This window comes from Pyrofollis japonicus, assembly GCF_033097485.1.
GTDB classification, from domain to species: Archaea; Thermoproteota; Thermoprotei_A; order Sulfolobales; family Pyrodictiaceae; genus Pyrofollis; species Pyrofollis japonicus.
This window is the reverse complement of sequence record NZ_AP028634.1, coordinates 1,095,474-1,210,816: the sequence shown is the minus strand read 5'-3', so window position 1 is coordinate 1,210,816 and position 115,343 is coordinate 1,095,474. Positions and strand designations below refer to the sequence as shown.

126 protein-coding genes and 1 tRNA gene (2 of these 127 cut by a window edge) are annotated in these 115,343 nt (G+C 53.5%); 67 read left to right on the top strand and 60 right to left on the bottom strand.

The genetic code is table 11. From position 1 onward, the window contains the following. The 4 genes from SBG41_RS06215 to rgy form a co-directional block, all read left to right on the top strand. Positions 1–455, top strand: the 3' portion of a protein-coding gene (locus SBG41_RS06215) for a DUF432 domain-containing protein (protein WP_317894692.1). The gene continues 241 nt to the left of window position 1, outside the view; only the last 455 of its 696 coding nucleotides appear in the window; its start codon lies beyond the left edge, outside the window; the stop codon is at positions 453–455. A gap of 55 nt (positions 456–510) precedes the next feature. Further along, positions 511–1,362, top strand: coding sequence for a mechanosensitive ion channel family protein (locus SBG41_RS06210; RefSeq protein ID WP_317894691.1), 852 nt, complete (start codon positions 511–513; stop codon positions 1,360–1,362). Beyond that, entirely contained in the window at positions 1,359–1,760 is a 402-nt protein-coding gene (locus SBG41_RS06205; protein ID WP_317894690.1) for a PIN domain-containing protein, read from the top strand. Before SBG41_RS06210 ends, SBG41_RS06205 begins: the two co-directional genes overlap by 4 nt. A gap of 118 nt (positions 1,761–1,878) precedes the next feature. Further along, entirely contained in the window at positions 1,879–6,144 is a 4,266-nt protein-coding gene (gene rgy / locus SBG41_RS06200; protein ID WP_317894689.1) for a reverse gyrase, read from the top strand. A gap of 85 nt (positions 6,145–6,229) precedes the next feature. Here the strand turns inward: rgy and SBG41_RS06195 are convergent, their stop codons facing one another. Continuing rightward, complete coding sequence (locus SBG41_RS06195; RefSeq protein WP_317894688.1) at positions 6,230–7,120, bottom strand: CBS domain-containing protein; 891 nt, start codon at positions 7,118–7,120, stop codon at positions 6,230–6,232. Positions 7,121–7,384: 264 nt separating this feature from the next. On the opposite strand from SBG41_RS06195, the gene SBG41_RS06190 reads away from it, so the two are divergent. The 4 genes from SBG41_RS06190 (at position 7,385) to SBG41_RS06175 (ending at position 11,364) form a co-directional block, all read left to right on the top strand. Continuing rightward, positions 7,385–7,822: a hypothetical protein gene (locus SBG41_RS06190; RefSeq protein ID WP_317894687.1), complete on the top strand. Its 438-nt coding sequence runs from the start codon at positions 7,385–7,387 to the stop codon at positions 7,820–7,822. A gap of 180 nt (positions 7,823–8,002) precedes the next feature. Beyond that, entirely contained in the window at positions 8,003–9,625 is a 1,623-nt protein-coding gene (locus SBG41_RS06185) for a type II/IV secretion system ATPase subunit (RefSeq protein WP_317894686.1), read from the top strand. Between the two features lie 12 nt (positions 9,626–9,637). After that, on the top strand, positions 9,638–10,480 hold the full coding sequence (locus SBG41_RS06180; RefSeq protein WP_317896504.1) for a type II secretion system F family protein: 843 nt from the start codon (positions 9,638–9,640) through the stop codon (positions 10,478–10,480). Positions 10,481–10,485: 5 nt separating this feature from the next. After that, on the top strand, positions 10,486–11,364 hold the full coding sequence (locus SBG41_RS06175) for a hypothetical protein (protein ID WP_317894685.1): 879 nt from the start codon (positions 10,486–10,488) through the stop codon (positions 11,362–11,364). A 161-nt stretch (positions 11,365–11,525) separates the two neighbouring features. Here SBG41_RS06175 and SBG41_RS06170 read toward each other — a convergent pair whose 3' ends face one another. From SBG41_RS06170 to SBG41_RS06160, 3 genes are read right to left on the bottom strand one after another with little or no spacing between them, the layout of a single operon-like run. Further along, entirely contained in the window at positions 11,526–11,882 is a 357-nt protein-coding gene (locus SBG41_RS06170; RefSeq protein WP_317894684.1) for a hypothetical protein, read from the bottom strand. 15 nt (positions 11,883–11,897) lie between these two features. Beyond that, positions 11,898–13,100, bottom strand: a complete 1,203-nt coding sequence (locus tag SBG41_RS06165; protein ID WP_317894683.1) for an RAD55 family ATPase — start codon at positions 13,098–13,100, stop codon at positions 11,898–11,900. Then, the gene (locus tag SBG41_RS06160) at positions 13,097–13,273 is read right to left on the bottom strand and encodes an RAD55 family ATPase (RefSeq protein WP_317894682.1); all 177 of its coding nucleotides are present in this window, start codon (positions 13,271–13,273) and stop codon (positions 13,097–13,099) included. Before SBG41_RS06160 ends, SBG41_RS06165 begins: the two co-directional genes overlap by 4 nt. 259 nt (positions 13,274–13,532) lie before the next feature. On the opposite strand from SBG41_RS06160, the gene SBG41_RS06155 reads away from it, so the two are divergent. Together SBG41_RS06155 and SBG41_RS06150 are read left to right on the top strand one after the other, a co-directional pair. Beyond that, the gene (locus SBG41_RS06155) at positions 13,533–15,131 is read left to right on the top strand and encodes an RAD55 family ATPase (RefSeq protein WP_317894681.1); all 1,599 of its coding nucleotides are present in this window, start codon (positions 13,533–13,535) and stop codon (positions 15,129–15,131) included. Positions 15,132–15,185: 54 nt separating this feature from the next. Then, positions 15,186–15,512, top strand: a complete 327-nt coding sequence (locus SBG41_RS06150; RefSeq protein ID WP_317894680.1) for a hypothetical protein — start codon at positions 15,186–15,188, stop codon at positions 15,510–15,512. Between the two features lie 49 nt (positions 15,513–15,561). Here SBG41_RS06150 and SBG41_RS06145 read toward each other — a convergent pair whose 3' ends face one another. Beyond that, complete coding sequence (locus tag SBG41_RS06145) at positions 15,562–16,338, bottom strand: helix-turn-helix domain-containing protein (RefSeq protein WP_317894679.1); 777 nt, start codon at positions 16,336–16,338, stop codon at positions 15,562–15,564. Positions 16,339–16,535: 197 nt separating this feature from the next. Between SBG41_RS06145 and hemA the strand changes: the two genes are divergently transcribed. Beyond that, entirely contained in the window at positions 16,536–17,900 is a 1,365-nt protein-coding gene (gene hemA, locus SBG41_RS06140; protein WP_317894678.1) for a glutamyl-tRNA reductase, read from the top strand. Between the two features lie 12 nt (positions 17,901–17,912). Here the strand turns inward: hemA and SBG41_RS06135 are convergent, their stop codons facing one another. From SBG41_RS06135 to SBG41_RS06120, 4 genes are all read right to left on the bottom strand, one after another. Beyond that, positions 17,913–18,221, bottom strand: a complete 309-nt coding sequence (locus tag SBG41_RS06135; protein ID WP_317894677.1) for a GYD domain-containing protein — start codon at positions 18,219–18,221, stop codon at positions 17,913–17,915. Between the two features lie 45 nt (positions 18,222–18,266). Continuing rightward, the gene (locus SBG41_RS06130) at positions 18,267–19,580 is read right to left on the bottom strand and encodes a molybdopterin molybdotransferase MoeA (RefSeq protein WP_317894676.1); all 1,314 of its coding nucleotides are present in this window, start codon (positions 19,578–19,580) and stop codon (positions 18,267–18,269) included. 121 nt (positions 19,581–19,701) lie between these two features. Next, a complete protein-coding gene (locus SBG41_RS06125) occupies positions 19,702–20,190 on the bottom strand; it encodes a hypothetical protein (protein WP_317894675.1) in 489 nt (162 codons plus the stop codon). Further along, positions 20,183–20,383, bottom strand: a complete 201-nt coding sequence (locus tag SBG41_RS06120) for a hypothetical protein (protein ID WP_317894674.1) — start codon at positions 20,381–20,383, stop codon at positions 20,183–20,185. Before SBG41_RS06120 ends, SBG41_RS06125 begins: the two co-directional genes overlap by 8 nt. A 13-nt stretch (positions 20,384–20,396) precedes the next feature. Here SBG41_RS06120 and SBG41_RS06115 point away from each other — a divergent pair, with 13 nt between their 5' ends. Further along, on the top strand, positions 20,397–20,789 hold the full coding sequence (locus SBG41_RS06115; protein ID WP_317894673.1) for a hypothetical protein: 393 nt from the start codon (positions 20,397–20,399) through the stop codon (positions 20,787–20,789). A gap of 7 nt (positions 20,790–20,796) precedes the next feature. After that, complete coding sequence (locus SBG41_RS06110; protein ID WP_317894672.1) at positions 20,797–21,597, top strand: hypothetical protein; 801 nt, start codon at positions 20,797–20,799, stop codon at positions 21,595–21,597. Between the two features lie 93 nt (positions 21,598–21,690). Here the strand turns inward: SBG41_RS06110 and SBG41_RS06105 are convergent, their stop codons facing one another. Next, complete coding sequence (locus SBG41_RS06105) at positions 21,691–21,909, bottom strand: hypothetical protein (protein WP_317894671.1); 219 nt, start codon at positions 21,907–21,909, stop codon at positions 21,691–21,693. 215 nt (positions 21,910–22,124) lie between these two features. On the opposite strand from SBG41_RS06105, the gene SBG41_RS06100 reads away from it, so the two are divergent. Further along, positions 22,125–23,342 carry a Clp1/GlmU family protein gene (locus tag SBG41_RS06100; protein WP_317894670.1) on the top strand — a complete coding sequence of 406 codons (1,218 nt, stop codon included), beginning with the start codon at positions 22,125–22,127 and terminating at the stop codon, positions 23,340–23,342. 33 nt (positions 23,343–23,375) lie between these two features. Here SBG41_RS06100 and SBG41_RS06095 read toward each other — a convergent pair whose 3' ends face one another. After that, positions 23,376–23,516 (bottom strand): hypothetical protein, encoded by a 141-nt coding sequence (locus SBG41_RS06095; protein WP_317894669.1) that lies wholly within the window; start codon positions 23,514–23,516, stop codon positions 23,376–23,378. Between the two features lie 104 nt (positions 23,517–23,620). After that, complete coding sequence (locus SBG41_RS06090) at positions 23,621–24,334, bottom strand: maleate cis-trans isomerase family protein (RefSeq protein ID WP_317894668.1); 714 nt, start codon at positions 24,332–24,334, stop codon at positions 23,621–23,623. 88 nt (positions 24,335–24,422) lie between these two features. Here SBG41_RS06090 and SBG41_RS06085 point away from each other — a divergent pair, with 88 nt between their 5' ends. From SBG41_RS06085 to SBG41_RS06055, 7 genes are all read left to right on the top strand, one after another. Beyond that, positions 24,423–25,721, top strand: coding sequence for an ABC transporter substrate-binding protein (locus tag SBG41_RS06085; protein WP_317894667.1), 1,299 nt, complete (start codon positions 24,423–24,425; stop codon positions 25,719–25,721). Between the two features lie 149 nt (positions 25,722–25,870). Further along, on the top strand, positions 25,871–26,743 hold the full coding sequence (locus SBG41_RS06080) for a branched-chain amino acid ABC transporter permease (protein WP_317894666.1): 873 nt from the start codon (positions 25,871–25,873) through the stop codon (positions 26,741–26,743). A gap of 4 nt (positions 26,744–26,747) precedes the next feature. Continuing rightward, the gene (locus tag SBG41_RS06075; RefSeq protein ID WP_317894665.1) at positions 26,748–27,743 is read left to right on the top strand and encodes a branched-chain amino acid ABC transporter permease; all 996 of its coding nucleotides are present in this window, start codon (positions 26,748–26,750) and stop codon (positions 27,741–27,743) included. Positions 27,744–27,748: 5 nt separating this feature from the next. Then, the gene (locus SBG41_RS06070) at positions 27,749–28,471 is read left to right on the top strand and encodes an ABC transporter ATP-binding protein (RefSeq protein ID WP_317894664.1); all 723 of its coding nucleotides are present in this window, start codon (positions 27,749–27,751) and stop codon (positions 28,469–28,471) included. Positions 28,472–28,511: 40 nt separating this feature from the next. Beyond that, a complete protein-coding gene (locus SBG41_RS06065) occupies positions 28,512–29,231 on the top strand; it encodes an ABC transporter ATP-binding protein (protein ID WP_317894663.1) in 720 nt (239 codons plus the stop codon). A gap of 86 nt (positions 29,232–29,317) precedes the next feature. Continuing rightward, positions 29,318–31,369: a hydantoinase/oxoprolinase family protein gene (locus SBG41_RS06060; protein ID WP_317894662.1), complete on the top strand. Its 2,052-nt coding sequence runs from the start codon at positions 29,318–29,320 to the stop codon at positions 31,367–31,369. 26 nt (positions 31,370–31,395) lie between these two features. Next, positions 31,396–33,069 (top strand): hydantoinase B/oxoprolinase family protein, encoded by a 1,674-nt coding sequence (locus SBG41_RS06055; protein WP_317894661.1) that lies wholly within the window; start codon positions 31,396–31,398, stop codon positions 33,067–33,069. 57 nt (positions 33,070–33,126) lie between these two features. Here SBG41_RS06055 and hepT read toward each other — a convergent pair whose 3' ends face one another. The 3 genes from hepT to SBG41_RS06040 all read right to left on the bottom strand — a co-directional run bounded on the left by hepT (position 33,127) and on the right by SBG41_RS06040 (position 34,786). Further along, a complete protein-coding gene (gene hepT / locus SBG41_RS06050) occupies positions 33,127–33,552 on the bottom strand; it encodes a type VII toxin-antitoxin system HepT family RNase toxin (protein ID WP_317894660.1) in 426 nt (141 codons plus the stop codon). Further along, positions 33,512–33,955, bottom strand: a complete 444-nt coding sequence (locus SBG41_RS06045; protein WP_317894659.1) for a nucleotidyltransferase domain-containing protein — start codon at positions 33,953–33,955, stop codon at positions 33,512–33,514. Before SBG41_RS06045 ends, hepT begins: the two co-directional genes overlap by 41 nt. Before the next feature lie 78 nt (positions 33,956–34,033). Continuing rightward, positions 34,034–34,786, bottom strand: coding sequence for a PD-(D/E)XK nuclease family protein (locus SBG41_RS06040; RefSeq protein ID WP_317894658.1), 753 nt, complete (start codon positions 34,784–34,786; stop codon positions 34,034–34,036). A 203-nt stretch (positions 34,787–34,989) separates the two neighbouring features. On the opposite strand from SBG41_RS06040, the gene SBG41_RS06035 reads away from it, so the two are divergent. The 3 genes from SBG41_RS06035 to SBG41_RS06025 all read left to right on the top strand — a co-directional run bounded on the left by SBG41_RS06035 (position 34,990) and on the right by SBG41_RS06025 (position 38,297). Continuing rightward, complete coding sequence (locus SBG41_RS06035) at positions 34,990–36,873, top strand: hypothetical protein (protein WP_317894657.1); 1,884 nt, start codon at positions 34,990–34,992, stop codon at positions 36,871–36,873. 799 nt (positions 36,874–37,672) lie between these two features. After that, positions 37,673–37,909, top strand: a complete 237-nt coding sequence (locus tag SBG41_RS06030) for a type II toxin-antitoxin system CcdA family antitoxin (protein WP_317894656.1) — start codon at positions 37,673–37,675, stop codon at positions 37,907–37,909. Further along, on the top strand, positions 37,902–38,297 hold the full coding sequence (locus SBG41_RS06025; RefSeq protein WP_317894655.1) for a type II toxin-antitoxin system VapC family toxin: 396 nt from the start codon (positions 37,902–37,904) through the stop codon (positions 38,295–38,297). Before SBG41_RS06030 ends, SBG41_RS06025 begins: the two co-directional genes overlap by 8 nt. A gap of 504 nt (positions 38,298–38,801) precedes the next feature. Here the strand turns inward: SBG41_RS06025 and SBG41_RS06020 are convergent. After that, positions 38,802–39,218, bottom strand: a complete 417-nt coding sequence (locus SBG41_RS06020; protein WP_317894654.1) for a type II toxin-antitoxin system VapC family toxin — start codon at positions 39,216–39,218, stop codon at positions 38,802–38,804. Further along, complete coding sequence (locus tag SBG41_RS06015; protein ID WP_317894653.1) at positions 39,215–39,484, bottom strand: AbrB/MazE/SpoVT family DNA-binding domain-containing protein; 270 nt, start codon at positions 39,482–39,484, stop codon at positions 39,215–39,217. The genes SBG41_RS06020 and SBG41_RS06015 overlap by 4 nt, the downstream gene beginning before the upstream one ends. 239 nt (positions 39,485–39,723) lie before the next feature. Between SBG41_RS06015 and SBG41_RS06010 the strand changes: the two genes are divergently transcribed. After that, positions 39,724–40,851 (top strand): arsenic resistance protein, encoded by a 1,128-nt coding sequence (locus SBG41_RS06010; protein WP_317894652.1) that lies wholly within the window; start codon positions 39,724–39,726, stop codon positions 40,849–40,851. Positions 40,852–40,960: 109 nt separating this feature from the next. On the opposite strand, the gene SBG41_RS06005 is transcribed toward SBG41_RS06010, so the two are convergent. Continuing rightward, the gene (locus SBG41_RS06005) at positions 40,961–41,542 is read right to left on the bottom strand and encodes a TetR/AcrR family transcriptional regulator (protein WP_317894651.1); all 582 of its coding nucleotides are present in this window, start codon (positions 41,540–41,542) and stop codon (positions 40,961–40,963) included. A gap of 133 nt (positions 41,543–41,675) precedes the next feature. On the opposite strand from SBG41_RS06005, the gene SBG41_RS06000 reads away from it, so the two are divergent. Then, positions 41,676–42,560: a sulfite exporter TauE/SafE family protein gene (locus tag SBG41_RS06000; RefSeq protein WP_317894650.1), complete on the top strand. Its 885-nt coding sequence runs from the start codon at positions 41,676–41,678 to the stop codon at positions 42,558–42,560. A gap of 365 nt (positions 42,561–42,925) precedes the next feature. Here the strand turns inward: SBG41_RS06000 and SBG41_RS05995 are convergent, their stop codons facing one another. Further along, positions 42,926–43,072 (bottom strand): hypothetical protein, encoded by a 147-nt coding sequence (locus tag SBG41_RS05995; protein ID WP_317894649.1) that lies wholly within the window; start codon positions 43,070–43,072, stop codon positions 42,926–42,928. A gap of 148 nt (positions 43,073–43,220) precedes the next feature. On the opposite strand from SBG41_RS05995, the gene SBG41_RS05990 reads away from it, so the two are divergent. From SBG41_RS05990 to SBG41_RS05970, 5 genes are all read left to right on the top strand, one after another. Further along, entirely contained in the window at positions 43,221–44,297 is a 1,077-nt protein-coding gene (locus SBG41_RS05990) for a hypothetical protein (protein WP_317894648.1), read from the top strand. 121 nt (positions 44,298–44,418) lie between these two features. Continuing rightward, entirely contained in the window at positions 44,419–44,709 is a 291-nt protein-coding gene (locus tag SBG41_RS05985; protein WP_317894647.1) for a hypothetical protein, read from the top strand. A gap of 492 nt (positions 44,710–45,201) precedes the next feature. After that, positions 45,202–45,579 (top strand): PaREP1 family protein, encoded by a 378-nt coding sequence (locus SBG41_RS05980; protein ID WP_317894646.1) that lies wholly within the window; start codon positions 45,202–45,204, stop codon positions 45,577–45,579. 199 nt (positions 45,580–45,778) lie between these two features. After that, positions 45,779–46,786 (top strand): transglutaminase-like domain-containing protein, encoded by a 1,008-nt coding sequence (locus tag SBG41_RS05975; protein ID WP_317894645.1) that lies wholly within the window; start codon positions 45,779–45,781, stop codon positions 46,784–46,786. Between the two features lie 64 nt (positions 46,787–46,850). Then, entirely contained in the window at positions 46,851–47,621 is a 771-nt protein-coding gene (locus tag SBG41_RS05970; protein WP_317894644.1) for a hypothetical protein, read from the top strand. Between the two features lie 32 nt (positions 47,622–47,653). On the opposite strand, the gene SBG41_RS05965 is transcribed toward SBG41_RS05970, so the two are convergent. Both SBG41_RS05965 and SBG41_RS05960 read right to left on the bottom strand, forming a co-directional pair. After that, complete coding sequence (locus SBG41_RS05965) at positions 47,654–48,055, bottom strand: thioredoxin family protein (RefSeq protein WP_317894643.1); 402 nt, start codon at positions 48,053–48,055, stop codon at positions 47,654–47,656. Between the two features lie 316 nt (positions 48,056–48,371). After that, positions 48,372–49,541 carry an MFS transporter gene (locus tag SBG41_RS05960; RefSeq protein WP_317894642.1) on the bottom strand — a complete coding sequence of 390 codons (1,170 nt, stop codon included), beginning with the start codon at positions 49,539–49,541 and terminating at the stop codon, positions 48,372–48,374. A 186-nt stretch (positions 49,542–49,727) separates the two neighbouring features. On the opposite strand from SBG41_RS05960, the gene SBG41_RS05955 reads away from it, so the two are divergent. The 5 genes from SBG41_RS05955 (at position 49,728) to SBG41_RS05935 (ending at position 53,272) form a co-directional block, all read left to right on the top strand. After that, positions 49,728–50,699, top strand: coding sequence for an aldo/keto reductase (locus SBG41_RS05955; RefSeq protein ID WP_317894641.1), 972 nt, complete (start codon positions 49,728–49,730; stop codon positions 50,697–50,699). Positions 50,700–51,038: 339 nt separating this feature from the next. Further along, a complete protein-coding gene (locus SBG41_RS05950) occupies positions 51,039–51,605 on the top strand; it encodes a hypothetical protein (protein WP_317894640.1) in 567 nt (188 codons plus the stop codon). A 109-nt stretch (positions 51,606–51,714) separates the two neighbouring features. Beyond that, entirely contained in the window at positions 51,715–51,948 is a 234-nt protein-coding gene (locus SBG41_RS05945) for a hypothetical protein (protein WP_317894639.1), read from the top strand. Positions 51,949–51,957: 9 nt separating this feature from the next. Continuing rightward, on the top strand, positions 51,958–52,560 hold the full coding sequence (locus tag SBG41_RS05940) for a DsbA family protein (RefSeq protein ID WP_317894638.1): 603 nt from the start codon (positions 51,958–51,960) through the stop codon (positions 52,558–52,560). 46 nt (positions 52,561–52,606) lie between these two features. Next, positions 52,607–53,272, top strand: coding sequence for a cytochrome c biogenesis protein CcdA (locus SBG41_RS05935; protein ID WP_317894637.1), 666 nt, complete (start codon positions 52,607–52,609; stop codon positions 53,270–53,272). A gap of 15 nt (positions 53,273–53,287) precedes the next feature. Here SBG41_RS05935 and SBG41_RS05930 read toward each other — a convergent pair whose 3' ends face one another. Then, on the bottom strand, positions 53,288–53,644 hold the full coding sequence (locus tag SBG41_RS05930; protein WP_317894636.1) for a cupin domain-containing protein: 357 nt from the start codon (positions 53,642–53,644) through the stop codon (positions 53,288–53,290). Positions 53,645–53,702: 58 nt separating this feature from the next. Here SBG41_RS05930 and SBG41_RS05925 point away from each other — a divergent pair, with 58 nt between their 5' ends. Next, positions 53,703–54,281 carry a DUF998 domain-containing protein gene (locus SBG41_RS05925; RefSeq protein ID WP_317894635.1) on the top strand — a complete coding sequence of 193 codons (579 nt, stop codon included), beginning with the start codon at positions 53,703–53,705 and terminating at the stop codon, positions 54,279–54,281. A 46-nt stretch (positions 54,282–54,327) separates the two neighbouring features. Next, positions 54,328–55,185 (top strand): shikimate dehydrogenase, encoded by an 858-nt coding sequence (gene aroE / locus SBG41_RS05920; RefSeq protein WP_317894634.1) that lies wholly within the window; start codon positions 54,328–54,330, stop codon positions 55,183–55,185. Positions 55,186–55,237: 52 nt separating this feature from the next. On the opposite strand, the gene SBG41_RS05915 is transcribed toward aroE, so the two are convergent. Genes SBG41_RS05915 through aroF form a run of 3 tightly spaced genes read right to left on the bottom strand, consistent with a single transcriptional unit; the run spans position 55,238 to position 57,835 of the window. Further along, a complete protein-coding gene (locus tag SBG41_RS05915) occupies positions 55,238–55,897 on the bottom strand; it encodes a type I 3-dehydroquinate dehydratase (RefSeq protein ID WP_317896503.1) in 660 nt (219 codons plus the stop codon). A gap of 13 nt (positions 55,898–55,910) precedes the next feature. Then, positions 55,911–57,020, bottom strand: a complete 1,110-nt coding sequence (gene aroB / locus SBG41_RS05910; RefSeq protein WP_317894633.1) for a 3-dehydroquinate synthase — start codon at positions 57,018–57,020, stop codon at positions 55,911–55,913. After that, a complete protein-coding gene (gene aroF / locus SBG41_RS05905; protein WP_317894632.1) occupies positions 57,017–57,835 on the bottom strand; it encodes a 3-deoxy-7-phosphoheptulonate synthase in 819 nt (272 codons plus the stop codon). Before aroF ends, aroB begins: the two co-directional genes overlap by 4 nt. Positions 57,836–57,985: 150 nt before the next feature. Here aroF and SBG41_RS05900 point away from each other — a divergent pair, with 150 nt between their 5' ends. The 6 genes from SBG41_RS05900 to SBG41_RS05875 all read left to right on the top strand — a co-directional run bounded on the left by SBG41_RS05900 (position 57,986) and on the right by SBG41_RS05875 (position 62,429). Further along, positions 57,986–58,798: a transketolase gene (locus SBG41_RS05900; RefSeq protein ID WP_317894631.1), complete on the top strand. Its 813-nt coding sequence runs from the start codon at positions 57,986–57,988 to the stop codon at positions 58,796–58,798. Continuing rightward, the gene (locus SBG41_RS05895; RefSeq protein WP_317894630.1) at positions 58,791–59,750 is read left to right on the top strand and encodes a transketolase family protein; all 960 of its coding nucleotides are present in this window, start codon (positions 58,791–58,793) and stop codon (positions 59,748–59,750) included. The genes SBG41_RS05900 and SBG41_RS05895 overlap by 8 nt, the downstream gene beginning before the upstream one ends. Then, positions 59,738–60,778: a prephenate dehydrogenase/arogenate dehydrogenase family protein gene (locus SBG41_RS05890; protein WP_317894629.1), complete on the top strand. Its 1,041-nt coding sequence runs from the start codon at positions 59,738–59,740 to the stop codon at positions 60,776–60,778. The genes SBG41_RS05895 and SBG41_RS05890 overlap by 13 nt, the downstream gene beginning before the upstream one ends. Before the next feature lie 22 nt (positions 60,779–60,800). Then, entirely contained in the window at positions 60,801–61,607 is an 807-nt protein-coding gene (locus SBG41_RS05885) for a prephenate dehydratase (protein ID WP_317894628.1), read from the top strand. A 103-nt stretch (positions 61,608–61,710) separates the two neighbouring features. Next, a complete protein-coding gene (locus SBG41_RS05880; RefSeq protein WP_317894627.1) occupies positions 61,711–62,022 on the top strand; it encodes a hypothetical protein in 312 nt (103 codons plus the stop codon). After that, on the top strand, positions 62,019–62,429 hold the full coding sequence (locus SBG41_RS05875) for a type II toxin-antitoxin system VapC family toxin (protein ID WP_317894626.1): 411 nt from the start codon (positions 62,019–62,021) through the stop codon (positions 62,427–62,429). Before SBG41_RS05880 ends, SBG41_RS05875 begins: the two co-directional genes overlap by 4 nt. Positions 62,430–62,554: 125 nt before the next feature. Here the strand turns inward: SBG41_RS05875 and aroC are convergent, their stop codons facing one another. Both aroC and aroA read right to left on the bottom strand, forming a co-directional pair. Then, positions 62,555–63,697 carry a chorismate synthase gene (aroC, locus tag SBG41_RS05870; protein ID WP_317896502.1) on the bottom strand — a complete coding sequence of 381 codons (1,143 nt, stop codon included), beginning with the start codon at positions 63,695–63,697 and terminating at the stop codon, positions 62,555–62,557. A 26-nt stretch (positions 63,698–63,723) separates the two neighbouring features. Next, positions 63,724–65,019, bottom strand: coding sequence for a 3-phosphoshikimate 1-carboxyvinyltransferase (aroA, locus tag SBG41_RS05865; RefSeq protein ID WP_317894625.1), 1,296 nt, complete (start codon positions 65,017–65,019; stop codon positions 63,724–63,726). Between the two features lie 142 nt (positions 65,020–65,161). On the opposite strand from aroA, the gene SBG41_RS05860 reads away from it, so the two are divergent. The 4 genes from SBG41_RS05860 (at position 65,162) to SBG41_RS05845 (ending at position 68,788) form a co-directional block, all read left to right on the top strand. Then, positions 65,162–66,055 (top strand): shikimate kinase, encoded by an 894-nt coding sequence (locus SBG41_RS05860; protein ID WP_317894624.1) that lies wholly within the window; start codon positions 65,162–65,164, stop codon positions 66,053–66,055. A 281-nt stretch (positions 66,056–66,336) separates the two neighbouring features. Beyond that, positions 66,337–66,699, top strand: coding sequence for a hypothetical protein (locus tag SBG41_RS05855; RefSeq protein ID WP_317894623.1), 363 nt, complete (start codon positions 66,337–66,339; stop codon positions 66,697–66,699). 290 nt (positions 66,700–66,989) lie between these two features. Continuing rightward, a complete protein-coding gene (locus SBG41_RS05850) occupies positions 66,990–68,081 on the top strand; it encodes a DUF1611 domain-containing protein (protein WP_317896501.1) in 1,092 nt (363 codons plus the stop codon). A 44-nt stretch (positions 68,082–68,125) separates the two neighbouring features. Further along, the gene (locus tag SBG41_RS05845; RefSeq protein ID WP_317894622.1) at positions 68,126–68,788 is read left to right on the top strand and encodes a molybdenum cofactor biosynthesis protein MoaE; all 663 of its coding nucleotides are present in this window, start codon (positions 68,126–68,128) and stop codon (positions 68,786–68,788) included. Positions 68,789–68,886: 98 nt separating this feature from the next. Here the strand turns inward: SBG41_RS05845 and SBG41_RS05840 are convergent, their stop codons facing one another. The 3 genes from SBG41_RS05840 to SBG41_RS05830 all read right to left on the bottom strand — a co-directional run bounded on the left by SBG41_RS05840 (position 68,887) and on the right by SBG41_RS05830 (position 71,935). After that, positions 68,887–69,816 carry an SDH family Clp fold serine proteinase gene (locus SBG41_RS05840; protein ID WP_317894621.1) on the bottom strand — a complete coding sequence of 310 codons (930 nt, stop codon included), beginning with the start codon at positions 69,814–69,816 and terminating at the stop codon, positions 68,887–68,889. A gap of 103 nt (positions 69,817–69,919) precedes the next feature. Beyond that, positions 69,920–71,104 carry an MFS transporter gene (locus SBG41_RS05835; RefSeq protein ID WP_317894620.1) on the bottom strand — a complete coding sequence of 395 codons (1,185 nt, stop codon included), beginning with the start codon at positions 71,102–71,104 and terminating at the stop codon, positions 69,920–69,922. A gap of 204 nt (positions 71,105–71,308) precedes the next feature. Further along, on the bottom strand, positions 71,309–71,935 hold the full coding sequence (locus SBG41_RS05830; protein ID WP_317894619.1) for a polymer-forming cytoskeletal protein: 627 nt from the start codon (positions 71,933–71,935) through the stop codon (positions 71,309–71,311). A gap of 145 nt (positions 71,936–72,080) precedes the next feature. Between SBG41_RS05830 and SBG41_RS05825 the strand changes: the two genes are divergently transcribed. Further along, on the top strand, positions 72,081–72,338 hold the full coding sequence (locus SBG41_RS05825) for a winged helix-turn-helix domain-containing protein (RefSeq protein WP_317894618.1): 258 nt from the start codon (positions 72,081–72,083) through the stop codon (positions 72,336–72,338). 306 nt (positions 72,339–72,644) lie between these two features. Here the strand turns inward: SBG41_RS05825 and SBG41_RS05820 are convergent, their stop codons facing one another. The 5 genes from SBG41_RS05820 to SBG41_RS05800 form a co-directional block, all read right to left on the bottom strand. Continuing rightward, entirely contained in the window at positions 72,645–74,063 is a 1,419-nt protein-coding gene (locus SBG41_RS05820) for a BMP family ABC transporter substrate-binding protein (RefSeq protein WP_317894617.1), read from the bottom strand. 316 nt (positions 74,064–74,379) lie between these two features. Further along, positions 74,380–74,709, bottom strand: a complete 330-nt coding sequence (locus tag SBG41_RS05815; RefSeq protein WP_317894616.1) for a hypothetical protein — start codon at positions 74,707–74,709, stop codon at positions 74,380–74,382. A 7-nt stretch (positions 74,710–74,716) separates the two neighbouring features. Continuing rightward, positions 74,717–74,932 carry a hypothetical protein gene (locus SBG41_RS05810; protein ID WP_317894615.1) on the bottom strand — a complete coding sequence of 72 codons (216 nt, stop codon included), beginning with the start codon at positions 74,930–74,932 and terminating at the stop codon, positions 74,717–74,719. 315 nt (positions 74,933–75,247) lie between these two features. Beyond that, positions 75,248–75,868 (bottom strand): alpha/beta fold hydrolase, encoded by a 621-nt coding sequence (locus SBG41_RS05805; RefSeq protein ID WP_317894614.1) that lies wholly within the window; start codon positions 75,866–75,868, stop codon positions 75,248–75,250. A gap of 302 nt (positions 75,869–76,170) precedes the next feature. Further along, positions 76,171–76,329: a hypothetical protein gene (locus SBG41_RS05800; protein WP_317894613.1), complete on the bottom strand. Its 159-nt coding sequence runs from the start codon at positions 76,327–76,329 to the stop codon at positions 76,171–76,173. Between the two features lie 101 nt (positions 76,330–76,430). On the opposite strand from SBG41_RS05800, the gene SBG41_RS05795 reads away from it, so the two are divergent. Further along, complete coding sequence (locus SBG41_RS05795) at positions 76,431–77,312, top strand: lipoate--protein ligase family protein (RefSeq protein ID WP_317894612.1); 882 nt, start codon at positions 76,431–76,433, stop codon at positions 77,310–77,312. A gap of 9 nt (positions 77,313–77,321) precedes the next feature. Then, positions 77,322–77,615 carry a hypothetical protein gene (locus SBG41_RS05790; protein ID WP_317894611.1) on the top strand — a complete coding sequence of 98 codons (294 nt, stop codon included), beginning with the start codon at positions 77,322–77,324 and terminating at the stop codon, positions 77,613–77,615. Here the strand turns inward: SBG41_RS05790 and SBG41_RS05785 are convergent. Both SBG41_RS05785 and SBG41_RS05780 read right to left on the bottom strand, forming a co-directional pair. Further along, positions 77,612–78,346, bottom strand: a complete 735-nt coding sequence (locus SBG41_RS05785) for a hypothetical protein (protein ID WP_317894610.1) — start codon at positions 78,344–78,346, stop codon at positions 77,612–77,614. The genes SBG41_RS05790 and SBG41_RS05785 overlap by 4 nt on opposite strands. Before the next feature lie 71 nt (positions 78,347–78,417). After that, positions 78,418–78,921 (bottom strand): archease, encoded by a 504-nt coding sequence (locus tag SBG41_RS05780; RefSeq protein WP_317894609.1) that lies wholly within the window; start codon positions 78,919–78,921, stop codon positions 78,418–78,420. A 273-nt stretch (positions 78,922–79,194) separates the two neighbouring features. Here SBG41_RS05780 and SBG41_RS05775 point away from each other — a divergent pair, with 273 nt between their 5' ends. From SBG41_RS05775 to SBG41_RS05765, 3 genes are all read left to right on the top strand, one after another. Then, positions 79,195–79,632: an RNA-binding domain-containing protein gene (locus tag SBG41_RS05775; protein WP_317894608.1), complete on the top strand. Its 438-nt coding sequence runs from the start codon at positions 79,195–79,197 to the stop codon at positions 79,630–79,632. A 100-nt stretch (positions 79,633–79,732) separates the two neighbouring features. Then, positions 79,733–80,272 carry an AAA family ATPase gene (locus SBG41_RS05770; RefSeq protein ID WP_397470790.1) on the top strand — a complete coding sequence of 180 codons (540 nt, stop codon included), beginning with the start codon at positions 79,733–79,735 and terminating at the stop codon, positions 80,270–80,272. Between the two features lie 63 nt (positions 80,273–80,335). Beyond that, a complete protein-coding gene (locus SBG41_RS05765; protein WP_317894606.1) occupies positions 80,336–80,953 on the top strand; it encodes a hypothetical protein in 618 nt (205 codons plus the stop codon). A gap of 53 nt (positions 80,954–81,006) precedes the next feature. Here SBG41_RS05765 and SBG41_RS05760 read toward each other — a convergent pair whose 3' ends face one another. After that, a complete protein-coding gene (locus SBG41_RS05760; RefSeq protein ID WP_317894605.1) occupies positions 81,007–81,405 on the bottom strand; it encodes a hypothetical protein in 399 nt (132 codons plus the stop codon). 347 nt (positions 81,406–81,752) lie between these two features. Between SBG41_RS05760 and SBG41_RS05755 the strand changes: the two genes are divergently transcribed. Further along, entirely contained in the window at positions 81,753–82,670 is a 918-nt protein-coding gene (locus SBG41_RS05755) for a bacteriohemerythrin (RefSeq protein ID WP_317894604.1), read from the top strand. Positions 82,671–82,950: 280 nt separating this feature from the next. On the opposite strand, the gene SBG41_RS05750 is transcribed toward SBG41_RS05755, so the two are convergent. From SBG41_RS05750 to SBG41_RS05700, 11 genes are all read right to left on the bottom strand, one after another. Continuing rightward, on the bottom strand, positions 82,951–84,069 hold the full coding sequence (locus tag SBG41_RS05750; RefSeq protein WP_317894603.1) for a branched-chain amino acid ABC transporter permease: 1,119 nt from the start codon (positions 84,067–84,069) through the stop codon (positions 82,951–82,953). 20 nt (positions 84,070–84,089) lie between these two features. Continuing rightward, complete coding sequence (locus SBG41_RS05745; protein ID WP_317894602.1) at positions 84,090–85,166, bottom strand: branched-chain amino acid ABC transporter permease; 1,077 nt, start codon at positions 85,164–85,166, stop codon at positions 84,090–84,092. A gap of 21 nt (positions 85,167–85,187) precedes the next feature. After that, positions 85,188–85,913 (bottom strand): ABC transporter ATP-binding protein, encoded by a 726-nt coding sequence (locus SBG41_RS05740; RefSeq protein ID WP_317894601.1) that lies wholly within the window; start codon positions 85,911–85,913, stop codon positions 85,188–85,190. A gap of 14 nt (positions 85,914–85,927) precedes the next feature. Further along, complete coding sequence (locus SBG41_RS05735; protein WP_317894600.1) at positions 85,928–86,779, bottom strand: ABC transporter ATP-binding protein; 852 nt, start codon at positions 86,777–86,779, stop codon at positions 85,928–85,930. 148 nt (positions 86,780–86,927) lie between these two features. After that, the gene (locus tag SBG41_RS05730; RefSeq protein ID WP_317894599.1) at positions 86,928–88,430 is read right to left on the bottom strand and encodes an ABC transporter substrate-binding protein; all 1,503 of its coding nucleotides are present in this window, start codon (positions 88,428–88,430) and stop codon (positions 86,928–86,930) included. Between the two features lie 131 nt (positions 88,431–88,561). Continuing rightward, on the bottom strand, positions 88,562–89,728 hold the full coding sequence (locus SBG41_RS05725) for a branched-chain amino acid ABC transporter permease (RefSeq protein WP_317894598.1): 1,167 nt from the start codon (positions 89,726–89,728) through the stop codon (positions 88,562–88,564). A gap of 5 nt (positions 89,729–89,733) precedes the next feature. Further along, a complete protein-coding gene (locus SBG41_RS05720; RefSeq protein ID WP_317894597.1) occupies positions 89,734–90,735 on the bottom strand; it encodes a branched-chain amino acid ABC transporter permease in 1,002 nt (333 codons plus the stop codon). Positions 90,736–90,742: 7 nt separating this feature from the next. After that, complete coding sequence (locus SBG41_RS05715) at positions 90,743–91,468, bottom strand: branched-chain amino acid ABC transporter ATP-binding protein (RefSeq protein WP_317894596.1); 726 nt, start codon at positions 91,466–91,468, stop codon at positions 90,743–90,745. 6 nt (positions 91,469–91,474) lie between these two features. After that, complete coding sequence (locus tag SBG41_RS05710; protein WP_317894595.1) at positions 91,475–92,236, bottom strand: ABC transporter ATP-binding protein; 762 nt, start codon at positions 92,234–92,236, stop codon at positions 91,475–91,477. A gap of 206 nt (positions 92,237–92,442) precedes the next feature. After that, complete coding sequence (locus SBG41_RS05705) at positions 92,443–93,822, bottom strand: penicillin-binding protein activator (protein ID WP_317894594.1); 1,380 nt, start codon at positions 93,820–93,822, stop codon at positions 92,443–92,445. A 287-nt stretch (positions 93,823–94,109) separates the two neighbouring features. Continuing rightward, positions 94,110–94,649, bottom strand: a complete 540-nt coding sequence (locus SBG41_RS05700; RefSeq protein ID WP_317894593.1) for a DUF998 domain-containing protein — start codon at positions 94,647–94,649, stop codon at positions 94,110–94,112. Positions 94,650–94,693: 44 nt separating this feature from the next. Between SBG41_RS05700 and SBG41_RS05695 the strand changes: the two genes are divergently transcribed. Beyond that, complete coding sequence (locus SBG41_RS05695; RefSeq protein ID WP_317894592.1) at positions 94,694–94,855, top strand: hypothetical protein; 162 nt, start codon at positions 94,694–94,696, stop codon at positions 94,853–94,855. Between the two features lie 130 nt (positions 94,856–94,985). Further along, a complete protein-coding gene (locus SBG41_RS05690; RefSeq protein WP_317894591.1) occupies positions 94,986–95,693 on the top strand; it encodes a peroxiredoxin in 708 nt (235 codons plus the stop codon). A 110-nt stretch (positions 95,694–95,803) separates the two neighbouring features. Here the strand turns inward: SBG41_RS05690 and SBG41_RS05685 are convergent, their stop codons facing one another. Beyond that, positions 95,804–96,133, bottom strand: coding sequence for a DUF190 domain-containing protein (locus tag SBG41_RS05685; RefSeq protein ID WP_317894590.1), 330 nt, complete (start codon positions 96,131–96,133; stop codon positions 95,804–95,806). Then, positions 96,130–96,525 carry a fluoride efflux transporter CrcB gene (gene crcB / locus SBG41_RS05680; protein WP_317894589.1) on the bottom strand — a complete coding sequence of 132 codons (396 nt, stop codon included), beginning with the start codon at positions 96,523–96,525 and terminating at the stop codon, positions 96,130–96,132. Before crcB ends, SBG41_RS05685 begins: the two co-directional genes overlap by 4 nt. Positions 96,526–96,652: 127 nt before the next feature. Between crcB and SBG41_RS05675 the strand changes: the two genes are divergently transcribed. Together SBG41_RS05675 and SBG41_RS05670 are read left to right on the top strand one after the other, a co-directional pair. Continuing rightward, on the top strand, positions 96,653–98,473 hold the full coding sequence (locus SBG41_RS05675) for an aldehyde ferredoxin oxidoreductase family protein (protein ID WP_397470789.1): 1,821 nt from the start codon (positions 96,653–96,655) through the stop codon (positions 98,471–98,473). Between the two features lie 174 nt (positions 98,474–98,647). Then, positions 98,648–99,784 (top strand): NAD(P)/FAD-dependent oxidoreductase, encoded by a 1,137-nt coding sequence (locus SBG41_RS05670; protein WP_317894587.1) that lies wholly within the window; start codon positions 98,648–98,650, stop codon positions 99,782–99,784. 121 nt (positions 99,785–99,905) lie between these two features. Here SBG41_RS05670 and SBG41_RS05665 read toward each other — a convergent pair whose 3' ends face one another. Beyond that, positions 99,906–100,799 carry a metallophosphoesterase gene (locus tag SBG41_RS05665; protein WP_317894586.1) on the bottom strand — a complete coding sequence of 298 codons (894 nt, stop codon included), beginning with the start codon at positions 100,797–100,799 and terminating at the stop codon, positions 99,906–99,908. 209 nt (positions 100,800–101,008) lie between these two features. Between SBG41_RS05665 and SBG41_RS05660 the strand changes: the two genes are divergently transcribed. From SBG41_RS05660 to SBG41_RS05640, 5 genes are all read left to right on the top strand, one after another. Beyond that, entirely contained in the window at positions 101,009–101,905 is an 897-nt protein-coding gene (locus SBG41_RS05660; RefSeq protein WP_317894585.1) for a prenyltransferase, read from the top strand. 197 nt (positions 101,906–102,102) lie between these two features. Beyond that, positions 102,103–103,140, top strand: a complete 1,038-nt coding sequence (locus tag SBG41_RS05655; RefSeq protein WP_317894584.1) for a phosphoesterase — start codon at positions 102,103–102,105, stop codon at positions 103,138–103,140. A 206-nt stretch (positions 103,141–103,346) separates the two neighbouring features. Beyond that, positions 103,347–104,033 (top strand): hypothetical protein, encoded by a 687-nt coding sequence (locus SBG41_RS05650; RefSeq protein WP_317894583.1) that lies wholly within the window; start codon positions 103,347–103,349, stop codon positions 104,031–104,033. Between the two features lie 117 nt (positions 104,034–104,150). After that, positions 104,151–105,575 carry a B12-binding domain-containing radical SAM protein gene (locus SBG41_RS05645; RefSeq protein ID WP_317894582.1) on the top strand — a complete coding sequence of 475 codons (1,425 nt, stop codon included), beginning with the start codon at positions 104,151–104,153 and terminating at the stop codon, positions 105,573–105,575. Positions 105,576–105,584: 9 nt separating this feature from the next. Beyond that, positions 105,585–107,135, top strand: a complete 1,551-nt coding sequence (locus SBG41_RS05640) for a radical SAM/SPASM domain-containing protein (protein WP_317894581.1) — start codon at positions 105,585–105,587, stop codon at positions 107,133–107,135. A gap of 134 nt (positions 107,136–107,269) precedes the next feature. Here SBG41_RS05640 and SBG41_RS05635 read toward each other — a convergent pair whose 3' ends face one another. From SBG41_RS05635 to SBG41_RS05620, 4 genes are all read right to left on the bottom strand, one after another. Further along, positions 107,270–108,205, bottom strand: coding sequence for an MBL fold metallo-hydrolase (locus tag SBG41_RS05635; protein WP_317894580.1), 936 nt, complete (start codon positions 108,203–108,205; stop codon positions 107,270–107,272). 190 nt (positions 108,206–108,395) lie between these two features. Continuing rightward, on the bottom strand, positions 108,396–108,647 hold the full coding sequence (locus SBG41_RS05630; RefSeq protein WP_317894579.1) for a hypothetical protein: 252 nt from the start codon (positions 108,645–108,647) through the stop codon (positions 108,396–108,398). A 98-nt stretch (positions 108,648–108,745) separates the two neighbouring features. Further along, complete coding sequence (locus tag SBG41_RS05625) at positions 108,746–109,744, bottom strand: SIS domain-containing protein (RefSeq protein ID WP_317894578.1); 999 nt, start codon at positions 109,742–109,744, stop codon at positions 108,746–108,748. Between the two features lie 89 nt (positions 109,745–109,833). Further along, complete coding sequence (locus tag SBG41_RS05620; protein ID WP_317894577.1) at positions 109,834–110,406, bottom strand: nucleotidyltransferase; 573 nt, start codon at positions 110,404–110,406, stop codon at positions 109,834–109,836. A 176-nt stretch (positions 110,407–110,582) separates the two neighbouring features. Between SBG41_RS05620 and SBG41_RS05615 the strand changes: the two genes are divergently transcribed. Both SBG41_RS05615 and SBG41_RS05610 read left to right on the top strand, forming a co-directional pair. After that, positions 110,583–112,058, top strand: coding sequence for an oxygen-binding di-iron domain-containing protein (locus SBG41_RS05615; RefSeq protein WP_317894576.1), 1,476 nt, complete (start codon positions 110,583–110,585; stop codon positions 112,056–112,058). Positions 112,059–112,073: 15 nt separating this feature from the next. After that, positions 112,074–112,691 carry a hypothetical protein gene (locus SBG41_RS05610; RefSeq protein WP_317894575.1) on the top strand — a complete coding sequence of 206 codons (618 nt, stop codon included), beginning with the start codon at positions 112,074–112,076 and terminating at the stop codon, positions 112,689–112,691. Here the strand turns inward: SBG41_RS05610 and SBG41_RS05605 are convergent. Continuing rightward, a complete protein-coding gene (locus tag SBG41_RS05605; protein ID WP_317894574.1) occupies positions 112,688–113,302 on the bottom strand; it encodes a hypothetical protein in 615 nt (204 codons plus the stop codon). The two genes, SBG41_RS05610 and SBG41_RS05605, sit on opposite strands and share 4 nt — an antisense overlap. 131 nt (positions 113,303–113,433) lie before the next feature. On the opposite strand from SBG41_RS05605, the gene SBG41_RS05600 reads away from it, so the two are divergent. Continuing rightward, a tRNA-Ile gene (locus tag SBG41_RS05600) sits at positions 113,434–113,511 on the top strand. A 152-nt stretch (positions 113,512–113,663) separates the two neighbouring features. Here the strand turns inward: SBG41_RS05600 and SBG41_RS05595 are convergent. The 3 genes from SBG41_RS05595 to SBG41_RS05585 form a co-directional block, all read right to left on the bottom strand. Further along, the gene (locus SBG41_RS05595) at positions 113,664–114,170 is read right to left on the bottom strand and encodes a hypothetical protein (RefSeq protein WP_317894573.1); all 507 of its coding nucleotides are present in this window, start codon (positions 114,168–114,170) and stop codon (positions 113,664–113,666) included. A 162-nt stretch (positions 114,171–114,332) separates the two neighbouring features. Beyond that, complete coding sequence (locus tag SBG41_RS05590) at positions 114,333–114,695, bottom strand: hypothetical protein (RefSeq protein WP_317894572.1); 363 nt, start codon at positions 114,693–114,695, stop codon at positions 114,333–114,335. Positions 114,696–114,835: 140 nt separating this feature from the next. Then, a protein-coding gene (locus SBG41_RS05585; RefSeq protein ID WP_317894571.1) for a transglutaminase-like domain-containing protein crosses the window boundary here: on the bottom strand, positions 114,836–115,343 show its 3' end. The gene runs 992 nt beyond the window's last position; only the last 508 of its 1,500 coding nucleotides appear in the window; its start codon lies beyond the right edge, outside the window; it ends in the stop codon at positions 114,836–114,838.

The following is a 115,343-nucleotide window of genomic DNA, read 5'->3' as shown; positions in this document are numbered from 1 at the left end:
CGACCACGCTGTGGGCTACTGCTCCCTACGAGCTGCTCATACATGTTAATGATACAGCTATAGCCTATGTGTCTCCCTTCAAGGTGAAATACACCCTCGTAGGCGACGTTATCGACGGCACGGTTTGCCGCCATCACCGCTCAAGGGCTTGGCTGAGCCTAGAGGAGGCGCTGAGAAGCGCTGGCATCTACGCATTGGTGCGCATTGATGTGAGCGGCGTAGAAGGGATAATCCCGGGCATAGGGTTTAACGCCGCGCTCACCGAGCTATACATTGATGACGAGGGGCGCCTCTTCTACCCGATCCTCGTGGCGCGCAGGGAGCCCCGCCACGTTGCTGCAAGGCTTAGCTCAGAACGCCCTCTTGCAGGAGTTAGGAGAGTGTGGCAGGCTTCGCGCAAGCTTCGCGTCCCCATAACTTCGCCTGCATTTATAACGCCTATACCATCTCCTTAGTGCTTCCGGGCTCCTTCTCTCCGCGTCTTGGCTGTCTGGGGGAGGAGTGTCTGGCTTGAGCGGGGCAGGTAGCGGCGTATTGGTGTCTCTGAAGGCTAGGCTAGAGGCGTTAGCAGCCGCCGTCGCCATACTAGTAGCCACGATTCTCTTCGCGCTACTCGTTAGGAGGATTATGCGTCGCAGCCTTCAGGGAAGGCTGCCGCAGTATGTGTATAAGCCCTTGGAGAACATAACCGTGTACACGATAATATTCCTCGGCGCTGTTGCCGCTCTGGCTGTTCTCGGGGTTAATCTCTCGGGCCTGCTTGTCGCAGGCGGGATAGCTGGTATTGTCATAGGCTTTGCTTCTCAGCAGGCAGTCTCTAATCTGATAAGCGGCCTCTTCCTATTGATGGAGCAGCCTCTGAGGATAGGCGACCCCGTAACCCTTGGTGACGTCTCGGGAGTTGTCGCTGACATAAACATTTTCTCTACCCGTATACGCACGTGGGATGGCACGATTGTCCGTGTCCCGAACTCAACAGCGTTCACATCAATAATAACTAATTATTACAGGACGAGAGCTAGGAGGGTCGAGATAAGAATCGGGCTCAGCTACGGCACAGACATAGATAAGGCTATCAACGTCCTCCGGGGCATGATGGAGGAGCATCCCTTCTGCCTAGTGAACCCAGCCCCCGAGGTCTTCGTGGAAGATTATGGCGACTCCGCGATAGTATTCACTATGAGGTGCTGGGCCCCGCCCCAAGTATGGTTCGCAACCAAGGTTGATCTCCAGACGAGGCTCAAGAAGGAGCTAGACAAGGCCGGCATAGAGATACCGTTCCCGCAGCTAGACCTCCACATAAAGGACTCGGCCCCGATACCCGTAGAGGGCCTTAGAGAAGGGGTAGAGAAGAAACAATGAGCACTAGGCGCTATGAGGCAGTTGTTGATACTAGTTTTCTCCGAGCCCTCCTCCTGGAAGACGAGCCTGGCCACGAGGAGGCCCAGCGCATCGCCAACTGCGTTGAGCGCTTCATCGTCCCCTCTATCGTCCTCCACGAGCTCGTATGGAGCACTCGGAGAAGCCATGGTCCCGCGAGGGCGCAGAGCCTTGCAGCATACGTGCTCGGCGACGAGATGTTCCGCTACGAGCCAGTAGGCGTCGGCGACGTGTGGTTCGCGCTCCGAGACCCACGCCGCTACGAGGACCTGCTCGTGCTCAGTGTTGCGATACGCCTCGGGAAGCCCCTTGCAAGCTTCGACAAGGACCTTGTAAAGCTGGCACGTAGGCACGGTGTCCTGCCAGCTACCTGTCAATAACCAGTAGCCTCACGTGTTATCCAGGGCTGGGAGCCCAGCGCTTTTATGAGGAACCTAAGCGCTTATCAAGAACACTGGGTCGGGTTTCTAAACCCTATTTGGGGGACTGGCATAGGCCTTGTCTCAGACCAGTAGGGGAGAAGCACACGAGCCCGCGAGGGGTGTCTACTTCTACTCGTGCCCCAACTGCGGAGGCCCTGCAGGAGACGATAGGCTCCATCGCGGGCTCCCCTGCCCCAAGTGTCTCCCCGAGGAGATCGGGGCCGAGACTGTCCTCGACGTGGCTGAGGCTCTGCGAAAGCTTGGCAAGCTGCGCCGCGGGAGCCCCTTGGACTACTATGCCCGTATAGAGAGGGAGGCCCGGGAGGTAGAGGCGCTTTTCGAGAAGGCTACTGGGAGCAGGCTCTGGAGCGCCCAGAGGACATGGGTTCGCAGAGTCCTCAAGGGCAAGAGCTTCGCCGTTATAGCCCCTACGGGCCTCGGGAAGACGACCTTCGGAGTACTTATGGCCGTTTACCTCGCTTCTCGGGGCGAGAAGAGCTACATAGTTGTACCGACTACGCCGCTTGTCAAGATGGTTGAGGAGAAGGCGCTTCGCCTCGCAGACGCGGCCGGAGTGGCGGCGCGCATCATAGCTTTTCACAGCAGGCTCCCCCAGAAGCTCCGCAGACAGTACATGGAGAAGCTCGAGGCCGGGGACTTCGACATACTGATAACCACTAGTCAGTTCATGATAAGGAACGCCGACAAGCTCGTAGCGCTCCGCGAGAACTGGGACAAGTGGTTCCGCTTCCTCTTCGTAGACGACGTGGACGCGGTCCTAAAGAGTGGTAAGAGCGTTGATGCTGTGCTCAAGCTGGCAGGCTTCGGCCAAGGGGAGATAGAGGCTGGCTGGGAGCTGCTACGCCTCCAGCGCTCACTCATCTACGAGGCCCAGAGGGCACAGAAGCGATTCGAGCAGGAACTCGCCAAGCTCCGGCAGAGGCTCGCTCGGAGGGGCCGGACGCTCTCGGCGGAGGATGTTAGAAGGCTTCGCCAGAAGATCTTCAGCGAGAGCCTTGAACCCCTCTATAAGAGGCTGGAGAGGCTCCAGGAGAAGATAGAGAAGGCAAGGAAGCGTGCGGCATCTCTAGTTGTGAGTAGCGCTACTGGCAGGCCCCGCGGCTCCAGGGTGAGGCTCTTCCAGGTGCTTATGGGGTTCCAGGCGGGCGCCTCCTCCGAGGCCATAAGGAACATTGTTGACGCGTATACCTACCCCGGCCCAGAAGGCATCGAGGCAAAAGTGGTAGAGCTTGTCAAGAGGCTCGGCACGGGTGGGCTAGTCTACGTGCCGGTGGACAAGGGTATTGAGTACGCCGAGAAGCTCGCCGAGATCCTGCGCGAGCACGGGGTGGCAGCAGAGGCCTTTACCTCGAGGAACCAGGCCGCCCTTGACCGGTTCCGCTCCGGGGAGACAGACGTCCTAGTAGGAGTAGCGATATACTATGGCGTAGCTGTCCGCGGCCTAGACCTCCCTGAGAGGATACGCTACGCGGTCTTCGCCGGCGTCCCGAGGCTCAAGTTCAGTGCAAGGTTCGAGGAACCCCACCCCGTCAGCATTCTCCGCGCACTCAGCGTCCTCGTAGAGCATGGGCCCCGGGACGTGCAGGAGAGGGCCCAGTTCTTCCTCGGAAGGCTGCGCAACATTATGCGCCGCCTAAGCCAGGCGGCACTGGCCAAGGTTGCTGAGGAGCTTCGTAGCGGCCAGGTGACCAGTGACTTCGCAAAGGAGTTCCAAAGGGCTCTTGAGTGGCTGAGGGAGACTCTTCGCAGAGAAGACGTCTGGGAGGCGCTGGAGCAGGCGGACGACATAGCTGTTGTGAGGAGCGGGGACAAGGCCTACATACTGGTACCTGACGTCGCGACCTATATCCAGGCCTCGGGTAGGACTAGCAGGCTCTTCGCCGGCGGAATAACCCGGGGCCTCAGCGTAGTAGTGGTTGACGACCAGAGACTGTTCAACGGCCTCGCTAGGCGCACAAGGTGGCTCATAGAGGCCGAGTGGAAGAGGCTGGAAGAACTAGACCTTGCGAAGATCCTGCGAGAAATAGACGCTGATAGGCAGAGGGTGCGCGACATCCTCGAGGGCAGGATTAAGCCAGAGTTCATGGAGCTGGTGAAGACGGCTCTCCTCATAGTGGAGAGCCCCAACAAAGCGCGCACAATAGCAGGGTTCTTCGGGAGGCCCTCCTCCCGCCAAGTAGGCCCGGTAAGGGTCTACGAGGTCTCTACTGGCGACTACGTGCTCCTAGTAGCCGCTAGCGGCGGCCACGTCTACGACCTTGTGAAGCCCGCTACTCCGGCTGAGACGGTTTCCCCCGACTGGCTCCTCGACGTGCTCGAGGGCAGCGCTAAGGGCTACGATTGGCGCAAGGCCCGCAACGTGCACGGCGTACTCGTAGCACCGGATGGTGGTAGGAGGTACCTACCGGTCTACGCGCCCCTCGCTAGGTGCCTCGCCTGCGGCCATCAATGGGTAGTAGACCCGACGAAGTATAACCCGGTGACGGGTAAGGGGGAGCTGCGTTGCCCTGTCTGCGGCTCACCGCTCGTTAAGAACAGCTGGGACGTTATTGAGGCGCTGCGCGATATCGCGAGCGAAGTAGACGTGGTAATGATAGGCACTGACCCCGACACCGAGGGCGAGAAGATAGGCTGGGACCTCGCGAGCCTTGTCCGCCCAGCAGCGAAGAGCATTGTGAGGGTAGAGTTCCACGAGATAACCAGGAAAGCAATCCTAGAAGCCATTCACAGTGCGAGGGCGTTCCACGAGCGCCTCGTAGAGGCACAGATAGTTAGGCGCGTAGAAGACCGCTGGATAGGGTTCACGCTCTCCCCGGTGCTCTGGACCAAGTTCTGGCCATGGTTCTGCCGCTGGAAGCTCTTGAGGAGGCATGCGGCTGCCTCCAGGAGGCTCCGGAACGCCGAGGCGATGCTCAACGCTATGGAGAGGCTGAAGTATGCTGAAGAGGAGTGTAATAGGCCCAACTACAACCTTAGCGCTGGCCGTGTACAGACACCGGTTCTCGGATGGATAGTGGAGCACACCCTTGGGGCAAAGTATCTGAGAATACCCTTGCTCCGAGCCCTCCTCCGCCCCGTCACGGGCGAGGAATCCGAGCTAGTAATCGAGCTAAGGGGTGACGAGATAAGCGACCAGATACGCAGAGAGCTAGAGGAGACAAAGAAGCTCCTCAACCAGGTCCTGCTGGACCAGAACGTGTTGGAGAGGCTAGACGAGCTTGATCAGAGGAGGAGAGCGAAGAGGAAAGTAATAACGGAGGTTCTCAAAGCGTTCAGGGAGAAGCCGCCGATAAGGGCAAGGGTAGTCGAGCTGAAAGAAGAGATCGAGGAGCTAAAGCCTCTGCCACCCTTCACTACCGACGCATTGCTCGCAGAGGCTGCGTCAAGGCTAGGCATACCGGCGCCCCAGGCCATGAGGCTAGCACAGGACTTGTTCGAGCTAGGTCTCATAACCTATCATAGAACCGATAGCACTCGCATAAGCGACGCGGGAATAGCAGTGGCTAGGGAGTACCTCCGCTACCGCTACGGCGACGAAGCATTGGAGAAGCTGTTCTACCCGAGGCACTGGGGCACGGGTGGAGCACACGAGGCAATAAGGCCTACGAGGCCCATTGACACCGAGACGCTGCGCCGCCTAGTAGAAGAGGGCGCCCTCCAGCTGGCAAGGCCGCTTACTAACCAGCACTACAGGCTCTACGACCTCATATTCCGCCGCTTCATAGCGAGCCAGATGGCGCCAGCCAAGGTGAGGAAACAGTACGCCACCATAGAGGTAGAGGTTGTGCCGCCGGGCGAGGAGGCGAAGAAACTGCGCAGAGAGATGGAGAGAGTTGTTGAGATAGTTGAGAAGTCATGGTTAGACATTTATCCCGTAGTGAGGCCGGAGAAGCCAATAGTTAAGACAGAGTACGCTGCCGAAGCGGTAAGGATAGTCGTGTGGAGCCCTGTGCAGACGCTCTCCCAGGCAGAGGTAGTGAAGATGATGAAGGAGAGGGGCATAGGCAGACCAAGCACCTACGCAAAGATAATAGAGACGCTGATGAGGCGCGGCTACGCGGTCACAAGGGGCCGCACCGGCAAGATGATAGCAACGAGGCGCGGAATAGGAGTCTACAACTTCCTCATGAAAAGGTTCCAGAGCCTAGTCTCCGAAGAAGTGACCAGGAAACTACAAGAAACCATGGACCGGATAGAGGAGGGAACAGTATACTACGAGCAAGTACTAGACCACGTGCTAGAGGAGCTGAAAAAAGCGCTCACGAGCCCAGAGAGCGGCCTCACAGAGGAGGAGGCGAAGAAGCTCCTACCGATAATCTAGCGCGGCGAAGCTAGGTAGAGAAAAGAACGAGGAACACACTCCTGCCTATTTTCCACCCTCGTCCCTGCATCCCTTTGTGCAGCCCCTACGCGACGACGCGCGCCACGTATAGCTTGGAGCGGGCCAAGTCGTAGAACAGTTCTACGCCCATTAGCTTTGGCAGCTTGGTCACGAAGTCCCTCTCAGTGACAATACCTATGACGTGGTAGCCCTCATCCACGACTGGTAGGGCGGAGACGCCGCGCTTCCTCATAATCCTCAGTGCTGTCGAGATGTCGCTGCTGGGACGGATAGTCGCTGGTGCGCCAACAGCTATTCTCAGAACCTCTAGGCCGTAGACCTTGTCTGCTTCTCCTCTACGTATCATTTCTAGGCTCTGCTCGGAGGCGAGCAAAGCAAGTATGTCGCGAGCCGACACTATCGCCTCCAACCTATTCTCATTATCCACTACGGGTGCGTGGCGATGGCGGTGCTTCACCATTAGCCTAAGCGCGTCAGCGACGCTCGCCTCCAGGGGCAGGCTATGCACTGGCCGCGACATTATCTCGTGGACAGCGGCATTTATCGAGGAGAGAGCCATTGCGCCGGTAATGTGTTTCTCAGATATAATGCCGAGCACACAACCACTACTATCAGTGACAACAACCGCGCCAATATTCTTCTCAGCCATAGTCTCAATTACCTGCTCCATGTCGAACTCGCCGACCACGAACCTCGGGGCATCGCGCCTAGCAACCTCCTCAACCCTCTTAGACTCTAAGCGCTCAGCAAGATCACCCTTCTCGTAGCCCTCGAGCAGCTCGCCTAGAAGCCTCCTTATCGAAAAGATGCCGAGAAAACAGCCCCGCTGATCAACAACAACTGCGTGCCGTACACCACGCTGGTCAAGAGCAACCATGGCCTCTAGCAGGCTCTGCCCCTCCTCGAGTACAACCGGCGGTGGGTAATGACCTAGAAGGATCAATCTCCTAGACAACTCTCCCAGCACCGCATGAGAAACAAGTACAGCCGGGGCCTAAAGAACCCACCCCACCACCCCCGGCAAGCAACCCACCCACCGTAAGGCGTAATCAAGACACTGTAAACCAGCACCAGCAACCATGCTTAAAGGGCGACGTATTACTACGATATATACAAATATGCCTTTGAACTACGTGTTAACAATAATCAGAACGCTTAAAAGCATCATAAAACACTATTCCTAAGACACGGAAATAGAGCAAACAAGAGGGGGATAGCCATGAAGAACATGCGCGCCATATCCCCCGTAGTAGCAACCGCACTACTCGTACTAATCGCAGTAGCAGTACTACTCTACACATGGGTAGCAGGGACTGTATCTAATCAGCCAACTTCTTCAGCAACGCTTCAAGAGAGTATATTAATAGATCATATAAGCTATGATTCTCATAATAATAAGCTAACAATATATGTACGAAATATCGGAAATATGCCAGTTAATCTAAGCGCCGTTTATGTAATTAATGCAACAAATGGTTCAATAATAGCAACCAATGTTAGTAAGAGTCTCTTTAAGGTGCAAGTGCCTCCAGCCAATGTCACCAAGGTAGTAGTTAATCTTGGCGACACAAAGCTCGTTCCGGGCTCAACTATACTAGTCAAGGTAGTAACTAGGGAAGGAGTTACAGCCACATATGTTACAACTATACGTGGCTAAGTGACTAGTAAGCTAAGGTATACGTTTTTTAATCTACTTGCTTATTTTTAAACTTCATTCTATAGTAGCAACACTTAATTTTAAGGTTCTTAGCATTAAACCTATCAACGGTGTCTTAAGTATAGGTTTTAAGCTGGATATAACAAAAACTAATAAAAAAGCGAAGAAGGGCCATCTACTATGCGTGATGTAAACACTGACAGAGCTGAGGAAGCTACGCTAAAACCGAGTATAACAGTAGGTAGAGATATGCGTGAAAAAATAAGTAACGAATCTCAAATCACTATATTGGTACAATACTTTATTCGCGATGAGCCCCCAGTTGTTGTGAGTATTGTTGAGGATGTTGATGGTAGGCGTTTCTATAATGTTGAGGAGCCTGGTTTGACCGAGATTGGTGGGAGGGTTCTTCGCCGCCTCCTTGACAAGATTCTTGGCGATATAGGTCTTCTTCGCAGGTTTTCGGGGATAGAGGATTTCGGCGAGGCTATGAGAGAGGCTTATGTTCTTGCTCGTCGGGCTCTTGCGCCGCTTCGTGGAAGGCTTAGGCGTCTTGGCAGGGACTGGGAGGATGAGGCTACCCGTATAGCTTACTATATTGCCCGGGACCTTGTTGGCTATAGCCGCTTGGATCCCTTGGTTCGTGATCCGCGTATAGAGGATATTTCGTGCAATGGCCTCCTCACACCCGTCTTCGTGTACCATACGGAGTTCGAGTGGCTGACGAGCAACATTGTCTTCAATGACCCAGGGGAGCTTGAGCGCATTGTGTTGAAGCTTGGACTCCGCTCCGGCCAGGAGCCTAGCCTCGCGAGGCCTGTTGTTGAGGGTATTCTCCGCCCCGAGGGCTACCGTGTCCACATCGTGATGGATGTTGTTTCTAGGCGTGGCCACAGCTTCACTATTCGCAAGTTCCGCGCCGAGCCCTTCACGGTCGTGGAGCTCGTTAACCGCGGCACGGTCGACCCTGGTGTCGCCGCTATACTGTGGGCTGCGATACAGTACAAGCAGGGCGTGGTCATCTACGGGCCGACCGGCTCTGGGAAAACCACCCTGCTCAACGCGTTCGCGATGCTGCTGCCCCCAGAGTACAAGATAGTCACGATAGAGGATACGCCGGAGATCTATCTCCCGTTCCACGATAACTGGGCGGCGATGCACACCCGGCTCAGCGACATGCCCGGCGTCCAGAACGTTACGCTACAGGCGCAGGTTGAGAGCGCGCTCCGCATGAGGCCAGACGTGATAATTGTCGGCGAGATTCGTAGCCGCGAGGCATTCGCATTCTTCCAGGCACTGGCCACGGGGCACGGGGGGCTCACAACTGTTCACGCTGAGAGCGCCGACGTGCTTATCCGGAGGCTGGCCTCTCCGCCCATGAATGTGCCGAAGAGCCTCATAGCGGCGAACAAGCTCTTCGTGCACATACTGAGACTAGAGCGAGGCGGCACAGTGGCTAGGAAGGTCATACGAATCGACGAGACCCGTGGATACGACCCGGCTAGCGACGAGATAGAGCTTGGGCGCCTAGTGCAGTGGCGTAGCAAGGAGGACGACTGGGTGCTACTATCTACCGAGAGCAGCTTCGTGAAGGCAATAGCTGAGCTACTGGTTGTTTCACCTAGAGAGATTTGGCACGACCTTGAGCGGAGAGCAACCATTATCAAGTGGCTAGCGGAGCGCAACGCAGACATGCTGGAGGTTCACGAGACGGTGCGCCGCTACATGAGGGACCCGGAGAAAGTTTACGAGGAAGCCTTGAAGGAGACGTCTCCATACGTGTTCAGGAAGGGCGGTGCCTAGGCCTTGAGGGAGATGCTCAAGAGGCTGGGGCAGAGCATCAACCCTGACCTAGAGTACCACGTGCTCGGCTCCGGCATCTCAAGTAGCCTGGACAAGTACACCGCATGGTACCTGCTAGTCTTCCTCCTCCTAGTCCTCCTGGTCCCATCCATGGTTGCAGCACTCCTCTATGCCAGGGGGTTCCCGCTACTAGTCTCCATAGTTGTTGGAATAGGCTTGGCCGTGAGCACGGCGCTGATAGGGATAGCGCTCTACGTAATGATACCTGCGCTTATATACCAGTCCCGTGGCTCGAAGCTCGAGCCCCGCTTCCTCTCCCTGGCCTCAGCCCTCTCTACACGCATACTCGCGGGCAGCGGTATAGCGGAGGCCTTTATCCAGGTGTGGAGAGAGGAGAGGGAAGAACTGAAAGAGTTCAGCATAGAGCTCGAATACATCTCCTCGATGATAAAGGCCGGCGTACCCGTCGACGAGGCTCTGAGCAGGGCCGCCAAGGTTTCCCCAAGCCCCAGCGTCAAGAGCCTACTAGGAAGCCTTGCAGCAGCTGCCCGCACAGGCAGCAATGTAGAGGAGATCATAAACACGATTGTGTCGGAGTACATACACACTACAGAGTCCTACGTGGAAAACCTGTCCTCTTCCCTGGGAGCCCTCTTAGAGATATTCGTTGCTTTCGGTGCAATGCTCCCCGTAGCGATTGGCGTAGTGGCGCTCCTCTTCGCAATACAGCCCCCCAGGACCCCCCTGCTCTCCTTCGACAACATCCTCTTCATCTCCACGTTCATAGTAGTGCCGGCCACTAGTGCCGCGATAGCTGTGCTTGCCGACTCAATGGTCACAAGGATAAGGGTGTAAAAGGCATGAAGAGGGAGTGGCTCCTCGCCGCGGCTGCCTCGGTGGCCCTTACGCTGCTCTGGCTATACCTTTACCCAGGCCTCTCGCTGAAGCTCAGGATCCCCGAGCTTGTCCCCTTGCACCAGGTGATAATGTTTCGCTTCATACCGGTGATACGCGACACGGGCTCCCTCGTCGAGATATCCGGGGCAATAACGTTCGCAGCCCTGCCTCTCTACCTTGTTGCTCGCCGAGAGCTGAGGAGGAGAGAAGCCCTTGAGCAACAAGTAGCGGAGCTGCTCTCGCTCTACGCAGGCCTCCTAGCCTCAACCGGGTCGGCAGCGGACGCCCTACTAGTAGCCTCAAGAATCCTCGACCCACCCATGTCGATCATCGTGGAGAAGATGGCCAGGATATATCGCGCAACCGGCGACCTCGAAAAAGCATTCAGGGAAGCGTTCCGCGACACGCCTCGACGGGTAAGAATCTACGCCTACAGCATCGTCTCCGCCACGAAGAGCCGGGGCATGATGCACCGCGTCCTCGGCGTAGCATCAAGCCACGCGCAGAGCACGCGCCGACTACTCAGCCTCGTAAAGTCCCGCCTAAGCGAATACGGCTTCGTAACCTCCCTCGCATCAATAACTTATGCCTTCTCCGCAGGGATAGTCATAGGCCTTGTAGAGAAAATGTCAACAATGAGCATGCCCATGTTCGGGAAGCCAATCGATCCCGGCATACTCCTCGGCCTCTACTACTACTCACTACTAGCAATCATAGCCGCCTCAGCCTTCATAGTCGCAAGGATAGTCCACGGCTATACCCCCATGACGGCGAAATACATGGCACTGCTCACGCTCGCAGACACATTGATAATGGTGTTCTCGCCAAGGATGCTACTATGACGTGCAACGTGCACTCGGTAAACAAGCCACAGTCGTGATAGAACTCGGTAACACAGCTCCTATGTCGCCATACCCTCCTGCACGAGAACAGACATTCAAGGAACGATAACTCAGCACCAAGACCGGTACAAGCCGGAGCCGCTACAGCTCCGGAGAAGGAACTAGAGTAGACCCTCCTCCTGAACCCTCTTGACAAGCTCTTCGAGGAACTTGCGCACCTTATCTGCTTCACCGTTCTTGATAGACCTTAGAAGCTCCTTAGGATCAGCGTCGATCCGGTAATGCGTTATAATTATGCGCAACGTCATATCTAAGCATGACTCGGCAACCACATCGTCTCCTCCAAGAAGTTCCCTGAGCAGCGCATAGAACTCCTTAGGGTCGTTAAGGAGCATTGAACCCATATCTTTCCCGCGAGCATCGAACCCGAGCTTCACGGCTATGGCTACCGGGTAACACGCCATATCCAAGGCCTCGCGAAAAACCATCGATATAAGCCTGCTCTCTTCCTGGCTCAAGTTCATAATCTCCCCTTAGGGCTTGTTTATCCCACTCGCTCCCCGCTCATATTTATCTATGCTTATACGGTCTTGCTCAAAAACAATCTCTCGTACACGAGTATCGTGGACTATGCCCCGCGCCTTAAGCACGGCTATAACTCTGCGAATAACGTCGTTGTCGCGCTCAAACCCCAGTCCGATCAATACATCGGCTATGGTGCTGAGGCTCGGAGACCCTGCTCCGCTCAGCAAGTCTTCTAGGCTCGTCAATATTGTTGTGATGCCGCGCAGCTTCGCCTCATAGGCCAGTGTCCTTACGAGGTTTAGCCCCGTCTCCTCCCCGTACCACTTCAGCACTATGCCAATACCGTCGATAACTACTAGTGTGGGCTTGTAGGTGTCCATGCGGTCTATAGCTATGCTGTAGAGACCGGAGGGGGTTATTCCGAGCGGCGACAATGAGATTATGTCAAACTCGCCCTCTATGCCAAGGGTTCTTGCAATATACCTTACTTGTTCAACCGACTCCTCGAACGTGACATATAGGGGTTTTCCGCCCCGCTCAAGCTCTGCCTTAATAATCGTTAGAGCAAGCGTAGACTTGCCTACTCCACTGGGCCCCGAGATAACAACTATAGCGCCTCTAGGTATTCCTCCCCTGAGCATCTTGTCGAGCTCTGGTACCCCGGTACTGTGCTTTTGTGAGAGGTCGAAGCGGCCCTTAACACCACCTATGTATTCCCTATATACTACTATGCCGCGGCTAGTTATCTCGAACCCGTAGCTCATTCTTGTCTGGGGGCACCAGCGCGCCTTGCGTATGCTCAGGGTCCTTCTAACTATCCCCCGGTACTCATCAAGCCTCAGCAACATTATCGCGTCTGCAATGAACTCTTCCAGTCCATACCCGATAGTCCTAGAGCCGTGTGGTACCTCGAGGAGCGCGTAAACTGTTATACGCGATGGCTTTGTCACAAGGTTTACCAAGTTGTGGAGGAACTCGCGGCTAGCTCCCGCCCTCAGTGCTTTTAAGAGAGGAGTCAGAGTGTCAATTACTAGTCGCTGCGGCTTCTCGGTCACAACTATTTCTACAACCTTGTCGGCTAGAACCCTTGCATCCTTAGCCAAGGGGAGCCAATAGTACTTGAGAAGCCCCTTCTCCCTATAGGAGGCAAGGTCTATTCCGACGCGTTTCATGTGGTCTAGGAATTCCTCCGCTCTCTCGCTGAGGCTCACATATACTGCTTTCTCGCCCTGCCGCAAACCTGCCTCGATGAAGTGGCCGCCAACGTTGTCTTACCGGAGCCCGGGTGCCCGGCGAGAATCACGAACGAGCCCTGCGGCACGCCGCCGCACAGTATCTCGTCAAGGCTCTGAATACCGGTAGAAGCACTTCCTCGCTGGTTCATCGCGTTTAGAATCCCCGTGTAAGGGGAATTATATTAGCTCTAAAATATAGGGGTTTCGTTACCTATGAGACTAATATTCGTATTAGATATTCTTATTATCTTAGTTGCTCTTATACTATAAGAACACTATAATCATTGCATTCATTACCTGGTTATTAGTTATACAGCATAGGGGTTTTAAATACCGCTTAATGGCCATAGCTATACCTAACCGGGGCTGAATAAGACTCACTGCATAAATCATCAGAGAGGCGATAATATGGGCGGCCAGGGAAACGAAGCTGGCAATGATAAGGGCTTCGAGGAGAAGATACACGGAATACTATACACGTATGACGAGTTCGAGATAATACCTAGCGGTATAAGCGGCCTCGATAAGCTCCTGCGCGGCGGCTTTCCGAGAGGCGCTGTAATCCTTGTGGCAGGTAACCCGGGTACTGGTAAGTCTACTTTCGCCGCCAGGTTCATCTACGAGGGCTTGAGGAGGGGCGAGCCAGGAATCTATGTAAACTTCGTTGAGCCTAAGAGAGACTTCTATGCCCATATGCGTAGCCTCGGAGTAGACTTCAAGAAGTATGAGGACCAAGGAATATTCAAGTACGTGGAGGCACTCACAATAGCCGATGTCGATGCCCTTGAGCAGCAGCTCGAAGAGGTCGCGACACTCGCTATAAACATGGGCGCGAAGAGGCTAGTAGTTGACAGCGTTACCGTTATGCTCCAGATACTTGGGAGGGATAAGGCCCGTGTAAGAGAATTGCTACAAAACTTCTTCGTAAACGGTATCAAGCCCCTCGGCGTAACCAGCGTCCTCATAGCAGAATACCCCTATGGCGCGCAAATGGTCGGTGAGGGTGTTGAAGAATTCGTAGTTGATGGTGTCATAATCCTCCGCTTCGAGACTAGGAGGGGCAAGCCTCTAAGAATAATGGAGATACGCAAAGCCCGCTGGGCCCCTATAAGTATATCAGAACTACCCTTCTACATAAGGCACGGCGAACTCATAAACATAGTTCTTCCAGAGAAGCTTGAAGAAATACCTCCACCTGATTACAGCAAGGTCTACAGCCTCTGTGAATTCCTTGCAATACTCATGAAGACGGGGCTAGCTAGGATAGAGCTACCATATACCGAGAGGAGAGTTCTACTTGAGGAAGTTTGTCCATACTTGATATTGACTGCTGACTCACAAATAGCTATTGCAGTAGAACCTAGCATGGTAAAGATGTTTATAAGCCTTATACCAGTGCTTGCACACCTTAGGACTAAGAAGAAGGTACTAGTTCTAAGCCTTCAAACAAGCTCACAAGCAATAACTCAAGTAGTGCAAAACATTCTGAAAACAGTAGGAGAGATCAAGGAGGGAGAAGACTCTATTGAACGTATTGCAGCGTTTTCACTTAACCCAAGCGCATATACGCCTCAAGAACTCACAATACTCTTGAGGATGGCCGTTGACCTCGTTAAGCCCAAAGTAGTGGTTATTGAAGGCTTTAACCTTCTAGAAAGGCTTCAGCCGCGGGATGAGATACTTCCGGAGCTCTTCAACTTCATATTGTGGCTGCGGCGTCGCAGAATAACCGGCGTATATCTTTACAATATGCTTGGGCTTAACAGGGAGACTGTTCAAGAAGACCCCTTAGCTCCTCTCTACGATGCTATAATCAGTATTGAAACTCCTGTTGAACATTTAAGGCCAAGTAAGCCTTATCGCGAAGTGATGGTGACGATTCATCACCAGTTAATAAGCGCTACGCTAAGACTGTCGATCGATGCGAGGCGCTTTGTCAACATCACTAGAATAGAAAGGGCTGATCTAAAGAGTCTTAGGGATCTTCTTGCCGAGGATCTTGTCTAGTAATGATCTAGACATTTGTTCCACTAGGTGATCTGGGCCTAGGTGATGATGTCCGTGGTTTCGAGGAACGAGTTTGCGGGACAGATAGTGAGGAGGCTGAGGAGCGTTGCTCTTGGTGCAGTCTCTATGCTGAACAATATAGCGTTCAGGAAGTATCGTGTAGATTTCGCGTCACTCCTCTTAGACGACCCGTTGAAGGCCTATGAGGTGTTGCTAGAGTATACCAAGGGCGATCGCCACCGCGCTAGGTTGTTGCTTCGCACCGTGCTTGTAGCGTTTATACCACCCCAAGAGCTGCTTAAAGCTCTTGACGCCCTTGATAAAGGCGACGCAGATCCTCTTCGCAAGGCTCTTGAGAAATACATGGGTGGTAAGAAGTAGGCATTTTGGCGACCTTGTTTTTTCCTACATTGTATTAGCGTGTCTCTGCCTAGTCCTTGTTCTTTTCCTTCACTGGTTTTCTAAGGGTTATGTAGAGGTGGTGTGCTAGATTGATTACCACATAGTTCTTTATTATTCGTTGCTCTGCTTTGCGCAATAGCTCTGCTAGCGCGGAGCCAGACATGCCTAGCTTGCTTGCGAGTTCCCGTATGCTTATGCGGCGCGGGTTCTCGTAGTAGCCGTAGAGGTAGGCGAGCATCAGCGCTATTTCCTGCTTCGAGGTGAGTGCCTCGGCTACCTCCTCCACCGGTATCGTGTCGAGCACCTTGTATCCGAGGTCCTCGAGGGACTTGAGAACGCTGGGCCTCGAAGCGACGAGGACTACTACTATGTAGTTGCTCGTCACAACTATGTTGAGGGGCATCGTGTTGGGCAATGCATCTATGTAGGGGCAGAGCTTGCAGCCACCACACCACTTCTCCGGGGGCATCAGTGTCTTCAAGAGGAGGCTCTGCTTGGCCTCGCTGACTGTCTGGAAAGAGATGCCCGGGTCTCTCTTCAGAACGGTTTCCAGCGCGTCCAGGGCCTGTGGTTCTCCCTGTATCCTTATCCATCCCTCAACGAGGTCTCCGAGCCTGGACGCGTAGAGAATCTGGGCGACGAGCAGGGGGTATTCTATCTCTGCGCCGCTTCTCCCGAGCCTACAGCTCGCCTGGAGCGTGTCGCACATGTTTTCTGCTCTGAGTATGAGTTGCTGTATATAGCAGCACTCCTCAATTGTGGTGGGCCTCGTTGAGGCTATTACGACTGCGGGTATTTTGGGCAAATCACGGACCACCTATGAGCGTGTACATTGTTTCAAGGAGGCTTGCTGCGGCCTAATGCAGAGCAGAGGGTTAATGCTCCTCCAGGTGTTACTCCTCCAGTAGAGAATCTATCTGTGCACCGAACTATTTTGAATATACCTCCGCATCCTTATTTTTTAGGGAGAAACAATTACAAACCAGCATATAGGATAACATAGTGCTCGGATACGTAGACGGCAAGGTGACGCTTACCCAGACTCGTCTCGCTGTGCCCCATGCTCGCCGCTTATGGATGGTGGTGGACGTGGCTCCAGGGATAGAGAACATTGTCGCAGTAAGTGTTAGCCACCGCTGGGCCCCGCTACAAGTAATAGGCCTGCTCGAGCAGCGCGCTCCCCGCGCCTACCGCGTCCTCTCCCCCTTCGCGGAGGAGATAGTTGTCCTCTCTACCTGTAACCGCTTCGAGGCATACGCTTATTCTTCCCGCGTCGACGAGTTCCTGGACGCTGTCCGCGAATTCCTAGGCGACGCGTGGAGCTATGCCCGCATCTTCCGCGGTGTTGACGCTGTTCGTCACCTCTTCCGTGTCGCCTCTGGCCTCGAGTCAGCCGTTGTCGGGGAGAACGAGATCCTCGGCCAGGTCGCGAAGGCCTATGAGGATGCTAGGCGCGAGGGCTTCGCCTCGAAGCGCTTATCCATGCTCTTCCAGTTCGCGATACATGTCGGCAAGCTTGTTAGGAGCAAGACGGGGATAGCCCGCGGCAACGTCGGGTTCCCCGGCGCAGCTGTAAAGCTTGCATGGATGCGGCTCGGCGACGTCGGTGAGGAGAAGATAGTAGTGGTTGGCGCAGGGGAGGCGGGCTCGATAATAGCTGGCCTTGCCCGCGAGAAGTGGCCCCGTGCCCGCATAGTTATCGTGAACCGCAGTGTTGAGAAAGCAGTGGAGCTCGCGGCCAAGGTGGGTGGAGAGGCACGCGGCCTCGACGAGCTAGGAGAAGCGCTTAGGGATGCACGCCTCGTCTTCGTCGCTATAAACGCGCCCGAGCCCCTCGTGAGAAGAGAGATGCTAGGCTATCTAAAGCCGGGTGCGCTGATAGTCGATATCTCTGTGCCGCCTGCAGTGGAGCAGCCAGTGCCGGAGACGCTTGTGTATGCGGGGCTAGAGGAGGTTAAGAACGCTATAAGGGAGACGATAGAGAGGAGGCTGCGGGAGGTGCCGAAGGCCGAGAAGATTATCGAGGAGGAGATAAAGGTGTTTATGGCTAAATGGGAGAGAAAGCTTGCTGACGAAATAATAGCCAAGATAATGAGGTATGCAGAGGCTGTTGCCTCGGAGGAGCTCGACGAGCTCGCAACCGCTCTGAGAAGCAGGGGTATCGACGGGGCTGCTGCCGAGCCCCTCGCATCCTTCACCCGGAGCTTGTTGAAGAAGCTTATGAGGCCTCTCATCCTCTATGCACAGGAGCAGGCTCGGCAGGGCAGGCTCGGCGAGCTTGAGGCTCTCGCAGAGTTCTTTGAAAGGGAGTACGAGAAGAGGCAGAGAAAACTAGTCCAGGAGGCTAGGGCGGCCCGGCGCAACTAGCGGGCCCAGGTCTTACTCGCCGCGCTTCTCTGCAGCTTTCTTCACTGCCTCTATTAGCTCGTTGACGGGCATTAGCTTGTAGGTTGCTGTGCGTATAGTGCCTCTCATGTTAAGGTTTATCAGCGCGGCTGCGAGTGATTGGTCATCCTTGGCCTCAACTATGTTTAGGAAATCCCATTCACCGAATACGAGGTATTGTTGAAGAACCTTGAGCCCCATGTCTTCTAGCTCCTTGTTTACCTCGAGTATGCGCTCGGGCTTCTTGAATATGGTTTGGGCTCCCTTGTCGGTTAGCTTGGAGAGAATAACGTAGAGTGGCACAGTTGTTACACCACTATAAAAAATACTGCACATTGATAATATTTGTTACTCTTCCGCCTCCTCTCTCTTCCCCTCTTTGGGGAGTTCTATGGGCTCTCTGTAAACCATTACCGGTACCAGGTCGCCGGCATCGTACTCATTCTTGTCGACGAGCAGTATGCCGTCAGCCTCCACGTTGCTCACAGTCACTGATGATAGTTGTCTCTCTCGCGGCAGCGGCTCCGCCACTAATACTCCGTCGCGCCAGTAGAGCTTAGCCTTGATGGGCTCCGGTCTCTTAGACTTTAGCGGCTGCGCTAGTGCAGCGTACGCTGGTATCGGGGGCTCTCCGGCCCTCTCAACATTGCCCATGTGTTTTAACACGTGGTAGAGGAGGCGGAGGAAGCCGTGGAGCGCCGAGACGGGGTGACCGGAGAGGGCTAGTAGTAGTGTGCCGTTCGGCAGGAGTGCTGCAGAGGTGGGTCTTCCTCCTCTCACGAATAGGCCTCGGAAGAGGACTTCTGCGCCGAGCCTATCAGCGAGCTTGTAGAACGGGTCAACCTCGCTCGGCCCCGTACCGCCTGTCATGATTACCAGGTCTAGGTTGTTCATCTGCCTCTTAATGTACCACTCAATGGTATCAATGTAGTCGGGTAGGAGTACGCGCTTGACCACTCTCGCCCACGGAGTGTATCGGGCAATCATGTTCTCTATGAGCTTCGCAGTGGTCTCTGCTACCTCGCCTCGGAGTATCCTCTTCTCCGCCTCCTCGGGGCTGCTTGGCTCGAAGAGCTCTGTGCCCGTAGCTATTATGCCTACGCGTATCTCGCGGAACACCTTGGCCCGCGTAACTGCTATGTCTAGGAGCCCTACGACGTCCAGCTCTGTGAGGACGTAGCCCTTGGGCAGCAGTACTTGGCCGCGGCGCGCATAGAAGCCGACTGGGTCGATGTTCTTGCCTGCTTCGAACTTCTTGTCTATGACGATGTAGCCGTCTTCGAGCCTCACGGCCTCCTCGGGCACAACGGTGTCTGCTCCATCGGGGAGATAAGCCCCCGTGGACACGTAGACGGCGGTGCCCGGCTCTACGCGGTACTCTATCTCTACCTTGCCTATAGGCGCCTCTCCTATGACCTTGAGCTTGCCGGGGGTATCCTCGGAGCGCACAGCGTAGCCATCGTAGGCCGCGCGAGGCCTAGGCGGGAAATCGTGGGGGGAGCGGAGATCCTCTGCGAGGACGCGGCCAACAGCCTCCCAGACAGGGAGAACAACCGTGTCCTCTACGGGCTTAACCCTCTTCCGTATAATATCTATAGCCTCCTTCACGGGCGTGAGCTTCTCCAAGTAACGGGGTACACGCTTCTCCTCACCAGCCTCCAAGCCCAGGCACCTCTCAGGCCAAGCCTTGTAAGGGAGACAAAGGCGCTAACCGTTTTACGCCGAGGAGGAGGGGCACGAAGCGAGAAAAATAAGCTAGTTCCCGTAAAAAGCGGGCGCCTAGCTAATGCTGATCCCCGATGACAACCGTACAGCTATGTGTCTCAGTCTTATCACCTTTCACGAGGAATAGCCTTGTAGTAAGCTCTATGGTGTCCGGCTTGGATACCGCCGGTATGCTTACCTTAGACACCGTGGGGGATGGCAGTACTTGTACACAGTAGGTTCCCTCAGCAGGCCCCTCCATCCTAATATCTACCACGGCTCTGAGCACGTTGCCTGCAAGCACGCTCTTGTTGACGCCTATGCCTATGAGCTTGTAACACGGGTTTGGGGGCTGAATCGTGTAGACAAGTGTCACAGAGGCATTGCGGGAGTCATAGGAAGAGCTTATGGTCACTCGTAGAGGGCCTAGGCGGCACACAGCGCCTCGCTTCATGCCTGTCTCTTCACCTTCAACCCAGCCCTCGACACCCAGCCCCATCAAGAGCATTAGGGCGAGCAGTACTGCTAACACGATGATAGCCATTATTGGTACAATTGCTCTAGCCAAGCACTGCACCGAGGAACCCAGGGGTCAAGTCTCCCCTTATTTTTGTCTCCAGGTACTCGATTATGGTAGGATAAAATAGGAACAAGAGTGCCTTTCTTAGTAAGTGGGGAGATCCCCTGCCAGGAGAAACCGTATTCCTGCCTGACACTATTCTCCGTGCTCTCCGCGAGGAAGCAGAGAGACGGGGCACCACACCCGAGGCACTCATGGTCCACCTCTTGCTCGGCATAGTGTCGGAGGAGGAGAAGCCGCGCGCCCTCCTCGAGGCCGCTGAGACCAGTCTGCGCCACGCGAGAGCACATGCAGAGGCAGGAGAGTATCGGGACGCTTATCGTAGGCTCTGGAGCAGTATCCTTCTAGGCATAGAAGCGTATGCATTGCAGCGTGGAGCCAGTCAGCCCGGGAAGCTCGAGGACTACTGGGCCTTGGTCAGCGAGGCGGCCGGAGAGCTAGGCGAGGCGTCTTTTGACGCGTTCTACGCTGGCTTGGCTGCATATATTGCTTCTAGGGAGGATCTCGGCGACGGCAACCACTTCGACGCGATGGCTAAGCGTGTCACCTCTTTTCTCGAGGCGTTAAAGGACTTAGTAGCGGGTTGAGAAGGTCTTGAGGAAGGATTTTCCCGAGCCCAGTGGAGACCGGATAGAGTTCAGGGGAAGCACTAGCCTAGACTACCGCGTAGTCGGTGTAACGAGGCTTCTACGTAGGAGCGGGCTCCATAGCCTCTGCGAGAAGGGCTCTGGTAGGCTAGAGGTGGCTCACTTTATTGGCGCCGAGGAGGTTATTGAGGCGGTTCAGCACGCGAAGAGAATGTTTGTGCGATGCAGGTATGCCGGGCCACCGGGTATTACGAAGCTCGTGCTCTTAGAGATAGTCTCTTTCGACCCATGGCTCTACCTGCGAGAAGAGCTCGGGGCATCGAGCACCGAGTGGAGACTATTCGTCGAGCCCGGCTACATGCCGTCCATTCTCCACGTAGAGGTAGACGGCAGGGAGTACTCCTACAAGCTTGGCTACGACGTGTTGCTCCCGCTGCGCAAGATGGGGATGAGCAGGCTAATAGACCAGACTGCGAGCAGGGCTGCAAACATACTAGAGAATCATGGATACGTTGTGGCAGGCTATGCTACTCACAAGCACGGCATTGTTGAGAATCTTGTACTCGTAGCCGATACCCTTGATCTCCGCTCAAGTATTCGCATGCTGATAACAATACCGTATACGAACGTCTACGTGTTCGGCCCTGGTGCAGAGACCTCAATACATAGCACCGAGACTAGGCCCGAGAAAATAGCCAAACTATTGAACAGGGTATTGGCGAGCCGAGAGGATAGAGAAAAACACAGGGAGACGCATGCCGGAGAGCTAGCAGAGAAGGACACCGGGAAAGCAGAGAGCATTGCCTAGCAGTTAGCCAGGGCAAAGAGGAGGGGCTGTGAGGAACTCTTCGTTGAAAAGAGGCCACTTGGCCGGTGATTTGAGCCCCGACTACCGAGCCCTCTATGCTTTCACGTTGAAGCCGTGTTTGGCGAGGAACCTTAGTACTGGCTTAGGTAGCTTGACCGAGGCGGGTTCTTTCGCAGCTATATAGAGTGGCCTAGCGAGTCTACCACCCTCTATGAAGGCGCCTATTGCCCGCCCTTGATCATCGTATAGTATTGTTATCTTGTATTTTCCAACCACGTGTTCCTCTCTACGTGCAGCCATCAAGAGAGCCACGCGGCTCACCCCAATCAGGAGACCATTCTCATTAGTGGGAGTGGGGTCCCCGAGGGCCTATACTGCAAGGTCCTACCTTGTTTTACTTTTTCCCGGATAGCTAGGCGTTGCACCAATAGTGGCTCTATTCATCCAGTTCCGCGTGCCTTCCTAGCCTAGGTACGCAGAGGGGTCTTTTCCGGCCAGGCTCCACGGTTACGGCTCGGGGCACACGCATGGAGTGTCTTGACGCGCCTCGCGGCCTCGGTGTATGGGTTTCGGGTCCGGCAAAGATAGTTGTCGAGAAGGGCGTGTTTCTCGCCTCTGGGCTCCGCATTGAGGCGGGCCGAGAGATAATTATTAGGGCTAATCGCGGGGCATCGTTCTACTCCCTAGAAGAGGCGAGGATCTGTGTCGGTATGGGTGCTTCTGGCTCTTACCGTGTGCTGAGAGAGGGCTTCGAGCTAGTGGAGCAGTGGAGTAGTATAGTGGAGGATATTGGTTCAAGGGGCTTTCGTAGAATAGTTGTTGTGGGCGGCGTTGAGGCCGGCAAATCTACGCTCACTACCTGGATTCACAACGTCCTCGGACTCCCCGTCGTGGAGGCTGATATTGGGCAAAACGAGCTTGGTACACCGGCTATGGTCTCCTATGCTTCTAGCAGCGAGCCTGTCATAGCATTGCAAGACCTTGCTCCAAGCGGGGGCTTCTTTGTCGGCCACGTCTCGGCGGAAAAGGTTATGGATCTTGTAGTCTCCGCCTCGTCCCGGGCAGTTTCCCGTCTCAGCAAGGGCTTCGTAGTGGACACTGATGGGTTCGTTGACGGGCGCGGAGCAGTGTATAAGCGTGGCTTAATCGAGGCACTGGGCCCCGACGCCGTAGTCGTGCTCGGCTCCAAGCCCTTGGCAAAAGCGTTGAGAGGAGCGGGTGCAGAGATCATTGAGGCACCCGCGGTTCCTGGTAGCCTTGTCCGTCTCCGTTCACGTGGGGAGAGGCGGGCTTACCGCCAGAGAGCATTTGCATCCCTCTTCGCGGGGGCCAAGCCCATGGTGCTCCGTGGCGTAGACGTGGTGCCACTTTGCCCCTTTACTGTGGCCGAGGACCAAGTCGTCTACACTTGCAGCTCAAGGGTCTACGTCGAGTCTAGGAAGAGGCCGGAGCCTCCTGCCAAGTGGCTGAGGCCGCACTGGGCAAGGGGGCTGGTAGCCGGGCTGAGGCTGAGGAAAGGCACTGACGTATTAGCGCTCGTGGAGGAACTCGATGTTGCGGCCCAGAAGGTGGTCGTAAAACCTGCATCGTTACAGAGTGTTAGCGCGGAGGATGTTGAACAAGTTATGCTTGGGTGGATAATCCTAGGCGAGAACTATGAAGAGGAGCACCTGGAGCCCCTGCCCTACCCTGCGGCACTGGAGTCGAGGCAGGCTAGGAGACCTAGGAGAAAAACATCACAGTGAACCGGGACGCCTTCCTCTGGTGCCGGTGGAGCCTTAGCGCCGACGCCCATTCTCTGCACCGCAGCCAGCCGTGTAGCCCAGGCAAGTCTCCATGTACGGCGCGATCACGGGAGCGGCCTTGGCGAGCAGCGTTGGTGCGGCGTCTGGGAAGAAGCGTCGGGGACGATAACCCACTCTCAGACCCCCAGCCGAATCTATTGTGGCTAGGAGAGGCATAGAGCACCGCGCCTCAATATTACCGGGCCACACAGCAACGAGCTACCGGGAAAAGGGGATAGCTATAGGCTCTTGAGTAGTCTCCCGGCAGGGAACCCGGCCTCCTTTATGCCGAGTCGCCGGAGGGCTAGCCAGGCTGTAGCAGTGTTGCTTGATATTACTGGTAGGCCTAGGTCTGTCTCCAAGGGGTCTATGACCTCTATGGTGCGCAGGTTTGTACAGCTTATGAAAACTGCGTCTGCTCTACTCGTGTCAAGGCTGCGGGCGAGCCGGTAGACCTTCTCCGGCGGAGTTTTCCCGATATCGGTATTCTTCTCTATTCTGAACGCCTTTAGGTCTACTACTTCGAAGCCGTGGTGTTCGAGAAAGCGCACCTCCTTCTCATTGACCTCGTCTATGTAGGGGGTTGCCAGTGCTACACGTTTTGCATCCAGGAACCTCAACGCCTCTACAACGGCTGTAGCGGTAGCAATTGCTGGCTTGCCGGAGGCTTCTTCGAGGCTCTTCGTTATCTTCTCGTCGTAGCCGGGTCCTCCCACAAGGCTCCCTGTAGTGCATCCATAGACTATTAGGTCTACGTCAGCTGTCGCGAGGAGCCTAGCAGCATAGGATGCCTCCTTCTCCATAGCCAGGAGTTCTTCAACGGTTACTTTCTCGAGCTTAACCCTCGCAGTGTGTATGCTTACACCGCTGGGCACAAGCCGCCACATCTCCGGCTCCATAGTGGTATTTGAAGACGGGACAATGAGGCCTATCCTTGCCCGCCAGCCATACATGAATTTACACCACTCGGCTCAGTTTTTAATAAACCCCTTACTTACTTTCCCACAAAGTGGACTAAAAATAGTAAAGGTAGGTGTTAGCTTGGCCAAGCAATCCACTATTGTATGGATAACCGTCGCCATAGTAATTATCGCTGTAATAGGTGTTGCAGCCTATCTCTACGCCTCCAAGGGCGGGGGAGGCGGCGCCAAGGAGCACGTGATAAAGGTTGGCGTCATCCTCCCCCTGAGCGGCCGCTTGGCCGAGACAGGTGCCGACTTGAAGCACGGAATCGAGTTCGCGGTTGACCAGATCAATTCCCAGGGCGGCGTGAAGAACTGTGGAGGAGCGAAAATAGTAGTAGTCTGGGGAGATAGCGCTGGCAAGCCCGAGACCGGCGCAGCCGAGGCAGAGAGGCTCATAACGCAGGAGCACGTCGTCGCCCTTGTAGGGGCTTACCAGAGCGCAGTAACCAAGACGGCTAGCGAGGTAGCAGAGAGGTACCATGTACCCTTCGTAAACCCTGACTCAACATCGCCGCTGCTAACGAAGCGTGGCTACAAGTGGTTCTTCAGAGTAACGCCCCACGACGAGATGTTCGCGCAGCAGCAAGCAGAGTTCGCCAAGTGGCTCAACGAGAAGTACAACCTAGGGCTCAAGACCTTCGCCATAATACACGAGGACAGCGAGTGGGGCACAGCCGTAGCCGAGGCCTGGAAGAAGTACTTCACTGAGGCAGGGTTCAAGCTCGTGAAGGAGGTCAGCTACCACGCCGCAACCGTCACCAGCCTTGACACCGAGGTTGAGGCGCTCAAGTCCGCCAACCCCGACATATTGCTAGTGGCCTCCTATGTCCAGGACGCACTGCTCCTGGTCAGAACAATGAAGGCCCACAACTTCGCGCCAAAGGTTGTACTGGCACAGGACGCTGGCTTCATCTCGCCCGGCTACGTCAAGAACGTCGGCAAGGACGGCTGGTACATCTTCTCGAGAGAGGTCTTCAACTGGGACTTGATAGAGAAGATTCCGAGGCTTAAACAGATAAACGAGGAGTATAAGAAGAAGTATGGTGTCGATCTTAACGGTAACTCTGCGAGAGACTATACCGGCATGATCGTGCTCTACTACGCGCTCGAAGACGCGTGCAAGAAGGCTAAGCCGTGGGACGACTTGGAGAAGTTCCGCTCAGTGCTCCGAGACTCGCTGGCAAACCTCTACATTCCTGGAGACAAGCTCATAATGCCTTGGAAGGGCGTAAAGTTTGACGAGAATGGCCAGAACATACTAGGCCAAGGAATAATAGTCCAAATGATGACTGACGGTAAGTACTACACGGTCTACCCACCGGACTTTGCCACAAAGGAGCCAGTTGTGCCATTCCCGCCATGGAACCAGCGATAAGGACTAAGGTGGACAAGGAAATGATCATACTCCATACCATTTTTCTTACCCTTAGACAAACTACTCTATACACATGCCTCTCTATTCCTCTATCCTCGTATCCTCAACACTTTCCCGTATCACTATACAGTGGAGAGGTGTAAGGTGATTTGGTCGGCTTAGCCGATATAGCTGCGGCAACAGTTGACGGCATACTGACTGGCAGTATCTACGCGATGGTAGGTGTAGGCCTTGCGCTCATCTGGGGAGTAATGGAGATAATAAACTTCGCTCACGGCGACTACATGATGCTGGGTGCCCTCACGGCATACTACTTGTTCACGCTAATGGGCTTAGACCCTCTTATCGGGGCCGTCATCGCGTTTGGCGTCGTGTTTGTCTTGGGTGTCGCTACGCAGCGTGGAGTAATAAACAGGATCCTGGACGCGCCGCTATTGACGCAAATCGCGGCAACATTCGCAGTCCTCCTCATAATACGGTACGGTGTACAGGCGGCAATAGGTCCCTACACTAGGCGCATAACGACGTGGTATGCCAACGTGTTCTACCATGTTGGGCCCATCACTCTCCCGCTCGCGAAGCTCATAGCTTTCGCGGCATCACTTATAACAGCCCTAGGCCTCTACATCTTCTTATTCAAGACTGATACAGGTATAGCTCTTAGAGCAACGTCCCAGAATCGCCAAGTAGCGCAGCTAATGGGGATTAACGTCAAGAAGATGTACGATATAGCATTTGGCCTCGGCGTGGGAATAGCTGGCGCAGCTGGCGCCATACTTGCGTTATTTTATCCCATATTCCCGGAGATGGGTGCCTTCTTCGCCCTCATAGCGTTCATAGTCGTTGTCCTCGGCGGGTTCGGCAGCGTCTTTGGAGCATATCTCGGCGGCATAATAATAGGGCTTATTGAGAGCCTTAGTGCCCTCTACATAACCCCTGCGCTAAAGGACGTAGTAGCGTTCATCATATTCCTCATCATATTGCTCTTCAAGCCAACAGGCCTCTTCGGCAAAGGTGAGTAAGGCCATGCCCGGGCTACAAGAGTACTTGAAAAACCCCCTCGTAGTACTCCTCGTGGCACTGCTCCTGGTACTGCCAGTGCTGTTCTGGCTAGCAAACCTGCCATTCTACGCCAATATGGTGTTTCTCGCAATAATGTACGGGATAGCGGCGATGGCTTGGAACCTCATGGAGGGATACACGGGGCTCTTCAGCCTCGGGCATGCAGTATTCTTCGGCGTGGGCGCCTATACGACTATGATACTGATGCTGTACTACGATGTGACGCCCTGGGTAGGAATATGGGTTGCAGGCATCATGGCTGCTATAACTGGGTTCCTGCTAGGCTTCCCGCTCCTACGCTTACGTAGCCACTGGTTCACACTAGCCACGATAGCTGTTGGCGAGATATTCAAGCTCGCTTTTGCGCACTGGGACTACGTGGGAGGATCACGTGGCCTCCAGTCGCCGATAGTTGGTGGAGGCAAGGCTCTCTACTATCTCCAGTACACCGGGCCCTACGTCTACGTATACGTGGCCCTATTCGTTCTCGCAATAGAGCTAGTAGTTCTCCACCGAATAATCAATAGTAGGACGGGCTACTACTTCCAGACGATAAGGGAGGACGAGGTAGTTGCAGAGACCCTTGGAATAGACACGTTCCGCTACAAGATGCTATCACTGGTTATCAGCAGCTTCTTCACCGGGCTTGCGGGCGCCCTTTACGCTATAAGGTTCCGCTACGTTGACCCCTTCGCAGTCTTCGACCTCATAACGATATCTACCTATATGTCGATAGCGGGCATAATAGGCGGCATATACACGTTCATTGGGCCAGTAGTAGGCGCATTCATATTCATACCTGCAGCCGAGTTCGTGAGAGTAAAGATAGTATCAGCGTTCCCCAGGTACTTCGGCCTACACGTCGCCGTCGTCGGCATTCTCCTCCTCCTAATCTCCCTCGCTCTCCCCGAGGGCGTAATCGGGTATCTAAAAAGGAAGGGCGTTCTTAGGAGGGTGTAGCTGCGTTGTCGGAGAAGCTCCTAGTAGTTGATAATGTCGTTAAGAGGTTCGGAGGTATCAGGGCTCTAGACGGCGTATCGCTTGAGGTTAGGAGGGGTGAGCGGCTAGGCCTTATAGGGCCCAACGGCGCGGGCAAGACGACGCTCTTCAACGTGATATCTGGGATCTATAAGCCTGACAGCGGCCGCGTAATCTTCAAGGGCGTCGATATTACTGGTTGGCCTCCGCACAAAGTAGCGTGGAAGGGTATTGCGCGCACATTCCAGATAGTTAGGCCCCTCAACAACATGACCGTACTAGACAACGTCGTCATAGGGGCGTTGCTGAGAGAACACGATATAGGGAAGGCGAGAGAGTACGCGCTAGAAGTCCTAGAGACTGTTGGGCTCTACGAGAAGAGGAATGTGCTTGCAAAGGACCTCAACCTGGTTGAGAAGAAGAGGCTCGAGGTTGCTAGGGCGCTGGCTACGCGGCCCGAGCTACTTCTCCTTGACGAGGTTGCCGCCGGCCTCCGCCCGAGAGAGGTGGACGAAGTGGTAGACATGTTCCTCGAGCTATCAAGGAAGGGTATAACTATGATCATGGTTGAGCACGTTATGAGGGCGGTAATGAATTTCGCCGAGAGAATAGTAGTCCTTCACTATGGGAGAAAGATAGCTGAGGGAACCCCCCAGGAGGTGGCCAACAATCCAAAGGTTATTGAGGCCTACCTCGGCTCAGAGGAGTAACCCAACACCCATGATTGCTTGCTAGGAGGGTGTCCACGGGATGGGTGGTGAAATACTCCGCGTAGAATCAATAGAGGTATTCTACGGCGAGTTCCAAGCACTGTTCGGCGTATCGTTCCACGTCAATGAGGGCGAGATAGTCGCCTTGCTGGGCTCGAACGGCGCTGGGAAGACGACCACGTTGCGCACCATATCCGGGCTCCTGGTCCCCCGCAGGGGCAGGATAGTGTGGAAGGGTAGCGACATAACCCATGTCCCTGCCTATAAGCGCGTAGAGATGGGTATATCCCATGTCCCGGAAGGTAGGGGGATCTTTCCCAAGCTAACAGTCTACGAGAACCTAAGGGTTGCAGCATACACCAAGAGGGCTAAGGAGAAGTTCCAGGAAAGCCTTGAAATGGTCTACGATTTGTTCCCAAGGCTCCGCGAGAGGAGGAACCAGTTAGCAGGAACACTTAGCGGTGGAGAACAACAAATGCTCGCCATAGCAAGGGCACTTGTGCAGAGGCCTACTCTCCTCATGATGGATGAGCCCAGCCTAGGCCTCGCCCCAAAGCTTGCAAAGGAGGTTATAATGCTGTCTAGGAGGCTGCGCGACGAATACGGACTCACCATACTGCTTGTAGAGCAGAACGTGAAGCAATCGCTCAAGGTGGCGGACAGGGCCTACGTGCTCGAGACGGGAAGAATAGTGCTGGAGGGCACGCCCGAGGAACTCGAGAAGAACCCGAAGATAAGAGAGGCCTACCTAGGCATATAGGTTCCCCGTAACACGGTTTTTCCCCCTCCACGCATCGAGCCGCATATTGCTCGTAACCGTGGTTTAGCCGCAGAGGTGTCAAGTCCGTGGCTAAGCGCATAGGAGCAGACATAGGGGGCACTTTTACCGACGTCGTTGGCTTCGACGAGGAGACGGGCACGCTCCTTCACTTGAAGGTGCTTACTACTCCCCGTGAGCCCTGGAAGGGCTTAATGGACGGTATTGAGAGGCTTGGCTGGAGCCTCGACACGGTCTCGATAATAGTCCACGCCTCGACCCTTGGGACAAACACGTTTCTCGGGCAGGTTGGCCTAGAGATCCCGGTAGCGGTGCTAGTGACGAACAAGGGGTTCAGAGACGTACTCGAGATTGGGAGACAGAACCGCCCCGAGCTCTACAATTTGTTCTTCGAGAAGCCCCGCCCCCTAATCCCTAGGTCTAGGCGCATAGGGGTCTCCGGGAGAATAGGGCCCAAGGGAGAGGAACTGGAACCCCTGAACCCCGACGAGGTCAGAAAGGTCGCGAGAGAATGGTGCGGCAAGGCAAAGGTGTTTGTTATCTCATTCCTCCATAGCTACTTGAACCCGGTGCACGAGGAGCAAGCCAAGAAGATTATCCAGGAGGAGTGCCCGGGAGCAATAGTTGTTACAAGCTACGAGGTCGACCCGCAGCCGAAGGAGTATGAGCGCACGAGCACGGCCGTCGTGAACGGGGTGCTGAAGCCCCTGCTCGCAACCTATATTGAGAGGGTCGTGGAGGAGCTGCGAGTCAAGGGGTTCCAGGGCAAGCTCCTCGTGATGCAGAGTAGCGGCGGCGTCGCGGGCTCAGAGGAGGCCACCAGGTATCCTGCGGCCTTTATTGAGAGCGGGCCGGCTGCTGGAGCAGTAGCTGTAGCCTACTTCTCGAGGCTGATGGGGATCAATAGGGCGCTCGGATTTGACATGGGAGGCACCACGGCCAAGGCCTCCACGATAGTTGATGGGGAGCCCCTTATTGTGCCGGAGTACGAGGTCGGCGGCAAGGTCCACATGGGTAGGCTTCTCCGCGGCTCCGGCTACCCCGTCCGCTACCCCTACATCGACCTCGCAGAGGTAAGCGCCGGAGGTGGAACTATTGCCTGGATAGACCCTGGTGGGGCTCTGCGCGTGGGACCCGTGAGCGCGGGAGCCGATCCCGGCCCAGCGTGCTATGGGAGAGGCGGCGAGGAGCCAACCATAACTGATGCTAACTACGTGCTCGGCAGGCTCCCTGACGAGCTAGCAGGCGGGAGGGTTAAGCTGAGAAGGGATCTCGCGGAGAAGGCTCTCCGCAAGCTAGGCGACAGGCTCGGCATGGGGCTAGAGGAGCTAGCGTCCTCGATAATAAGGATCGCGAACACCGTCATGGCGCGTGCTCTCCGCCTCGTAAGCGTAGAGAGAGGCTACGACCCGAGAGAGTTCTCAATGTTCGCGTTCGGCGGGGCAGGTCCCTTGCACGCAGCAGCCCTCGCTGCAGAGATAGGCGTCAAGGAGGTAGTGGTTCCCCCGCTGCCGGGCGTTTTCTCCGCGCTGGGCCTACTCGTAACCGATTATCGCCACGACCTCCACAAGGCGGTCGTGAAGAAGGCTGACGAGGCGAGCGAGGAGGAGCTCGAGAAGGTGTTCCAGGATCTCGAGAAAGAGGCTGTGAGTATGCTGCTCTCCGAGGGCGTGAGGAGAGAGGATATAAGGATAACGAGGCTCCTAGACATGCACTACCTTGGCCAAGCATACGAGCTTACAGTACCCTATCGCGGAGACATAGGTGAGGCTGTTGAGGCTTTCCACGAGAAGCACGAGGCGCGCTACGGGTATAGTCTCCGCGGCGAACCAGTAGTCATCGTGAATGCCCGCATAGTGGCCATAGGCGCTATACCTAAGCCCCAGCTGCCGCGGGGAGAAGAGAAGCCCCACCGACCGGAGCCTAGGCGTTCGCGCAGAGTATTCTTCGAGGAAACGGGCTGGGTTGATACACCGGTGTACTGGCGGCCAGAGCTACGCCCCGGCGCGGAGATAGAGGGGCCAGCGATCATAGAGAGCGATGAGAGCACAATCCTTGTCCCGCCGAGCCACGTTGCCCGCGTAGACGGTTTCTTTTCCGTCAGGATAACGCGTGGCTGACAAGGCTCCTCGGAGGCTGGTCCGCAATGGTTGACCCTGTCACTGTTGAGGTACTGAGGCACGCGCTCATCTACGCCTCGGAAGAGATGGGCGTGGTTCTCCGCAACACGGCTTTCAGCCCCAATATAAGGGACCGGCTGGACCACAGCTGCGCAGTACTAACCCCCAGCGGCGATCTCCTGGCACAGGCTGAGCACATACCAGTACACCTCGGAAGCATGCCGGTGGGCGTGAAGAACCTTACAAGGTACTTGGAGGAGCACGGTATAGAGCTGGGCCCCGGCGACGTGGTCATAACCAACGATCCCTACATCTCCGGCACACACCTCAACGACGTCATGGTCGCGAAGCCGGTCTACGTGGGCGACAAGCTAGTCGCAATGGTCGCGAACAAGGCCCACCACGTAGACGTGGGAGGGGTTGTACCTGGAAGCATTGGCGGCGGGGCCAAGATGCTCCTAGAAGAGGGGCTGGTGATACCCCCCATCAAGATAGTTGAGGAGGGGAGGCTGCGCAGAGACATAGTGGAGCTCATAAAGGCCAATGTCCGCACCCCGCGCTACTTCCAAGGCGACCTCATGGCGCAGCTCGCTGCCCTCAACCTGGGCGAGAAGAGGGTGAAAGAGCTAGCAGACCGCTACGGCGCAGACACGCTCCTCGAGGCATGGGGCGAGATACTCGGCTACACTGAGCGCTATACCAGGAACAGGCTCAGAACAATAGTCGAGGAAACCGGAGCCGAGGGAAGCTACGAGGCCGAGGACTACCTCGAGCTGAGCAGCGGCGAACTAGCAAAGATAAAGACAAGGCTAACAATAACCAGGGACAAGGTCCTCGTAGACTTCACCGGCACCGACCCACAGGTAGAGGAGCCCATCAACGCCGTCTACGGGGTAACTGTCGCTGCGACAACGTTCGCGCTCAAATCAGTCATAGACCCGGAGATGCCAATGAACCAGGGCTTCTACCGCGTAGTAGAGATACGTGCGCCGCGAGGCACCTTGGTGAACCCTGAGCCCCCGGCACCCGTTGGCGGGGGGAACGTTGAGACGTCTCAGCGCATAGCAGACGTGGTCTTAAGGGCGCTCGCCGAAGCCTTCCCCGGCAGGGTTCCAGCGGCTAGCTGCGGCACAATGACCAACGTAATGGTGGGCGGTAAGGGCTGGGCGTTCTACGAAACCCTTGGCTGCGGGAGCGGTGCAAGACCGTGCTGCGACGGCGTAGACGGGGTGCACACCAATATGACTAATACTCTCAACACGCCTATAGAGGTGATTGAGCAAGAGTACCCGGTTCTCTTCAAGGCTTACGAGCTGAGGCCAAACAGCGGTGGACCGGGAACCTATAGGGGAGGACTAGGAGTAATACGCGCCTTCACGGTCCTAGAGGACGGCGCCACCCTCACAGTGTTCTCGGAGAGAGGAAAACTACGTCCATGGGGCCTCGTGGGCGGCAAGCCAGGCGCCCCCAGTAAACACTACATAGTGACGGCTAGCGGCGAGAAAATAGAGCTACCCATCAAGGCGACGAGAAGGCTACGGAGAGGCGACACGGTGTACATAAACACGCCGGGAGGAGGAGGCTACGGAGACCCCTGCAAACGCCCAGAGGAACTAATACTCAGAGACCTAGAAGACGGCAAAGTAACCCTAGACCACGCACGCCGAGAATACTGCTACACACCGGAAACGAAGAAGTAGGAGAACACCTTTCCCTACTCTTTTCCATGAGCCTTTTTCCTGGGCGCTAAAGACTCCCTATGGGTCGAGCCGCTGAGCCTCCTCAGCCAAAGCGTCGAGAATCCGGGTAAGCGCGTCCAGCTCGTTCTTAAGGGTCTCGTATATTATGTCGTGCCTTATCTCTGCGTACCCGTGGACGAGGATGTTCCTCATACCCGGTATTGCTCGTGCGAGGTCGCTGAACTCCTTGGGCACTACCCCGGCCTCGATAACCGCCTCCACTATATCCCGGTAGGTCGGGCCCCTGGCTAGGCCTCTTCGCGCAGCGATGAAGGCGGCAAGGTCGAGTATCGCTTCTAGCAGTACGTGTAGGTGGCGCTCCGCGAGCGCCTGCAAATCCTCGTCGCCCATGTATTCCTCGAAGCTGTGCCTAGCTATCTTCCTGAGCCTCTCGAGGCTCCTCCTAGCCCTCGATATCCTCGCCACTAGTCCCGGCGAGGGCACGCCTATTCTCCCTCTCAAACAGCCTTATGAGGGGCTCCAGGTCGGCTACCTCGTCTATTGCACGCGCCAAGTCCTCGTAGTATTCGCGTAGGCACTCATCGCCGCAGCTGTATAGGAGTTTTCCCCTAGCCAGAGCCTCCCATGCAACCACGGGGTTCCAGTCGTCGAGGAAAACCAGGTCAAGCCTAGCCCCCTCGGGAAGGCACTCCTCCAGCTCAGCGTATAGGAGCCCCCTCTCGACGAAGCCCAGCCTCCTACCAGCCTTCACAGCCAAGTCGAAATCACTATGAGGCCCCCAGTAGCCCCGGCCACGAGAACCAAACAATACAACGTAGCGGAGCCTCCACCTAGAAGCCACCCGCCTCACACACTCAGAGAACCCATTACCACTGCTACTCGACAAGCCTTGTAGCCCCATCCATGTATGAGGATGCTAGGGAAGAATTAAACAAGAAGGGATAATCAAGGCGAGGGATATCCCCTACATGCTTGCCTCAGAGGTTATCGGTATAACCTCTACTCCTAGCCGCTTCGCCAGCCTCCTAGCCTCCGGGTCGATGAAGCCGCCGAGCACAACTAGCCTGGGCTTCTTCTTCTCAACCCTCTCGTATAGCAAGCCTATCTTATGAATCTCGGAAACATCTGCCTTGGAGACCCTGGACTTTATCTCCAACAATATGTGCTCACCGTCCCTAACCAGTACGTCGACCTCGACAACGCTAGGGTAGCCGTACACGAAGCCCTCCTCGTCCTTGTACACCCACTTCTCGACAGTAGCTACCCCAAACACCTCTTCTACGACAAACCTCATTGCCTCGCGGAAAGCCTCCTCACTAATAACGCCGAACCTGTGAGCGATAACCAGTACGACGCGGCGAGTCTCTCTCATCTCCTCCTCAAGCCTGGCAACACGCTCCTCGAGCGCCACGAGCCTCTTCTCTATTTCCTGCTGCCTCTCCTCTATTCTTGCGAATCTCTCCTCGATCCTGGCAAATCTTTCTTCTAGTTGCGCGAACCTCTCTTCTAGCTTCTTGAACTCCTCCTCTAGTCGCTGCTGCCTTTCTTCTAGCCTCTGTTGCCTCTCCTCGAGCCTACTGAACCTCTCCAACAGCTCCGTGAAGCCGAGTGCTCCGAGTAGCGCGTAGCGCAGCTCCCTGTCCTCCTCAACAGCCTTAATGATCTCCCGGACAAGCTCCTGTCTCTTAGCACTATTACCTATAGCCAGCGGAGTCACCTCCACCGGATAGTAGGGATATGTACTACTGCTAATCCTTTACTCCTATGCCCGGGCTATCTCCGCTTTGGTGCAACCGGGTCATAAACTATATATTCAACATGTTAACATGCATACATATACTTACAGTTTTTGATCAGAGCTTATTGAACAAAATAATTATATATATATATGTCCATTAGAAGGCAAATGGTGAATAACTAGTGAAATTAAGGCGCCTGGCCGAAAAAGCCCCTATACTATTAGCAGCACTATTACTTCTAGAGCCCCTTACTCTAGCTCTTGTCTCAGTGTCGTTTAGTACTTCAAACCAGCTGGTAGTGGTGATAGATAAGGATACAATACCAAGCAACATGGGTGGATGGGTGACAGTAACACTACTAGTGCCGGGAGCCCTTCCCATGGAGAAGACGCTTACAGTGAAGCAGATACGAGAAGGCAATAATACGGTAAAATTTAGCTTCGATAAGAGGATTCTAAGGCAGAAATACCTAGAATTCGTTAACAGAGCAGGAAAGTACGCAACCTATGAAGCGAGCCTACAGATAGTATACTACCTAGTAGACAGTAAAGGCCACATATATATAGCAAGCTACAACCTCGGCACACAAAGCTACTACACAAAGATAAAACACCTAAGCACAACCGAGGCGTACCAGAGAGCCATCAAGAGCCCATTAGCACTACTAGATGCACGGAAAATAACAATCAAGGAGAAAATAAGACTAATAAACATGACAAAAACAATAAATAGCCTTGTCAAAATACCAAAGAACAATATAGGGCAAACACCTCGCAAAATAAGCCCTCAACCCGTAGGCATAAAGCCAGTACAACTATACCCAGCAAGCGTTGGCGGCTGCCCACTACTAACTACAACCATCTATAACCAAGAACTATACAACAATCGCTACAACCCGCCACAGGAATGGCTCAGCCAAATAGAACTAGTCTCCTCGTCCGTGCCAAAGGAGCAAGTAGTAAAAGAACTGTGGGAGCTGTTCGCAGAGCTCTTCTCCAAGCAATACTATTACCCAGGGTACTGTAGCCCCGAGCAAGTAACAAGCGCAATATCAAGTACAATGCTAGATCTAGGCCCAGGCATACACTTTATGGACAAGCTCATAGCGAGGCTAGCAGAATATACAGGATGGTACTCGGTGGTAGCAGGTTGGCAAGACCAATATCCACCTGGCTCGATAGTTAAACACTACGGCAAAGCCCCAATAATGAGGATAGCATTATCATCGACATCCATTCCATTACCGCATAATATACAACTCGTTATGGATGTTGCAGCATATGAGCAACATGAGACAAAAATAGGCATATCAATAGGAGGTATAATATTCCTTGGCTACGATAACGTCGTGAATAAGCCCTCAGACTTGAGCCCAATATCAATTGCGCCCGATGGTGTTGAGGGTGATGGTGCAGCCTATATATTTGCACCAGCCGATATAGTGTACATGGGCGACGCTATAGCAATAGTTTATCACATTGACAAGACTTACTTGAATGGACAAGAAGTATGGAGAGTAACGCCCACATTCAGATTTATACCAGATTACATAATACAATACGACTACCAGCACATGGATGCCATAGCAGCACCGTTCTCTTATCCAACAGTACAGGAATTGAATCAAGTATGGGAAGAATTGGTTGGTATATCATCAAACCTAGGGCTCACATACAAGCTCATCTACGACAAGCATATATCGGCACACCCATACCATGAAGAAATTGATAGGACTAGAATAAGTCAAACCTACTCTATCGATCTAGGTGGACTAATCACATTACTGTTTAACGCTATAGGTGATGGATTAGGTGCTATATTTACAGCTAATAAGTATGCATCACTTAGCAAGTCGGCACTTCAAGTAGTGATCTTCTCTGCAACAAATACACAAGTATGGGGCGAAGTAGATCTCCAAATCTACGCAGCGGGAATAAACTTTAATGAGGTTCACGTGCTTGTGTTTAAGCATACGGTTAAGGACGAGTATCTTGCAGATATAGCGGCACAGTACGGCTATCCCCTAGTATTTGACTACTATGCATCAATCGAAAGAGTATCTTGAGAAAGGGTGCAAGTTATACCGCTTAGCAATCTTTTTTCCCATCTCCTCTGCTCGTGGCAAGCCTAGCTACTACTTATTTTCCTGCTTGCCTATCCTTATCCGAGGCTCTATGGATTGCTCAGCTTCTGGCTGAGTTAATCTCTAGAGCCTAGTTATGATTAATTTGCAGAGCGATAGTGGTTTACATTGCTGTACATCTCTGACGCTCTAACGGTGAGCAGGGCTACGTGTAGAGACACGTACAAAGTGCCCGGTATACCGGCGTGTCCATCGGTGGATACACTTTAATTATTCCATAACTCGTTAGCCCAGGTTTTTACACAGCTGCGTAGTGAATGTGCTAGATCAGTTAGGGCCCGGTGACTGGGGTAGAGCTTGTAGCGTGTTACCCTTGGTAACGCTTAAATATTGATACCTTATCTGAAAACATTAATGTTGATTTGAAATAGTTTTGCGGGATCGCACAGCTCTTAGCCCGTACTGTATCTAGCCCGGAGAGGGGAGGCTGGCGTGGGCGCGGGTCTAGGCGTAATACCCTTGGAGGAGGCTAATCTGTTTAAATAATGCATGTGTAATCTGTTATCTAAATGTTTTGGTGTAGATAGTACGCGTGCTTCCCCTTACACTACATAGCCCAAATACTAGGAGCCCAAGGAGGCGGGTGCCGAGCGGTAACACCTATTTACATTAATTATGTTTATTGTTTCGCCTCTAGGGCTCTTGTCGGCTGAAACGCGTTGGTATGCTATAGCAAAGTATACATAGGTTTCCGTCTACATAGCTGTCCCTGGGGCCTTGTATGGGTTCCGTTGTTCTATCTGTGCGTGTTAGAAGGGAGCTCAAGGAGGAAGCAGAGAGGCTTGGGATAAATATTCGCGAGGTTGTTGAGAAGGCTCTCGAGGAGGCGATACGGGAGGCTCGTCGAAGGAGGATCGAGGAGGCTCTCGAGGACATGGCTCGGAGGGTGCGCGGCATGAGTAGCGAGGACTGGGTTAGGATCGTAAGGGAGGGTAGGAGGAGGGCTCCTCTTGCCTAGGTTTTTGCTTGATGCTTCTGTTCTCTACAAGGTACTTGAGAATCCTAGGAGGTATGTGGAGTTCGTCGAGGAGTCTGCGATTCTTGATTTGACTATTTACGAGGTGGGTAATGCGGTAATGGTTTCTGCTAGGCGTGGACTAATTGATGATCCTCTGGGCTTTCTACGAGGCTTCAAAGAAGTGGTTGGCCTTGTAGAGGTTATACCTATTACTGTTAACGATATAGGTGAAATAGCTAAGATAGCGCTCGAGACTGGGCTAACGTACTATGATGCGGCCTACGTGTACAAGGCCCGTAGGCACAACTTGGTGCTCTTGACGGAGGATAAGGAGATATTGAGGAAGGCCCCGGATGTCTCGAAGAGCCTAGAGCACATAGCCGGGTAGGAGGAATGCTAGGCGCTCCCTAGGTGTAATGTTGCTTAGCGGCCTGAGGCCTTATCAGCGGAGGAGGATGGGTTATCGCTTCTCTGGGGCTCTGTCTTCGCTTCATGCTTGTTCATCGTGTTTCGTTTCCGTTCTTCGCGTGTTGGTGAAGTTAACTCGCGGTTAACTTCCCGCCCAGTAGATTTAACCACCCCCATGGAGAAGCCCGCATGACCCGTCTTAGCCTGGCTGGCGACCTAATCGCGAAGAAGCCGTCTGGTGACCCCTCTCTGGAGCCGTTGCTGGCCACCGGTTCTTAATAACCTGGATATTTTCGAAAAATATTGCACTACTAGATATTAATGAAATATATGCATCTTCTCGGCTGCTTCCCCGGGCTCCATGTTCCCGGGGCTGGGAGCTTAGCCGCGCTTGGGGCAGGGCCCGCTCTCGTACTATGATTTGGCTGGGGGAGGGTGGGGGATGCCTAGCGCCTCGCGTGAGAAAAGTGTGAGTTCTTTTACCTTAGGTCTCTTCTGTGATCCAGGCTCGTTTTACTCCGGGTACTCGGTCTAGCTCCTTGTCCTCGCTTATGATTATTTCTATGTTGTTTGTCTTCATGGCGGCTATGTGGAGTGCGTCTGAGGGTTTGAGGTTATGTTTTGCCAATAGCTTGGCTGCCTCGTGGTATTCTTCTTCGCCTAGGGCTATTACCGTGATATAGGGAAGGACTATGGAGTCTATGAAGTCGAGGGTTATTGTGTAGGGTACTCCGTACTTCTTCTTTGAGACGTAGATTAGCTCGTCGAGAACAAGTACGTCTGTGTAGAGCTTGTACTTCGACAATATGTCTATGTAGAAGTTCTCATATACTAGTCGGTGCTCGTCGTTAACAACAGTGTTGAGGTATATTAGTAGGGGTGTGTCTAGGAATGCCTTCACTGCTCGAACTCCTCTTCTAGGCTGCTTGTCGCTGCTTCTCCTGGCCCTGGTTCCCGTCTCTCCTGTAGGTTCTTCAGCTTTGCAGCGTGTTCTCTGAGACGCCTCTTAACCTCCTCGGTGTCAATGTTCTTCTTGGCTGGCTTTATGAGTATCCCATCCCTTATCTCAACTACTACTTCGTCTCCCTCATCTATCCCTACGGCTTCCCTTAGGGCTTTTGGCAGTATGATGTAGCCTTTTCTGCCGACTCGGAGCCTGAGAGTCAAACCCGGTTTACCCAGGGTAAAACCAGGTTAGACAACCAATAATTAAGCATGTACCTCGCCGTCCATGTCTCAGTGCATGGGGCCATGTATTGGGGCTGTTCTGTAGCGTCCATGGGAGGATGAGCGAGTAGGGCCTGGATGCGGGGCCTCTCTGTAGTCCTTTAATGGCTTGTTTTGGGAGGTGTGCGGGGTAAGGTTTATTATGTTTCTGACCGGCCGGTCAGTAAGTGGGTGCGAATATGCCGGATGTAAAGCGGTTATCGAAACATATGAAAGATTTCCTACTATTGTACAGCATAATAGCCCTCATCATAGGCCTGGTAGTCGGCTACGCGTACCGAGGCTTCTTCAGGACCCACCAGGAGCTGGTCAAGGATACTATACTATTATTCGCAATACTCACCATCTATCCGTCAATGATACAGCTGCGCACAGAGAAGCTACGCGATGCCGCCAAGAATCTCCGCGGAGTCTTGCTAGGCGTATCAATGGTGTTCATAGCTGCCCCGCTACTAGCAATGCTGTTCTCCAAGCTGTTCGCAGAGAAGCAGATAGCCCTGGGGTTCTTCGTAGCCAATATCGTGCCAGCGTCGAGCGCCTCCCTCGGCTACGTGTTGCTGGCAGAGGGTAACATAGAGCTAGCTACTGTCCTCGCAGTGCTGAGCCTCCTAGGAGCGTTCGGCGCGATACCGCTCTACATGCACCTCTACGCATCCATGACCTCCGTGAAAATACCGCTAGGAAAAGTCATTGCATCGCTAACCTACACACTGCTAATACCCCTCGTGGCTGGACAGCTGACCCGCTACGCCATAGTGTATCGCCGCGCTGGAAAAATCATTGAGAACCACGGGGCCTACCGCGGCAAGATCAAGTGCCTAGAGGCCATCGAGGATAAGAGCCTCGAGGAGATCAAGGCATGTATAACCAGGATGCTGGAGCAGAGCATTAAGCCACACCTATCGCTATCAACAATGATAACGATGCTCATACTGATAGCCCTGCTCGTGGCAAACAAGGCGGGCATGCTCGTCTCGAAGCCACTCTTGGCGGCAGAGATCATAGCGCTCCAGACAGCTATGCTCGCAGCACTGCTTGGCTCAGTGACGCTACTAGACAAGCTGCTAGGCATATGCTACGAGGACCACGCAGCAATAGCGTTCATATCTGCGACGAAGAACGCGAGCGTGGCAGCAGCAATAGCCCTCATGGCTCTAGGGCCTGCTGCAGCTGTGCCAGCAGCACTAGTACCAGTAGTACAGGCACCGGTGGCAATAGCATACCTACAGGCACTGCCGAGGCTCCGGGGAATATTTGTAACGAAGACAGCCGAGGCAACTATTACTGTAAAGATCGGAAGACGGTAAGATAGTAACCATGTTCCAAATCTTTCTTTAAACCTTGCTAGTTTTTCTTTAAGCCGTGTCCAAGGGGCTTGAAAGGTACTTAAGTAATGGACTTTTCTCTCTCTACTTGTTATCCTGCCTTGTTTTCTTCCTGCCCGCTACCGCAATAGGGCCTCATTATCCCAATAGTCTCCTCGATGTATTCTTGAACGCTCATGTCTTTCGGCTTACTCAGTACCAGGCAGAGCAAGCCTCCGAAGAACAGGCGTGCAAGTGTCCTCGCCCTCTTCTCGCCTACCCTGGGGAACGATCGCTTAGCTACTTCTCCGAGCATTTGTTCGCATGTGTCTCGGAACAGCTTGTCCACCGACTCGTACACGTTCTTTACGTCAAGCGTATGTATGAGCAGCCTTGTCATGGTCTCGTCGCTGTACTTGCTTATGTATCGCTGGGCTATGCATTCGAGGAGGCTGCAGCCTCGGAGGTCCTCGTCGAGACAAGTCTTTATCACGTCGTGGGGGAGTGCTTTGAGGGCTACCTGTTGTATTATCTCGTCCTTGCTGCGGAAGTACCAGAATATTAGGCCCTTCGAGACGCCGGCCTCCATAGCTATTAGGCGTACTGGGGCCCGGAAGTAGCCGTGCTCCGCGAACACCTTCATTGCTGCTTTTATGATTCGTTCCCTTGTTTCCTCGGCTTCTTCTCTCGTCACTTCCTTCTCCCGAGTCCTTATACTCGTATAGTGTTTGTTTAAATACCTCTTTACTGACCGACCGGTTTGACCGATCGGTAAGTATAAATATTTCTTCTATTCTAACAGATACAAACTAACCGGGTGGTCAAGAATGATCGGGGCACTCGCCGCACTAACATACATACTCTCAACAATATTCGCCATAGCGGGAATGGGTGCAGCCGGAGTACTAGTACCCAACTACATAGCCCTAGGACTAAGCGTCTACACAGCAATAACACTAGCCCTGGCGCAGAACATCGCCGACCTAGCAGTGGTCACAGCGCTGCATACTCGCCGCGGCCTAGTAGACTGGAAGAAAGTGGCCACAGTAGCAGCACCCGCAGTAATGCTAGTACCGCTAGGGGTCTACATAGCAGTCCACACCCCGAGAATCATAATACTCGTAGCCTTCGGCGCATTCCTGGTCTTCGCCCTCTACAGGCTCACAGCACCACCAGCACCGCCAAGCGGCAAGAAAAGCGGGGGGATCGCTGCCGCGCTAGGAGCCGCTGAGGGAGTAATAGCGGGGCTAATAGGCATGGATGCGGCACCCATAGCGCTCATAGCATACTCGTACCTCCACAACGACCCCAAGAAGATATCCGCAAACACGGCTGCAACAGCCCTCATAGTCTCAGCAACAGCGTTCACAACCTATCTCTACGCCCTCCACACCACACACGGCATAAGCATAGGCTACACAGCAGTACTCCTAGTAATGGCCGCGGGGGCAGCAGGAGGAGCCACTGGAGCCAAGCTAGTACACAGGGTGAAACCGGTACACGTACGCGCTACAATGATAGCCGTGCTATCACTAGCACTAGCCGAGATAGCGGCGAAGATCGCGAAAGCCGGGCTACCCGGAGAAGCCGCCGCAGCAGCACTGATAGCAAGCCTAGCAATAATACTAGCAAAAGCAACTAAGAAACCTACAACAAGGCCACAAAGAATCAAGACACTAGAGGAGGCAAAACAACAAAGAAGAACAAGATAACATGAACAACTAGCCTAGACACCTCACACAAACCACACTTTTATCACAATAATTACTCCGGGAAGACAGCGCAAACACCGATATTGCTATGGCCCCATCATTCTCCCCGCACATGGCTAGGCCGATGAATAGCGCCCAGCGACGCAAAGATGCCCCGGCGCCACTGCCGCGCAGAAACCGGCCAAGAGATACACCAGTACACGCACCCATGCACCCAGAAGCACAGCCACACAGCAAAGCAGGTAGAGATAGCAAAACGACCCTATGAAGACAATATGGGTAAGCGAGGACGAGGCATTGAAGAAACTATGTGGGCTCGCTTAGGCAAAAACGTGTTTAATTTATGGCTGAAAAACACGTTGTGGTTAGACCGCGCCTACATCAGTTTCCTTTATGTCTGTGGGGAGCAGGTTCTTAGACGCTACTACTGCTGCAGCCATTGCTGCTACTAGGGCTAGTTTGAGCCAGGGGGTGTTCTCTATTTGAGCTGCGAGCTTTGCGAGCTTCTTCATACCTAGATCACACCTCGCCACTTAGCCTTGTAAGTGCAAGTAGTTCTGCTACCACATTTCTAAACCAATTCCAAGCAGGTTCTTGGAGGCCTGTTTGGCGAGCCAGATAAAGGGGCCTAGACACAATTCCCCAGGGGGAGCAAAACTAGTGAAGCAAAACAAGCAGGAAAAGAGGATAGCAGCACTACTAACATGCTACGACTACCGCCTAGACAAGGAAGCATTCGGAGTATCAAGACCAACTCTTCACGAAGTAGTGAAAAAGCTGCCCGAACCAGCACTTCATGTTCGCTATGTGTCTCCATTAGGGTTTAGAAACATCGTTATAGGCATAAGAGATAAGGAGCTGTGGAGACAGCTCATAAATGTGCAAAAAGTGAGAGAGATATCAGGCTTACCATACCCGAGGCTTGTTGGCACAATTGTTTTCTTCCTTGGCAACCTCGTGCACATCTCATACGATGTTCACGAATCATTGATACCTATTGTCTTACCTGCTGTTGAGGACTGGGTGAAGAAGTTTAGAGATAATGTTATGTATTTCTTTGTAGGCGATCGTCTCCCTGTGTGGAATTGTACGGGCGAGCTGGGGTTCAGCGAGGAGAACGTCAGCGCTGCTTATGATACACTGCGGCGCGTGCTCAATGCTCCTCCTCATAAGTCGAGAATGTACTTGATGGACTATATTATAATCTCTATTCTTGACCTTGAGCCTAAGCTCTCTACTCGTAGGTTGCGCGAACTAGTCTATGCTGTTAATGCGAGGCTTGAAGAGGAGGCTGGTATTGAGAGCGATGCTTTCCTTAAGTATCGCTTCGTTTATCGTCATTATTATCAGCTTTCTCGTAGCGGTGTTGCTGGCCGCATATGGGCCCGAAAGGCGCTCATGGGTGACTGTTTCCAGAGGATAGGCTTTGTGGCCCGCGGAGACTGTCTTGACGAGGTCTATGTTGCTGCTAGTGTTACTGCTTCTGCAGCAAACATTATTGCTTCAGACGAGTACGTTATCGCAAGCCTTGGTGTCCCCTCGGAGTTTCATACAGAAGTTCTTAGGAGGATTGCTTCCTGTATCTTGTATCCCCTTATAGGTTATCGTACGAAGGTTACGCCTTTGCCTTTTGAGCTTTATGACCCGTTCCGGGATAAGTGGACCACTGAGCCTGTTGGCTTTGATATTTATGGTATTCTTCGTAAGTATCGCTTGCTTGAGGACGGGGGCAAGTAGGCTTTTCTTTCTTTTCCTAGGCGGAGAGTGTTTTATATTTTGCGCAAGGGGGTGTTCGTCAAGGGTTTCGTGCTTGTTTTATTAAGCTTTGGGCCCAGTAATACAAGGGTGTTACCGAGAATTGCCTAGCCCCCTGGAGGTCAGGGAGTACCTTGTTAGGAGTATGGTTGGCTTATACGTCGTATTGAATAGTTATGCTCGTAGACACTATGGTGTTAGTTTCGAGGAGCTCCTAGTCACTGAGCCCGATAGGGCGTACGAGGCTATGGAGCGGGTGCTTGGGCCGCGTGCACGCGTAGTCGCTAAGACTATCTCGAACAGTCTTGGCATATACTTTCAAGTAGCTCCGGTAGAGACTGGTGGAGGCTTCGTAGGCGGCCCTGTAATGCTTATTACAAAGTTCTATGCATAACATAACCCTACTCAACGTGTTAGGTACGATGCTTAGCGTGAGGCCCACGTATCTAAGCCTTGTCTTCGACAAGGAAGGAGGGGTTACCGCTTCCTCTTCGGCGTCGTTGCTAGTCTTCTTGCCTTATTGCCGCTTAGGAGCTTCTTCCTCGAGCACCTTTGGCTAGTCGTTGTGCTGCCTCTATGGTTTCTTCTTGCTTGACCGGTCTTTGAGGCGATGAATGGGGGATCGGCCGGGCTAAGGGTGTGTAGCTGCACCGGGGGATGGCATGGCGATAGTTTTGGGAGGATGTAGGTGCTGATGATTAGCTCTCTTCTTGGGCTATTTCACCCCAGGGGAGGCGCCAAGGCCGCTGTATACGTCTTAGTGGTCTTATTGTGAGAATAGAATACCTACTAGGTATTGTTTAAATACTCCCACCAAGCATATACCCTCCATGCTCGGAGGCATAGAGGCTCCCTCTCTGCGGGCATGTGGGGTGTTTCTTGCGTAATGTGTGTAAGGGCTTCTAGGGCTGAGGAGTGTATCCGGAAGTCAAGGGAGCTCGTAGAGCGTGCAATAAGGGATGCCCAGGGTGGGCGAGTAGACCTGGCGGCCGAGACCCTCTGGGACGCGGTCAGCCTCGCGGTAAAGGCGTACGCTTACGGCGTCGACGGCAAACAGATAGAGAGCGACGAAGAGCTATGGGAGTATAAGAATAGGGTAGCAGAGAAGCTGGGCGAGGAAGTCCTAGACATCTTCCAGCGCGCGGCCGGGCTTCACCAGTGTGCTGGGGAGAGGATATGCACCCCCGAAGACGTCGTGGCGGCGGCGCAGGCTGCGGAGAAGCTAATGGAGCTGGTTGAGAAGGCCTTGAGCACTAGAGAGTAAAAAGGAACGGTACTGGGCGACGCGGTCATAATTCTTTAAGAGATTGAGACAGCACATGGTGAAGAGGGGATGATGTTCTAGACGGGGGCTTAGCCCCAGGGCAACAGTATTATGCTGCAGTGTGCTGAAAACCCTGGATACCGACCCTCTTTCCTTCCCGCACAGGGGCCTCTATAGACGCGGCCGATGGCGCTGTGACATGTGGCGAGATAGGCGGCTACTCGTACTCGTCTTTACAGCCGTGTTCGCATCGGGATTCGTGGCTGGCTTGCTCGTGGCCAAGCACTTGTCCTGCAACGACTCCTGCAGTATGCATGCTGTCGCAAAGACGGGTAGAGGGCATGACTTAGCCAGCATAGTTGAGACTATTAGGTCGTTGCTTGTAAGAGGGCCTTCGAGCACTGTGCGTGACCAGGCTCTCCGAGCCCTCGTAGACTATGCTTCGCGGAGGAGTATCCTCGTTAATGAATCCGTTGAGCTTGTTCCTGGGTGGAGGCAGTGTGTTGGGCTCAAGCTCTACAAGGGCATCGTCTACTGGTTTAGCGTTGACGCTACGGGCGGTGGCTCCGTGGACGTCTACCTGGTTATCGGGGGGAGGGAGGAGTATCTCGGAGAAGCGGCCCCGGGCAGGGGCCTCTCTGAGCACCTTGTGCCGAGAAGCATTATTGATGCAAGCTTGTGTCTGCTTAACAATGGGTCGGAGAAGGCCCTTGTACGCGTGGCGGTCTCCGCTAGCCTGCCCCGCAACATAACTAATGACCCCGTTTACAAGGTGCTCGCAATAGCTCTCTGGGCTAGAGACAATCTGCGCTACGTCAGTGATCCAAGGGGCTTAGAATACGTGGCGTCACCCGATGAAACCCTTAAGACTATGAGCGGGGACTGCGACGATTTCGCCGTCCTCCTGGCATCAATGTATCGCGCCGTGGGGCTGCGGGCCGGGGTCGCCCTCGTAGATACTAGTGGTGACCACGTACCCGACCACGCCTCGGTACTGGTGGCTCTCCCCCCCGACAAAGAGGAGTTATCTGCGAGAATGGCTGCACTCCTCCAAGCACTAGGCGTGCCTTTCGACGGCTTCACGTCTATAAGCCGGGGCAATACTACGTGGCTCGTAATAGACCCCGCAATGGCGTATAATGGTACAGAGCCCTGGCTAGTAACACTCCCCGACTACGAGGTAGTTGGGTTCGTAGAGCCGGGGTGACGGGTATGAGGCGACACTAGCGTTAATTTCCTGCAAGAAACTCTTCTGCTTGGAGAAATAAGCCTTGCCGAGAATACTCATGTATATTCACCCCACGTGTGCGACGAGCTACCATGTAGTGAAGAATCTCGCTAGGAAAGGCCTCTTAGATAGAGTAGAGCTGGCCTCGACAGCTGACCCTGCGGGCTCAGAGGTGCTTCGGAGAAATATATGGAGCGTCCCCTGGATACTGGTTGACGGCGTACCAGCGGCGACCGATCCCGTAGAGCCTGAGGAAGCAGAGGCAATAATCACGGGCTCCTGGAAGCCTAGTGGAAAAGACCCAGTAGAGGCGTTCATGGAGACAGTGCTTCACAGCGCCTACGCCGCTGCAGTGGCATATCTACACGACGATATAGCCCCGGTCCTAGACACGGACTTTGCCTCTGCTGCTACCCGTGCACCTTTAAGCGGCGCTAACCCGAAGAGCGTTATCAGCGAGGTCAAGAGGCGCGGTAAAGAACTCTGGGAGGAGTGGCGCAATAAGGTGATGCGTGCACTTGGCATATCGTTTGTAAGAGAGTACTGGTGGGCCAGCGGAGGCAGCTTGGCGCGGGAGGAGCTGAAGCAGCTTGCAACACCAACTAATGTGGGGGCATGGCTAATTGCCAAGGCAAGTATTGGTAGGAGCGGGTTACCCTCGAAACCCTTCCCGAGGAAGGAACTAGTAGAGGACATGGCTCGCTTTGTGCAAAGGGGTGCAGCTGGTCTTCTCTCAAAAATCCGTAGAGAACAGGAAGAGATACTAAACGATGAGGAGTACTGGAGGCTACTAGGCGAGCATGGCCTAGCATAGGGGAGCTGAAACAGTCTTCTAGCCGGGGACTATTATTTCTCTAAATGTTTTTCCACGAGCTCGGCTAGATACTCCTCGTCAACAAGCCCTATTATGCCGTCGACCGGCTTGCACTTCTTGAATATTATCGTGGTCGGTGTAGCCGATATTCCGAGCTCCCATGCCTTCTCAAGCATATTGTAGACGTCTGCCTCGTAGAACCCTACTTTCTTCTCGCCATACTTCTTCAAAGCCTTGTATGCATAGGTATAGAATATCGGCCTATAGGCGGCGCATGCTGGACACGTAGGGCTGCTGAACAAGACTACCGTGGTGCTGTGCCTGCAGACCGCTTTGTCTAGTTCTTCCTCGTTCTCCGCGGTCTTAACAACTATCTCGTCTATACCCATGTCCTTCAAGTATTCCTGGAGCCAGGGCATATATGCCTCGGTCATATCTCTTCCCCATTCACACCAGTTAAAGAAAACTACTTATATGGCGACGGCTAGATACAACATGCCATATTTTAAACGAGGATAACACGAATAATTTGTACAAATACCTATATCGCATAATTCGTAACGTGAACAGTTTTCTAGATTTTTACGACCACAGGATAAGGTCACGCTACTAATAGGAGTAAAGTTGCCAAAGAGCCTCCTTGCGGCCTACAACTGGAGACATGTGTAAGGGCTAGGCTTGTCCCTAATAAGCCCGGGCAAGGTTGAACATTGAACGCTGATCTAGGGATAGAGAGGCAGGGGCCGGTGCCTAACACGTTCTTAGTCTCCTGCGAGAAATACTCCATGATGCCACGAGTACCAGGGATAGTGCTTGCATTACTAACATAGCGGTGTAGCCTGCCTCGTAGCCTCCTCGCTCAGCTATGGCTCCTAGTAGTGTTGAGCCTATGAAGCCGCCTATGTCGAAGGAGAGGGTATACATTGAGAGTACGGTGTTCCTTATTCTCGGCTCAACGTTCGACACTATGAGGACTTGTTCCGAGGGCGCTATGAGGCCGAATCCTGCGCCGTATAGGGAGCCCGACAAGTATATCCATGGGGGGAGAACTGAGGCGAGAAGCACAGCTGTGGCGCCAACTAGTAGCGTGTAGCCCATAAGCATCGTCGCGATGCACCCTATCAGCGGCACTAGTGCCGATGTTGATAGCCTTGCTACGAGCCCTGTGGCGCCGCTGAGGGAGAGCGCGGTGCCGAAGACAGTGGCAGGGTAGCCAAGGTCCTTGAGGTTTGCCTGCGGCAGTGACTGGAATCCGAGGAAGACTGCTCCATCAACAATTGGTGTTACTGCTATTATCCATATCCTCCGTAGGGCTGAGAAAGCCTCTCCTAGTCTCGGCTTCCCAGCTCTTGCCGGGGGCGCTCCGGCTTTGATGAGTGATGAAGCAGCCGCAGCTCCTATTGAGTTTAGTACAGCGTAGGCGAAGGCAGCTCCGTAGCCGGCTTTATCGACTATGAGGCCCGCTATGAAGGGCGCTGTTGCCGAGGCAGTCGATATAGCTGCACTACGTAGCGAGACGGCGGTGTTAACGCTTACTCCTCGCACCATGCTCGCAACGTAGATGCTCGGTGCAACGAAGAGTGCTAGGCCGACGCCCTGCATTATCCTCGTTATGCCTAGTCCTAGGCCGCTCTCGCTCACCATGGCTACGAGGCCGGCGAGTGCCAGCGATAACCCTCCGAGCGCCATGAAGGGCCTGGGGCCGATGCGGTCGGCTGCAACACCAACCGGGATGCGGAGAACCGCGGCCGACAATGACGCCAGTGAGAAGATTATCCCTGTGCTGGCTATGCTCACTCCTAGGAACCTTGCATACCTGGCGACGATAGAGGTTATCGACATCATTCCGGAGAAGAACATGTAGGTAGCAATAACTAGTAGCCACAGATCCCGCTTTTCGCCCCCTGCTTGACTAGCCACTTCTCCTTCTCCTATGCGCCGGCATGGAATCCTTACATCCTCCTATATAGGATTGTGTAGGCGAGACAGCAGCACGTACTAGCTAGCATATAATTAGGTAAGTATTTTGTTTGATAAAATAGGAACTAAAAGAACATGTTTAATAAGATGCATACAATAAGGTCTTTTCTGAGAGGTGCGCGTATCGTGAAGTACAATGTGCTCGGGAGAACCGGGCTAAAAGTATCGGCCATCGCGTACGCTGTTTACGGTGTACACGGTCCCTACGAGGGGCTCTCTCGCCGGGACCTCGCAGAGCTCGTCAAAGAGGCGTGGAGCCTAGGCATAAACTTCTACATCACGGCGCCAGTGTACGGCATGGAGGCGCTAGAGGCGCTTCGCCGCGGGCTCGGCGAGGACATCGAGGAAGCAGTAGTAGGTGTGCTTGTGGGCTATAAGCGCGGGGGAGGACAGAGCTTCGAGCCAGAATTCCTAACCAGCAGCCTAGAGGAGGCATGTGAGGCTCTAGGAAAATGCCCTGTAGATTTAGCTATAATCCATGACCCGGGCCTCGAGGTTCTCCGCAACAGGGCGCTCTACGAGGCTATGCGGGGCCTCGTGGAGGACGAGCTTGCAAGTCACCTAGCTGTCTCGATAAGCCAGGACCCGGACGCCCTGCTAGCTGCTAGAGAGGCTCTTCGCCACGATGAGGTTGAGGCTCTGCGCTTCGTCTACAATGTCTTGGAGCAGGAGCCCGGAGCGACCATAGCTAGGGAGGCGAGGGAGAAGGGCCGCGGCATAATAGTCGCGATGCCTCATGCTGGCGGCCTGATGCTGGGGGAGACTCCGAGTAGCTGGGAGAACATGGAGCCGTACTATGCTGGCGGCAAGAGGATGAGAGGCTGGTATCGTAGCGCACTCGTACTCTACAAGTTCATGGAGAAGACTCTGAGAGAGGAGCTTGCCACACTCCTCGAGGCTAATACGCCCGCGCAGCTCGCGCTACGATTCATATACTCAAGCATACCGGTAGACACGATAGAGGTCGCGGCAAGGACCAAGGAGAAGCTAAGAGAGCTCGTAGAGGCCTCGGAGGCGCCGTTGCTGAGCAAGGAAGAGGTGGAGAAGCTGCGACAGATATACGAGAAGGGCAGGAGCCCCGGAGCATCGATGAGCTAGCCGAGCGTTATCCTTATTCCAGCGCGAATCCTAGTCCAAGATTCTATTACCGGGGTGCCGCGGTAGACAGCCGCTGGTTCCACGGCGGCCTGGATGAGCCGCGGCCCCTTTGGGTGCCCGCACACTGTTACCCATATACTTCATTCCCTTGTACCGTGTAACGCTCGTCTTCTGACCAAGGTGCAGAGCTATATGCGAGCCTTCTTCGTAGATGTACGGCTCAGTTTTTAGTACCGGGCTCACTGTTTTTACTCATTACTAGGGATAGTATTGTACGATGCGAAGTTTTTGAAAGAAGCTATGTTAGACTCTTTGCTGGCTGTATCCGGCTTGCCTTCTTTGAGCGAGGCGAGAGATTTCCTAGAGAAGCTTGTTGAGCCCGTAGAGGTTGACGTAGAGGTTGTTCCCTTATCACCTTTCTCCGAGGAGGGCTACGAATACGTTAAGCGAAGGCTCGGGGTCTACGAAAAGGTTGTTCTGAAGCGTCTTGAGCTTGACAAGTGGGGGGAGCAATTACCAGAGCCCGCTATACGCGTAGGCGGGCGGCTACAGGGCAGACTAGTGTACTACGGTATCCCCGCCGACGTACTCCTCATGCCCTTTTATCTTTCGATAGCGCTGGCCGGAGGCGCATGGGAGGGCGAGAAGCCGTCTAGATGTCCAAGTGGCCGCCTAGCCCTCTATGTCGTCTCCGGACTGCCGTGTACGAGGGCACTATACTATAGTATCCAAGTTGTTGCTCATTGCCCGGATACGGAGCTTTGGAGCGTGAACGCGGAGGCCGCAATTGTGCAAGGCTATGGTATCCCGAGCAGCCGTGTACCAGCCTTCATCACTACTAGGGGCAAAGTTATCGTTAAAGAACCGAAGAGCGTCGATGAAGCAGCTTCTATCTGGGATAAATAAGCGCCTCGGCTAGTAGAATGAAGCAGTGATATCATTTTATCTCTATTTTTGCACAAGCTGGGAAATCTTTTTAACAATCCTTAGCAACCTTATCATCCGGGGATTACGCGTGAAGGTGTTTGATCTTAGAAAAATAGCATCAGCGTGTGGCGACTATACGCTGTACGTGCTAGCTGAGCTAGACAAGCTGGAGAGCGGTGAGAAACTGAAAGTAATTGTCGCCAAGTCTGCAAAGGAGGTATTAGACGAAACTATCTCTAGTATAGAGAAGAGCAACGCGGCAAAGGTTATAGAGCGCGGAGAAGAGAGCAACGCGTACTACGCTGTCCTGGAGAAAAGGTGATTCGTGAAGGTGAGAAGCCAGTATCCGCTCCTAGTCTTACTAATCAGTATTGTAGTCGTGGCTGCACTAGTCCTGGGCCTAGGCCTACATATCGGAGACAATACTAGTAGCACTGCCAGTTCCGCCGAAGCGCCCAGAACGAGTAGCCAAACAACTAGTACTACTAATGCTCAGCAGAACCCGACTACTACAATTGAGCACAGGAACGTATTCATAGTGGAAATAGGTGATCCGAGATGCCCTCATTGCAAGGCAATGGAGGAATTCTTTGAGAGGTACTCCTCGAGGACAGGTATAAGGTCTTACTTCTGCTCCGTCCTTAACAGTGGTTGTGCAGAAGCCTTCTGGGCTCTCTACAAGCTCAAGGCAACACAGGGAGTCCCGACAATAGTTGCTTGCAGCAAGGACGGGATCCTCTTCGTAGAAGTCGGGGAGCTCAGAAGCACCGAGTGGTGGAACGAGGCGCTCCTAAGCAGTGAGCCAAGAATGGAGGGCAAGATTCACGTCTACCTGGCTGGAGACAAGTATGGCGAGATAGATGCCTCGAAGGAGCTTTACCAAGTACTCTGTACAGCCACAATCAACGCTTCAGAGCTGATTAGCCCGGGCTAGTTACGGGATAACATTAATCACCGAGCATGGGGGTTTGACTACAAAAGTGCTCCATACTAGGCTTCTCGGCGAGCTTGTCGGGTTCGCCGCGCTTGACAGCATCAATCCGTGTACTTTCTACGTGTATGCTGTGCTCTTGCTCGCAACCTCTATTCGCACGAAGAGTCCGAAAAGGGTAATGGCTACCGCCCTGGCTTTCACGGCAGCCGTTTACATAGGTTACCTCCTGGTTGCCCTCGGAATAGCCTTTGCCTCGACAACTCTGCCTATATGGCTCCTGGGAGTCGTGGCGATGGCTTTCGGCTCCTATACCCTTGCAGAGGCGGTCGCTGAGAGACACGGAAAGGCACTGCCCCTTGCAAGACCTGGGGGAAAGCTCTCAAAGCACGCCCTACGAGCAGCTTGGAGCATCCTGGCCGCGGGGCTTCTAGGCTTCCTGGCCTCCTTCACGCTCTTGCCATGTAGTAGCGGGCCCCTCCTCGCATTCATCACGCTAGCCCGGGCAAGCAGCGCTACATCGATCACAGAGCTACTACCATACCTGCTCATCTACAACCTTGTGTTCGTCGCCCCTCTCCTCGTGATAGGTGTCTCCATAACGGCTGCGTATCGGGTAAGGAAGGTGCAAGAAGCTGTTGCCAGGTACTCGGCCGAGCTGAGCGCAGTGGCCGGCATATTACTGATACTGGTAGGGGTAGTCGTGCTCGTCTAAGAACTCCTCGGCTCCCTAGCCTTTCTTTACTTGTGCTGCTTGGCACCCTCCCAGCTTCTCCACGAGGCCTTTACGATCCTCTGTAAACGGTGCATTGACGTCAACGACTACTGTCTCCTCCAGAGCCCTGGCCTCATGCTCGACTCCCGGCGGGATAACTTGGAGATCACCAGGCCTCATGACTACTGTCTTGCCACCTATCTTCAGCTCTAGGAGGCCTCTTTGGCAGAAGGAGACTTGTAGACTAGTATGACTGTGCTTTGGCACAACAGCGCCCTTCTCTAGAAGCGTCTCGATGACTACTGCTTCGTCGCTGCAGTAGAGGAGGCGGGAGTGAACCCCAGGCATTACCTCTATGTACTTGTCTTGCAATACGATGCACCACTATATTATTCCGTGCATCAAGTCTTTTATATGGGATGCAGAGGTCTTGGAGACTGCTAGGATTAGCCGCTACCTAATATACCTAGGACCCCTCGTAGTAGTACTCGCGTGGCTCATTATCGGGGCTGCGTGGCTTCTTAACAGAGACTGGTTCGTATTCACTAGGCACGCTTTCAGCGACCTAGGTGGCCCCCGTAGCTGCTGCCCAGGCCTCTACAACTATGGCTTGGTGCTGCTCGGAGTACTGCTTGCGCTATGGGGTATCGCGGCCACCTATCTCGCCGAGAACAAGCCCGAGGCCATTGGGGCCTCCTACATGGTTGTGGCCGGCGTATTCCTCCTACTCATAGGCATATTCCCTTCCGGGACAAGGCACCACGTATGCGTCTCCACGTGGTTCTTTATCCAGAGCTACTGGGGGCTGAGCCTCCTCCTCTACGGGCAAGCCAAGCGGGGCTCAAGGGCTGCGAAAGTGTCTCTAGCAGCGCTCCTAGTATCTATACCGCTTGGAGTATTGCTTGCCCTGTGGCCTGGGTGGCCGAGCGCAGCAACCCTGGAGACGTACCTCATAGTCTTTATTGATGTAGGTGTTATTGTTGCCTCACGGGAGCTTTCCCATCGCTAGCGGGGTTAGCTTAAGGCCTACGTAGGTGCTACGAGGTGTAGGGTACTTGCCTAGGCGGTGTTCCCCGGGGACTAGGCTCTACGGGCTCATAGGTAGTCCTGTTAAACACAGCTTGAGCCCTCTCATTCATTGCACATTTTATGAGCGCTACGGCGTTGATGCTGTTTACCTGGTATGGGATACAGTGCCGGAGGCCTTGGCTGAGAGGGTGCATGCTCTGCGCAGCCTGGCAGCCGGGTTCAACGCGACTATCCCGCTCAAGGAGAAGATAATAGGGCTTCTCGATGGCCTTGAGGAAGATGCCGCGGAGATAGGGGCGGTAAACACTGTTAAGAACGGGGGCGGGAAGCTGTGGGGCTACAACACTGACTACTTGGGTGTGATGAAGTGCCTCGGGAGAATCCAGGGGGAGAGGGCCCTAGTCATAGGTGCTGGCGGGGCTGCGAGAGCCGCTGTCTACGCTCTGTATAGGCTCGGCGTATCCAGGATAATTGTTGCCAATAGGAGCATGGACAGAGCGAAGAAGCTGGCTCACTGGGCTAGGGGGCTCGGCATAGATTTGGAGATTAGTAGTTTAGACGACGCGGAGAACGCGGCAAGAAGAGCCGACATAATAGTTAACGCTACGCCTCTCGGAAGCAAGTCTTGCTGCCCCGATCAAGCACCACCCGTTATCGCCGCAATTCATAGCGGCCAAGTAGTATTTGACATGGTTTATCAGCCGCTGGAAACCCTGCTTCTCCGAGAAGCGCGAAAGAGAGGGGCGAGAACAGTCACCGGGCTCTGTATGCTTGTCTGGCAAGCACTATACGCGGAGAAGATATGGCTAGGCATAGAGCCCAGTATTGATGACTACAACTACGTAGTAAACGAGGTTGTAAAGTATCTGAGCACGAGTGGCTAGCAACACTGCTCCTCACAAGTTGATAGGCTAAAGGAGGCCCCCGTGGCCTAGCCTAGTCTATTGCTCCCAGGAGCCGCCACGCGGCTAGCAGCTCGTCTAAGCCCAGCTGCCCAGGTGCTACTGGTTCACCGAGGGCAGCATATGTGAAGGGAGCTCCAGCCAGAGGTGCGAGTATCCTTGAGAGCCTGCCTTTCTTACCCATTGCGAACGCTACCACCTTTCCGGGCCTCCACGTGTTGAGGCCTATTAGGCGCCAATTGTCACTAAAGCTCCTTGCCATAGTAACTATCTTGGCTATCGCTGCTCCCCGCCTTATCATGTCGCCCGCATAGCTGTAGAGGACCTCGGAGGGAGGCGTCCACCGATAATCATGGAATGATACCAGGACGCGGCCCCGGGCATCCCCCAGCACCTTGTCGAGGAGAGGGAAGCGGTACTCAACGTCTATGAGCCACGCCCCCCTATCAAGCGCCTCTAGTAGGAGAAGAGCCTTCTCGTCGTCTGACCCACTGTATTTTCCCCCTTCACGGCTATCGCGCAGGGTAACAATCGTCCTTACTCCACGAGATGCGAAAGCCTCTACGAGCCCTAGTGCCTCGCTACGCGTATAGCCTAGTAGGTCTAGGCGGAGCTCTACTAGCCTACACTCCTTGCTCGTCACTAGCTCAAGGATTTCATCGGAACTAAGCCCGGGCGAAGGTACGCATGCCACGTGGTTCAAAGGGTTAGGCGTTGCCAGCCTCCCTCCATGCCTCCGCTAGTACTTTCTCGGCCTCGTCTAGTCTCAGGTCCACGAGGACCGGGCGCCCAATAGCCTCTAGTAATGGTAGTGTTAGCTTGTCTCCTCTCCTCTTCTTATCAAGTCTCATCAGCTTTACGGCCTCGTCCGCGCTTATGTTGCTCGGCGGCCTCGTAGGGAGGCCAAAGAGGCTTAGGGTCTCCCTTATTTCCTCAATGCTGCTTCTCGGCAATCCAGTTATCCTCGTAGCCGCGTAGGCCTCGACTACGAGGCCTATTGCCACGGCTTCTCCGTGACTCACTGTATACCCTGTGGCCTTCTCAACCGCATGGGCAACTGTATGGCCCAGGTTGAGGAGCATGCGATCACCCTTCCTCTCCCTATAGTCTCTTGCAACTATCTTCATCTTCGTATCCAGGCTCATCCTTATCATCTTCGATGCCTCGGCGTGGCTTCTGGCAAGAATTGCCTCTCGGTTCCTACGTAACCAGTCGAGGAACCATTCTCCCTCGAGAAGTGCGTGCTTGACTACCTCTGCTAGCCCGGAGACATAGTTTCTCTCATCGAGCGTCTCGAGATGCTCTGTATCGGCAACTATGAAGCGTGGGTGATGGAAAGCACCGATAATGTTCTTCGCGTTGAAGTCTATCGCGGTCTTGCCGCCCGCCGCGGCATCCGCCATAGAGAGAAGCGTCGTGGGTACTGTAGCCCAGTCTATGCCCCTCATGTAGGTGGCTGCCGCAAAGCCAGCAGCATCGCTCACCGCTCCACCGCCATAAGCTACGAGGAGGCTCCACCTATCAGCTCCTACTTTGAGCAACCACTCCCATAGCCCAACGACGGTGTTGATGCTCTTGGCCTTCTCTCCTCCTTTCACAACTAGCTTCTCTACTCTGAAGCCTTCCCGGGTAAATGCCTCCACCATGTCCTCGACGAATCTCCCGGGAACCCCGGAGTCTGCGACTATTAGTATAGAGGTGTAGTCCCGGCCTGCTTCCCGGACAAGTCTTGGCAATACTATGCGCGCTCCCGGCCCCACAGCTATATCGACGCTGATGGACTCGTTTATCGCCCACGTGCTGTGCTCGAGGCTCACAGCAACCCCATCTCCCTTAACTCCTTCACCATTGTCTCAAACATTCTGAAGTCTAGCTGCTGCTTTGCATCGCTTAGTGCCTCGTCAGGCCTCGGGTGAACCTCAACCATTATGCCATGGGCTCCTGCCGCAAGTGCTGCGCGAGCGAGCCATGGGACGAGGCTGCGGCGCCCAGCAGGGTGGCTTACATCAACTATTATTGGGAGCCTTGAGACCTCCTTCACCACCGGCACGACCGTTATATCGAGGCTAAACCTCGCGTACTCGTTGATACACCTTATCCCCCTCTCTATCAGAGCTACCTCTTCTAGGCCGTCTGCTAATAGGTACTCGGCTGAACAGAGCCACTCGTTTATCGTTGAGCCGAAGTGGCGCTTCAGGAACACGGGTTTACCCGCCTTGGCTAGTTCTTTTAGGAGCGGCGTGTTCTGCATATTTCTAGCGCCAACCCATATGGCGTCGACGTACTCGGCTGCAGTACCGACGTCCCGGGGATCCATTACCTCCGTCATCACGGGTAGTCCGGTCTTGTCGCCTGCCTCTCTCAGCCATTCGAGTGCTTTCTCGCCGTGCCCCTGGAAGCTGTAGGGACTAGTGCGTGGTTTCCAGGCTCCGCCGCGGAGTATAACGTTGCTGAAACCGAGCCTGTCAACGAGTATCTGCTTGAGTGTCGCGGCTGTTTCAAGAATCATGTCAGGGTTTTCAACGCTGCATGGCCCGGCTATTACTAGGGGCTCTTCTCCGCCGACAACTGCGCGGCCGACTCGGAAGCTTATCGGCCCGCCTCCCTTGTGGAGCACTCTCCAGCAATCCAATACCCGTGCACCCATTCTCTTAGCGTCTTTGAGCCTCATAGGGGCCGTGTAAGCACAGCTTAGAAATATATTTTTACCCCTACACCGGTGTGTTGTGCTGCACGTAGACGCAGACGTGGAAAACCTAGCTCAGCGGAATAGAGGAGGGAGTTGCCTATTGTATCGAGGCTAGAAGTCGTAAAGAGGAGCGGGCTCGTCTCCCCGCGGAGCAGAATCCAGTTCCTGCACTCAGTAGCGCTCCGCGCACGTGATAGAGTTCTCCGAATGGCCTCAGTGGAGAAGAGTATACATGTCGGCTCCTCACTAAGCAGTCTCGATATCCTAAACGCTATACTGGTCGGTAGAGGGCTTCAGCGGACAGGATCCAAACCAACTCAGAGGGACTGGCTAATACTGAGCAAAGGGCATGCCGTGCCAGCGCTCTACGCGCTCCTCGTAGAGCTGGGCAAGCTCTCGGAGGAGGACCTAGACGGGATACGTGACATTGATGGCCTAGAGGGGCATCCGGATAACAGCCTTGACGGGGTTGATGTGTCGACGGGCAGCCTTGGCCAGGGCCTCAGCATTGCGGCCGGGATAGCATACGCGATGAGGCTTGACGGCACCGAGGACGAGCACAAGGTCTTCGTTGTCCTCGGCGACGGCGAGCTCGATGAGGGGCAGGTATGGGAAGCAGCCGCGACGATACCTCATCTCGGCCTACGCAACGTGGTAGCAATAGTGGATAACAATGGATACCAGCTTGACGGGGCGACAAGCGAGATCAAGAACAAGGGCAGCCTTGCCGATAGGTTTCAGAGCCTAGGGTGGCAAGTCCTAGAGGTTGACGGCCATAGCTACGAGATGCTCCTAGAGGCCCTAGAGTACGCGGACGCATCCCCACGGCCCGTCGCTATCATAGCGCATACTCGGAGAGGCAATGGCCTGGGATTACTCGAAGCCACCGGTGGCCAGCATGTCTAGCATGGTTGTAGCAGAGAATCTCGGGGCCATGCGCGACGCTGTGGGCAAGGCGCTGCTATACCTGGGCGACATTGATAGAGACGTTGTAGTTGTTACTGCCGACGTTGCCCGGAGTACGAGGACCAAGTGGTTTGGTGACAAGTACCCGGAGAGGTTCGTTAACATAGGGATATCGGAGCAGGACATGGTTGGCTTTACTGCCGGGCTCGCCTTGGCGGGCAAGAAGCCGTATGCGGCCGCGTTCGCAATGTTCATGATGAGGGCGTGGGAGCAGATAAGGAACACTATTGACCGTATGAGGCTCAACGTGAAGCTCATTGCTACGCATAGCGGGTTCAGTGACCACGGTGACGGTGCTAGCCACCAGAGCCTAGAGGACATAGCGGTCATGAGGGTTCTCCACAACATGGCTGTGGTTGTTCCAGCTGATGCCTTCCAAGCCTATAAGGCCTTGATAAGGCTCCACGAGGTTCACGGCCCCGCCTATATGCGTATTGGCAGGGATTATTCGCCGCAGGTGACTGATCCTGGAGCAGAGTATAGGTTTGGGAGACTAGAGGTGCTGCGCGACGGTAGTGATGTGGCTGTGGTCTCTGCTGGGCCCGTGCTAGCGCATGTGATTGAGGCCGCCAAGATTCTCGAGGAGAAGGGCATCAGCGTTGCTGTAGCCAATCTGCATACCGTGAAGCCCGTTGACGAGGCCGGGCTCGTGGCTCTTGCCCAGCGAACCGGGCTAGTGATTGTCGTTGAGGAGCATTTTCCCCGCGGAGGAGTCTTCGGCGCCGTGGCCGAGACGCTCGCCCAGCACTACCCTGTACCTATCATACCGGTGGCGCCTAGGGGCTACGGCCATAGTGCTAGAAGCATTCTAGACCTCTATGAGCGCCATGGGCTCATGCCGAGGCAGATAGCGAGGAGCATAGCGGAGGCTGTTGAGAGGTGGAGGAAGTAGCTAGAGAAGAGTTGAGGGCCCTTAGGAGCACGTTGGAGAACATTGATACGAGTATTCTACGCCTCATTGCTGCAAGGCTAGGAGTAGTAAGAAGTATTAGCAAGATTAAGCGGAGTACCGGTCTCCCCGTCTACGACGACAAGAGGGAAAAGGAGCTTCTCGCCACGCTGTCAGAGGAGGCGCGTAGGCTCGGTCTCAGCGAGGAGCTTGTTGAGCACCTCTATACCGTGCTTATAAAGGAGTCTCGCTGTGCTCAGCTATACTGTGCTGAGAGGCTCCGGGTCTACATCTACGGCTACGGCGGCATGGCCGCCACTTTTGCCGAGAACCTCTTGCGCGCGGGTTGCTGGGTAGCGATAGGAGGCAGGAGTGAGGAGAAGGCGCAGAAGCTTGCCGAGAGGCTCGGCGCCGTGGCCATGGAGCCTTGTAGGGGCATTGACTGGGCAGACATGGTTATATACGCTGTCCCCGGCTCAGCGGTGCCGGGGCTCTTCAAGGAGCACGTAACGTGTGCTAGGCGGAGCATGCTGTTCACAGACTTGGCTTCAGCGAAGAAGCCCCTAGTGCCTAGGATAGAGGAGATTCTCGGCGGGGCAGAGGATCCGCCAGAGTATGCTAGCCTTCACCCCTTGTTCGGCCCAGTGCACTGCATCGCAGGAGAACGGGTCGCCGTTATCCCGGTGAGGCTTGTTGCATGGAAGCCTAGGCTTATGAGGCTTCTTAACGGCTTGGGCCTCAAGGCCGTTGAGCTAGACCCGGATACACATGACAGGATTATGGCTGTTAACCAGGTGCTCCACCACCTTGTCTACGACCTGTACCGGCTAGCCTCCCAGCGGCTCGCGAGAAAGCTAGGAATCAGCGAGGAGCAGCTGAAGGGGCTCGTAACCAGGAGCCTAAGGAGCACTATGAGTGTAGCTGAGAGGCTTGAGCTTCTCCACGGAGTGGTGGATGAGATTAGGAAGGAGAACCCGTACAGCCGGGAAGCCCTATCGGCCCTGCTTGAAGCCTTAGAGAGCCTATCCTAGAGGGCCTAGGGAGGCGTTGCTGTTGACTGGCAAGCGAGTAGCGTTTCTTGGGCCGAGGAATAGCTTTACCCATATCGCTGCCGAGGAGTTGTTCCACGGATATGAACTAGTGCCTGCAAGGAGCGTGACGGAGGTCTTTAACCGTGTAGAGAACTATGAGGCAGATTACGGAGTAGTGCCGCTGGAGAATAGTCTCGAGGGCCCAGTAGGCGAGACCTTACACAACCTCGCCTCCACTATGCTCAGCATATATGCCGGTATAGAGATGAAAATAGGGCTCGTGCTCGCAAGAAGTGGTGACGGTGCGCCAAAGAGGCTTTACACGCACCCACATGCTTATGGAGAAGCCTATCACTCGGTTAACAAGCTACTAGGTACCTACGAGTATGTTCCGACTTCGAGCACGAGTAAGGCGGCAGAAGAAGCTGCTAGAAACGGGGGCTACTGTATATGTAGCCAACGCGCAGCCTCCGAAAACAAACTAGAAGTCGTAAATAACAACATAGGTCCTGAAAACAACTATACAAGGTTCATAGTCCTCGCGTGGCACGACCAGCCAAGAAATGCGTCGAGAACAATGATTGTAGCTGCTCTTCCCGACCAGCCAGGCTCGCTGCACTACTGGCTTGAACCCTTTGCAACCAGGAACATAAACCTCAAAATGATCTACTCTATGCCGGCCCCCGGCAAACCGTGGCACTATAACTTCTACGTTGAGCTAGAGGGGACAAGGCTCGACAAGAATGTCGCAGAGTCGCTGAAAGAAGTACATCAGAGGAGCCTGTTCCTAAGGGTACTTGGAAGCTACCCATACCATAAGAAGACCTAGGCATGGCAATTCATAATAAGGGTCATAGAGGGCCCTCTTGGCTGCGAGCGTTTTGCATCCATACAGAGACTGCTGTCGCGTTAATCGGTAGAACTAGAAGGCTATGGAGAACGAGCCCCTTATATCGGTATACCTGGGTATATCCTCTATTATCGGGGGTGCAGTGTCTGTTACTGTATCTATTAAGGTTAGGAAAGAACTCGTTGAGCTAGCCGATAAGATGGTTAAGTACGGCCTTGCGAGGAGCCGTTCACACGCCTTTAACATTATGATTGAGCGTGGCCTTGGAAGCGTCATGGAGGAGATAAGGTTCTGGGAAAACGTGTACGAGAAGGTTGAAGAACTAAGGGAGAGGAGGTACCGGATCCGGCACGGTAGGCTCACCGAGCTTCTCGAAGAAGGGCGAAGTAGATGATATACGTGGATACCAATGTGATAATCTCCTACATGGATGAGCTGGACCCTAATCACTCGAAGGCCGTCAAGCTACTAGAGGCGGTGAATGATAAACGAGTTGTCAGCAAGCTAACGCTAGTTGAGCTCGCCTCTGTGTATTCGCGGGCTGGTCTAGAGGCGCCGCTGTCTCTCGCCATATACTCTATTGAGAGTATTGGTGCCCGGATCGGCGAGCTAGATTTCGACGAGGTGCTTCTACAGGCCTCTAGGCTCGCAGACGCTCTCAAGCTTAGAACGCTAGACCTTCTCCATATTGTGTCATGTAGGCTTCTCGGCGCAGAACGCTTTGCGACATTCGACAAAGACATTGTAGCAAAGAGGGAGTTAATCCTACGAGAGCTCGGAATAAGAGTTGAGACCTTGTAGCAGGGGATCGCTGTGCCAAGGCTTATAGTAAAACAACTATCCTCTGAACGCCATGCCCCAGCCCCATGGGCCTAGCTTCCAATACCGTGATAATCTGCCCTAAACACTGTTTACAAACAAATTGGTTACTCCTCCCAGGAGCTGCCTATACCTTCTTCAAGCCAGTGGTAGTGCTCTAGTCTGTAGGAGAGCCATCTCAGTAAGTGGTCTCCTAGTACTAGTGCGGCGACCGCCTCTACTACGGGTATTGCTCTTATCGCTATAGCTGGGTCGTGTCTGCCTCGCCCTGTTATTTCTGCTGGCTCGTAGCTTCTCCAGTCAATTGTCTGCAAGGGCTTTCTTATCGTCGAGGTCGGTTTGAACGCTATCCTCATGACTATTGGTGCCCCCGTTGAGAGTCCGCCTAGTACTCCTCCGCTGTGCCCAGGTACTGGTCTTGGAGTCCCATCCTCGGTGATTACTATGTTGTCGGTCGCCTCTGAGCCCCTCAGCTCGGCTGCCTTCATGCCTACTCCGAGCTCTACTCCCCTAACGCCTGGTATCGAGAAGAACGCCTTTGCCAGCTCTGCGTCCAGGGGCTCTAACGGTGGGTCCCCTAGCCCTGGCGGCGCTCCGAGGATCCATAGCTCTACGAGGCCTCCGAGGCTATCTCCGCTCCTCATCGCGTCTCTAAGCGCGGCAGCCATCTCCTCGGAGGCTTGCGTGTCGTGACAGAATACTGGGCTCTGGTTCCTCGCGTTGCGAGCCTTCTCCAGCTCGTCGGGCTTCTCTAGGCTCTCTGGCTCAGGGCACTCAGCAGGCCCTAGTCGGCGCAGATAAGCATAGAGAGCTACGCCATGCCTACCAATGATCTTCTTCGCTATGGTGCCCGCAGCGACTATTGCTGCCGTAAGCCTTCCCGAGAACATGCCGCCGCCACGGTAATCGTTGAACCCCATGTAGCGGAGCCTTGCTGTGAGGTCGGAGTGCCCGGGTCTGGGACGGTATCGCACAGTTTTCTCGTAGAAACTGCTATCGATATCGCGGTTGCGAATAATTGCAGCCAGAGGGGCGCCAGTAGTATACCCCATGTAGACTCCGCTCAGTATCTCGACGGTGTCGGGTTCTCGTCGGGGGCTTGTCAATAATCTTCCGGGACGGCGAAGAGCCAGCTCCCGGTTTATCTCGTCAGCGTCGAGCGGTATCCCCGGCGGAACTCCTTCAAGCACAAAGCCCACGCAGCACCCGTGGCTCTCCCCGAACAATGTAAACCTGAGAAGCCTGCCCATCGCCAAGGATACTCATCCCTCTTCAACTACTTCTCCTCAACTATCCTCGCACCAAGCTTTTTCAAAGCATCCCAGAAACCGGGAAAGGACTTAGCCACGACACCTGGGTTTCTGATAACCGTTTCCCCTGCTGAGGCGAGGCCCAAGATGGCTGCCGCCATTGCTACCCGGTGGTCCCCATGTACATCGTAGACGACTCCGCCCCTTAGCCTGCCACATGCACCCCTAACTACTATGCAGAGCCCCTTGTCCCCTTCCTCGAGCCACGAATCTACGCCACTACGCCTCATAAGGTCTAGGATTGCCTCTACGCGGTCACTCTCCTTGAGCCTAAGTCTCTCCGCACAACATATCCTCGAGTAACCGCATGCAATTGCCGCAAGCGCAGCCAAGACGGGGCCTAGATCGGGATAGTCTTGAATACGCGTTTCGAACCCCTCTAGGCGCCCAGTACTCCAAGCCTCAGCATAGTTTTCTCTAACCCTTATGCCAGCGCCCATAGATCTTAATATGTACGTTATCGCTTTATCGGGCTGGGGGTCCGCCGGGTCAAGCCCCTCCACGCGTACGTGCCCAGCAACGGCTCCTGCCGCGAGCAGTGCCGCTGCGCTGCTCCAGTCCCCAGGCACGACGTATGTAACTGGTACCGGCTCACCGACTACGTGGAACCACCGATAATCTTCGCGCTCAACGCTTACACCGTAGGCTTCAAGGACGCGAATAGTTATGTCAACATATGGCTTTGACTCAAGATTAGTAACAGTTATGTCTAGCTCTCCCAACCCTGCCCCGAGCATAAGGAGTGCTGAAACATACTGGCTACTCTCCCTTGCATCAACCTTGACATGGCTACCTCTAACCGGCCCCTTGACTACATGTGGCGGGCAGCAGCCTCGCGAAACAATATATTCAGCGCCAAGACTTCCAAGGGCCTCGAGCAGCCCTTTGACTGGGCGCTCGTGGATACGGCCACGCCCATAAACTAGTACAGGCTTGTCGAGCAGGCCTAGCAGAGCCGTTACCAGCCTCATTGTCGTACCTGACTCGGCTACATAGATAACTGGGGCCCAGCGCAGCCCCCTAGCGCCATCAGATACTACTCGTAGGGCGTTATCAATGCGCCGTGCTTGGGCCCCTAGGGCTCGAATGGCTGCTAGAGATGTAGCAGTGTCATTGCTCCACAGGGGGTTGACTATGGTGCTTTCGCCTCGTGCAAGCAATGACGCGAAGAAGGCGCGATGCGAATAGCTCTTAGAGGGAGGAGCCCTCACTGAGCCGTCTAGGATCGATGGCCCTAGTAGTACTATGCTCTCGTTAACCAAGGCTTGTAAACACCCTCCTAGAAACCACATGGCCTCCGCGCTGGCTTGGATAGCTAGGCCTTCCTGGCTACTCTGACACGGGTAAGGGGGCTCCTTTAATTAGGCTCCCGGTTCTCCCACTAGTTGCTCAGAGGGGTCTTGCGTGGAGACAGCCCGAGGCAGAGCCCATGGAGCCATAGGGGTTGTGAACGCGATAGGCACGGGAGGGCTCGGAGCCGCCACAGCAATAGATCTTTGGCTCAGCGTGGAGGCCTGGAAGTGTAGTAAGCCAAGGGGCTATACCATTACGCGGAGCACACGCGTCGAAGTAGACAAGGCAATCCTCGAGGCAGTAGCTGATACACTGAGCAAGCACGTAGGTAAGGGCATTGGCTCACTCTGCATCCGCGGCATCTCGGACATACCTCTTGAAGCAGGCCTCAAGGGGAGCAGTGCTCTCATAAACGCGGCCCTAGAGGCTGGGCTAAGACTGCTAGGCTACCAATCGTCTCTGCTAGAGCTGGCCAAGCTTGGAGTTGAAGTAGCTAGGGCGGCTGGGCTAACGATTACTGGGGCCCTCGACGACCACCTTGCTGTAAGCGGGTGCGGCACCTATGCAACGAATAACGCTTCGCAGCAACTGTTAAGACACATCGATGGCCCCGAGGGCCTAGTCGTAATAGCTGTACCGGGGAGACGAAGCATAAAGAGCATAGACAGGGAAGCATTTGAAATATACCAACCACTATACCTCGCGGCATGGAGGCTCCTCGAGGACGGCGACTGGGGCAAGACAGTACTCGTAAACGGTGTAGCCACAGCGTTAGCGACGGGAACGAGTGCTGAGCCCTTATTCGAGCTAATAAGAAGCGAAGCCGAGACAGCAGGCATCTCGGGTAAAGGACCAGCAGTATACGCGTTCAAGAGTACTGGCCCGATAGGGAGCCTCGTGGAGAAGGCAAGGAAGCTCTTCCCTAAAGTAGTTGTAACGAAGACTATAAGCTGCAGCAGCTATACTAGAAGCAGCTATCCCGCACTAAGCTCGCTAAAGGATTAAGCCGTCCATGCCCGCTCGGGGCTATGCTACCACCCCTTTTCATCCAAGCCGCGCAATGCTACGCAGGGGCTCAGAGAGTTTTGAGAATAGTAATTTGTTTCAAATTCCTATCGATGCTTACCTCTTAATTCAGATAATTGATTCTTTATAATATTTGTTTTTGAAAAAATAGTGTTTATTATTTTACTTGAAATACATATAGTATCAATTTATTCATTTTTCTTACACAAGCGTTAAACGTATACGGGTGTTAAAGAACACACATATACACGGTGAAAGGTGTGTCAGAGCAGAAAGCTCTCACAAGAAGCACACAAATGACCACGAAAGTACCAAGCTACGCTCTGTGGACCGCAGCCCTAGGAGCACTCCTCATACTCATAGACGGTATCGCAGTACTTAGCACGGGCAACTTCTATGGCTGGCACTACGGATCCGCAGCCGTAACCGGCTGGACTGAAATAATCCTAAGCATTCTCATATTCATCACGCTCTACTGGTACAATAAGCACCCTACCGCCGTGGGATGGACTGTAGCAATACTATCACTGATCACCCTACCCTTTGACGGAGGATTCTACACACTAGGTGCATGGCTCGGCCTCATAGGCGGCTTATTGATAGCCTACAAACGCACTATATAATCACGTACTTAAGATAGTTCAAACCCCATACCTTTTTCTTTCCCTTCTCTACACTTTTCGCGACACAGGTACCCGGTTCTCAAGCCATTACTGATAGGCTATTCTCAAAGACTCGATACACCTCATAAGAGGTCTTAGCGCATATAGTCCTCGTATCGTCCCGTTAGCGTAGAAAGGCTATGGCTGCGACGCTGTGTAAGGTATGCTATTTCTACCGTAATTAGCGCCTTTATGCTTATATTTTGCTGCAACAATGCCTCCATGGATCCTAGGTGGCTTCTGTCTTGCCGATGGTTTATCACAGGGGGCGACGCAAGGCAATAGTTTATGCCGATGGCGCTTACGGGTTGCCAGAAGGTAAGACTGCCCACGACCTTGTTATCTTTAATGGAGGGCTGCTCTGGGACATAGTGGCAGTCGTTGATAGGCGTAATGCGGGTCGTGATGCAGGAGAAGTACTAGGTATCGAGGAGCGCGGCATACCAGTTGTAGGGTCTCTTGGCGATGCTCTGCGCTACCAGCCAAGCGCGTTAATTCTTGGAGCTGCGCCCGTAGGGGGACGATTGCCGGAGGAGTGGCTCGACGACATCGAGCGAGCCCTCAGCCTCGGCATAGACGTCTATAGTGGGCTCCACACCTTCCTCTCCGACATACCGCGGCTGAGGAGAGCGGCCGAGTCCTCTGGCGCGAGGATCGTTGACGTGCGTAAGCCTGACCCAAGTTATCTCAGGATCTGGGATGGAAGCGTATTATTAACGAGGGTTATCCGTGTACTCGTCGCGGGAACGGATTGCGACGCGGGCAAGAATATTGTGACGTATACTCTCTACGAGGAGCTAGCTAGGAGGGGAATAAGGGCCTGCATGGTTGGGACTGGGCAGACAATGCTACTCCTTGGAGCCCGCGGCATAGTTGCTGACGCAGTACCGAGCGACTTCGTCGCGGGGGCCGTAGAGAAGGCTGTTGTCGATGAGGCTGAGAGGGGCTGCGAGGCAATCGTAGTTGAGGGCCAGGCAGCGATAAGCCACGAGGCTTACGGCCACGTATCGTTGGGGATCCTGCGCGGGGCGGCACCAACACACATCGTTATAGCACACGTGCCTGGGAGGACCACGAGAGCTGGGTTTGAGCATGCTGCAAAGCCCTTACCTGTTCCCGAGCCCCGTGAGGAGATCTTGTACCTTAGGAGCCTCAATCCCTACCCCGACATGGTTGTAGCCGGCATAGCGCTGAATACTAGCATGCTCGGCGAGGAAGACGCGAAAAGGCTAATCGAGAAGTATAGCAGGGAGTACTTGGTACCCGTTACTGATCCGCTACGCTTCGGTGTCTCTGCCGTAGCGGAGAGGATTCTGGAGACACGAGTTTCGGGGACACCGTAAAGAGCCTCTAGAGGGGTATTACTGCTTTCTCGGAGACAGGGACTATGCCCCACCTGCGCGTGCTCCGCTTCACCGGCCTGGATATCAGCGAAGAGGAAGCGGATACAGCTGCTTCGAGGGTCTCGGAGATCGCTACCGAGCTGGGACTAGGAGAGGACTACGCCATCGCTTGTAGCGGCAAGATTCTCGACCCCCAAGACGAGGTGCCCTCCAATACGGCTTGCTACGCCCTTGTGCCCAAGCCGGGCGTCCTCGTCGCCAGAGTCATTATGCCGGAGGAAAACATGTCCCTTGACAAGCTTGTAAAGGCGATGGCGCTCCGCGCAACTGTTCTCGGAGGCGGCGCAGTAGTAGGATTCACGGGGTTCGTCAAGGGCTATGTCAACGGAAACCGCGTAGACAAGCTAGTCTACGACGCATACCGGGAGCTTGCGGATCGAAAGCTCTACGAGCTGGCAGCAAAATATGCCGACGTCCCAGGCGTGATAGACGTGGCCGTACTACACTACATTGGGGAAAGAAGGCCCGGAGACTACACAATCCATATCCTCGTATCAGCTAGGAGCAGGCATGAAGCATTCCACACAGCAGCCCTACTCCTAGAAGAGGTTAAGCACAAGGCACCGATATTCAAGCTCGAGGAGAGAAGCGACGGAACATACTGGGTTCTAGGCGACGGTGTCCGAGTTAAAAAGATGGAGTCGTAGCGGTGCTGCATTGCCAAGAATATGCTACTTGGCGAAAAACCCATTATCTTAGGCATCGAGGTAATAAAAAGAGAGACTTGTTTTACACATTGTTTTCTCTAGCCGAGGAATCGTCTCACGATCACCGCTACTCCGCGAGTATTTCCGCCGTGCTGCCTATGGCTTGGCGTTGGCAGCGGCTGCGGTATGTATTCTACTCCGGGCCGGTTGCCTGGCGCTTGTGGATACAGCTCCATTAGCTCATAGACCTCTGGCGGTACCTCGGTCTTTACTGGCAGGCCTAGCTCCCTCGCCTTCTCAACGGTTATCGGGTAGTCGTGTGTCCACCTGCCCTCTGTCAGTATCTTTGCGAGCTCCTTCGCCTTATCCTCGCCCATTTTGTCCTTGAGCAGCTCTACTATGGTTTCCTGCATCTCCATGATGGCCTTCTCGGCGACGTCGGCAACGATGAGCGTTGTGTCGGCGGCCTTGTCCTTCTTCATTTTGGCCACCTTCACTATGCTTGGCGCCGGTACCACCGGGCCCTGTGGCCCAAGTGCTAGCTGGGGGTCAAGCGGGCCAAGCACCGCGTTCGGATCCATCAGTATCTCGTCGGCCGCTAATGCTATGAGTGTGCCACCGCTCATAGCGTAGTGGGGCACAATTACTATTTTCTTGCCGGGGTGCCTCTTGAGAGCCATTGCTATCTGGCTAGCGGCTAGGACGAGGCCTCCCGGCGTGTGGAGTATCAGTGCTATGGGCTTGTCTGGAGGCGTGGTCCTTATCGCGCGGAGCACTGCCTCGGAGTCCTCAATGTTTATGAACCTCTGTATCGGTATACCGAAGAACGATACTCGCTCCTCGCGGTGAATCATCGTTATTACGCGCCACCCGTACTTCCTCTCCATTTCCCTAATAAGGGACAGTCTTGCCGCGTGCAGTCTCCGCATACTCATAACGGGTTCAAGCATCAGTATTAGGAATAGCAGCCAGAATAGCCACCATATCACGTCGCCGAAGCCATACGTCGGCGCAGCACCGTCTGCCAAACACTTCACCAGTAGACAGGTATAGCTATGAGTACATATAGGTATATCTTTTGCACAATACTGTCGGTGGAGCCAGTCATCAGCCCAATGGGCGATGAGGGGATTAACTCCTTTTGCGGCGAAGAACAGCATAGATTATGACGACGAGTATCATTAATGCTGATGAGAGTAGGTATGGTGAGCCCTTGCAGTACAGGTGTATCAGTGGCGTAGTCTCACACGCCGTGTGCTCGTAGAGATAGCCCGCAATTATGGGTGAAATTACTTGCCCCGCATTGTTCAAGGTATTCGAGAGCGCTACGAGGGATGCAGAAGCTCCGAGCAGTACAGCGTTACGCGTCAATGGTAGGCTTCCGCGAGTAGCCATGTTCATCAATACTATTCCCGTGAATGCTGCTAGTAGCTCCGGCGATGCAAGCAAGACGCCACCAACAGCTCCAGTGAGCAGTATGAGTACGAGTGCTCTGCTTACACCGACCCGGTCGGCGAGCGGCCCGATGCCGAGCCCTGCTGCGAATGATGCAACACCTGCGACTGCGAGTACGGAGGCCAGCCCGCGGCGACTAAGCCCGTATACCTCGCCGAGGTAGATGTAGAGGAACTCTCTCAGAAGACCCGAGGCAAAACCTGCTACAAAGGCCACGACGAGGAGCAGCATAACGGTCTCCCCCATAACGGTTTCACGCAGCTTTTTGCCTCGACGCCTCTCTCTCCCAGACCTAATTGCTGCAGGAGCATAGCTTGCAGCAACCACCATGAATCCAGCCGCGACGAGGAAGAATAGCACCGAGACGCGCAAAACACCTGCATTAGAGAACGGGAGGAAGCCATAGAGGGCTTGGCCAAGCGTTACCCCTAGAAACCCCATTGCGAAGTAGATGCTCATAGCTGTATTGCTCCAGCTGCGCGCGAGAAGCGAGGTCGTGGTCTGGGCAAGAGGCCAAACCATTCCTCCAAGAAGGCCCCACAACCCGTTGAGCACGAGGGCAGTAAAGGGGTCTGTTACAAGGGACTCAGTATACACTATTAGCGCTATCAGTGCGAGGGGGAGGGGGAGAAACAGCCGAGAAGCCGACGGCCAAGCATCAACAATGACGCCGGTAACGAGGGACGAAACAGCCCTAAACACCATGAACCAGCTGGTAAGGCTGGACGCGACGAGCACCGATGTACCCAGGTCGTAGCGCAGATACCTCGCCAACGCAAGCCTCGCTAAACCAGCACCGGCACTAGCACTAGCAACGGCCACAAACACGGCTAATAACACTGCTAGCTCGCGGCGCTTCACTCAGATGCTCCCTCGTCTACGTAGACATAGAAGCCCTGGCTGAAAACACTAGAGGTGTCACCAAAGCACACTGTCTTTACTGTAGAGCCGTTGCCGGGTCACTAGGCAAAATCAGTGCATAAGCTACTCAGCCTTTAAAGCCTCGTGGCAGAATGGTGGAGCCTCAGCGTAGAGCCAACAACCCCTAGGCTGAGAGTCTAGTGTCTAGGGGGCTTCAGCCGAGAGGCGCTCTATCCTAGTTACACGATCTACCTCGGCGCCCTCCTCCGCAACGTATTCCTTGACGTAGCGCAGTTCTCCTACATAGGCTCCCCGCTTAACAATAGCCTTCTCGGCCTCAACGTAATCAGCCTCAGCGTCTTTCTCGATGACAACCTCTCTGGCAATGATTCTCTCAACTTCAGCCTTCCTCTCAACAACAACCCTATCAGCAACTATTGTTCCACGAACCTTCGACTTCTTCCCTATGATGACGCTTACCGCCTTTATATCACCCTTAACGCTTCCATGGATCTCTACTTCTCTCGCCTCTATCACGCCGCTCTTCAGCGAGCCGGAGACACTGAGCGAGCCAGTCTTTATCGCTGAGGCCTTCATTGAGCCGGAGAAGTCTATCTCCTCCGCAACAACTTCGCCTTCCACGTCGAGGCTGCCAGCCGCACGAATACTCTTAGCCTTCAGCCTGCCCTTCACCTTCCCCGAGCCCGATACTTTGAAATCCTCCTCTACCTCTACGTCGCCCTCAATGCTAAGCGAGCCCGCTACGTCGAGGACTCGGAACGATATAGGGCCGCGGAGCTTGACGCTTCCACCAACCTTCAGCTCGCTCACAGCCTGGACACCTCTACTCCGGGATACTAGGACTAGGTGATTACCCGGTATATGTGGAGGCCGTACGACTCGTCCGCAAGACATGACTACAGGCCCAGCTGGTAGAATTAGAGCGGGAATCCATAAGGGAGGTGCAAGTAGCTCCGTGAAGAGGTGCCGCCACGACATTGTAGCAGATATTCTCCGAGCCCTTGCCTCACTGACACCGAAAAACGTTAACCGCTTGGCACTGGAGGCAAATCTTTCTCATCGAAGGGCCCGAATACTGCTCGAAACCATGGCCTTGAGGGGGCTAGTGCAGAAAGACGAAGAGGGCAGGTACGTGATAACAAGCAGGGGGTTTGAGTGGCTACGCCTCTATGAGCTACTAGTAGAGATGTATGATCCGCCTGCACTCTCCTGAAAACCCTAGAGTTGTAGCGCTAATTCCTAGCCTCCTATGGGAGGACAAATGATTGAGCTACTACAGCATCTACTCCGTAATATTAGCCTAGCAGGGCTCGCAGCATGGCTGGAAACAGCTTGTCCAGCGAGCCCCCGTCTATAAGGAATTGAGGTCATCCCTGTCTCCTTAACTATGGAAGCGGTGGAAGCTGTAGCGGCGAGACATGATTCGTGAAGAAGCATAGTGTTTTGACCCTAAATAGTTTGAAGAGAAAAAGCAGGGAAACAGACTAAGCAAAGACTTGTTGCGAGAAATCGCTGCCTCTTAGCTGCCTAGGGTTATTATTTTCTCGTAGAACCAGTTCATCGTGTTGCATGTCTTTGGCTGTTGCTCGGTGAAGCACTTGTCCCAGCACCTTGTGCTGCATCCCCATAGCTCGTTTCTTCCCCATCTCTGGCCCTCTGGCACCTTTACCTCGACGTCTCCGATCTTCTTGCCGGTCGCTGGGTCTATTGTGTAGCCCCTTATCGGGCCAGTGAACGGCTCAAAGAGCAGCTCCTTCATATCCTCGTAGAGCCTCTTTATCTCATCCATGGCCTTCGCAGGGATGACGCTGGTGTTGAGCGGGGCTAGGTAGACTGCGCCCTCGTGTCTCCCCGCTGTCGAGCGCTCTGGTGGCCTCCTCCACTTTATCGGGGTGAAGTCGCCTATCCTTGCCCACACGTCTTCCTTCTCCGCTGACCCGGCTACGAGCTTTGATAGGAGATAGGTGTAGATAGGTGCCCAGTCGGCTACTTGGCCAGTCAAGTGGTGCTCTACGACTCTCTTCGCGTTGGGCGAGGAGGCTCCCTTGCCCTTGGTGAAGTATTCGAGCATGTTGCTGTAGTGGCTGAAGCTGTAGGCGCCGTACTCTGCCGCTGTTTCTAGCACTGCTGTGGAGTCCTCGGTGAATGCGAGCACGTCCACGTTGTACTGGTTTATGAGGGCTGCTGCGTACTCTCTTGCCTTGGATGGGTTGAACCATTCCCTGAGGGGTGCGGAGACGTAGATCTCGAGCTTTTCGCCGCTACCGCACTTGCCCATGAGCTTGGCTCCGTGGACTGCGCCGAGGGCGAAGGCATTGATGTGCCTTACTACCTCTGGTATGAGGAATGCTGGGACGTAGCCGACCTTGCATGTCTTGGTTACTGCGCCGGCGGCGATACCGTTGAGATAGTATAGCTGGTAGAACTCTGCGAAGTATGTCGCGACGTTGGGCAAGTCTTTGAACATTTCCCAGGGCCCGCTGCAGTGATAGAACATTATGTCAGGGTACTCCTTGGCCAGCCTCCTAACAGCGTCGAGAAAGTCGAAGCTCGTGGCAAAGACTGCGTCGAAGCGCTCTGCCTCCAAGGCGGCTTTTATTCTCTCATAGGCCTCGCCGCCCGACACTTTCTCCAAGTACTTGGTCTCGACGAGGCCCTTCAGAGCCTTCTCGGCCGCGCGCCTACCGGCGTCATGGGCGTGAGTCCAGCCATAATCGCCTATGGGGCCCACGTAGACCCAGAGAGCCTTAATCTTCCTACCGCTAGCCTGCACGGTCTTAGTAACCGTTGTCGTAGGGGCAGCGCCCCCGCCGCCAACAGTCTTGGTGACGGTGCGTACACCGCCACCCTTCTTAGCAGCATAGCCGATTCCGGCCCCGACAGCTAAGCCTACAATACCAGTGCCGAGGAGCTTGAGGAACTCTCTCCTAGAAGTCAACCCGGCTCCAACCCCCATGAAGAAAGGCTCCGTGCGCTGCAAGAGAGTTTTAAACAAGTGCTAAAACATAGAGACAACAGCAAAGTTACAATAATTAATGTAAAAACACCAATTTGGATTAAGGATCAGAACGGATCATGCTCCTAAGCTATTCGCCATTATCACAGAACATCCAATGGCCTAGAGAATGCACAACAACGACGCAAAAAGGAGCAACCCTGCTTCAAAAATAAGAGAAGTAGTGGCGGATCGACTATATGATATTACTAGACAAGGATCTAGGGCCGCAGCACAATTAAGAACAAGTTCTAATGCCTTACCCACCGATTTTCTTAACCTCTATAATGCAGTACGGGTCATCGACTGATCCATGTTCTTTTTCTAGTCCCTGGTACTTGGCGTTGAGCACTTCCTCGAAAGCACCCGCCATCATACCGGCCTCTAGGTGGCAAATCTTCTTGCCTTGCAATAGGAGTTTTTCAGCAGAGCCTTTAACTAGTGCTATGCCGGCCATGCTCGGCGGGTTCTTCATTTTTATCACTGCGTGTTTGGAGTCGAACTCAGCAATCTCTATTTTGCCGAAGCCGAGTTCTTCTAGGAGCCCCGCGTACTCTTTGACTAGGTTCTCGACATTGGCTTCTTCCACGTGTTTTTCAAGTCTCGTCTTTAGTTCTTCTACGAGTCCCTGCCCCTATTTTCTTCCCTATGTAGTATAGTGGGGCGCTCGCTGCTGATTCGCCTACGAGACCAACAATGGCGTCAATGATTGCCGCGTAGGCTCGCATAGGGATGAGGATGTAGCGCTCCTTGCCTGCACCTATGTGTAGCTCTGCCTTTTCTTTATCGAATTGGAGCTCCTCTGCTGTCAAATCATTCCACCTCGGCTCCTTGTAGCTGTCCCATTACATATGTATACTCATAGCCATGACTTTTAAAACCAACTGTAAAGCCTTGACGGCCTGTATGAGATCTATTGTTTCTAAAATATTTTATATCTATGCTCTTTAAGACCGGGGTCATATCATCTTAGATAGCCGGCTTGGGCTCATTAAGAATGTGCAGGCTGCCTATCCTGGGCGCTAGTAGTTCGCGGGAATAGAGTAATGATAGGAGAGAAAACATGTCTAGAGATTCCTTCGGCTACTAGAGGGTTTTCGCCATTTGCTGCGCTGGCTACGAAATCATCAGAGCTGTATGCTATTGAGGTATTCGCTGAGCACTTTCTTGAATTCTTCTGGGCTATCCCTGTGAGCCACGTGCCCGGCCCTAGGTATCTCTACGTATGTCGCGGAAAGGGCTTTCACAACTCTCTCTACCGCTTCTTTTGTCGCGACAGTGTCTCCGGTGCCTCTGACTACGAGTACTGGTCTTCCTCGTAGCTTTTCAGCGGCCTCTGCCAACAGCTCGTCGGCGCTGCGGCCGAGTGCTGGGCCGACAAGTACTATTCCTAGTACTTGGCCTGGTCTTCGTGCTGCTAGCGCTAAGGCGTAGCGCGCACCCATGCTTGCCCCGACTGCTATGAAGCGCTCTATCCGTGCCTCGGCCAACGCCTTTTCCGCTACCTCGAGGTTTGTTTCAAGGCTCTGCGTTTTCTTGGTGCAGCTCGTTGACTTCCCGTACGGCATGTCGGGCGCAGCGTAGCCCCATCCCCTCTCGGCCAGAAAGCTGGTTATGCTTGGCTCGGACCAAACCGTGTAGCGGAAGCTGTAACCGTGTAGTAGGAGCAGGCCTTTACTGTCCCGGCTTTCCTCGATCAGTGCTTCGCACGTGGTCTTCTCGGTGCTTATCCTAACTATGCGCGGCACGGCGCTGAACCCCGCTTCTTACGAGTAGTGTTCTCTGTCGCCGATATTGTTTCGGCGAGGAATCCAGGCATAGGAATAGGGATAATCGTTGCTCAACTAGTGCTTGATTACGATGATTATTTTGAGCCTTGGCCTCGTCTTGGAGAGGGGTGTAGATGCGATGTATAGTCTGGTAGAAGTAGAGGTACTACCCTCTATTACTTAGCGGGTGGGAGAATAGAGGAAGCAGAAGAGGAGGGGAGGGAATACTCGGCAAGCGCCTTTGGACTCCATGTAACCCTAAGTGTGCTTGGCAAGAAGATCTATGGTACGGGGTTCGATGAGCTGAGCTGTGAACAAGTCGCCGCGATTATTAAGAGCCTTCTCCCATCACGGGAGAGGGATGCCTTAGCACTTGCATGCATGCTTAAAAGCACGCCAAGCGCTGGGGGCACAGCACCCATGGCTTTAAGCAGGTCCATTCTCCGGACCCAGTGCATGTAGTCAACGCGACGCCGTCTAGCAGGACGGTAAGCCTAAAGCTCCTCAAACCCTGTTCTCAGTCTTTGCCTGGGTCCGCGACATGGGCATACTCCGGGTTTTTGTAGCTGAGTGGCCTCGTAACCAGTTCTTCAACCTCGGCTTCGAGGAGGCCTTTTACCGGGTCTTTAGCGGAGAAGGCGGCGTGCTACGCTTCTGGAGGAACGACCGGGTTGTCGTGATTGGTCGGCACCAGTGCGCCGCCCTAGAGGTGAACCCGGATGCTCTCCGCGACATGGGTGTGAAGCTGGTACGCCGCTTTACTGGCGGCGGCGCCGTCTACCATGATCTTGGTAACATAAACTACGCGCTCGTCGTCAAACAAGGCGTGGCGGGGGCGAGAACGGTTGTTGACCTTTTCCACTTGGTCGGAGAGGCCGTTGCTGATGCGCTTAGCTCTCTTGGCGCCAACAATGCCTACTACCGTGCACTCAACGACGTCGAGATTGATGGGAGAAAGGTCTCTGGGCTAGCTGGCACCAGTGCTCCCGGCAAGCTCTTCGTCCATGGTGCTCTCCTGGTCTCAAGCGACTTGGCTATACTCGGCCGGGTGCTGAGGATCTCGAAGGAGAAGCTCTCGGACAAGCGCTTCGTCGGTAGCAGGGTTAAGAGGGTTATCACGCTCGAGGAGGCCGTGGGGAGGAAGTTGGAGCCCCGCGAGGTATACTCTGCGATAGCAGATGCGCTCGCCGAGAAGCTTGGCCTGGAGAAGGAGTGGGGCGAAGCATCACGGGAGGAACTGAGAGAGGCTTTGAGGCTCTATCGCGAGAAATACTCTAGGCCTGCTTGGAACCTCAAGTACCTTGGTTTCGTGAAGGATTCGCTTAGCGGGGACGAGGCAGAAGCACTCATGTGGGCTGCTCAGCCCGATCCGGAGCAGGAGAAGGTTGCAGAGGAGGTTAAGGAAGTGCTGGGAGGGAGGTGAAGGGGAGTAGTGAAGCTGCTCTGTGGTGAGAAGAAGCACCCTGGCGGCAAGTTAGCGAGAGTATGCATCAGGATTGATAAGGATAACGTGGTGTGCGGCGTGCTGCTTAGCGGCGACTTCTTCGCCGACCCCGAGGACGAGATGGAGAAGCTCATAGAGAGGCTCGAATCCTTAGAAACTAGTAGGGATAAGGTAGTAGACGAGGTGGAGCAGGCGCTCCGAGGACTACAGGCCACGATATACGGCGTGACAGTGGAGGATATACTGGAGGCGCTGAGAAGGGCGCTTTCACAGGGAGACTAGCCAGTAGCCTTTATCGCGGAATCAAGCACGAATCCCACCGGCATGGCGAGTAGTACACGCTCTTCCCAGCCAACAAGTCTAGCTGCAACACCTTTCTCTACGAGGACGTGCACGTGGTCGAGATAAGCTATTACGGGGTCGCTCCCCTTTCCGGCTATGCGCCAATATCTCTTAGCGTCCTTCGCCGCGAACTCTTTGCGGAGCCCAAGTATCTCGTCCGGGGAGCAGCCTCGTGAGATGCAGTCAATGGCCTCCTTCACTGAGGTGGTATAGCGGTCTAGGATGCTGTACCCCGCTATCCTCATGTGCAGCCTAGCAGAATTGAGGTCGGCGATTCCGCCCTTGACTATTCCTACTACTAGGCCCGCGCCTTCTAGTTCTCCAAGACTCCCCTGGGTGACGTACAGGGGTGAGGCGTAGACCAGGCTTAGGAGAAGAGACTCCGCGAGACAACTATTGATCCTCTCCGCCAAAGCGTTACCCGCCTCCCGAAGGGCTTCGCGCAGCTTCTCTGTCGGAGGCTCTAGTACGTGGAACGGGTTACCGCCAAGCCTTCCCTCAAAGACGTTGCCCGCGGCCTCCACTATGCAGCTGGCAACGCCTATGTCGCGGTAGCGGTAGCGACGAGTAATCCACCCAACATAGGCGCCGTGGTCGTCGTTGGGGAGAGGAGCATAGACTCCCCGAAGGTTGCGGACGAGGAAGACGTATTCCTCGAAGCCTAGAGGCACGTCGTCAACACCGGGACAGAATCTCTTCCTCGGATGCAAAGGAGGACTATTAGGGGGCGAAAAAGCTGGGCCTAGATATCTACCACGAATTGTACCCTCCAGCACCCGTTCTCCTTCACTATCTCCATCATCGCGTACGTCATCGCCTTTACCACTGTCCTGGTTGGGTGCTTGCCGGGTGTCAGTTTCTCGCCCCAGGCCTTTGCCCTGAGCCTGAGGATCAGGTTTCCTTGCTCATCGGCGGCCTTCTCTATGGGCTCCACCTTGAACTTTGAGAAGACGAGGCCCTCGCTATCAGTATAGAACAAGAGATCCTCTATCCAGCGATAGAGTAGCTGCTCGAGATCCTCGCCCTCATCCTCTATGCTTCTCTCCTCAAGGGGCTCAACCTTAGACGTGTCAGTTATTACCTCGTAGACCCCTATTGCTGCCTGCTCAAAGGCCTCCTCTATAGTCCTGCCCTTAGCAACTATTATCACGTCGGCAGGGTGCGGGGCATGAGCCCAGCCCGGACACGGTGTCTCGGCTATAACTTTCCGAAGCTCCTCAAGAATATTCTCCGTGACCTCGGCCATGTCTATTCCCCTCCTGTTCTTGCTTTGCCCGGTATGTTTTTCTATATGTTCTCTAGGCAGAGTAATGAAGCTTCCTAGTAGGGGGGTCACGGGCATTGTTCTTTTCTGGGCTAGAGATTCCCCTGAGACTCGGCTACGCGGACAAGCTTGCAAAGGCGTCATAGCTAAATCAAGCACGATGAAGGCAGCCTGGGCTGAAGAGCTACGGCACCCACTTAGGCAAACTATATGGGGGGCTCCGGGCCCTCATCCTTTATAAGGGATTGGCGGATCATGGCTCGTGTAAGGGTTGAGGCAGAGGTACGCCCCACAGAGGACGTTGAGAGGGTTAAGAAGGCCATACTGAACGTCTTCATGCCAGACATTATCCACGTGGAGGACTTGGGAGGAGGCTATCAGCTGGTAGTGGCTGAGTCCTATAGTCTTAGAGGCCTCGTCAAGCTCCACGAAAAGCTGCGAATGGAGCGCATACTCGACGCTGCCCGTAGCTACATGCTGAGAGGCATAGACAGGGGGCTGCTAGTGTTTAAGCTGAACAAGCAGGCAGCTTTCGTCGGCAGGGTCAGCCTAGTAGACCTTGACGCCGAGGCTCCTCTAGGCCCAATTGTGTTCACGATAGAGCACAGCGACCCCAGAGCCGTGGTTGACTGGCTAGCGCCTCCAACCAAGATGGGTAGGCCTATCTACGAGAACCCCATGCCAGAGGACTAGAGGCTCTCCTCTGGGTTTCGGCGCTCTCCTTAAATAATGAGCCTTGTTCTTACCCGAACCCTTAGTAATTGGGCGAGTATTGGAGCCCGGAGCCCATAGGATCATAGTCCTTGTAGCCGGTATGCCTGGAAGCGGGAAGTCAATAGTATCTAGCATCGCCAAGGAGATGGGAATACCCGTTTTCGTTATGGGTGACGTAGTCCGCGAAGAAGCGGCGAGAAGGGGGCTTGAACCCACACCCAGCAATCTCAACATGGTTGCCAAGAAGCTTAGGGAAGAATACGGCCCCACGGTTGTCGCTGAGAGGACCGCGGAGAAAATAAGGAGAACTAATAATAGCGTCGTGCTCGTGGACGGTGTGAGGAGCCTAGACGAGGTAAACGTGTTCCGCCGCTACGGCGAAGTAATCATAGTCGCTGTACACGCGTCTCCACGGACACGGTTCGAGAGGATAAGGAGGCGGGGACGACCCGGCGACCCCAAGACCTGGGAGGACTTTGTCGCACGCGACCTAACGGAGCTCGGCTTCGGGCTCGGAAACGTCATAGCTCTTGCGGACCACATGCTCGTCAACGAGGAAAAAAGCATAGAGGAGTTTAGGACTGAGGCAAAAAAGCTCTTAGACAAGCTACTAAGCTAGCCCAAGGAATAGGCAAGAAAATAATACATGTCTTGAAGCCTTTTTGCCACGTGGTGCAAGTACGTGTTTTTGCAGAAGAATGGCGCCAGAGCCTTCTTCGCAATAGGCTTAACCATAATACTTATCAGCATTTACTACGGCTACTACGCCCATAGTTCCGCTAAGAGCCTACAAGAGAAGCTAGTATATATCGAACTAAGGGAGCTAAGGGAGCGCCTAGATAACCTCCTGGAAGCGCTAGGGCTTATAACATATACGTTGGAGAATAACTATACGGATAGCTTCAGCTGTGCAGTAATTGTTGCCGGGTATGCCTCTACTATTGACTCAGTAATAGTCTATGGCGGCAACGGAGAACCCAACAACGTAATATATCGCTTAAACAGCCTTATCGAAGAGCTAAGGCTTTTACTTCGTGCAATAAACATGTATGCAGCCACAGTTGGAAATGAATGCGCATACAAAGCGCTCAAAGACATGTATCTCGATAGGCTTCGAGTACTCGAGGACGGGCTTAAAGACTTAGAAAAATACTTAGCAAATGCCACAAGGACCCATAGCACTAAAGGAGACTGGTTTAAGCTTGTCAACCGGTCTGCCGCCAAGTTAGAGAAGCTATCCGAGAGCATAGTAATAGACTTGAAGAGAATAAGGATGAACGAAACCAGTGCCTGCAAATAATGTGTATAGTTCTAGCGCAATCACCGAATAATTATCGATGAATAACACTATACCTAGGCTACAGCAGCCACGCTGCGTGGCGGCAGGGGGAGGCCTGAGCTTATCAAGTCAGCCATTCCTAGCAATACGTTCTCTATGCGCACAACTATTTCCTCGTCGCTGAGCATCTCCGTGTTAACAGTGAGCAAGCCTTCATCGTTCTCGTATATAAGGCCAAGAGCCTCGTAGAGTTCAACCTCTTCTAGTATGTCTCTGAGCGTGAACGCAGGAGGCAGGAAACCCGCTTCCCTCAGCATGACTAGGTCCTCTATTAGTTGGTGAAGCGGCGTAGGAGCCAACAGTAGCCGTGCGATTATCGCATACCTTAGAACAGAGAATGCCTTCGCTCTCTCCTCTGGCCGAGCTGCGTCAACACCAACCACTAGAACGGGGCTAGAGGAGGTAAGCGCCAATTATCCCACCCGCACAGCGTATTTTACTGAATGATGTAAATAAGAGGGGTAAGGCACTACGCTTAGGAGAAGAATTCAATCCGGTGTATATGCTCGGGAAATACGCGAGTATTGATGGGATAATTCACGTATCTCCGCGATGATGAGCCGGGGATTATGCTTAGCCGAAGGGCGGTGAAGAATCCGGCCGAGCACTGAGCTCGAAAACTCTATAAAATGCTGTATCCTTTAACCCATTCTCTTATAGTGACTCAATATATACGTTTATTAAACAAGCAATATATTATGTAATCACTACTACTTATTAACCATTAGCATTAAAGTACACAAAAGTACTGGTGCAGTCGATGCCTTTCGGAAAGCTTTTTCGCAGAATCATAAGGGATCCTAGGGCCAAGAAAATTCTGAAAGAGGGCTTGATTCCCGAGATTGCTGAGGAACAGCCTTATCCAACAATACTCGTCCCACCATACAATTTCGTCTCACGCTACATAGAGGAAACAAGCCCTATACTCCGAAAACCACGGATCATCGCAGAAAAGCTGGGCGTAAAGGATGAGGAGAAAATAGTTGAACTTAGAGGGTCTCTAGACGAGCTGAGAAACAAACTAGTAAAAAGACCCGGTTCACTCAAATCGATATATCTTATAAATGTCCAAGGCAGTGAGTGGGAGGCTTGGCTCCTAGCATACTATGCTGTCATTACGGGTGCACGGGTAAGCAGTATTAGGCAGGGAGATATATATGGGCTTGAAGCAATAAACCAGGCCGTAAGCTATGTCGGAAAAGTAAGGGCCGTATTCTACCACTTATATTGGAGACCGATAGCCTGGGGTCCCAGGCTAAGCGTATACGTACAAGGCCTTGACAGAGAACACATGTCGCTCATAAATGCTTTTAATAACATGTATAGGTATATCCTTGTTGGAGCCGAGTACAAGGAAATAGAGAAACGCATAAAGATTTTCATAGATGTTCTTAGACAGCACATAGATGATGAAGAATATGTATTAGAGAAACTTGGCTACCCTGGTATTGATGAGCTACGTAAGGAACACGCAACATTACTTGGTCTCGTGGGCAGACTCGTTCAAGACGATAAACTAGACAAAGTAATAGAGGCTGTGGCTGACACAGCTGAGCTTCTTGAAACTCATATACGTGGTAGTGACCGAGAGTATGCAGAGTGGCTGTTGAAAGCTAAGCCGGGCATAGCCGATGAAAGAATTGCTGAGAATTATACTGTTCATAGCAAATTCGAGTAACAGTAATTGCAGCCAATGAGTTGCAAGGGTTGCCTCGCCGACCTTCTAAAATGCTTAAGGACGAAAACGAGCTATAACCTCTAGATCATAAATTTATCTATACCAGGCACCATATGCTATTGTACCATTATTTTGTATCCAATATATGCTGAGACAAAAAGCGAGTTTCCTATAACCTAGTTGAAGGTGAAGACAAGAAGACATACATATATTAGAATACAATCAGATTTTGATGATAAAAAACCTATGGGGAAGCTCTACTAAACTCTCTGCTAAAACTTTACTGAGCTTCTGAGTCTTTCCCTAGTACTCTTTTGGCGAATTGTTTGAAGTCTAGCGTCTTGCTTGGCGGCTCTGGTATTATTCCTTCGGGCTTCAATGCTAGTGCCAGTATTATTAGAAGTCCTAGCAGCAGGTATTCTAATGCGTTCGCGAAGCTATTGGGGTCTAATCCTAGCGCGCTTGCTCCAAGAGCTTCTGCTAGCTGTACCTTGTAGACGCGGATAGGCCACACGAGGAGCACGCCTACAAGGATTGTCGCCGCTACTACTCCGCGGTTGCTGGCCATGCCGCCGAGTATCATGAGGGCCCAGGGCCAGAAGGTCCAGAATACTCTGTTGAATATTGATGCTGCTGCAACGGCGCCTCCGCCTAGGAACGGGTTTAGCGCGTATACTACGCCTCCGAGGGCTGCGACCGCACTGCCTATTATCATTGCGTCTCTTCTGACGACCACGACGTCTCTTCCGAGGGCCTTTGCGGCGTCCTCGTCGTCTCTTACCGCTCTGAAGAGCCTGCCAGCTGGCGAGTTGTGTATGCGCTCAAACACTATGAACACTATAATCGCCATTAGCACTGTGAACACTGTTGCCGCAGCACCGGAGTCGCCGGCCCAGGCGAAGAGATCTGGTGTTGATAGGCCAACCGTCGGCGTGCTTCCCATTATCTGCTTTGTGTAAGTGACGAATATTCTCACAGCCTCAGCTGTCGCTAACAACAGTATTGCCAAGTACTCGCCCCGCAGCCTGAGTGCTGGTAAGCTTGCCAGCCAGCCCACTATGCCTCCGAGCACGAGGGCGACAACTATGGCGAACAGTATGAGGCCTATCGCAACCCCTGGGTGGCTCGGGAAGTACTGAGTGTTGAGGGCATTCAGAGTGGCAGTATTGTTGGCAAGTACTCCGGAAACAGACACACCTGGAACAGATCCAGCTGCGAGCGCTGCAGCCAAGTGGGCTGCAAGGTTGCCAACAACTATGCCGCCTATACCGAAGAACATTGCGTGGCCGAAGTCCGGTATACCGGTGTGCCCTGCCTTGATATTCAGCGCTAATGTGACGATCGCGTATACGCCTATGAACGAGAATACTTGTTCCGCAAGCGCAACCGCATTAACCATCTAGTACCACCTCCCCATTATCACCCGGATGTTGATGATGAAGACCTTGATCTGAAAAGACGCCTCCAGTTAACTGAGGCGAGTCCCTCTGGTATGAAGAGCAGCGTCAGCGCTACCGCGAGCATCGAGAATACCTTGTCGTACTTAACTATGCCCGGACCGGTCACACCGCTTAGTAGTGGTACGAAGAACTTCTCTATGAGGCCTATGAGGAAGCCTCCACCTATGCTGCCTGGGACGCTGTTGATGCCACCAACAATGCTGCCCGCGAACACGCTGACTATTATCTGGTCCGAGGGCGACGTAGGCGATACACGTGCAAGGTATACCGTTGCGAAGATGAATAGGTAGCCTGCTAGCCCGGCTATCGCGCCAGCGATGAACCACGTTATGGCGAAGACGCGGTCAACGTTTATGCCTAGCACTAGCGATAGCCTAGGGTTCTCTATCGATGACCTCATCATTATTCCCAGCTTGGTCCGGGTGAGCAACAAGTAGAGCCCAATGATGGTTGCCAGCGCAAATACTATTGCCAAGATGACGGCTCCGCGTATCGTAACAGAGCCCGTACTTATAACTATATCAAGGGAATCCATGCCGAGGCTATCGAACGATACCTTGCCTATTAGAGGTATGGCCTCAGCGGTCATACGCCTTATCTGCGGCAGAGTCATGTATATGAACAGTATCGCTATCAATACGAAGTCAAATCCAAGCGTCGATATCATTAGCGCCATGCTTCCTGCTCCGCGGCGCTGAAGCGGACGCAGGACGAGATAATACTGTGCCACGGCTACGAGCCCACCAACAACAAACGCCGCTACTAGTGCCGCAGCGTAGACCCACCAGGGTAGAGGCATCCTCATCTGTAGGCCGGCGACCTGCTTCCATGCAAAGTCCCCGTGGATTCCTAGGGCTCTGACAAGCAGTAGAATAACCGTTGCCGCAACATAGCTCGAGACCATTGCGAACCTTACGTGGGCGAAGTTGAAAACCTTCGTAGTCATATAGGACAGTGTTACGCCAACACTCAGTATTGAGAGAAGGCTCGCATAGTAGAGAGCTTGAAACGTGGACTGAATACTCATGACAGCCATTCCATTCCACCCCTTTTACTCCTAGGCTTCGAGTTCGAGACCAAGATACTTCCTCGCAAGGTCACGATCGTGTAGGAGTTCCTGCGCCTTGCCCCTGGCAACTATCCTGCCGCTTGCAATCACTACTGCCTCGTCGCCTATCTCTAGGGCTCCCTTAGCGTTCTGCTCGGCAAGGATAATGGTGTATCCTTGGTCGCCTAGCTGCCTTATAGCCTCGAACACCTCCTTGGCTAGCTTGGGCGCGAGGCCCGCCGTTGGCTCGTCGAGGAGCATTAGCTTCGGCTTCCTGAGCATGCTAATAGCGATGGCGAGCATTTGTCTCTCGCCGCCGCTGAGCGTGCCAGCTTTCTGGAAGAGGCGCTCCTTTAGCCTCGGGAAGAGCTGGAAGACCTCCTCCATGCGCTTCTTGGCCTCATCTGGCGGGATATCATAGGTTGCTAGTAAGAGGTTCTCCCTGACCGTCAACGTGCTAAATATGTTGAAGAGCTGGAGCGTGTAAGCCATCCCCATCTTCGCCCTCTTATAGGCTGGCACATTAGTTATGTCTTGGCCCTCGTAGACTATGCGGCCACTATGAATAGTTGCCAGCCCGAAGATAGTATTGAGGAGCGTTGTCTTGCCAGCACCATTGGGGCCGACCACTACGGTTATCTTGCCGCGGGGAACCTCAAGGTCGATATCGAAGAGTATGTGGAACTTCCCGTAACCAGAGTTTATCTTCTTAAGGACAAGCATTGGCTTAGGCATAATGAACCACCTGGCTAGGAGCCTATGTAGCTCTCGATTACGCGTGGATCGTGGAGCACTTTCTCGGGCGAGCCCTCGCTTATCACCCTGCCAAGAGCCATCGCGTAGGCATAGTCAACGTACTTTGCGGCAATATCTATTCTGTGCTCGATTATGAAGAAGGTTATCCCGTGCTCATCGCGTAGCCTCGTCAGCGTAGCGAATATCTCGTGGGCTTTCGCGGGGTTCACGCCTGCAGCCGGCTCGTCCATTATCATTAGCTTGGCGCCGCTCATCAATGCTCTCCCAACCTCTAGTAGCTTGAGCCCAGCACCGCTGAGCGATGTAGCCTTCTGGTCCCACTCGTTCTCGAGGCCAAGGAGCTTCAGTATCTGAAAAGCCCTCTCAACAGCGTCTTGCTCAACGTTGAGCCAGCGCCTCTTGCTCACCCATGCGAGGTATGGGTTCTCGTAGCTCCCCGGCGGGTTAGCTGCAAGTAGGTTCTCAAGCACGGTGAGGTTCATGAACGGCTTTGGTATCTGGAATGTCCTTATAATCCCCATGCGCGCTATGAGGTGGGGAGGCTTACCCGTTATGTCCTTGCCTTCGTAGATTACCCGGCCCTTATCCGGCGGATAGAACCCTGTTATCACGTTGACGAGCGTGGTTTTTCCGCTACCATTCGGGCCTATTAGGAGAGTTATCTTCTTCCTAGGTATGCGCACAGAGACCCCGTCGAGAGCGACTACGCCGCCGAATCGCTTCACTACGCCCTCCGTCCACAATATGATATCGTCTTGTACCGGGCTTGGTGGCTTCTCAGCCGCAGCAGCTTGTTGTGACACCTTCCCAGACACCTCCTCCGCCTGGATACGCTGACGCTTCATCCTGTCAACCAGGGCTACGGCTACAAGTAGTTAAAACGACTAGACGAGAGGGGTGAACGGGTAAAAACGCGAATACTAGGAGCCAATTGTTATTCATGGCTAAAAAACTCCCTCTGCGAAGACTACTTCATCCCCCCTTGGAAGGGGCCTACTTCTTGCGTAGTGCTAGTGCTGCTCCGATTATCACTATTATTACTATTATTATGCCAGCGATGAGTGCGGCGTTGCTGCCGCCTCCCTTCTTCTCCTCCTTAGCTGTTGTCTGTGTGCTTGGTGCCGCAGTTGTAGGCTGCTGTTGTGGCTGGCTCTGTGTCGTGGTTGCTGGCGCCGATGTTGTGGGCTTTGCCTGGCCGAACTTCTGCTTCACGAGGTCAAGGTATGTTACGCCGTTGATCTTGTACCAGACATTTGACTGGTTGAGGCCGAAGTACTTGCCTACAAGGTACCAGTCCCACTTGTTGTTGAAGTCATATACTATCCACCAGTCGAAGTCAGCCGTTGCGCGGTCGCCTGCCTTGCTTAGCGGGAACTTGCCGGTCGCAGATAGCTTTGCAAATTCGTCCGTCATTGTGAGCCCGTTGTCCAGCTGCTGCTTCACGAAGTCTACGAGCTTGTCTGGATCATTCCTTATCTCTGGCGGCGCCTTCATAAGCGCAAGCGCTATGGCTACTACTGCGTCGTAGCCCGCATAGCTATAGGCATCTGGAACGTCCTTTATCATAGCCTTGACCTTCTCCGCTATCCTCTTCTGGTTCTCGGTGGCTGCTGGCGAGTACAACGGGTTGATGAACAGAGTTTCCTTGGCGAACTGCCTTACAACGGGGTCCTGGCTTATTGTCGCGAGCTTTGCTGTCGCGTCACTACCTATCCAGAGAACGTCTCTCAGCGACTTGTAGTTAGCCGCCTCCGTCATTAACTGCACTGCCTCCTTGAACGACAAGATAACTACTGCTACGTGTGGCTTACCATACTTCTTCGCGAGATCGTCAACATAGTCCTTGGCTTGGGACGCTATGGCTCCGAAGTTCGGCGACTCAGGGTTGTACTCCAGTGCCGGCTTAACCTCTATGCCTAGCTTCTTAGCGTTCTCCTCAACAGCTTTCCTCAGGTCCTCGCCCCAGGTATCAGCACGCACTATTATAACGATACCCTTGATGCCCAGGTCCTCCATTAGCTTTGCAAGCGCATCTGCCTCTACAGCGTTTGGCGAGCAGAATCTGTAGAGGTTGTCGCCCGGTATTGCTAGCTCGTCCGCAGTGCTCGAGGGGCTTATGAGGAGCACGTTCTGCTGAGTTGCTAGATCCTTGACTTTCTTTGCCTCAGCGCTGCTCATCGGGCCGATTATGAACTTGATGCCCCTAGCTACTAGGGCGTTAAACTTCTGCACCGCCTGGTCGGGCTGAGTAGCAGTATCCTCTACCGCTAGCGCTAAGCGGAACCAGGCATTGTGCTCCTCAAGGTACTTGTTCATATCCTCTATGGCTACTTCCAGTGTGGCCTTCTGCCTGATACCGTAGTCGCTTAGGTCTCCAGTAAGCGGGAGCAGCGCACCAATGGTTATTGTGACCGGCTTCTCTGCTGCAAATGCCACTTGCCCTATCAGTGGTGCAAGGAATATCGCCAGGAGGGCTAACGCTGCAGCCGATCTCATATCCTTTCACCGTCTTTTTTTGGTGTTAATATGAAGTGGTTTTAAGTATTGCCCAACCCACTACGAATCCACGACAATGACGAGGACTGATATACGCTAAGGAAACGCTTCTTTGGAGCCTAGATGAGGTCTTAAGCCTCCTTCTTTCTATCCCCATTGTTGCCAATTGTTTCCTCTAAGCCTGCCTCCTCCCTCATTATTTTCTTAAAGTCCAGTGTCTTGCTTATGTGCTCCGGTATTATTCCTTGAGGGCGTAGATACAGTACCACTAGAATCAGTATACCTATCAATATGTTCGGCAGCAGGCTTGCCACGAGGCTAGCCTGTATGCCAAGGAGGTGGCTTATTTGGTCCTGGTAGTACGTGAAGAGCCTCATTCCTATGAGGAAGACTAGTGTACCTATTACGGCTCCGGCATTGTTAGCCATTCCGCCCAGTATTATCATAGCCCATGGTAGGAATGTCCATGCTACACGGTTGAATGTTATCGATGTTGCTGATGCATTGTTCTGTATATAGAAGAGGCCAGCAAGCGCGGCCATTACTGAGGCAACCATTATTACTCTGAGCCTTATTGATGCTATGTCGCGGCCGAACACGCTTGCTGCTACCTCGTCGTCTCTCACCGCCCTCATAGCTCTTCCCATGGGGCTGTTGGCTATCTTTTCAGCATAGATATATGCTAGGATAGCTAGTGCCGCGCTACCTATCAGCGCGAACCTCATCGGATTCCTCGTAAACGTTATCGCCCATAGGCCCTTGTTGCCCCCATTGAGGCTCTCCGACTGGTAGAACACAACCATGACCATTAGCTCGGCGAATGAGAGCAACAGTATAGCGAGATAGTCCTCCCGCAGCCGTAGCGCCGCATAGCTTGCTACAAGGCCGAAGATCAGCGCCAGTGCAACCGTAACCCCCAGTATCACTATGGCTAGTAGCACCTCTACGCCGAGGTTGCTCGTCACGAAGGGCTTCAGGTAGTTGTTTACTATTATCCTGTTTGCATCCGGGTTCGCCGCTATCGATACTAGGGAGGCGTTGGGTGACACGCTTGGCACCATCATTGAGACTTGTTGCAGCGCCTCCTGGGCTGCTTGTGGCTCGAGCTTCTCGTAGAGCCAGGCAGCTATTCGTACACCGATGCCTTGTGCTGCGAATGCTCCCAGGAATACGAAGAAGTGTTTGCCGAAGTTTGGTATACCGGTGAATCCTGCCTCTAGGTTTAGACTGATAGATACAACCGTGTAGACGAATATGGTTATTAGGAATGATTCGCTGAATATCCACCACTCGAGCATCAAGGTCACCCCTTGGACTTCTTTCTCGTGACTAGTCTTCTCCAATCAATGCCCGCGAGACCTTGCGGAGCATAGAGGAGGACTATGATCACGAGGCCGAGGCTCATTATTTTCTCGTAGTTTATTAGCGAGACGTTCGGGAAGCCTAGATTAGTAACAAAGTATGCGTGATAAATGTTGTCAATTAGTACCGTGCCTAACTTCTCGGCTAGGCCGACTAGGAGTCCACCTATGAGTCCCCAGTACACGCTCGTGAGTCCCCCGACGATGCTGCCCGCGAACACGGTTACAATGATGAGCGCGGAGACGCTTGGGTCAACGCCCTTGAAGGTGAATGCTATCAGTGCTCCGGCTGCTCCGGCGAGGAAGCCGCTAATAGCCCAAGACGTAGTATAGACCAGGTTGACGTTGACTCCCATCGCGCTTGCGAGGTCTGGGTTCTCTATTGACGCCCTCATTGCTATTCCGAAGCTGGTTCTTGTGAGGAAGAGGTGGAACACTGTAGTCAATACTATGGCTGCTAGTGGGAGCACAACTGTGTAGGAGTCTATGATATAGCTGCCTATCCTTATCTTTGGCTGGAACCCCGCTATGGGCGCGCCAATGAGCTTAGGTATGTGCACGCCATGGACAATGTTCAGTATTAGCGTCAATATGTTGAGCAAGATTATGTCTACGGCAAATGTTGCTATCATTAACCCTATTACCGTGTTTCCGCGGTCAGCGAGGGGCTTCAGTATAGCGACGTACATGAATGCCGCGAAGAGTGCGGCAGCCGCGCCTCCCACGAGGGGACCAGCAATGAAGATAGCCCAGCTAGGCTTGTAGAAAAACTTGTCAATTAGGAAGAGCGTTACCACTGCCCCTATCATGCCTATTGTTGCGTGGGCGAAGTTCGGTACTCTTGTTGTGAGATAGGTTAGGTTGAGCCCCATGCTGAGCAGGCCTATTGCCGAGGCATAGGCTATGCTTGTTAGCACGAATGGGAGGCTCGGGAGAATACCCATGCCTTGTTCACCCCTTGAGGCCGAGGTACTTCTTGCCTAGCTCTTTGTCTGCGAGGAGTTCTCGGGCAGGACCGGAGTACGCTACGCGTCCGGAAACGAGGAGAGCAGCCGTATCGCCTTGCTCGAGTGCGAGCCTAGCGTTCTGCTCAACCCAGACAATTGTCTTTCCGAGTTCTTGACGGAGCCAGATAATCCTATCAACGAGTTCCTTGGCGGCCTTTGGCGCGAGCCCTGCAGTGGGTTCGTCGAACATGAATAGCCTGGGGTCGCGGATAAGCGCCATAGCCATTGCGAGGAGCTGGCGCTGGCCACCACTGAGAGCCTTTGCCTTGACGCTTAGCTTTTCCCGAAGTATGGGGAAGTACTCGAGGACTTCCTGGACCCTTTTCTCAACTATGCTCCTATCGATACCGTAGCCAGCCATGTAGAGGTTTTCCTTTACCGTGAGCTCTGCGAAGACATTGTTTGTCTGCGGCAGGTATGCTATCCCCAGCCTCGCCCTGGCATGTGGAGGCAGATGCGTTATATCCTTGCCCTCGAACTCTATTTTACCGGAATAGATCCTTGTCAGGCCGAAAAGTGTCTTTAGAAAAGTACTCTTGCCGCTCCCATTAGGCCCGACTATTACGAATATCTCGCCGCGTCGCACAGCTATGCTTATGTCGAACAATATGTGGAAGCGACCATATCCAGCGTTAAGCATCTCCGTCCTAAGAATAACATCATCAACCATTGCTCCTCATCCCCCTAGGTAGCTGTCAATGACGACGGGGTTCTCGAGGACCTCGCGGGGCTTGCCCTCAGCAATTATCCTGCCAAGGGCCATTGCGTAAGCGTAGTCAACGTACTCTACAGCTATGTCTAAGCGATGCTCTATTATGAGGAAAGAGAGGTTGTAGCGGTCTCGGAGTGAGCGAATAAACTGGAAAATCTCGTGGGCGAGCGTAGGATTTACACCCGCCGTGGGCTCGTCCATGAGGATTACCTTGGGATTGTCGGGCATAAGCACCCTAGCAATCTCTAGGAGCTTCATCTGGCCACCGCTGAGCTCACTGGGCTTGCGGCTCCAAAGCTTCGCTATCTTCGTTATACCTAGGTACCTTGCTGCGCGCCTAGCAGTCTCCTCCTCGAAGCTGAGCCACTTTCTGCGAAAGAGGCCGCTGATGACTCCCTCGCCGGGGTTCCCGTAGCGAGCATAGACAGTGTTCTCTATGACGGCTAGGCCCGAGAAGAGGCGGGGAATCTGGAAGGAGCGTACGAGGCCGCGGCGGAAACGCTCGTGTGGAGGAAGATGGGTTATTTCCTCCCCGTCGAGTATTATCTTGCCTGCGTCCGGCTTATAGACTCCGCTAAGAACGTTTATGAGCGTGCTCTTGCCGCTCCCATTGGGCCCTATTAGTAGCGTTATCTTACCGCGGGGTACACGGATATCGACACCGTCAAGTGCTCTTAGAGCACCAAACGTCTTTACGAGCCCATACGCCTCCAGTACCGCGTCCATCAAAGCATCACCCTGTCCTGTTCAGCGCGTGGGACGCCGAGCAACCGCGAAATGGCGGCCTAGAGCACCATGAGCCTAGGGGCTTCTCTATCCTAGAGGGTTAATAAGTGTATAGACTTATTGTGGGATATGATAATTATTGAAAAGAGGAAAGAATTTTTCTCAAAAAGAATGTATTATGGATGGATTAGTTGACCGTTTATGCCTTATTGCTGTTCACAGGATAGCGGGTTGCCCTGGACTGGCACGATGTCGTCCTTCTCGAACTTGTAGAGCTCTATTAGCCTCCATTCATACTTATCATCGGTCTTCACTACAGTGAATATGCCATAGTCCGAGCCGGCTCTATCGCCGTACTCGTTTAGGACTATCTTACCGGAGACCCCGACATAGTTCTTGAGCACCTCTGGTATCGCCTTTGCAACAGCATCGGGTGTCGCGTTAGGCCCGCCTGCTTTCTCTATAGCTAGGGCCATTGCCCACACGGCATCATAGGCTATGAGGCTGTACGGGTCTGGGCTGTAGCCTAGCTTCTTCTTCAGCGTACAGTAGACCCTCGCGGTCTTGTCACTTATAGAGAATGTTATCGTGTTCTTCCACTTCACTGTGGCCGCGAATTCTGCTGCGCCAGGGCTCTGTAGTACTGCCTGGCTGAGCGCGCTACCATCGCTGCCGTACCACTTTACTTTCTTCAGAACGTCGTAGTTGTTTGCTTGTTCTAGTATGTTGGCTGTTTCGTCGAAGCCTATCAGTTCTACACCGATCTTGTCGGCTGGTACGCCCTTGTTGAGGAGATTCTCTACGGCCGTCTTTATCTGCTCGACGACGTTTGCGAAGTTTGCTGCCTTGGGGTCGTATGGTATCTTCTGCACGATGCTGATCCCGGCTGCCTTGGCGTACTTCTCTATGTAGCCTGCGAGACCGCTTCCCCAGTCATCGTTGCGGTAAACCATTATAACGTGGGTTACGCCGTCCTTCTGGTAGAGCTTTGCCAGTACTTTGCCCTGGAATTCGTCTGGAGGCGGGAACCTGAATACCGTGTCCTTGAGGGCCAGTGACGGCGCTGTGCTTGACTGACTAATTACTACCGCCTTATAGCCCTGCTGTATGAGGCTCACTATCTGCGCTAGCTCGGCGCTAGTCATCGGACCTATGAAGAACCTTATGCCCTGCTGGTAGAGTGTGTCAAAGCGCTCCTTAGCCGTAGCGGGATCAGTAGCAGTATCGACTATTACTATCTTTATTCTCCAATTAGCGCCTTTTTCCTCAAGGTACTTGTTGACATCCTTCTCTGCTAGAAGTATTGACTCCTCATTCGCTTTGCCGAAGGATGCGAGGTCACCGGTTAGCGGAAGCAATGCACCGATCTTCACGACTTTAATGTTGGCTGATGCCTGTGTCTGGGTAGTTGTTTCTGATGGCACTGTCTGGGTTGCCTGCGTAGCTGGTTGTGAAGCAGATGCTTGAGTAGCTGCTGGGGACGTGGTTGTTGTCTGCTTTCCTCCCTTCTGTGCTAGGTATACGGCTGCACCGATTACTATGAGTAGTATTATTATCGATCCAACTATGAGCTTCGTGTTAGCCATGACATACACACCCCCTAGTCTCTTGTATGTCTACCGAGTGTTGTTCACCGCTCACTGAGTAAAGGTAGTTATAAATATTTCGTCAATCCCATTATAATGGGAATAGACTACAGAATCGCGGAAAACAAGTAGATGCAATAAGTCTGACAATCACGAACCCGAACCACATCAATACGGGTTCCTTCTATAACACAAGGCCTTATTCTGGGGACTATGCCCACCCGGGGAGCGGGGTTGAAAAGTACACCGTTTTTAGAAAGTATAGAAAGTGTGCGCGATACATACTCCTAGGGTGAAGGTCTCTTAAGACAGTCAAGCAAGAGAGGCGCATAGAGTGTTACAGAGGTTAGTTCAGGTATCGCAGCACCTGGCGGCGTTTCTTCAACGAAGTGCAGGTACCAGATGAGTACATAGATTGTAGCAGTGATGGCAGAGTATATTCTTATTCTCCTAGTAGGGCCTAAGTAGAGTTTAGCGATGACTAGTGAGAGTAGTGAGAGAAAGAATAGAACCGAGACCCAGAAGTGGATCTTACCATAGGCCTCGTTGTAGACTGCTACGAGGACGAGACTAGCCGCGGCAGCTACCACTAATGCATTACAGATGCCTCGGAGACACTTGCATGCAAGCAGCGCCAAAATTATGGCGCCAAGGCCTAGCCCAGCATTAAATATCTTTGCAGACGCGGGGTGCTTTTCTTGATGCCCTAGATCGCTTAGAGCGTTGTTCCAGAAGCTAAACCACGGAGAAACAGCTATTGCGACAAATATTGCTGTAAGGGGGACAATTAGCGCTAAAGCAAACAGTGAGACACATTCGCGGTGCATACTTATCCCCTTTTCTCGTCATAGCCGGTTATTGGGCAATATAGGTGTGGCTACGACGCCCAAGCATACTGAAGCGTTCTGTCCGAAGAGTCCTCGTTGGACGCGATGCGACAAGTATTACCGGCAAAGTTATCGAGGCTAAGAAGCATCCAATAACTACTTGTTTTACGCAAGCATTCGTCTACGGAGCAAGCTTTTTCCCTTAGAGGTCTCGCTGAAGGAGTGGAAACGAACAGGGTATTACCCTGTAGGCTGCGGGGATAGGCTTAAATCTTGTTAGAAACTATTTCTAGAAAACAGAGAATACGGAGAAACCGGAATAGAGGTGCATGAGGAATGCCCGGCGAAATACCCCTAATTGGTGAAAAGTTCCCAGAGATGGAGGTAAAGACTGACAGAGGTGTAATAAAGCTACCAGACTACTTCGTCGAGAAGGGTAAGTGGTTCGTCCTCTTCAGCCACCCAGCAGACTTCACACCAGTATGTACAACAGAGTTCGTGGCCTTCGCCAAGAGGTACGAGGACTTCCAGAAGCTCAACACCGAGCTAATAGGCCTAAGCGTAGACAACAGCTTCAGCCACATCAAGTGGAAGGAGTGGATCAAGGAGAAGCTTGGAGTAGAGATACCATTCCCGATAATCGCTGACCCGATGGGCCAAGTAGCCAAGAAGCTAGGAATGATTCACGCAGAGAGTGGCGTCGTAACAGTCAGAGCAGTCTTCATCGTAGACAACAAGGGCATCATTAGAGCAATACTCTACTACCCGCTAGACGTTGGCAGAAACATTGACGAGATACTAAGGCTACTAGAAGCACTACAGCTTAACACCAAGTATGGCAGAGCATTCCCAGCCAACTGGCCAAACAACGAAATAATCGGTGACAACGTAATAGTACCACCAGCATCAACCGAGCAAGAGGCTGCTGAGAGGTTGAAGCAGTTCAAGTGCTTCGACTGGTGGTTCTGCTACGAGGACAAGGCCACACCCGAAGAGAAGGAGATGGCCAGGAAGTTCCTAAAGCGCGTCGCCAACTGCCAGTAACACCATACAATCCATCTCCACAAATCTTAGGGAAAAAAGATTAACCCAGGCTTTTTTACAACGCTAACCTAGAACTTGATAATTCTTCTCCACGCTTCCTCGCCGTAATTCTATTCTTCTCTATGCCCATAGAAGACTACTTCTACAGGCTCAATCGTTATCAGCCCTTCTTTTACGAGCTTCTTTATCTCGTCTAGCGAGCCGTGTATCTTTTCCTCCTCGTCTACAACTTCGACTATTATTGGTAGATCCTCTGATAGCCTGAAAACGCTTACGCTGTGAATCTTGCTGTGAGAACCGTAGCCTGCTATTCCCCGTATCACTGTTGCCCCTTTGAAGCCGTGGTGGTGGAACCATTCGAGGAGGTACATGTAGAGGGGCTTGTGCTGGTATCGATCTGATTCGCCTATATAGATTCTTAGCCTAGCGTAGCGAGTCAAGGCTTGTACACCATTGCTGCGAGCGTGTAGCCCAGGTAAACTGCTGCTAGGCCTAGGCTTATGCTTAGCCCTATGTAGGCGATCGCATAAGCCGCAGAATACTCTACCAGCAGCATTAACGACTCGTACATGAATGTTGAAAACGTTGTAAAGGCTCCAGCAAACCCCGTTGCCAGCAACAAGCGCTGCTCCCTGGTGAAGGCGCCGTATAGCGATGCTGCTCCAAGCACGAAGCCTAGGAGTAGGGATCCGAGCACATTAACTACGAGCGTGCCTATGGGGAACTCGTGGTTATTCTGAACGATTGAGGCGAGGCTCCACCGCGCCAAGGCTCCTAGTGCTCCTCCCAGGGCGATTAGTGCTATGTCCCAAAGCCGCGCTGCTACAGGCAATGCCGGGCCCTTGCGCCAAAGAATCCCCGTAGAAGGTAAAAGTGCCTAGTGGTCGGCTCGGCGCCTAGTTTTTCTATCAGTCTCATACTAGTCTCATAAACGGTGTAGTGGTTTGTCTGACGAGAGGCTGTATAGCTGGAGCAAGCGCATTCTCTGGGTGGACCTCTCTCGCGGAGAGTTCCGCGAGTGGCGCTACCCCGGCGAAATGGCGAAGATGTTCCTGGGCGGCAGGGGGTTCGCCGCTAAGATTCTATGGGATCACCTTAAGCCTGGGACTGACCCTCTTAGCCCCGATAACCTCTTCGTAGTAGCTGTTGGAGCCCTTACTGCTCTCCCCGGCCCGAATACGGGCAAGGTTGTGGTAGCTGCGAAGAGCCCTTTGACCGGGGGCTACGGCGACGGTAACATTGGTTCCTGGGCCTCGATACACTTGCGTGCGGCCGGCTGGGACGCAGTAGTGATTAAGGGTGCCCTCGAGAAGCCCGGTGTGCTCGTAATAGAGGACGATAAGGCTAGGATTGATAGCGCTGAGGATCTCTGGGGCCTAGACGCGTTCACGACGCACGACAAGCTCACAGAGAGATATGGTAAGAACGCCGGGTTCCTCATAATAGGGCCTGCCGGAGAGAACCTTGTACGCTATGCCACCGTTGTTGCACAGAAGGGTAGAAGCGGTGGCCGCCCAGGAATGGGGGCAGTGATGGGCAGCAAGAAGCTCAAGGCAATAGTCGTGAAGGGCACGAAGAGGCCGGAGTTGTTCGACCCTGACAAGTATATGAAGTTTGCAAGGGAGGCTATCCGGGAGACCAAGTCCTCGCCGAACTACGACTTCTGGATGCGCCAGGGCACAATGATGACCATCGAGTGGTCCCAGAATGCGAGCGTGTTACCGACGTATAATTTCCGCGAAGGCGTGTTCGACGACTACGAGAGGATAGGCGGCAACTACATGGAGAAGATAAAGGTTGAAGTGAGGAGTTGCCCCTACTGTGTAATGAGCTGTGGCCACACGATTAAGGACTCGGAGGGCCAGAAGTCGGAGCTCGACTACGAGAACGTCGCCATGCTTGGAAGCAACATAGGGATCGGGCGCCTCGAGGACGTCGGCGTGCTCAACAGGCTTGCAGACATGCTGGGGCTTGACACGATAAGCCTTGGCAACACCCTTGGCTACGCCCTAGAGGCTGCTGAGAGGGGCAAACTAGAGCTCGACGCCAGGTGGGGAGAATTCCGGAAGATAAGGAAGCTAATAGAGGACATTGCATACCGCCGCGGCGTAGGTAATCTCCTCGCAGAGGGCGTAAAGAGGGTATCAGAGAAGGTAGGCGAGACATGGTACGCCATGCACGTGAAGGGCCTCGAGATAAGCGCCTACGACTGCCACGCCGCACCAGGCATGGCCCTAGCATACGCCACTAGCCCGATAGGCGCCCACCACAAGGACGCATGGGTTATCAGCTGGGAGGTGCAGCACGGCCGCTTCAACTACGACCGGCCAAAGGTGCAGAAGGTCATAGAGCAGCAGAGGATACGTGGAGGCTTCTTCGAGTCAGCTGTAGCGTGCAGGTTCCCATGGATAGAGCTCGGTCTGAGCCTAGACCACTACGTGAGAATGTTCAACGCAGCAACAGGTCTCAGCTACACCCTTGACGACTTCTTCACCGTTGCCGACAGAATATACGCACTGATAAGAATGATCTGGATAAGAGAGATGGATGGCTGGAGCATAGAGATGGACATGCCGCCAGAGCGGTGGTTCAAGGAACCACTTACCAAGGGCCCACTCAAGGGCGCAAAGCTCGACAAGGACAAGTTCATAGAGATGCTGAAGATGTACTACGAGGAGCGCGGCTGGGCAAGCAACGGAGTACCCAAGCCTGAAACGCTGAAGAAGCTAGGCCTAGACGACGCCGTACCCCTTGCAGAGAAATACGCAGCAGAGAAGTGAACAACTAGTCCACAAGCCTTATTTTAATCCCCTTTCCTTCTCTGTTTCCTTGCCTCGGGAATCGATACTGCTGTACCATGTTTTGGCCTCTTCTCGCTAGGGGCACGAGCCTAGCTGTTTTATCCTAGCACCCTCCTTCTTCCCACCAGGCACGTGTGGGAGGAAAGAGGCATCTTGGCTCGCATTGTTGTCGCTGGCAGCGGGTTTGCAGGTGTAGAGGCAGTTAGGGTTCTTGGGCAAAGGGGTGTTTGCGAAAGCAATGAGTGCTTGTGGATTACTCCGAGGCCTGTGTTCTCGTTCCAGCCACTCATACCGGCCATAGCCTCTGGGAGATATGGTGCGGAGGAGGCCGTGCTAAATGTACGAGGTTTCGCCGAGAAATACGGCGTTCAAATCATTAGCGACAAGGTTGTAGAGGTTTCGCCGAACAAGGCTACTCTGTCGAATGGAGAACCCATTGACTATGATTACCTGGTTTTGGCTACCGGTGCACGCCCCGCTTTCTACGGTGTACCAGGGGCCGAGGAGCATAGCGTGCCCCTCTATTCTCCCGAGGAAGCTGAGAGGATTAACCGAATGGTCGTGGATGGCGATGTTGGGGGCATAGCTATCGTCGGAGCAGGGTTTGTTGGCGTTGAGCTTGCCGCCGAGCTGCTGTGGCTAAGCACGGAGAAGGGGCTCGGGCTCAGTGTGGCCGTTATAGACATGCTTTCTGAGCCCCTACAGCTACTAGGTAATAAGGCGGCCTCGGAGATAGCTAAGCGCATCCTCGGCGAACTGGGAGCAGTCCTGCTCATGGATCACCGCGTCGTACGCGTAGAGCCTGGCCGGGTAGTGTTTGAGGGAGGCGATACCGTTGAGGCGGACCTTGTCGTCTGGAGTGCTGGGCTCCAGGGACCCGGGGTCAATGCTCCAAAAGAGGCTCTTGGTAAGGGAGGCTTCTTCCTCGTTGACGAATATCTTCGCGTACCTGGCCTCGGTGGCAAAGTGTTCGCCGTCGGGGATGCTGCTTCGATAAGGCGCGGGGGCTGCCTTTCGCTCAAAGTCGCGAGAGAGGCAATTAGATCCGCAAGGACTGCGGCAGAGAGCATCGTCAAACTCCTAGAGGGCAGGGAGCCCAAGAAGTATGAGCCATTCATAACTACTTGTTTCCCGCTAACAGGGCTCGTAATGGGGCCGCATGACGGTATCCTGGTAATAGGGAAGAGGCTGGCACTACGCACGAACTTTGCTGAGCACTATCACCGCCTAGTTCTCCGAGTGTACAGGGAGCTCCTCCTCGGGAAAAGCGAGGCAGCCGGAAAAACCTAGATACACGGGCCAGGGTACATCACTCTGCTGGGCGCCCCTGAGGGAGCCGGTGGCTCCCCTTTCCCTCTGTGAGGGGGCGCCGAGCCGGCGACGGCTCTTCTCGAACACTACTCTCCTCCCTTTACGGCTCTTCGGGGAACCTGTACACCTTGAACACATCCTGGGTCATGTAGACTGCTCCTGCTCCACGACCATGGTAGAGGCTCGTGAACACCGTGACTACCGTGCCGTGGAGATCCTCTACGCGAAGCTCTTGGCCGTGGCTTAGCCCTGGCTCATAGCCACCGTCAGGCTTCCACACTGCTACAGCGTCAACGGTCTCGTGTGCGCGTAGGATGAACTTGAGGCCGTTATGCTCGAGGAAGTTACTCCAAGCCTTCCTCCCGTAGAGGTATATGCCTGACCCCCTCATGCTAGGAGCAAACCACTCGATGCTCCCCTCTGGGTCGTTCCACAGCATCTGCATTACTAGGCCCTCCGGCTCCAACGCATCTTCCTTGCAGTGTATCTCCTCCGACTCCTTGACGAGCAGATCTAGCTCTACGGGTGGCTCTTCTCCCCCACCACAGTCTCTGCAAGGTACTCCGCCGTGAACGAGCCACACATCGTTTATGACTGCGTGGAGCACGAGGCACTCGTAGAGCTGCTCCACACTTCTCAAAGCCTCCGGGCCGAGCTTGTTGACAAGCTCCTCGCGGAACCCATAGTAGTAGTTCATTACCGGTGATTCGTGGTTTCCTCTGAGGAGCAGGTAGCGATGAGGCTCGGATATGAAGCGCTCGAGGAGTAGCTCAAGATTCTCGACGCCGCGAGGCCCTCGGTCAACGTAGTCGCCGAGGAAGACTACTAGCTCCGGGTTTAGCTTGTCCGCTATTTTTAGGACCCACTCGGTGGCCTCTCTATAGCCGTGGGTATCCCCAGCAACCAGAACTGACTCGACGCGCTTCTTAACGAAGCCCCCGATTTCTCTTAGTCGCGGAACAGCCTCCTCGATCAATTCTTCGAGCCTGCTCATAGCTGAACCCTCTCCTGCCACCCTATCGGAGAACAAGTGCGGAGAGAGACTAATAATGCACCTCTAAGTCGGAGCCGTAGTACTAGGCAGTGCTGGCAACCCCTTCTCGGCTATGATTTGTAGACTTGGTTTGCCGAAGGTTTTTCGCGTTCAAGAATACTCTAAACTGCTTCCTCTTAGTAGTCTACACCACTAGCTGGTGGTAATATTTGGGGCTAGGGGGGCTCCTCATCGCCACAAGGCCATGGAGCTTCCCCATGACGATACTCTTATCCATAGTGGTTGCACTGTACGCCACAATAGCCGGCTATGCCGTCAACATACCGCTAGTAATAGTCGCCATAGCTGGAAGCGTACTGCTCCACGCAGCAGCAAACGTGCTGAACGACTACTTCGACTACCGCTACGGGGTTGACAAGCCAGGCACCGGCACAGTGATATACCGGCCACACCCCATCTTCGCCAACATATTAACGCCTCAAGCAACCCTGGCCTACGGCATAGGACTGGGCCTCGCAGGAACCATACTCGCACTAATCACTTGGGCCGCGAGGCCTCTTGCACCCTTCCTAGCACTACTAGGACTACTCGCAGCCTACTCGTACACGGGGCCGCCGATAAAGGCCAAGTATAGGGGACTTGGAGAGCTTCTCGTATACATAGCCTGGGGCATAATAATACCGATTGGGGTCTTCTACATGGCCAGCGGGCTGGTCAAGATACTGGAGCCGGTTATAGTGTCGTTTCCTATAGCGCTGCTAATAGTCGGTGTACTCGTCGCCAACAACCTGCGCGACATTGAGACAGACAAAGCAGCTGGGTTCGTGACAATAGCGACTATACTCGGCAAGCAGAAGACACAGAAACTCTTCAAAGCACTCGTTGCACTAGCCTATGCCGCCCAAGCACTGATAGCCGTCGCGGCGAGACAGCCCCTCGCACTCCTACCCTTACTAAGCATACCAAAGGCAATCGAAACCACGAGAGCATTATCCGGAGACCGTGTACCGCCAAACGCCGACCCCTTGGCGGCACAGCTTGCCTTCAACTTTACAGTCCTCGCAATAACGGGATACACGGGGCAACTACTCATCAACTTGCTGTGAATGAGCACGAACTGCTGCAGTTCATGCCCGGCTAGCCAGCACTGATTAATCAGTGAGCACCGCTCTTTCTAGTCCTTTTACGAGCATAATTTGGTCTTACCAGCGTAAATGCTGTTGTTTTGCTTATTCTCGTTAGTAGCGTCCTATCTAGACTTAGGGGGGTGTTTTGCAAATAGTAGGTACTGGGAGCTGATACTATGAAGCCGAGGAGCCTTGTCAAGATACCGGTAGGGATTATAGCTGACTGGGATGCGGATGGGGTAACTGCTGCAGCGATGCTATACTATGCACAGTACTATAGGAAGGTTTATCCGCTCAAGGGTAGGCACGAGGTCAGCCTCGAGCCTGCTGGGCCCCGGGGATTCAAGGACGCTCTCCAACACATACTGGAGGCCGGTAACTGTCCCGACGCATTAGCTGTGCTGGATATACCACTCACTAAGGACATACACGAAGTGCTCCTAGACTTCATGCGAGACTGTAAAGGGACGCGGCTAATATACATAGACCACCACTTCTCAACAATCTACATGTCTAAGAAGCTATACGAGCTAAGCGAAGAAATATACCTCGGGCATAAGCCGACAGCAATGCTGACCTATAACTTGCTACGAAGCCTAGGAGTACGCCACATGACGCCAAGGCTGGAAGCATTCATGAAGGCCGTTGGCGTTCTTGAGAGAGGCGCTAGGCCGCTAACAGAGGCAGAGAGGCGGGTCGTGAAGCTTGCGGCGAGCATATCGAAGGCATGCACAGTGCTCCGCGACAAGGAGTTGTGGAGGAAGCTCGTCAAGTGGCTCGCGAGCCCGCTGCCCCAGGACATGCCGTTCGACACTAAGCTCGTAGAAAAAGTGGTCAAGATAGCGGAGGAGAGTGACAAAGAGATCGCAGAGAAGGCCAAGGAGCTAGCCATTACTGCTAAACGGGTAGGCTATATACGCTTCGTGGATGCTAGAGGAAAGTGGGTAAACAGGGGCTCAAGCGCACTAGCGTCAAAACTGTATAAGATACTGAAGCAACCGGTAGCGCTGCTCGTTGAGAGAGACGATGGCGTGAGGCTCCTAATAATAAGGAGCAAGGGGCGCGGAGCCTACCGGGTAGCAACAGGCCTAGTAAAGGAGGGCGTAGCAGAGGATATAGGCGGGCACAGCGGCTTAGCCATAGTTAGGCTCCGGGAAGACGTTGATCTAGTAACGCTCGAGAACGTCCTTCGAAGACTAAGTCTACGCCTCTAGGGCCCTTGTAGCAGCGTGCCATTTTTGTGGATCAAGTGAAACCAGTGAGGACTTGTATGCACCTCCGCTGACTAGTCTAGATGATGAGCGGACACCTGGCCGAGGAAAAGAAAATAGCCATATAATTGGAGATAATCCTATACCCAGACCCCTAGAGAGCACTATAATTATCCTATTCCTTAGGGAAGGAGGGGAGGACGAGCAGAGTGCAAGATAGGCTACAAAGAGACCTCATAAGGCTCTTTGAGGCCGTCCTTCTAGGGCTTAGGGATATCTCCAAGCTATGCGCATCAATGCATTCGCTTAGGTGTATTGATGCACCGGTTTTCACAACGACATTTCTAAGGAGTAGAGGGCTGAGCGAGTACAGTATCCGCAGGATATGGAGAGCTGCAAAACAGAGAAGCATACAGGGAGGACAAATAATCTACCACTACCATGATACCATATTTGTCATCCGGCCCCGGGTAGAGCACGGCATCGCCTACCACGATGCAATCACAATGGTCCCCGTTGACAAGATAGACTGTCTTACTCTCGGGGATCGATGCTACGAAGTACCAAACTGCAACTCCCTGTACATCTACCTGCAAGGAAGGCTTGGTCACGCGTCAATAATGCTAAGCGCGTCTTACATTGTTGGGCTCCTCTCCCGGACGAGGCCAAGCTTCTTGTCCTCAATGCTAGAAATGAGCGGCAAGGCTGTTTACGATTTCCGTGAAACAAGTAAATCTCTTCTCAACATGCTCTCAGCAGTCCTTGACCTACTTAACAGGGAGGCTCCGTTGCTAAGAATGATCTTACCCTATGTGCCTCGGAGTCTGGACGAACTTCTGCGTGTATCACCTCTCGCAAAGAAAATATATATCGAGTCGAATAAAGAAGAGCGGTGACTCCGCTCCCGGATTCTGCCCGTCCTTATCTACCTGTCTAATCACGGCAAAACATTGCTTCATGTACAAGTTACCCTAATACTAACCCCGGGGTCAATATTCTTCTCGGGTATAGACTTGCGCGTACTCCTTACGCTTCCCCCCGACATACATACGCTCGAGATATACAAGATAACGGGAATGAAGGCTCCCCCGCTGGGTCTAGCATACATAGCTGCTGTGCTCGAACGAGCAGGGCACAAGGTAAAGATAATCGACACGCCTACTCTTGAGATGAGTACTGAGCAGTGGCTAAGCGAGGTAAAGTCGTGGAAGCCGGACATCATAGGCTTCTCACTGATAACCCCCACGGCTCCCCGCGGCTATCGTGCAATAAAGCTCGTACGAGAAGAGCTTCCAGATGTACCGGTTATTGTTGGAGGCATACACCCCACATTCATGTTCAAGGAAGCACTGGAGAACGGTGCAGACATAGTTGTACGAGGCGAGGGCGAGTACACAGCAGCCGAACTAATAGATGTTCTTGAGAGGTACGGGTTCGACGAAGAGCGTTTGAAAAAGGTACGCGGAATTGCCTTCAAGTCGAAAAGAAGCGAGAAAATAGTGCTAACACCTGAGAGGCCTCCGCCCGACCTCGACGAGCTTCCTTGGCCTGCGCGCCACCTGCTCCCCATGGACAAGTACACGTTGTTCGGTAAACCGATAAGGATAATCCACGTCATGGCTAGCCGCGGCTGCCCCTACGGCTGCATGTACTGTTCTACAAGCTACTTCTTCGGAAGAAGAGTGCGCATCCGCTCTGCGATAAGAGTCGCCGACGAGATAGAGGAGGCAGTGTACAAGTATAAGGCGAAGCACGTCGTGTTTGCAGACGACGATATAGGTGTTGGAAGGAAGTTCATGACAGACCTGGTCGCGGAGTTCAAGAAGAGGGGCCTCGACCTCACGTTCGCATGCGGCTCGCGAGTCGACCACATGACGAAGGAGTACATGAAGTTCCTCTACGATAATGGCTGCGTAGCGCTCTACTTTGGCGTTGAGTCTGCTAGCCAGGAGACGCTGAACCGCATAGGGAAGAAGATAACAATAGAGCAGGTTGAGAGGGTCTTCCAGTGGAAGAAGGAACTCGGCGGCTTCGCCACGGCCTCATTCATACTCGGGTTCCCCTGGGAAACCATTGACGATATGAAGAAGACCGTGGAGTTCGCTATAAAGATTGACCCCGACTACGCACAGTTCACCGCCCTCACGCCTTATCCCGGTACACCGCTCTACCAGTACGCGAAGAAGTACAACCTGATAGAGGACACTAACTGGGAGCACTATACGACCGTGCGCGCAGTTATGAGGGGCTTCCACTTTACTAGGCAGCAGCTCCAGTCAATGATCAAGTACGCGTACCGACGCTTCTACCTGCGCCCCGCCTTCGTATGGCGTGAGCTAAGGGCTGGCAGATTAAAGGATCTCGTAGGCGTCCTAGGCAGGGAGTTTTTCTCAATGGTGAAAGACTTCGTCGTGCACCCGCTCAAGTGGAAGAGGTGAGACATAGGTATGAGTAGTCTTGGAGAACACGTATCGGACGAACTAGAGGAAAAAGTGTTAAAGGAGGCCAAGAGGGGCGGCATAGGGTCGTACCTAGCAGCTATCAGGATCATGTTCAACAACCCCGTTACAAGGTCTATTCTACGCCTAGCAGTTAAGCGAGCCGACTGTATACACGAGGATCGGGGCGAGGTCAACGCAACACTACTCTATCACGCGCTTACCAAGTTCGCTGGCCAGAACGTCTACTCGTGCCCTGTGACCGCGCGCTTCATCTCAGCGATAATCAACAAGATAGTTGAGATAGGAGTAAAGATGCTACACGGGGACATCGAGGAGGCGAGGCAGGCTCTCCGTGACCCCGCTTTGAGGCGCGGCATATCGCTCGTATTCGAGGGCCTAGCTCTCTACGGGGTAACTGTTCCGCAGAAAATGCCGGCGCCATTCCTCATAGTGTGGAACTTCACTAACATGTGTAACCTTAGGTGTAAGCACTGCTACCAGAGAGCCGATCACCCGCTACCAGACGAGCTTACGCTTGAAGAGAAGATACGGCTTGTCGAGGATCTTGACCGTGCTGGCGTCGCTGCCGTAGCACTCAGCGGCGGAGAGCCAACTATTCATCCCCACTTCTACCAGATAGTCCACGAGCTCGGTAGACGGGGCATCTATGCGGCTGTGGCGACTAATGGGTGGATGTTCGCAGATATAGAGAAGCTAGAGAAGGCCGTCAAGCTCGGGCTACGCTACGTAGAGGTCTCGGTTGACAGTGCTAACCCGAAGAAGCATGACTGGTTCCGCGGCGTCCCGGGTGCATGGCAGAGAGCGGTAAAGGCTCTTGAGAACGCGGTTAAGCTTGGCGTGAGCCACGCCATGGCAGTAACGGTTACGAAGGCCAACATAGACGAGGTGGATGACCTTCTTGATCTCGCAGAGAGCATAGGCGTTGAGCGCGTCGTATTCTTCAACTTCGTGCCAGTGGGTCGTGGAAAGGAGAACATGTGGCTAGACCTAGACCCCATGGAGCGCGAGGAATTTCTAAGGCATATCTACAAAGAAATGCAGAAGAGGAAAATACAGATAGTCAGCACTGCGCCCCAGTACGGCCGCGTAGCACTCCAGCTCAGCGGAGGAAAGGACGTGGCTCCCACACACTTCTACGTAGGAAACGACCCAATTGTGAAAGCCGTAGCCGAGTTCGTTGGAGGCTGTGGCGCCGGGAGAATATATGCAGCAATACAGCCAAACGGAGACGTAGCACCATGCGTCTTCCTGCCAATCAAGGTCGGCAACGTGCGTGAAAAGAGCTTCCGCGAGATATGGGAAACAGCGCCCCTCTTCAAGGCACTACGGAACCGCGAGCTGCTGAAAGGATTCTGCGGCAAATGCCCATACAAGTACATCTGCGGCGGCTGCCGCGCCAGGGCCTACGCCTACTTCGGAGACCCGCTCGCACCGGATCCAGGCTGCATCTACAACATCAAGGAGTGGAAGAAGCTGGAACAAGAACTAGGCGCGAAGATAAAGATAGCCAAAAAGGCTAGCCCGGCAACACAATGAGAAGGCGCATACGTTTTTCTTTTCCAGCTTCTTGTTCCGAGCATACAATACGCTCCTAGCAAAAGTACGAGCTCCCGCTAAGGTATTAGGTTGCCAAAACGAGCCTCTAGACATAATCAAGTAAAATATGCTTGCTACCTCTTTGCTTGCTCTATGTAGGCTTTTATACCCTCTATGCTGTCAACCAGTACGCCTTGGATTTGCTTGCTCCAGCCGAGGCCTGTGTATAGCTTTCTTGACAGCTCGTCCCTCTCTAGTATCTTTTCCAGTAATTGCTCCGTGCTTAGCCCGGGGTTCTCGCTAACTATGTCCACCCAGAGCTTTACTTGCTCCTCGTGCTTCTCTAGCAGGTTTCCAGGACCAGGGCCTAGGTGTGTTGGCGCTATCCATTCCGGGTCGTAGGCTTTCATTTTCTTTAGGCTTTGAAGGAAGGGTTCCAGGCGGAAGGGTGGCGGCGTTGTTGGCGCTAGTCCGCTTGTCAAGGGGTCATATACTCCTGCCGAGTCTCCCGTGAAGACTATGGTGCCTTCTGGGAGCCCTAGCACTATGCTCTGGTGGTGACTCGCGTGGCCCGGTGTATGGATTATTTCGAGAACTGTGTTGCCAAGGCATAGTTTCTCGCCGTCACTGGTTGGGCGTAGCCCGCTCAGCGAGTAGGGGACTGGTTCTCCGAACTCGTATGCCCTTTCGCCAAGTACTTGTCTCGATGCCTGCCAAAGCTTTGAGGGGTCTCGGAGATGTTTCTCGCCACGTGGGTGCACAAGTGTCTCTACTCGGTAGCCTTGCTGGGCTAGGTGCTCTGCTACTAGGGCTACTCCTCCGCCGTGGTCCAAGTGTATATGGGTTAGAACTATGTATATTGTCTCCTGGTTTTTGCAAAGCCTTGTCAGAGTCTCTGCGACATGACTTGCCGCGTTACTCGGCCCGGAGTCTATGAGCGCACATGCAGTATTGTCCGCGACTAGATAGGTCTTTATGAAGTCTATATCAAGCATCTGCGGCGTGGCATCAACCACGTATATTCCTGCCCCGAGACCGCTTTGGAGGAACAGTGTCGGTGGTAGCGACATAATACTCCCTGCTCCTACGATGTGTTCTAGCCACAATATATTCTATCGTTGAACTCCAGCCCCCTAATCATATAACCAGAAGAGGAATGGCAAGGATAATGAGAGAAGCGTGAAAATACTGCATTGTGTGCTTCCTTGTGTAAAAATTTTTGTAGGCTTGTCTATTAGCGCCATACCTTTGTCTTTTGTCTTAGAGCTGGGCGTCTAGCGTAACTGTTATCGTTTTAGCTAGGTGCTCTGGCTTCGTGTACCACTTGTCGTAGGTGTACTTTTTGCCCTTGAAGCTTAGCTCAACTATTTCGCCTTTGTCGCTAATATTCATAACAGTGTCTCCGTCCTTGACTAGCTTGAGCGTCGAGCCTACTAGGAGTGCCTTGAGGCCCTTCTCCTCTAGCTTCGGCTTTATTAGGTCCTTTACCTTGGAGAGGTATTCGCTGGGCATTCTTCTCCTCCTCCGAAGGCGATTGGTGGGCCTAACTGCTTTATTAAGTATTGCCCCCTTTTCTCGCCTTCGAAGAATTTATTGAGAAGCCCCTGGCCCTATGCTCCCCACTCTGTGGTCTCCTCCACTACTCGGCGGAACATCTTGATAGCTGAGAGCTTCTCTGCGTCAACACCCTTCATTGCTGCCAGCTTCACCGAGGACAGCCCGGCTAGCCAGGTGCCCCAGACCATCTTCGAGACCATGTTGTCTCCTAGTAGCTTCTCTACGTGGAAGTCGGCTGGCCTCGCGAGGGCAACGAATTCCTCTAGTAGCTTGCTCCAAGGCTCCTCGCCGGGGTCTACGACGAGGAAGTGGTAGCGGCCCTCGCTAGCCCATCCCTCGAGTATATTGTGCCCTGACTCCGGTACTTGCGAGGCATCGCTGGCGGTCTTCGCGTTTTCTGCTAGTTCGCTGCGAATCCTCACCGCTACTGGGTAGTACGGGGCTGGAGCAAGTACCACCCTGTTCTCCTTAGCCTCGTGTAGCCATGATGCCAGCTCCTCTGCGCGTTTCTCGGCGGCCTCTTTTTCTCCGAGGAGCCTTAGTGAGTCCTCTACATCTGTTCCCGGGACGTTGAGGAACCCGTTCCCGATGAGGCTTCCGAGCAGTGTGTAGAAGAGCTGGGGCCAGCCAGCGCGCGGGGCAGGAGCTTGTTCAACAACTGCTACCGGGAGGCTGCGCTCCCGGGCCCATGCTGCTAGTCTTCCCCCCGTGGTCACTGCCACTACATGGGCTCCTAGCTCGTAGCTCCTGCGGGCACAGTTCAGCGTTTCCCGCGTATTACCTGAGAAGCTTACAGCATAGACAAGGGCTCCTCTCGACACCCAGCTAGGAGGATCAGCCTCCTTGAGCGCGATTACTGGGGTGCCGCCGTACCGTGCAGAGATGGAGGCAAGGTAGTCGCCGGCTGCTCCGCTCCCACCCATTCCGCAGACAACTATTACCTGGCTCGAGGAATAGGCTGCCGGAAGGCTCAGCGATAGACCCGTGCTATATGCTCTGCGGGCCGGATTAGCCCAGGACAAGTAGTACTCGTAGAAGCTGTTACCTGCCATAACTCGTACACCACGAGGTATACTCTTCGGAGCAATACTAATCACTAGTGCCCCGAGCACGGGGAAGTATTTCCCGGATAAAGAGGGGTTTAGACGCGGAAGCCGAGGCCGCGAAGCTTGCTTATAGCGAGTCGTCGATCCTCCTCTGGGAGGAGTTCTAGATCCCTCTTTATGATGCGTTCGTCTATTCTGAGCCTCCCGGCGTCAATATACTCCCTGACTATCCTTAGATCCTCTATGTCGGGATCCCTGGCAGCTTTTGCCTTGAGCACGATGTAGTCCTCTGGCCTTATGAGCCTGACTTCTACGCCGCTTATTGTCTTCTTTGGAGCATTCTCTATGATCTCTAATGGTATGTAAAAGTCGTGTATGTTCTCGTAGAACTCGACTATGACTTCCTCCCCGCTTGGAAGCCTTACGACGAACTTTGGTGTGCCGAGAGCCGTGTAGCTCATCTGCCACTCGTTCCTATATGCTATTTCACGATAAGTGTCCTCCTCGATGAGGGGGCTAGGCTCGAGAGCAAAGATGTCAATATCGTCTTCGAACTCTTTGCGCCGTAGCTCGAGGTCTATAACAGTGCTGCCAATTATTACTCCGCGAATTCCCTCGTCTCTGAGCTTGCCTACGAGCCATGCAAGATCTTTGATGCTATAACCCAAACCTCTATCCCCTCAAATATCCCAGGGATACCGAGCCCATATAGGATTATTAAACAGTATGGCTTTCAAAAGACGATGCCGCGTGGGAAAATAGATGACACCGAATGCACGGCCTCAATAACGTATAAAATTGTTACTCCCCCGTGGAAAACGAAGATACGGGGAAAGTTGTAGTCTTGAGGAAACAGTTCCTTGTCTCACTCAGCCCTACCGAGGCAAGAAGACTAATAGGCTCAGTAACAGACATAATCCGTAGAATATCCGTTGTTGACGAAATGGGAAGCAACTACATCGCAGTAATCGTTCCGAAGGGGCGCCGGGGCACGGAGAAAGTAAGGCTTGTAATGGATGTCTTTGAGACCCCCTCATCGATTGCCGCCATATTTCGCAGCGATACTGACATGATGGTTGTCCAGATAAGCGCCGTGCAGCAAGGACTACAAACACTGATAACGGTTGTATGTGAGGGCGTGGGAAGAGTAGCCAGGATAATAGATACTTTTGGCTCCGAACTAGCAGACATAATCAGGAGGAGAATCGAATCCGCATATCCCTCGGTTGAGGTGAACGAGGAAGACAATAAGCTCGCCGCACTCGAGAAGGAACCTCCAGTACTCACAACGCTTGTCTACTACGATGCATTCGTCCCCGTATTCAACATTACCCTCGAATCCGCCCTACGAGTCATATCGGCCCTTGGCCCCGACCACTACCTCGTTGAGGTCGAGTCGCTTGACGAGAGAGAGCCTTTCACGCTACGAGCCGTGATAAGAGGCAACAAGATCACCGGACTCTACGCCGAGCTGCCTGGCCAGAGACTCAGTGGAGACGATGTTCTCTACGCAAACCTCCCCCTAGCGCGCAGGGTCACTGTAAAGGCGTGGGCTCTCTACGGTGGAAGAGAATCAGTAATCTACGCACCCCTAGAGATAGCTAGCAGCGGCTCTCATAGAGTGTACTGGGCCTCTGTAAAGGGCTGCGCTGCTTGTGGAGGCCTCTTATCCAACACCTTCATGGTGTTCGATGGAAAAGAGGCCGTCATAGTCAATCCATCAGGCCTTGAGGAGAGACATATACTCAACATAGAGGAAGTCACAGAGGGCATTGACAAGGTAAAGCACGTAGCACTAACACACATAGAGGCAGACATCGTGGCCGGTATAGACATGTTTCTCCGAAAGAACCCGAGAGCATATGTCTACGCTACTCCGTACCAATCGAGCATACTCAACTCAGCCATATCACACATAGGCCCCAACGTGAAGAGAGTGCGACTAGAGGTCCACGAGGAGGCCTTTGGGCGTATAAGGCTTCTCGTAGTGCCAGGTGCTGGCCTCCAGCCCCACAATATTTCGCTCTACGACCCCGTCTCGAAGACCCTATTTACAGGAACAAGCCTAGGAGCAATAACGCCTCCAGGCCTCTGGGAGCCATATGTAAGCGATGTAGAAGAGTACTTGAAGCTTGTAGCACCCTACCTCAGACACGTTGCAAGCCCCAGCAAGCTCCGGGCATGGATAAACGAGGTCAGCAGGCTAGACATCGAGGTATTGGCGCCACACCATGGCCCACTCGTAATCGGGCGCCAAGAAGCAAGGACAATCATTGAGGGCCTACGCGAAATAGTTGAGACTATACCTAAACACGTATAGGGGGTAGGTATAGCTATGGGCGAGGCTCCACGATTGGAGTATAGGGGCATGGGGCCCTTTATACCATACGACGAGCTAATCGCTGCACTCCAGAAGACTGGCCGCATAACTGTAGCAGTTGATGCTGATGCGGAGCCTCTTCTCGAGGCCTGGGCCTCACGGCAAGGGCTAAAAGCGCAGAAGGTCAGCGAAGGCGTCTACGTAATTACGCAGGGCGAGGCAGGCGCTCTTGAGAAGCCGTTGAAGCGCAAAGAGGCCCCAGACTACATTCCATTGGCGCTACGAAGGCTTGTTCCAACGCCAGTGGTTACTTATTGGAGAAAAGAGTTATCAGACAGGCTTGCTGATCCTACACAGCTGCTTGGAGTCATACTGAGAGCTAAGACGCTGTATCGTGGCCCTCCCTCGGGCCAGGAGTTCGAGGACCTGCTTAGGCGCGGAGAACCAGTACTAGTTAAGGCAACCATTGAAGGGAAGGACATCATCATAGTAATTAGGCGCGGAGAACCAGTGGCGGGAGCCAGGGTTAACCAGGCATTGACGGAGGCTGAGACGAGAGCACTCCTCACAAGGATACTGAAAGGCGAAGTAGAGGGCCCCGTCACGGTATACGATGTTTCGGGGATACTCTAGGGGAGTTCGAAGACTATTTTCTCGTAGCCGCCCGTCCTTCCACCCCTCCTCCCATATATAGCGACCACGTTGTTATCCACTATGTCCCAGTCCTCGCTCCCTGGTCCCATGTCTACCTCGATTATTCTTGAGCCGGGAGGAAACACCCAGTAGGCCTCATAATTGTACTCAATAGGCTCAGCCTCGTACCGGTTCTCGTAGACGTTTCTCCCGCTGCGAATCGGTGCCCTAAAGCGGAGCCCAAATACGACGAAGACCTGGCTCTTCTTACCCCTAAACCCTATATCTACTAGGACCACGCGAGGCCTAACCCTTTCACCGTTAACCATTACCTCCTCCCTATCCACCAGTTCCTGCATATTGTATGCAAGCTTCGCAGTCTCCTCCTCGAAGAGTTTCTCGTCTCGGAGAACCGCATCGTAATAACCAAGGGGGTCAACGTAGTCGAACACTATGTAGTAGGCTATGTAGCCGTACCCAACGTAGAAGAAGCCCTGGCCGTGAACAGGGGTTACAGCCTCGCTCGCCTCGCGGAGAAACTCCTCCCTCACAAGCCTGCTAGAACCACTTTTACTAATACCACCTCTACTCCTCTTACGCCTCAGAGACACCCCTACGAGCACCGAGTAGTAGTATGCATCAAGAGACATATAGGGAGATGGCTAACAGGAAGGGTTAAGACAAAAATAACCCTCAGACTAGTACAGTACACACTACACGGCAACAAGGAGACGCCCAGGATGGGCCCGTAGCTCAGCCCGGTTAGAGCGCCCGGCTGATAACCGGGAGGTCGGGGGTTCGAATCCCCCCGGGCCCACCAACGGTCCACAAGCAGCCCTTGTTTCTCCCCACACTTGACAATACTCATTCCAGTACCCTGTACTGCGACAGAAGCACTGCTTAACCAACTATAGTTAAATTATGGCTCTGTTCTTGACTAGGCTTAGGACTATTACTGTTCTCGTTCGTGTGCTACTGGGCTTTACTCTGGACAATGATTGGTACTGTTAGGTAAATTTCACCGCTACTTGTATATATTATTACGTTCATGTAGAACGGGATATTGCTAGGCAGCTGGAACTCCTTGGGGACAAATATTGCTAGGTAGCCTTTATCGCCAGGTTCTAGTATAACGCCGCTAGGGGAGTGCTGGGGTAACGCATTGCAGATATTGTCTGGGTCAGGCGCTCTATCGTAGATTATATAGTATTCTATTCTGGTGCGCCCCGCGTTGGTGAATTCTATTGATTCTAGCTTTACTGAGACAGTGCCCTTCTCTTGGAACGGGAAGTAGAGGACAGCACTCCAGTTAGAGGAATCGTTGCATACAACGAGGTTACTGTCCATACCTATACGGAGTATTTTAACGGGATTAGTCTTCTCGACACCATGTACAGTGGTCACTATGTAACCCGTTACCGCTGCTAGCAGGACGACCGTTACCCCGAGTATTATTATTGTTGCAAAAAGCGCGTTCAAGCCCCAGTCCCCGCCAGATATATACTTGGGAGGGCTGGTCACCAATATATGGGTAGAATTAGCTGTGTAGGACTAAGTATTTTTAGACGCACCCTTATGTGTACCACTCTATGCCGTGCTAGGCGGAATATAATGGTGTAGAATATAGGCTAATTATCGGTGTTAGGGATTTTTGATCTGTTTTATCTTGCTTATTATTCTTCTTATATCTTCAATGCTAATTGTGAAGAAGTACTCGTTTCTGATATACATGTCTGCAACGCTTAAAGCCGTGTTTACGGCCTCGTTTCTACAATCATTGTAGTTAAGGCAGTAGCTTAGGAGCTCGTGTCCGCCCTCGTTAACTAGAAGCCAATACGTCTCTAATAAGCCAAGCCCGAATCCGACAACACGGTTCATTCTTTCTGTGTCGTTTACCCGTTCACAAAAGATGCCGGCCTTATCGCAGATCACTGTGAGAATTTCATTCAAATCCTTAGCGTTGATGGGGGTAGCGTCGTCTTTGGAGGATGTATTTTCGCTCAAAAGTTATACACTCTCACTTAGTATTACCCAAGAAGGGGAATATATTACTACCGCAACGTGGTGATTTCTGCTACAAGTATTAGCAAGTACGCGTTCTATTAAAATATAGTGTTATACAGAGTCTACTTTACTTATCTAGATTACTGTTCTTCTTCGAGAAAAGAACTTACATCTATATAGTTTTGAAATATTTTATGAAATCCTATAGTGTCAAGCCTTATTCTCGCATCAAATACTATGGATCCTAGCTGTCCGGCCCAGTAGCCGAGCCAGTCTCTCAGCGCCTGACTAGCCTCTCTAAAGTGCTTATAGGCGGGGGTCCGGAGCTGGCTACCATCCATGTAGTATACTATGGTTGCGAGCTTCCAGCGCATAAGGTACTCCTTCGTCTCGCGCGACAACGCGTGTGCCCAAAGCGGTACCTCCCAGTATGTCCCGTTCGCGTAGACTCCTTTGACTAAGTAGGCCATGCTTATGCCGTTGAGATAATTGCCTGCAGGGTCTACGATATAGTACTCTTTTCCGTTGCTTAGTGTCCTCACTACTAGTGCCGCCATGTGGCCGTAGAACTTGTTCCCGTCCTCGCCGATAAGGATTGTTATAAGGTATACTTTTTCGCTGCTAGTCTTGGTTGCCGAGAGCACACTG

Coding starts and splice junctions, on each gene's coding strand:
- SBG41_RS06205 (WP_317894690.1), top strand. CDS start 1,359: ATGAGCACTAGGCGCTATGAGGCAGTTGTTGATACTAGTTTTCTCCGA.
- SBG41_RS06190 (WP_317894687.1), top strand. CDS start 7,385: ATGAAGAACATGCGCGCCATATCCCCCGTAGTAGCAACCGCACTACTC.
- SBG41_RS06185 (WP_317894686.1), top strand. CDS start 8,003: ATGCGTGATGTAAACACTGACAGAGCTGAGGAAGCTACGCTAAAACCG.
- SBG41_RS06180 (WP_317896504.1), top strand. CDS start 9,638: ATGCTCAAGAGGCTGGGGCAGAGCATCAACCCTGACCTAGAGTACCAC.
- SBG41_RS06175 (WP_317894685.1), top strand. CDS start 10,486: ATGAAGAGGGAGTGGCTCCTCGCCGCGGCTGCCTCGGTGGCCCTTACG.
- SBG41_RS06160 (WP_317894682.1), bottom strand. CDS start 13,273: ATGAACCAGCGAGGAAGTGCTTCTACCGGTATTCAGAGCCTTGACGAG.
- SBG41_RS06155 (WP_317894681.1), top strand. CDS start 13,533: ATGGGCGGCCAGGGAAACGAAGCTGGCAATGATAAGGGCTTCGAGGAG.
- SBG41_RS06115 (WP_317894673.1), top strand. CDS start 20,397: ATGGTCCACCTCTTGCTCGGCATAGTGTCGGAGGAGGAGAAGCCGCGC.
- SBG41_RS06100 (WP_317894670.1), top strand. CDS start 22,125: ATGGAGTGTCTTGACGCGCCTCGCGGCCTCGGTGTATGGGTTTCGGGT.
- SBG41_RS06090 (WP_317894668.1), bottom strand. CDS start 24,334: ATGTATGGCTGGCGGGCAAGGATAGGCCTCATTGTCCCGTCTTCAAAT.
- SBG41_RS06075 (WP_317894665.1), top strand. CDS start 26,748: ATGCCCGGGCTACAAGAGTACTTGAAAAACCCCCTCGTAGTACTCCTC.
- SBG41_RS06065 (WP_317894663.1), top strand. CDS start 28,512: ATGGGTGGTGAAATACTCCGCGTAGAATCAATAGAGGTATTCTACGGC.
- SBG41_RS06055 (WP_317894661.1), top strand. CDS start 31,396: ATGGTTGACCCTGTCACTGTTGAGGTACTGAGGCACGCGCTCATCTAC.
- SBG41_RS06030 (WP_317894656.1), top strand. CDS start 37,673: ATGGGTTCCGTTGTTCTATCTGTGCGTGTTAGAAGGGAGCTCAAGGAG.
- SBG41_RS06010 (WP_317894652.1), top strand. CDS start 39,724: ATGCCGGATGTAAAGCGGTTATCGAAACATATGAAAGATTTCCTACTA.
- SBG41_RS06000 (WP_317894650.1), top strand. CDS start 41,676: ATGATCGGGGCACTCGCCGCACTAACATACATACTCTCAACAATATTC.
- SBG41_RS05995 (WP_317894649.1), bottom strand. CDS start 43,072: ATGAAGAAGCTCGCAAAGCTCGCAGCTCAAATAGAGAACACCCCCTGG.
- SBG41_RS05980 (WP_317894646.1), top strand. CDS start 45,202: ATGTGTGTAAGGGCTTCTAGGGCTGAGGAGTGTATCCGGAAGTCAAGG.
- SBG41_RS05975 (WP_317894645.1), top strand. CDS start 45,779: ATGTGGCGAGATAGGCGGCTACTCGTACTCGTCTTTACAGCCGTGTTC.
- SBG41_RS05965 (WP_317894643.1), bottom strand. CDS start 48,055: ATGACCGAGGCATATATGCCCTGGCTCCAGGAATACTTGAAGGACATG.
- SBG41_RS05895 (WP_317894630.1), top strand. CDS start 58,791: ATGTCTAGCATGGTTGTAGCAGAGAATCTCGGGGCCATGCGCGACGCT.
- SBG41_RS05880 (WP_317894627.1), top strand. CDS start 61,711: ATGGAGAACGAGCCCCTTATATCGGTATACCTGGGTATATCCTCTATT.
- SBG41_RS05875 (WP_317894626.1), top strand. CDS start 62,019: ATGATATACGTGGATACCAATGTGATAATCTCCTACATGGATGAGCTG.
- aroC (WP_317896502.1), bottom strand. CDS start 63,697: ATGGGCAGGCTTCTCAGGTTTACATTGTTCGGGGAGAGCCACGGGTGC.
- SBG41_RS05850 (WP_317896501.1), top strand. CDS start 66,990: ATGGTTTATCACAGGGGGCGACGCAAGGCAATAGTTTATGCCGATGGC.
- SBG41_RS05845 (WP_317894622.1), top strand. CDS start 68,126: ATGCCCCACCTGCGCGTGCTCCGCTTCACCGGCCTGGATATCAGCGAA.
- SBG41_RS05800 (WP_317894613.1), bottom strand. CDS start 76,329: ATGGACCTGCTTAAAGCCATGGGTGCTGTGCCCCCAGCGCTTGGCGTG.
- SBG41_RS05795 (WP_317894612.1), top strand. CDS start 76,431: ATGGGCATACTCCGGGTTTTTGTAGCTGAGTGGCCTCGTAACCAGTTC.
- SBG41_RS05780 (WP_317894609.1), bottom strand. CDS start 78,921: ATGGCCGAGGTCACGGAGAATATTCTTGAGGAGCTTCGGAAAGTTATA.
- SBG41_RS05775 (WP_317894608.1), top strand. CDS start 79,195: ATGGCTCGTGTAAGGGTTGAGGCAGAGGTACGCCCCACAGAGGACGTT.
- SBG41_RS05755 (WP_317894604.1), top strand. CDS start 81,753: ATGCCTTTCGGAAAGCTTTTTCGCAGAATCATAAGGGATCCTAGGGCC.
- SBG41_RS05750 (WP_317894603.1), bottom strand. CDS start 84,069: ATGGTTAATGCGGTTGCGCTTGCGGAACAAGTATTCTCGTTCATAGGC.
- SBG41_RS05745 (WP_317894602.1), bottom strand. CDS start 85,166: ATGGCTGTCATGAGTATTCAGTCCACGTTTCAAGCTCTCTACTATGCG.
- SBG41_RS05740 (WP_317894601.1), bottom strand. CDS start 85,913: ATGCCTAAGCCAATGCTTGTCCTTAAGAAGATAAACTCTGGTTACGGG.
- SBG41_RS05735 (WP_317894600.1), bottom strand. CDS start 86,779: ATGAAGCGTCAGCGTATCCAGGCGGAGGAGGTGTCTGGGAAGGTGTCA.
- SBG41_RS05730 (WP_317894599.1), bottom strand. CDS start 88,430: ATGAGATCGGCTGCAGCGTTAGCCCTCCTGGCGATATTCCTTGCACCA.
- SBG41_RS05725 (WP_317894598.1), bottom strand. CDS start 89,728: ATGCTCGAGTGGTGGATATTCAGCGAATCATTCCTAATAACCATATTC.
- SBG41_RS05720 (WP_317894597.1), bottom strand. CDS start 90,735: ATGGGTATTCTCCCGAGCCTCCCATTCGTGCTAACAAGCATAGCCTAT.
- SBG41_RS05715 (WP_317894596.1), bottom strand. CDS start 91,468: ATGGTTGATGATGTTATTCTTAGGACGGAGATGCTTAACGCTGGATAT.
- SBG41_RS05710 (WP_317894595.1), bottom strand. CDS start 92,236: ATGGACGCGGTACTGGAGGCGTATGGGCTCGTAAAGACGTTTGGTGCT.
- SBG41_RS05705 (WP_317894594.1), bottom strand. CDS start 93,822: ATGGCTAACACGAAGCTCATAGTTGGATCGATAATAATACTACTCATA.
- SBG41_RS05700 (WP_317894593.1), bottom strand. CDS start 94,649: ATGCACCGCGAATGTGTCTCACTGTTTGCTTTAGCGCTAATTGTCCCC.
- SBG41_RS05690 (WP_317894591.1), top strand. CDS start 94,986: ATGCCCGGCGAAATACCCCTAATTGGTGAAAAGTTCCCAGAGATGGAG.
- SBG41_RS05665 (WP_317894586.1), bottom strand. CDS start 100,799: ATGAGCAGGCTCGAAGAATTGATCGAGGAGGCTGTTCCGCGACTAAGA.
- SBG41_RS05655 (WP_317894584.1), top strand. CDS start 102,103: ATGAAGCCGAGGAGCCTTGTCAAGATACCGGTAGGGATTATAGCTGAC.
- SBG41_RS05640 (WP_317894581.1), top strand. CDS start 105,585: ATGAGTAGTCTTGGAGAACACGTATCGGACGAACTAGAGGAAAAAGTG.
- SBG41_RS05635 (WP_317894580.1), bottom strand. CDS start 108,205: ATGTCGCTACCACCGACACTGTTCCTCCAAAGCGGTCTCGGGGCAGGA.
- SBG41_RS05630 (WP_317894579.1), bottom strand. CDS start 108,647: ATGCCCAGCGAATACCTCTCCAAGGTAAAGGACCTAATAAAGCCGAAG.
- SBG41_RS05625 (WP_317894578.1), bottom strand. CDS start 109,744: ATGGCAGGTAACAGCTTCTACGAGTACTACTTGTCCTGGGCTAATCCG.
- SBG41_RS05610 (WP_317894575.1), top strand. CDS start 112,074: ATGGGCGAGGCTCCACGATTGGAGTATAGGGGCATGGGGCCCTTTATA.